This window comes from Methylorubrum sp. B1-46 (assembly GCF_021117295.1).
GTDB lineage: Bacteria > Pseudomonadota > Alphaproteobacteria > Rhizobiales > Beijerinckiaceae > Methylobacterium.
This window is the reverse complement of record NZ_CP088247.1, coordinates 3,475,182-3,587,402: the sequence shown is the minus strand read 5'-3', so window position 1 is coordinate 3,587,402 and position 112,221 is coordinate 3,475,182. Positions and strand designations below refer to the sequence as shown.

Here is a 112,221-nt window from a genome sequence, read left to right as displayed (position 1 = left end):
GAGCACCCGCGGATACTGAGCAATAAGCCGCATCATCTCGATCTCGCCGGGATCGGTGAGAACCGAGAGGTCCGCGTCCGCCAGCAGCGCCTCGCGCGAAAAGTCCTCGCCGGGCAGCGCCTCGCGGGCCTGGCGCAGCACCGAGAAGCGGCGGGCGTGGCCGTACTGCACGTAGAAGACCGGGTTGTCCTTCGATTGCTCGACGACCTTGGCGAGGTCGAAATCCAGCGTCGCGTCGTTCTTGCGGTAGAGCATCATGAAGCGGATCGCGTCGCGCCCGACCTCGTCGATGACGTCGCGCAGGGTCACGAACTCGCCGGCCCGCTTCGACATCTTCACCGGCTCGCCTGCGCGCAAAAGCCGCACGAGCTGGCACAGCTTGACGTCGAGCCGCGCTTCGCCGTCGCTGACCGCCTTCACTGCCGCCTGCATGCGCTTGACGTAGCCGCCATGGTCGGCCCCGAGCACATCGATGAGCTCGTTGGCGCCGCGCAGCCACTTGTCGCGGTGATAGGCGATGTCCGAGGCGAAGTAGGTGTAGGAGCCGTCGGACTTCAGCAGCGGCCGGTCGACATCGTCGCCGAACTGGGTCGAGCGGAACAGGGTCTGCTCCCGATCCTCCCAATCCTCGGGCAACTGCCCCTTGGGCGGCGGCAGGCGCCCCTCGTAGACGAGGCCTTTTTCGCGTAGCGCCTCGAGCAGTTCCGCGACCCGGTTGCTCCCTTGGTCGCCGTTCCCGCCCTGGAGCGTGGCTTCGGAAAAGAACACGTCGTGGCGGATGCCGATTGCCGCGAGATCCGCGCGGATCGTGTCCATCATCGCGTCGATGGCGAAGCGCCGCACCAGCAGCAGCCACTCGTGCTCGGGCCGGTCGAGCAGCGCCCGGCCGTGCGTCTGCGCCAGCTTCTCGCCCACCGGCTTCAGGTAGTCGCCGGGATAGAGGCCCTCCGGAATCGTGATCGTCTCGCCGAGCGCCTCACGGTAGCGCAGGAAGGCCGAGCGGGCGAGCACGTCGACCTGCGCACCGGCATCGTTGATGTAGTACTCGCGCGTCACCGGGCGGCCGGCGGCGGCGAGCAGGTTGGCGAGCGCGTCGCCGAACACCGCGCCGCGCCCATGGCCGACATGCATCGGCCCGGTCGGGTTGGCCGAGACGTACTCGATGTTGACCGGGCCGCCCGGCATGTGTCCGCGCCCGAAATCCTCGCCCTCGCGGAGCGCAGCCCGGATCACCTCGTGAAACACCTCCGGCGCGAGCCGCAGGTTGATGAAGCCGGGCCCCGCCACGCTCGCCTCGACGATGCGCGGATCGCTGCGCAGCGCCTCGGCCAGCGCCTCGCCGAGCGCCTTCGGGTTCTGCTTCGCCTCCTTGGCCAGCACCAGGGCGGCGTTGGTGGCGAGATCGCCGTGCGACGGGTCGCGTGGAGGCTCGACCACCACGCGCGACAGATCGAGCCCCTCGGGCAGCCCGCCGGAGCGGGTAAGCGATTCGAGCGCCTCGCGCACGCGCGTCTCGAAGAGGGCGAAGATGTTCATGGGGCTCAGGTGTTCGTCGTTTCAGCGTGCCGGCCGGCCCGCGCGTCGGGCGGCCGGCGTCGGGGCGGCATAGCAATGGCGGGCGGGAGTGTCACGGCGCCGGGGCAGTGTCGGCCGCGAGTTCCGTCAGCACCGCCCGAAGCCGCTCCGGCAGCGGCGCCGGCCGGCGGGTCTCCCGATCGACATAGACATGGACGAAATGCCCCTGCGCGGCCGCCTCCGCGTCGTCCTCGCGAAAGATCGCGATCTCGTAGCGCACGCTGGTGCGGCCGAGATGGGCCACCCGCACGCCCGCAGTGATGCGGTCGGGGAAGGCGACCGGGGCGAAGTAGCGGCAGCCGGTCTCCACAACGAGGCCGATGACCGGCGAGCGGGCGATGTCGAGGGCGCCCGCTTCGACCAGGATCCCGTTCACCGCCGTGTCGAAGAAGGCGTAGTAGACGACATTGTTGACGTGCCCGTAGACGTCGTTGTCGCCCCAGCGCGTCGTCAGCGGCACGAGGCGGGGATAGGCGGCGCGGGTCTCGCGCGGGGCTCGGGGTTCGGCGCTCAATCGGTCCTCCGCAAACGGTCGTCCGGTCCCATGCCCTCGTCCCCGCGGGGACAACGCTTCCTCTCGGTAGAATGCAGCGTTGCACGCACCGCGCGAATAGCGACGTTGTCGAGGGTGAGATCCCCTACGGAGACCACCCCATGAAGTCCTTCGCCCTCGCCGCCACGGCTCTTTCCGCCCTTGTCCTCGCTCCCGCAACGGCCGAGGCCCGCGATTTCGGCGGTCATGGCGGCTATGTCGGCGGCCGTTCCCATGCCGGCTACGGCCATCACGGCTACGGCGCACGCTTCGGTCATGCCGGCCGCGTCGGCGGCTATCGCGGCGGGTTCGCAGGAGACCGTCACGGTTTCGCGCATCGCGGCTTCGGCGATCGGGGCGGTTACGGATACCGTGGCTACGCCGCGCGCGGCGTCTATGGCCGCGGATACGGCTACGGCCGAGGTGTCGGAGTCGGCCTCGCGGGGGCCGGGATCGGTCTGGCCGGTGCCGGGCTCGGGCTGGGCCTGGGTCTCGCCGGGGGCGCGCTGACGGGCGGCTACGGTTACGGCGGCTACGCGGCGCCGGCCTACGGCTACAGCTATGGCTACGCGCCGGTCACCACCGGCTACGCCCCGCTCTACAACACCGGCTACGGCTCGAACTGCGTCTGCGACTGACGGGCATTCGATGCCGCCGACGGGGAGTCACGGCTCCGTCAGCGGCAGGCCCCGGCTCGGCGGGCTCCAGTGCAGGTTGGGCGTGACCGGAAACAGCCGGCCATGTTCGAGCACCGCGTAGGTGTCGGTCATGCCGGCGATGTAGTCGGCGATGCGCCGGGCGATGCGGGCCTCGCTCGCGCCCTTGAGCCCGTCCGACCATTCCTCGGGCATCCGCGCCGGATCGGCGAGAAAAGCCGCGAACAGGTCGCCGACGATGGTCGCGGCCTTGGCGCGCACCGCCATCACCTCGCGATGGCGGTACATCCGTGCGAACAGGAACCGCTTGATGTCGGCATCCGCCGTGGCGATGGCCGGCGAGAAGGCGATCACCGGCTCGGACGCGGCGCGGATGTCGCCGACACTGCCCGCCGCCAGCCTGGCGAGGCGCGCCTCGCTCTCGCGGATCACGTCCTCCACGAAGCGGGTGATGACGCGCCGCGCCAGCTCGTGGATCTTTCGCGACGGCTCCAGGCCGGGATGCAGGGCGTCGATCTCGTCGAGCAGCCCTTTGAGGAAGGGGACCGTGGCGAGGTCGGCGAGGTCGAACAGCCCGGCCCTCAAGCCGTCGTCGAGGTCGTGGGCATCGTAGGCGATGTCGTCGGCGAGGGCGGCGCCTTGCGCCTCCGGACCGGCGAAGCGCGACAATTCGAGATCGTTGACTGCGTTGTATTCGAGTACCGCCGCCGGGATGCCGCTCTCGGCGTAGCACGGGACCGGCGCGCCGCTGGCGTCGAGGAGCGGTCCGTTGTGCTTGACCAGGCCCTCCAGTGTCTCCCAGGTCAGGTTGAGCCCGTCGAAGCCGGCATAGCGCCGCTCCAGCCGGGTGACGATGCGCAGCGCCTGGGCGTTGTGGTCGAAGCCGCCGTAAGCGGCCATGCAGGCGTGCAGCGCGTCTTCGCCGGTATGGCCGAAGCAGGTGTGGCCGAGGTCGTGGCTGAGCGCCAGCGCCTCGGCGAGATCCTCGTCGAGGCCGAGCGCGCGGGCCAGCGCCCGGGCGATCTGGCTCACCTCCAGGCTGTGGGTGAGCCGCGTGCGGTAATGGTCGCCCTCGTGATGCACGAAGACCTGGGTCTTGTGCTTGAGCCGCCGGAAGGCGGTGGAGTGGATGATCCGGTCACGGTCGCGCTGGAAGTCGCTGCGGGTCGGCGAGAACGCCTCGGGGATCAGACGCCCGCGAGTTGCCGCCGGATCGGTGGCGTAGGGCGCCCGCCAGCGCTCGCCGTTCTGCCGCACCTGCACAGTCGATCCCCTTCCTCGCCGCGTTGCGGCCGGCCCTCGCGCCTCATATCTTGTGTGGTGCGACGCCCGCGGCAATCGCGGGCGCTCGCCCTTCATGACACCGGTTTACGAACGGGGCCGTACCACGATGGCCGACATCATCCTCACTGCCCGCGCCGCCAAGCGCATCAACGAGATCATGGGCTCCGAGCCCCCCGGCTCGTCGCTGCGCATCAGCGTCAACGGCGGCGGCTGCTCGGGCTTCTCCTACGCCTTCGACATCACCCACGCCCGCGAGGGCGACGACATCGTGATCGAGCGCGACGGCGCCACCGTGCTCGTCGATCCGGTCTCGCTCGAATATATGGGCGGCGCGACCATCGATTTCGTGAACGACCTGATCGGCCAGTCCTTCAAGATCGAGAACCCGCTGGCGACGGCGTCCTGCGGCTGCGGCACCTCCTTCGCGATCTAGCGCATCGTCCCGAACGGTGGTTGCCGGCTTTCGGCAACAGACGATGCCTTGGGACCACGATCCGAGGCGGCGCGCTCGAACAACGCGGGCGAAGCGTCCGCTGCGTGGCGCGGCCGCAATTGCCACGCCTGTGGAAAACCGGCAGGGATAAACGCCTCACGGTCCATCCCCGCTCTCCCGCCAGCCTGCGATCCGACCCAGCCATGACGTCATCGACGCGCCGTCCCGTCCTCATGCGGGCACTGCTCGCCTCGGCCTGCGCGGTGGCGCTGCTGACAGGGCCCGTGCCATCGGCACCGGCTATCGCGCAGGAAGCGGCCTCCGCAGTCCAGGATCTCGTCCTCGACAACGTGAGCCTCGCCTTCGGCGACACGCTCGTCACGGCTCCGAAGGTGACGGTGAGCGGCACGCGCCTGTCGCGTGACGATCTGCTCGCGATCCTCAAGGCCGACGCCAAGGACGGCCAAGATCCCAAGGAATCCTGGCCCGCCCGGCTCCAGCGCCTCGATGCCGGCAGCCTGACCATGCCGGAATTGCGGGTCGAGCGTCGGGACGGCGAGAAGCGGCAGGTGGTGACCTATCGCGAGGTGGCGGCGCGGACGATTCGCGCCGGGCGCATCAGCGAGTTGATCGCGGCCGGCGCGACGCTCTCCGTCGAGGGCGCGCCGCAGGCGGGCAGCGGCAGCTACGGCCGGATCCGCGCCGAGGAGGTCGATCTCACCGCGCTGGCGCGCCTCTACAGCGAGGCCGGAAATGCCGGCAGCCCGTTCCAGCGCCTCTACGCGGCGCTCTCCGTCGAGAGCATCGCCTTCATCGACGAGCGCGGCACCACGGTGTCAATCGCCCGCCTGACCGGCCGCGACCTCGCCGGACGCCAGACGCCGGCGACCTGGCGCGGAGCCGTCGAGGCTCTAGGCGACGGCGCCCTCGCCGAGGACGACCGGGCCAAGCGCGCCCGCGCCGCCGGCCTGCTCGCGGATCTCGCCGAATCGGTCTCCGTGGGCAGCCTGGAGGCGACGGACCTGACCGTGAAGGAGGTGAAGGGCGAGGATCCGCTCTCCTTCAGCGTCGGCCGCATGAGCTACGCGGGCGGTGCCGGGGCCGGGATCACGCTGGCCGAGATTGGTTTCGGCGCCAAGGAGGCGCAGGGCAAGGTCGGGCGCCTCACGCTCACCGGCTTCTCCCTGGAGCCGACCATCGCCGCCCTGCGCCGCCTCTCCCAGGTGCCGCCCGCCGCCGACAAGACCCTGCCGAAGGGGGCCGCCCCGGCACCGGACCTGCAGGAGGCGGAACTGCGCCGCCTGACGCCGGTCATCGGCACGCTGACCCTGACCGATCTCGGGCTCGATCTCGCCCAGGCCGGCACGGTGCCTGGGCCCGTTGCTTCGGGCGATCCGCTCAAGGCGCCGAAGCTGGTCCCGCTCCCGCCGCTCCGGATCGGCCTGCGCGGCGCCAGCATGAGCTTCGGGCCGCCGAAGGACGGCGTGCCGACGCAGACCCGCTTTAGTCTGACCGGCCTCACCCTGCCGGCCTCCGCCGTCGAGGGCGTGCCCGGCCTCGGCTCCCTCGGCCTCTACGGCTACCGCGACCTCGACCTCGATGCCACGGCCGACACCGCCTGGAACGAGGACAGCCGGGAATTCAGCTTCAAGGAGCTGTCGCTCTCCGGCAAGGATATGGGCCGCCTCCACCTCAACGCCACGCTCGGCGGCATCGGCCCTGAAGTGTTCGATCCGGATGCCGCGGTGTCGGGCTTCGCCATGCTCTCGGCCACTGCCAAGGCGCTCGACCTGACGCTCGAGAATGGCGGCCTGTTCGAGCGCTTCATCGACGCCCAGGCCAAGGTGCTGAGCCTCAAGCCCGACGAGCTGCGCAAGGAATACGTCACGGCGAGCGTGATCGGCGTGCCGGTGATCCTCGGCAACTCGGCCGCCGCCAAGGCGATCGGCGCGGCGATGGGCAAGTTCGTGGCCAAGCCCGGCACCCTCTCGATCAGCGCCAAGGCGAAGAACGGCGAGGGCGTCGGCATGGTCGATGTCAGCACGGCCCCGACCCCGGCGGCGGTGCTCGACAAGCTCGAAGTGAACGCCAAGGCGGAGTAGAGCAACGCTCCGCTAGAGCATCATCCCGAAAGGTGGCCGCCGGCCTTCTGAGGAAGACGACCGAGCCAAAAGCCCGGAGCATCGGGCTGAGCCACCGCCCCGTCCGGGTGACGGCTCGGTGGAGGCGGCGTCAGTTCGCCGCCGCCACCTGCGAGCGCTTCGGCTTGGCACCGGATGGGCCGGGCGCTTGAGCGGCGGCCGTCTTGGTGGCCGCCTTGGCGGCAGGGTGAGCGGCTTTGGCGCCCGGCGCCGGGGCGGCGCCGGCGAGCTTGGCGATCGCCTGCTTCGAGGGAGCGGGCATCGCCGCGAGACGCGGAGCCGGCTCGGTGGCTTTTCCGGCGGACTTGATCGCACCCTTGGGAGCGCTATTGGCGACCACCTGCTGAACCGGCGCCGCCTTCATCGCGGCCGGCTTGAGCGGCACCGCTTGCGCCGTGCGGATCGGAGCGGAGTGGCCCTTGGCGGGCGCGGCGGCCAGGCGCGTTGGCGCGGCTGGGGCCGGCATGTCCTTGGCTCGGCCGTGCATCGGTGGGGCGGAGCGGCCGGCTTCGGCCACCATGCGGCGCGGCTCGGTCGACTTGGCGGGCGTGGATGGGGCCGCGGCGACCGCCACCGGGCTTGGCGCCGGATTTGGTCGGAACGGCGCGGCGCGGGCGGCGGTCGGCTGCACGGCGGCCGGGACGGCGACGGCGGCGCTCGCCAGGACGACCGGCGCCGATCGGCTCGGGCGCGTGGCGGGGCTCGCGGTCTCCGGCGCGTCGTCGTCGCGCTCGCCCACCGGGCGGAAGGCGAGTGCGCGGGAAGCGCGTTCGAGCCGCTCGGGCGCGGCATCGGGCTCGGAGGGGCCGAGATCGGCCATCATGATCGGTGCCCGCCCGATCGCGGCGGGCCGGCCGTCCGTGCGCAGGGTCGCGAGCAGCTTGCGGTCGTCGCTGCCGGCGACCGAGGCCTTCCCGGCATACTCGACCCGTACCCGCGCCGTGCCCCGGCGGTGGAAGTCGAGGGCGCGGGCGGCCTCCTCGGACACGTCCATCAGGCGGCCGGCATGGTAGGGGCCGCGGTCGTTGACGCGCAGGATCATCGAGTTGCCGTTGTCGAGGTTGGTCACCCGGACATAGCTCGGCAGCGGCAGCGTGGGATGCGCGGCGGCGATGGAGTGGCGGTCGAAGATCTCGCCGTTGGCGGTGACGCGGCCGTGGAAGGCGCTGCCGTACCAGGAAGCGAGGCCCTCGCGCACGTAGCCGCGGGCATCCTCGCGGGGCACGTAGGTCTTGCCCGCCACCACGTAGGGCTTGCCCGAGAAGCGGCGTCCGCCGCCTTTCGGGATCACGTCGCCCTCGTTGTAGAGGCGGCGGCTTGCCTTCACGCCGTATTTCGGATCGATCTCGCTGCCCGACGAGGAGGCGGCGCCCGCGAGCTTGGCCGGATTGTTGGCGCAGTTGGCGGTCGTCAGCGCGACCGCGCAGACCGCCAGCAAGTGCAGGGCCGGCCGCAGGACCGGCCGCGCATTTCGCGCCGGATCCTCCGGGGTCTTCCCGCCCCGTGCCCAATCCCGTGGCATGACATGGGTCATGTCGCCCGCCCGCTCCCCGCCTACGCCACAGGCTCCCGCGAGACCGCGGAAAGCTGGGTCTCAGGGGATCGCGCCTCACTCCGGCCGGAAGACGTCCGGCCGTCCCCAGAGGATCGTCCAGACGCGGTAAAGGAAGGCTGAACGGCGCGCCGACCCAATGCAGAAGCGGACACGACGCGCGAGCAAAGCCTCGCAAGCGGTTCTGAAATCGGTGAAAAAGACTGCCGTATTTTCCGGTGGAGCGGCCTGCCTTACTCGGCAGAAGCGGCGCACAAGCCTCGACCCGAGAAGCGGCAATGCGGGCGGGCAACCCTCGGCGCCTCGTGTCCTATCCCCAATCGGGGCGGGCCGGCGTGGTGCGGATGTCTCCGCACCCCATTTGTTCATCGTGCCGTGAAGGCGGCGTTAAGCGTGCCTTGCACGAGGCCCGATCTGAGCGCGACTCAGCGCGGGTTCTCGCCCAGCACCTGCTCGATCGAGCGGGCGCCGCGCTGCTTGAACAGCAGATCGAGCGCTTCGAGCATCAGGGCGTGCATCTTGGTGCGCTCGGCGTAAGCCAGATCCCGCAACTGGTCGTAGACCGGCGGTTCCAGATAGACCGACATCTGCTTGGCGCGCTCCTTCAACGTCCCGGCGCGGGCCGGGGCCGGATCCGAGGGCGCGAGGTCGAGGCGGACGACCTCCGCGCCCGTCGGCGCGTTGGCCTTCGCAGCCGATCGGGCGCCGGCCTTGCGCGGCCTGCCGGCCGGGCCGGCGGCGGCGACGATCGAGGCGAGGTCGAGCTTAGGCGGCCTTGACATGCTTTCTCACGTCCTTGCCCGCGGCCTTGACCGGCCGCTGCACCGCCGCCTGCATGCGGCGCTCGATCCAGCTCCACAGCCGGCGGATCTCGCCCGCGGCCTGACCCTTCGGGTTGAACTCGGTGACGCCCTGGCCGACGCCGATGGCGTCCTGATGATCGTTGCGGGCCACGATGTTGACGTCGGGCAGGATGCCGAGCACCGCAAGCCCGTCGGCGGCATCGCGGATGCGGTAGGAGCGCGGCGGGGTCTGATTCAGGACGAAGGCGAACTTCTTCTCGAGGCGGTAGACGGCGGCGAGCGTCGGCTTGAAGGCGCGCAGATCGGCGGGGGTCGGCCGGCAGGGAATGATGCACAGATCGGCCGCACGGATGGCCGAGAGCGTGCCGTTGGAATCGACGCCGGGAGTGTCGATGAACACGTAGTCGTAGGAGGATTCGGCGAGCCGCTCCATCACGAGGTCGATCTGCGTGGCGTCGATCTGCGCCACCTCGGGGCCGTCGGCGGTGCGGTGGTCAAGCCAGTCGGTGATCGTGGCCTGCCGGTCCATTTCCAGGATGCAGACGGCGTGTCCGGCTTCCTGCGCCGCGACCGCGAGCGAGATGCACAGCGTGCTCTTGCCGCTGCCTCCCTTCTGCGTGACGAACGTGATCGCTTTCATGCCGGCCACCCCACCGTTTTCGGTTTTTTGCAGGCTGTCCGGTCCTGTGATGCCGGGATGCCCAGATCCCGGATTTCGCCGATCATGGTTAACCGGCCGTTAAAGGGTGGGCGTCCCCGACTCGCGCAGAGTTTTCACCTGAGGTTGGTTTTTTCCTTTAATGCTACCTGAGCTCTTTACGCGTCGTGGCTCTGCGGATTAACATACCTTAAGGGCAGGGCGGCGCAGGAAGTCACCTGAGGTTGCGTCGGCGATCCGGTTCTGCTGCAAGCGCCGCCCTGCTCGGGTGAAGCCGTGGCTTGCTGGCGAGCCGCCGGTTGCAGCCGTTCGTGCCCGGAGACGACGTGCCAAGTTCCGAGATGACGGCTTTCGAACCTGACCTTCCTTCCGCCTTCGCGAGTTCCGCCTGCCTGGGCGCCTGGGCCCACAATCCGGGTTCCGACCGGCTTGCCCTGTCGCCGATTCTGGCGCGGCTGCTGGCGGTTCCCGAGGACGCCGCGGCGGGAGCGCCCCTGACGCTGGCGCTGGCGACGGTGGAGGCTGAGGACGCCGTCCGCCTCGAGAGCGTCTTGCGGGCGGCGGGAGAGGATGGCCGCCCCTTCGAGGCGGAGTTCCGCACGCGCGCAGGACCCGGCGGTGCGCGCTGGCTGCGCCTGATGGGGCGATGCCGCCGTGATCCCGGCACCGGCGCGCGCACGACGCAGGGGCTCGCCTTCGATTTGACGGAGGAGCGCCGCTCCGTCGGCTCGGAAACGGACCAAGCGCAGCGGCAGGCCAATCGTCTCGCCGACCATGCGGCCGCGATGAAGGGGTTGGTTGCCGGCTTGCGCAATCCGCCGCTGGCCCGCCTCGTCGATGAGGTGGCCGTCGAGATCGGTCACGAACTCGCCCGCCGTCTTCGCGGCACCGGAGAACGGCAGATGCACTGAGGGCGCGGGCCTCAAGCGATCATTGCGGCAGGGCGGAGGCTTCCAGCGCCGGGCGAGCCCGTGTCGGCGCTGTGGGGAACAGGAGCGGGCGCAGGGCTTTGGCCGCCTCAGGCACCGGCCGGGACAGGGCCGCGGCGAAGGCTTTACGAAGGGCCGTGCAGCCGCGTCTTCGAATCGGCCCCGGCGATGCCGCCTCAGCCGCGAGGGGCCCGGCCCGATCCTCTCCGCGCACGCCTCGAGGGGCCTCCGTCTCATCAACGGCCCGCAATCCGAGGGCGCGCGCCAGGATCGTCCGGCCGGCGGCGAGCTGCGTTCGGTCGGGCCGCGGCCGGGTCAGTACGGCCCCCGCCCCCTCCCTGGCCGCCGCGCAGACGCGTGTCCTGCCCGGCTGCGAGCGATGCATCGCCTGAAACATCATCCGGCCGAGTTCGACCAGCGTTTCCGGATCGGCCTCGCCGAGGCTTCGCGCCAGGGCCTGGGCGGCCATGCGGCGGACGCCGTCCACCGCCTCCCCTTCCGGGCGTCCCCTCTGGTAGCCGTCGAGATACCACGCGGCGATCGGCGCGATCGTTCCCGGTGCGCCCGCCTCCACCGCATCGAGCAGCGGCACGTCGTGCAGCACCACGGCTCGGGCCCGCTCCGGGTCGGCGCCGTCGTCGAGACTGGAATCGGGGAAGCGATCGGCATCGACAATGCTGGTGGCGACACCGGCCTCCACCAGGGTGCCGGTATCGGGAATCATCAGATCGTCCGGGCGGACCTCGAGGGCGGCATCGACGAACTCGGCCTGAACGCCCGCGGCGAGATAGGCGGCGCGCTCGGGGGCGCTGTCGACCGCGATCTCGACACCGACCGGATCGGTTTCGTAGGGCGCGTGAAAGCCGAGCCGCGCATCCGCTCGGACGAGCCGCTGACGTCCGCGCACGAAGGCCAGGGTGCAGGCGGAGACGCAGTAATCCGGCACGTAGGTGACGAGGCCGCGTGCCGCGATCAGCGCACCGATGGCCGCGCCCTCATCGACCAAGCCGCCCTCGCTGGTGAGATGGATGCGCTCGATCCCGCGATGGATGTCGAGGAGCCGGGTGAGACGTTCGGCGGCCCCTTCGGTCAACTCGCCCGACAGGCGCACGTCGCGCCCCTCCGGCCCGAGGACGATGCGGGTCGGCCGCTCCTCCGGCGCGGGCGCCTGTGGGGCGGGTGCTGCGCCGGCCGGGTCGAGGGCCGCGCGCGGACCCGCCGACCGATCGTGAACCGGCACCAGGACTGCCGCCATCAGGGCGGCTGCCAGCCCGATCGAAGCGCAAGCCACACTGTGCACGGCCCGCCGCGAGCCAGCCGCCATATCTCGCCCCCAAAGGATGGTCCGGATTCTCGTCGACCCGCGAAGTGTCCCTCGCGGCAGCGGCGAAGCAAGGCCCCGGCCAGAACGAAAAACAAGGCCTCTGCCAGGACGAATTGGCGGCCGGAAATGCTCTTGTCGGCACGCGTGGAAACGACGGAAGAAAACCGATCCGCGCGGTGTCGGCCGTGGGAGACGCTCCCTCGCCCCGACACGATGCCGCAGTGCGAAAGCGGCCCGGTCGCGGGCTCAGGCCGCCGGTTTCAGCAGCAGATAGATGTCCATGATCCAGCCGTGACGGGCACGAGCCTCGGCGCGCACCCGGCGGATCTCCTCAGCCACGTCGCCGAGCCGGCCGGCGACGAGCAGCTCGTCCGGCGTGCCGAGATAGGCGCCCCAGTGGATCGTCAGATCCGGGTCGAGTCCCTCGAAACGCGGGTCGCCGTCGAGCATCACCACGGTGGCGCCGGGTGCGTCGCCCAAACCGTCGCGTAGCCGGCGGCCGGTGGTGATCTGCACCGGCTCGCCGATGCGGTGGAGCGGGATGCGGTGGGCGGCCGCGAGCGCCTGCACGGAGGTGATGCCGGGAATGACGTCGTGGGTGAAGCCGACACGCCCGCGGACGAGCACGCGCTCCAGGATGCGCAGGGTGCTGTCGTAGAGGGACGGGTCACCCCAGACGAGGAAGGCGCCGCGCTCGTCCTCGCGCAGATGCTCGACGATCAGCCCCTCGTAGAGGGCCGCACGGGCGGCGTGCCAATCATCCACCGCCACGCCGTAATCCGCGGGCCGGCGGTCGCGCTCGGGGTCGGACGCCTCGATGAAGCGGTAGGGCCGGCCCTCGATATAGCGGTCGCAGATCTGCCGGCGCAGGCTAAGAAGCCCGGCCTTGGCCTCCCCCTTGTCGAGGGCGAAGACGGCGTCGGTTGCCTGCAGTGCGCGGATGCCCTGAATCGTCAGGTGCTCCGGATTGCCGGTTCCGATGCCGATGACGTGGATGTGTCGCAAGGTTCACGCTTCCGGCCGGGCTGGGTCCCGGCGACATCCCGCGAGGGGGGAGAGAGGGAAGCGGCTTCTTAACGGATCCGGGCCATAAGGGGAGCGTCCGGATCGAACGAGCGTCAGCCGACCAGCGCCGTCAGGCAGGTGCCGAAAAGGGTGACGAAGGTCATCGTCGCCATGAACTTGATGTCTTCGATGCGCTGGCTCATCGCCTGAACTCCGTCGCGGCTCCTTCGTGGCCGCCTCGATCCGTTAAATAACCCCTAACCTTGTGCAGGGGGATTGCGCGGTGCGTTTCGTCACCGTTGCTCACGCAATCCCGCCGACAGGCGGGCGAAACATCCTTAACGACAACTTGGCCGTTGACTGTTGCCGACCGGATGATCTCGGACATGCTGAACGCGGAGTGACGCCCATGGTTGCAAGGACCGGCAACCCGTTCCGCACCTGAAAAGGAAAGCCCCGCCGTGGCGACCACGGCGGGGCTCATTTCTGAAGACGGTTCGCGCGGAGGGCTTACTTCGGCGCGGCGCTGGCGGCCGGAGCGGCGGGAGCCGGGGCGGCGCCGGCCGAGCCCTGCTGCTCCAGCTTCTTGCGCATCTCTTCGCTGCGCTTCTCCATCTCGGACTGGAGCTTCTTCTGCTGCTCTTCCAGCACCTTCGGGTCGATGGCCGGACCGTCGAAGGCCTTGCCGAAGCCGGCGAGCGGTACCGCGAACACCACCTCGCGCTGGGTCTGGTTCTGGACCCGGACGTTGAGGGTGGTGCCCTTCTTGAAGCCGTTGAGCAGCTCGTTCGAGACGCCGCCGGCCTCGGCGAAGCAGCCGTTCGGGAAGCAGACCGCGAACTTGCCGCCGGTCACTTCCTTGCCGTCGACATCGAAGCGCATGCCGGGCGCAAGCATCAGGCCGAGCGGCAGCAGGAAGCGGACGACCTTCACCTCCTGCTTCGTGGCGGCGTTCTTCATGTCGTAGAGCGCGACCGCGAGAACCGGCTGGCCGGAATCCGACACGAAGTCGCGGGTGGTGTAGCAGACATCGGTGCCCGAGCCCTGATCCTTGCCGCAGACCTTGGTCCAGTCGGCCTGGCTCGGTTCGGACTTCACGTTGATGAGCTGCGGGCCGGCACCCTGAGCCTGCTGCTGGGCGGGGGCCGCGGGCTGGGCCTGCGCGGGAGCCGGCGTCGGGGCGGCCGGCTTCTTCGCCTGGGCGAAGGCGGTCCCGCCCAGGCCGGCGCCCAGCCCCGCCATGGCGAGGAACGCGGCCACGCGCAGCGGGCGCGCGGAAGGCTTGGCCATGGAAGACTTGGCAAGGAACATCGGCGTTATGACCCCTTCAACGGATGGCGCGTAAATCTCTGACGCGGTGCTCATTCGGGCCGCCGCAGCCCCGCGGGATGGCAGGCCCGGCCGGTCGGTCCGAGGCGCGGCCTTCCTGGCGCGGTGCGCCGGATCACCGTGCGCTGCCTCGGGCGCAGCACGATTGCAGAACGATCCCTGCCCGAACGAGACGGCGGCCTGCTTCCCCGTGGAATGCAGCGAAAGCATGACGCCTGCGCCGTACACCCCTGCATGCGATGCCTCAAGTCGTTTGCTCAATTCGCGGAACGATGATCGCGCGACAGGCGGCGAACGCGTTCAATCCAGATCGCGCAGGTGCCGCGCCGCGACCGCCGAGGCCGCGGTGCGGTTCTCGACGCCGAGCTTGGCGTAGATCCCTTCCAGATGTTTCGTCACCGTGCGCGGGCTGAGACCCAAGATCTCGCCGATGTCGCGGCTCGACTTGCCGCGGGAGAGCCAGAGCAGCACCTCCGCCTCGCGGCCGGTGATCGGCAGGTGCGCGCGCAGGCGTTCCAGGCCGGCAGCGGTGGGATCGCCCGACAGCCGCAGCAGGATCTCGGGGCCGGTGCGGCCGATGAAGCTGAGCGCGTGGGCGCGGCCCTCCGCATCGGTGAGAGCCAGCGGCGCGGTGGTGCTGCCGGCGAGGCATTTGCGCAGCCAGTCGCGCCCGCTCGGCGGCAAGCTCAACGGTTCGGGCCCGCCGAGCGCCGCCAGCACCCGCGCGGCCTGCGGCGTGCACCACAGGACCGAACCGGCGGCGTCCACGGCGAACAGCGTGCGCCCTGCGGTGTCGAGGGCGGCCCGCGCGCTCTGGGCCGAGCGGGCGTTGGCCAGGTGCACGCGGATCCGAGCGAGGATCTCGTCGGGGGCGATCGGCTTGGTGACGTAGTCGATCCCGCCCGCTTCCAACCCCTTCACGATGTGCTCGGTCTCGGACAGGCCGGTCATGAAGATGACGGGGACATGGGCGAGCCGGCCCTTGGCCTTGAGGCGGCGGCAGGTCTCGAACCCGTCCATGCCCGGCATCACCGCATCGAGCAGGATGATGTCGGGGGTGATCTCCTCGACGAGGTCGAGGGCGAGGTCGCCGCCCACCGCCACCAGCACGGTGGCGCCCGAGCGCTCGATCGCCTCCGTGAGGAAGCTGAGGGTGTCGGGGGAATCATCGACGACGAGGACGATGTCGCGCTGCGTCTCAGGCATCGCGGGCGAGCCCCTCCAGCACGCCGACATAGCGGCGCATGTCGTAGGCCGCCACCAATCCTCGCATCCGCGCGACGAAGGCCGGCGGCACGGCGGCGTCGCTCTCCAGTTCGGTGAGCTTGGCCTCGATGCCGCGCACGTGGCCGATGCGGCCGAGGCGCAGCAAGGCGGCGATGTGCTCCGCCGGCACCGTCGCGCCGCTCGCGGCCGCTCCGTTCGGGGTGTCTCCCGCCGGGGCATCGGCCGGGCGGTCGGGCCGCACGATCGGGCGGGCTTCCAGGCCGGGCAGCGGGCGGGCGGTGCCGAGAAGCCCCGTGATCCTCTCCAAAAGATCCTGCATGTCGAACGGCTTGGCGATGATGTCGTCGTGCGGCGCGTCCGCCCCGCGAGTCGGACTGATCTCGTGGACGTTGGCCGACATTATCGCGATCCGGGCGGTGAAGCCGGTCTCACGCAACGTCCGCGCCACCTCCCAGCCGGTCATGCCCGGCATGGCGATGTCGAGCAGGATCAACACCGGCTCGCATTCCCGTGCCAGGGCGAGGCAGGCGGGGCCGTCCGGCGCCTCGGCCACCGCGAAGCCGAGGGGTTCCAGGATCTCGCGCATCAGGGCGCGGTGCGCCGGGTCGTCGTCGGCGACGAGGACCGTGCAGCCGGGCCCGGCCAAGGCGGGCCGGGCCAGTGCCGCCGGGGCCGGCATCGCCGCGGGCGCCGGGCGGTTCACCGAGGCCAGCATCAGACGCACCCGGAAGCAGGTGCCCTCCCCGACCCGGCTCTCGACGGTGATCTCGCCGCCCATCACCTGCGCCAAGAGACCCGCGATGGTGAGCCCGAGTCCGGTGCCTGGCGCCGCGCGGGCGGCGGGCATCGAGCCGCGCTCGAACGGCTCGAAGATCCGGCCGAGATCGGCCTCGGGGATGCCGAGACCGGTGTCGCGGATCGTGAAGACCGCGACCTGACCGCGATAGGTCATCTCCAGCGCGACCTCGCCCTTCGCCGTGAACTTGATGGCGTTGGAGAGGAGGTTGAGCAAAATCTGGCGCAGGCGCTTCTCGTCGGTCGCCACCACCGCCGGCAGGATCTCGGGCCGCGTGAAGCGGAAGCTCAGGCCGGCGCCCTCCGCCTGCAGGCGCACCATGTCCACGATCTGCGTCAGGAAGTCGGCGAGCCGGATCTCGTTGCGATGGGTCTGGAGCCGGCCGGCCTCCATCCGCGAGATGTCGAGCAGGCCGTCGATCAGGCCGGAGAGGTGCTGGGCGCTGCGGCGGATCACCCGGATGCCGTTGCGGCGCGGCTCGGGAATCGTTGGATCGCCCTCAAGCAACTGCGCGTAGCCGAGCACGGCGTTGAGCGGCGTGCGCAATTCGTGGCTGATGCCGACGACGTAGCGGCTCTTGGCGAGGTTGGCGGCCTCCGCGGTTTCCTTCGCCTGCTGCAGCTTGGCATCAGTGACCTTGTGGGCGGCGATCTCGGCCTCGTAGAGGGCGGTCTGGCGGGCGGTCTCCTCCTGCGCCACCCGGCGGCTCTCCTGCGCCAGCACGAACAGCCACGCCACCACGCCGAGGATGACGATCAGGATGAAGAACAGGCTGGTGAGCGCGGCCCGCAGCGTCTCCGCATGCTCCGGATGCCCGGCGGCGGCGCTGGCATGGACGATGGCCAGGATCAGCCCGATCACCGTGACGAGCGTCAGCATCAGGGCGAGGTAGCGGCCGAGCGGCGCGCCGATCCAGGCGGCGGTGCGGGCGGGCAGGACGCGGGCAAGGGTCTCGCGGGCTTGGTTCTCCAGGCGTCCGTGCGGCTTGCACAGATCGCCGCAGCGGGCGTCCAGCGAGCAGCAGAGCGAGCAGATCGGCCCGGAATAGGCCGGGCAATGGGCCATGTCCTCGGCCTCGAACGGGTGCTCGCAGACACGGCAGGTGATTTCCGGCCGGTCCCAGGCGGCCTGCGGTTCGCGGGCGAGATAGCGCTTGCCCCCGGTCGCCCAGGCGATGGCGGGCGCTGCGGCAAAGGCAGTGGCGAGCGCCAGCATCGGCGCGAAGGGCTGGAGCGCTTGCCCGCACAGGCCGGCATGGATCAGGCCGCCGGCGACGAGCGAGAGCACCATCGCCCCGGTGCCGACGGGGTTGATGGCGTAGAGATGCGCCCGCTTGAACTCGATGCCCGGCGGCGACAGCCCGAGCGGCTTGTTGACGGCCAGATCCGCGGCCAGCGCCCCGACCCAGGCCGAGACCACGCAGGCATAGAGCGGCAGGGTGCTCTCGATGGTCTTGTCGATGCCGAGTTCCATCAGCAGCAGGGCGATGGCGACGTTGAACACGAGCCAGACCACCCGCCCCGGATGGCTGTGGGTGAGGCGCGAGAAGAAGTTCGACCACGCGATCGAGCCGGCATAGGCGTTGGTCACGTTGATCTTGAGCTGTGAGATCACCACGAACAGGCCGGTCAGCGCCAGCGCGACGCCGGGCGAGCCCGAGACGTAGCCGAAGGCGACGGCGTACATCTGCGTCGGCTCGGCGGCACGCTCCGGCGAGACGCCGTGGCCGAGGGCCAGTACCGTGAGGAAGGCGCCGAGCAGGATCTTCAGCATCCCCGGCACGATCCAGCCGGCGCCGGCCGAGAGCACGCCGGTCCACCAGCGCCAGTCGCCCTTGCCGCGGGGGGGCGGCATGAAGCGCAGGAAGTCGACCTGCTCGCCGACCTGGGCCAGCAGCGCCAGCAGGATGCCGGAGGCGAGTCCGAACAGGCGCAGATCGAAGCCCGCGCTCGCGGCTTCCAGGCCGGGATAGCCGGTGAAGGCTTCGAACGGCACCGGGCCCGAGAGCCAGATGTAGACGAGCGGCAGCAGGTTGAGGCCGATCCAGAGCGGCTGCGTCCAGAGCTGGAATCGACTGATCAGACGGATGCCGTAGATCACGAGCGGGATCACCGCCCCCGCGCTGACGATATAGCCGATCCAGAGCGGCAGGCCGAAGCAGAGCTGCAGCGCCAGCGCCATGATCGCGGCTTCGATGGCGAAGAACAGGAAGGTGAAGCCTGCATAGACCAGCGAGGTGATCGTCGAGCCGAGATAGCCGAAGCCTGCCCCGCGGGTCAGGAGATCGATATCGACCCCGTAGCGCGCGGCGTAGATCGTGATCGGCGCGGCGGTGGCGAAGATGATGAGCCCGACGACGAGCACGGCGGCAAACGTGTTGGTGAAGCCGGTGGCGAGCACCAGCGTCCCGCCGATGGCCTCCAGCGCCAGGAACGACAGCGAGCCGAGCGCCGTCTGCGCGATGCGGAAGGGAGACCAGCGCCGCGCCTTCTTGGCGGTGAAGCGCAGGGCGTAGTCTTCCAGCGTCTCGTCGGCGACGAGGCGGTTGTAGTCGCGACGGATCGGGATGATGGACCGGGCGCTCAGGGGGCCGTCCTCACGATGAGCGGATCACCGGCTTGCAACGGATGTGCCGGCCCTGTCTCTCAGTGCGCGGCACAAGACATCCCTAAACGTCGATGCTCACGGAATCGAGAGCGTCACGCTACGAGCCGGGCTGCCCGGCGGACATACGCAAAACAGCGTATGGGTGCGCCGCATCATCAAGCCTAGCCTCCTCTCCTGTTCGAGCACGGCCGCCGACCGGCAGAGCCGCGCCGACACCAGATCAGGGGTTCAGGCACGATGGCGGACGATAAGGGCAAGGATCGCGAGAAGGGCCTGGAATCGGCCCTGCGGCGCAAGCTTCTCATGGGCCTGGCGGGCCTTCCCGCCCTGGCGATGATGCCGCGAGGGGCGTTCGCCGCCGCTCCGACGTCTGCCGTCAACACGACCGGGCTGGCGGTGACCGACACGGAAGTCACGGTCGGCATCCTGCACTCGGCGACCGGTACCATGGCGATCTCCGAGACCGGCTCGATCCAGGCCGAGAAGCTCGCCATCGCCCAGATCAACGAGATGGGCGGCGTGCTCGGCCGCAAGATCAAGGTGATCCAAGAGGACGGCGCCTCCGACTGGCCGACCTTTGCCGAGAAGGCCAAGAAGCTCCTCGTCAACGATCACTGCGCCGCGGTGATGGGCTGCTGGACCTCCGCCTCGCGCAAGGCGGCGCTGCCGGTCTTCGAGCAGTATAACGGCCTGCTGTACTACCCGACCTTCTACGAGGGCCTGGAGCAGTCCAAGAACGTCATCTACACCGGCCAAGAGGCGACACAGCAGATCCTCGCCTCGCTCGACTGGGTGGCCAAGGAGAAGGGCGCGAAGTCGTTCTTCATGGTCGGCTCGGATTACATCTGGCCGCGCACCTCGAACAAGATCGCCCGCAAGCACATCGAGAACGTGCTTAAGGGGACCGTCTCTGGCGAGGAATACTTCCCGCTCGGCCACACCCAGTTCAACTCGGTCATCAACAAGATCAAGCTGAAGAAGCCGGACGTGATCTTCGCCGACGTGGTCGGCGGCTCGAACGTCGCCTTCTACAAGCAGCTCAAGGCGGCCGGCATCGACCTCTCGAAGCAGACCCTGCTGACGATCTCGGTCACCGAGGACGAGATCGACGGCATCGGCGGCGACAACATCGCCGGCGCCTATTCCTGCATGAAGTACTTCCAGTCGCTGAAGAACCCGAACAACGAGAAGTTCGTCGCCGCCTTCAAGAAGATGTGGGGCGACAAGACCGTGATCGGCGACGTGACCCAGGCCGCCTATCTCGGGCCGTTCCTGTGGAAGATGGCGGTCGAGAAGGCCGGCTCCTTCGATGTCGACAAGGTCGCCGCGGCGTCCGCCGAGATCGAGTTCAAGGAGGCGCCGGAAGGCTACGTGAAGATCCACCCGAACCATCACCTCTGGTCGAAGACCCGCGTCGCCAAGGCCCTCCCGACCGGTCAGTTCGAGGTGGTCTACGAGAGCCCCGAGCTGATCGAGCCGAACCCCTTCCCGAAGGGCTACCAGTAGTCGCGGACGCTCCGGTCCCCTCCCCTCGCGGGAGGGGATGCCCGCGAAAGACGGGCGTGGCCCGACACTTGCTGCGCCCTCCCAGACAATTCCGCCGGGGACCACCACCATGTTCGGCGACTATTCGCTCGCAGACCTCAGCTCGATCTTCGTGATGCAGGGCTTTGCCGGTCTGATCCTGTTTTCCGTCTACGTCCTGATGGCGCTGGGACTGGCGATCATCTTCGGCCAGATGGGCGTCATCAACATGGCCCACGGCGAGTTCATGATCCTGGGCGCCTACGTCACCTATCTCTGCTCGAGTTTCTTCCAGACCTATCTGCCCTCGCTCTTCGGCGCCTACTTTTTCGTCGCCATGGCGTTGGCGTTCCTGGCCTCCGGGGCGATGGGGATGCTGGTGGAATGGGCGCTGATCCGCCACCTCTACAGGCGCCCGCTCGACACGCTGCTCGCTACCTGGGGCCTCTCGCTGATCCTGCAGCAGGCCTACCGCACCATCTTCGGCCCGCGCGAGGTCGGCGTCGAACTGCCCTCGTGGATGATGGGCTCGATCCCCGTCACCGACTCGATCGAGGTGCAGATCAACGGCCTGTTCGTGATCGCGGTCACCGCCGTCATCACCGTGGGCGTCGCGGTGCTGATGTACCGCTCGCGCTTCGGCGCGCAGATCCGCGCCGTGATGAGCAACCGCCCGATGGCGGGCGCGGTCGGCATCGATACCGAGAAGGTCGACCGCACCACCTTCGGCCTCGGCTGCGGCATCGCCGGCATCGCCGGCTCGGCCTTCACCATGATCGGCTCCACCGGACCGACCTCGGGCCAGCTCTACATCGTCGACACCTTCCTGATCGTGGTTTTTGGGGGCGCGGCGAGCCTGCTCGGCACCATCGCCTCGGCCTTCTCGATCTCGCAGACCCAGTCGACCCTCGAATTCTTCCTCTCCGGCTCGATGGCCAAGGTGCTCACCCTGCTCGCGGTGGTGGCGATCCTGATGCTGCGGCCGCAGGGCCTGTTCACCCTCAAGGTCCGTCGCTGAGGAGCGCGCCCCGATGACGAGCCAGAAGACAAGTCCGATGCAGTCCCTGTCGAAGGCGGTCACCGTCAACGACAACCCCTTCATGAAGCCGGTCGAGTGGGTCAGCCTCGCGCTGCTGGCCGGCGTGATCCTGATCGTCCTGCCGCTGATGCTCGACGGCTTTCGCCTCAACCTGGTCGGCAAGTATCTCACCTACGCCTTCGTCGCGCTCGGCCTCGTCATCTGCTGGGGCTATGCCGGCATCCTCTCGCTGGGCCAGGGCGTGTTCTTCGGGCTGGGCGGCTACTGCATGGCGATGTACTTGAAGCTGGAGGCGTCCAGCGTCGAGAACACGAAGATCCAGTCGACGCCGGGCATTCCCGACTTCATGGACTGGAACCAGATCACGGCACTCCCCTGGTTCTGGCACCCGTTCCAGAGCCTGCCGCTGACGCTTCTCCTCGTCGTCGCGGTGCCGGTGGCCTTCGCCTTCATCATCTCGGTGGCGATGTTCAAGCGCCGCGTCGGCGGCACCTACTTCGCCATCATCACCCAGGCGATCGCCGCCATCCTGACGATCCTGATCGTCGGCCAGCAGGGCTATACCGGCGGCATCAACGGCATCACCGACCTGCGCACCCTCCACGGCTGGGACATCCGCACCGACCACGCGAAGTTCATCCTCTACTTCGTCAACGGCGGGCTTCTCATCGGCTGCATCCTGATGGCGCAGTACGTGAAGAAGTCGAAGCTCGGGCGCATCCTGGTCGCCATGCGCGAGAAGGAGGACCGGGTCCGGTTCTCGGGCTACTCGGTGGCGGGCTTCAAGGTGTTCGCCTTCTGCCTCGCCGCGGCCTTCGCGGCGATCGGCGGGGCGATGTTCACCCTGCAGGTCGGGTTCATGTCGCCCTCCTTCGTCGGCATCGTGCCCTCGATCGAGATGGTGATCTACGCCGCCGTCGGCGGGCGCCTCTCGCTCTTCGGTGCGGTCTGGGGGACGCTGCTGGTCAACTGGGCCAAGACCTCGTTCTCCGAGTCCTTCCCCGACCTCTGGCTGTTCGGCCTCGGCGGCCTGTTCATCGCCGTGGTGCTGATCTTCCCCAACGGTCTCGCCGGCATCTGGCGCGAGCACATTGAACCCCGCCTGTTCCGCAAGGCCAAGGGGACGACCAAGGGCCTGGCCCCCGTCGCCAGCCCCGCCCTGCCCCACGGCACCCCGGCCGAGTGAGGAGACATCCATGAACGCGGCCATCCTCCCCTCATCCCTCCCGATCGGCACGCCTGCCGACGAAAAGGACTTCCTGCTGGCGGTCGAGGCGCTCACCGTCTCCTTCGACGGGTTCAAGGCGGTCAACGACGTCTCGTTCTATGTCGATCCGGACGAGATCCGGGTCATCATCGGCCCCAACGGCGCCGGCAAGACCACGGTGCTCGACCTGATCTGCGGGCGGACCAAGGCGAGCTCCGGCTCGATCAAGTACAAGGGCCAGGAACTGACCAAGCTCTCCGAGAGCGCGATCGTCCAGGCCGGCGTCGGCCGCAAGTTCCAGACGCCCTCGATCTACGACGATCTCACAGTGTTCGAGAATCTGGAGATCTCGTTCCCCCGCGGCCGCTCGGTGTTCGGGGCGCTCACCTTCAAGCGCGACGCCGAGGTGCGCGACCGCATCCATGAGATCGCCCAGACGATCTTCCTGAAGGACCAGCTCGACGAGCGGGCCGAGTTCCTGAGTCACGGCCAGAAGCAGTGGCTGGAGATCGGCATGCTGCTGATCCAGGATCCGGAACTCTTGATGCTCGACGAGCCGGTCGCCGGCATGAGCGTCGGCGAGCGCATCAAGACCGCCGAGCTCCTGAACCAGATCATCAAGGGCCGCTCGGTGCTCGTGATCGAGCACGACATGAAGTTCGTCGAGGACATCGCCCACCGCGTCACCGTGCTCCACCAGGGCAAGGTTCTCTCCGAAGGATCGATGGAGCGGGTCAAGAACGACCCGAAGGTCATCGAAGTCTATCTGGGCCACTGAAGGCGTATCGATCATGCTCCAGAAAGCCGCCTCCCCCGCTCCCATCGTGCCGCCGGTCATGACCGGCACGCAGCCGATGCTCGCGATCTCCGACCTCCACGCGGCCTACGGCCAGAGCGAGGTGCTGCACGGCATCGACCTCGACGTGGCGCCCGGCGAGATCGTCGCCGTGATGGGCCGCAACGGCATGGGCAAGTCGACGCTCATGAAGACGCTGATGGGCATCGTGCCGACGAAGTCGGGCTCGATCACCGTGGACGGCACCGACGTCACCGCCCTGAAGAGCCACACCCGCGTGGCCAAGGGGCTGGCCTACGTGCCGCAAGGCCGGATGATCTTCTCCACCATGACGGTGCAGGAGAACATCGAGACGGGCCTCACCGTCACCGGCTCGCGCAAGGTGCCGCAGGATCTCTACACGATGTTCCCGGTGCTGCTGGAGATGAAGGGCCGGCGCGGCGGCAACCTCTCCGGCGGCCAGCAGCAGCAGCTCGCCATCGCGAGGGCGCTCGCCAGCAACCCGAAGGTTCTGCTTCTCGACGAGCCGACCGAGGGCATTCAACCCTCGATTATTCGCGAAATGGGGCGTACGCTGAAGAAGATTCGCGACGAGCGCGGTCTGTCGATCGTCGTCTCGGAGCAGGTCTTAAGCTTTGCCATGGACGTGGCCGATCGGGTTCTCGTGATCGAGAACGGCTCGATCGTCCACGAGAGCTTGCGCGCCGACATCGACGAGGCGCAGGTCGCCCGGTTCCTGTCGGTCTGAGCCACGCGCTCCCCTCCACTCGGCGGGAGGAGAGCGCGCCGGGAAACGCGGAGTTCACGACACCCACGAAAGCGGCCGGACCAGCCCCGGACACGCAACGGGAACGGCTGCCCAAATTTCGAACAAGAGAGGAGCGGCGAAGGAAATGCCCGAGACCCTGATCAAGGTCGATCTCACGCAATCGGCCTACGACAACGACATGGTGCACAACCGCTGGCACCCGGACATTCCGATGGTCGCGATGGTGAAACCCGGCGACGACTTCATCGTCGAGACCTACGATTGGACCGGCGGCTTCATCAAGAACAACGATTCCGCCGACGACGTGCGCGACATCGACCTGTCGATCGTGCACTTCCTCTCCGGCCCGATCGGCGTCGAGGGCGCCGAGCCCGGCGACCTGCTCGTGGTCGATCTGCTCGATATCGGCGCCAAGCCCGAGAGCCAGTGGGGCTTCAACGGCTTCTTCTCGAAGAACAACGGCGGCGGCTTCCTCGACGAACACTTCCCCCAGGCGCAGAAGTCGATCTGGGATTTTGAGGGCATGTTCACCAAGTCGCGCCACGTGCCCGGCGTGCGCTTCCCCGGCCTGATCCATCCCGGCCTGATCGGCTGCCTGCCCGATCCGAAGATGCTGGAGACCTGGAACACCCGCGAAAAGGCACTCTACGACACCAATCCGAGCCGGGTGCCGGCGCTGGCCACCCTCCCCTTCGGGCCGACCGCGCATATGGGCCGCCTGAAGGGCGAGGCGAAGGAGGCGGCGGCGGCGACCGGGGCCCGCACGGTGCCGGGACGCGAGCACGGCGGCAATTGCGACATCAAGGATCTGTCGCGCGGCTCGAAGATCTACTTCCCCGTCTACGTGCCGGGCGCCGGTCTCTCGATGGGCGACCTGCATTTCAGCCAGGGCGACGGCGAGATCACCTTCTGCGGCGCCATCGAGATGGCGGGCTGGGTCCACCTCAAGGTCAGCCTGATCAAGGACGGCATGGCCAAGTACGGGATCAAGAACCCGATCTTCAAGCCGTCGCCGATCACCCCAAAATACGACGATCACCTGATCTTCGAGGGCGTCTCCGTCGACGAGTACGGCAAGCAGCACTACCTCGACGTGACGGTCGCCTATCGGCAGGCCTGCCTCAACGCGATCGAGTACCTGAAGAAGTTCGGTTACTCGGGCGCGCAGGCCTACTCGATCCTCGGCACCGCCCCGGTCCAGGGCCATATCTCCGGCGTCGTCGATATTCCGAACGCCTGCGCCACGCTCTGGATTCCGACCGGCATCTTCGACTTCGACATCAACCCGTCCGAAGCCGGGCCGACGAAGTTCCTGGACGGCTCGATCCAGATGCCGCTCTCGCCGGATCTGTAACTTTACTGGTTTGCCGCGCTCTCCGGGCGGCAAACCGCACACACTTTGCCTGAGAGCGCTTGAAATGCCGGTCTACGATTACGCCTGCGAGAGCTGCGGCCCCTTCACCGTTCTGCGCCCGATGGCGCAGTTCAAGGACCCGCATGACTGTCCGGATTGCGGCGGGGAATGCCAGCGCGCCTTCCTCACCGCCCCGCGGATTTCCGGCATGGATCCGGGGCTGAAGGCCGCTCACGCCACCAACGAGCGCAGCCGCCACGAGCCGCGACGCTCGCGCAGCCACGGAGCCGGCTGCGGCTGCTGCTCGCCGAAGAAGGCGGCGGCCGCACCAGCTGCGGCCAAGAGCTTCCCGAACGCGCGGCCCTGGATGATCAGCCACTGATCCGAAGACCGCCTTCGGCGGCGGACGCTCCGCGCGCCCGCCGCGTCACCCTGGGAGGAAACATCGACGGAACATCCGCTCCGTGAGGGAGCCGCCGGCTGAAGACACGACAAGCGGGACGAACCCCGTGGGGAGGCCGGCGCAGAGGACGGGTTGGGGACTGATGATGAGAAAAAGTACGAAACATGCAGATCGGGCCGGAAGGCCGGGGCGCCGCGGGGGCGCCGGAAGGGGAACGGCCGGCGCGCTGCTGGCGGCAGGGTTGGTTACGAGCCTCGCGGCGGCGCCCGCCGCCCTGGCGCAGCAGCCCTCACCGGTGGGCGAGTTCAACGATCAGACCCAGCCGCGCACCGATCCCAACATCGCCGCCAAACCCAGCGACCCCGTCCGCGTCGGGCCGCTCGCCCCCTGGGCCACCCACATGGCCGAGCGCGGGCTCACCTTCGACGTCAACGTCTACAACTTCTACCAAGCCAACCCCTCGGCCGGCCTGCGCACCGGCGAGCAGTCCAATTCCACCTACTTCGTCCTCTCCATGACCGCCGACATGCAGCGGCTGGCCGGCATCGCCGGGGGCGCCATCAAGTTCACCCAGACCTTCTTCGGCAACGTCCGCAACCTCAACATGGCCGCCGATATCGGCGACACCACGCTCGGCTACCAGCCGCCCTTCAACCCCAACTCCAACCGCCTTTCGCTGCTCACCTATCAGCAGAAGCTCCTCGACGACCGCCTCGTCGTCGAGTTCGGCCGCACCCACCCGGACCGCTACTACGGCCTGCCGCCGTGCAACTCGATCAACTCCTGCTTCCAGGACCTGTTCTACATCAACGCCGGCTTCACCTCGCCGCTCTACGCCGTCTGGGGCGCCAACGCCGCCTACCAGCTCTCACCCTCGACCTACATCCAGGCCGGCGCCTTCTCGGTGAACCCCGGCACCAACGCGCTGTCGGGCTACGACTGGGGCTACGAGCGGCTCGCGGGCGCGCTCGTGATGACCGAGATCGGCTACAAGACCGACTACACCATGACCGCCTATCCGGGCCGCGCCTCGCTCACCGGCTTCGTCAACACGGCCGACCACGACGACAACTTCAAGACGGTGCTGGGCACCTCGCGCGGGCTCAACCCCGGCACCCCGGCGCTGCAGAAGACGGGCACCTCGGGCATCGTTCTGACCGGCACGCAGACGGTCTGGCGCGCCGATGGCGGCCTGGTCGCCAACCCGCACCCGACGGCGATCTCGCTCTACACCGGCACGGGCTACGCCTTCGATCCGACGGTGCCGATCCGCTTCAACTCGTTCTTCGGCGTGCTCTTGCAGGCGCCCGACCAGAGCCGGCCGAACGACACCTATGGCCTGAAGATGAACTGGCAGCGTCTGTCTGAGAACTACACGCAGTTCCTGGCGGATGCGAACTTCATCTCGGGCGGCTCGGGCGCACCGTATTCGCGCGACAAGTTCGTGTTCGAGGCCAACGCGCATTTCGATGTCGGCGCGGGCGTGATCCTCGAGCCGGTGGTGCAGTACGTGGTCAACCCGAACACGTTCTGGAACCCCTACACGCCGCGGCGCGCCAAGGACGGCTTCTACGGCGGCTTCACCCTCGTCGTGCCGCTCGGAACCCTCTTCGGCCTCGCGCCGGGGTAGTCCGCATTCCGAGACGAAACCGGGGGCTCGCGCGGCGGGCCCCTCCCCTCGCACAAAACCGGAGGACATGCCGCCATGATGCACGGCGATATCTCATCGAGCCAGGACAGCGTCGGCGTCGCTGTCGTGAACTACAAGATGCCGCGACTGCACACCAAGGGCGAGGTCATCGAGAACGCCAAGAAGATCGGCGACATGATCCTCGGGATGAAGGCCGGCCTGCCGGGCCTCGACCTCGTGATCTTCCCCGAATACTCGACCCACGGCATCATGTACGACGCGGCCGAGATGTACGAGACCGCCTCGTCCGTCCCCGGTGCCGAGACGGAGATCTTCGCCGAGGCCTGCCGCAAGGCAGGGGTCTGGGGCGTGTTCTCGCTCACCGGCGAGCGCCATGAGGAGCATCCGCGCAAGGCCCCCTACAACACGCTCATCCTGATGAACGACCAGGGCGAGATCGTGCAGAAGTACCGCAAGATCATGCCCTGGACCCCGATCGAGGGCTGGTATCCGGGCGACCGCACCTACGTCTCGGACGGCCCGAAGGGGCTGAAGATCAGCCTCATCATCTGCGACGACGGCAACTATCCCGAGATTTGGCGCGACTGCGCCATGCGCGGCGCCGAGCTGATCATCCGCTGCCAGGGCTACATGTACCCGGCGAAAGAACAGCAGGTGCTGATCTCGAAGGCGATGGCGTTCGCCAACAACACCTATGTCGCGGTGGCCAACGCCGCCGGCTTCGACGGCGTCTACAGCTACTTCGGCCACTCGGCGATCATCGGCTTCGACGGCCGCACGCTCGGCGAGTGCGGCGAGGAGGAGATGGGCATCCAGTACGCCGCACTCTCGAAATTCCTGATCCGCGACTTCCGTGCCCATGGTCAGTCGGAGAACCACCTCTTCAAGCTTTTGCACCGCGGCTACACGGGCATGATCAACTCGAAGGAGAACCGGCACGGGATGTCGGAATGCCCCTACGACTTCTACCGCCGCTGGATCGAGGACCCCGACGGCACCCGCGATGCAGTGCGCGCCATCACCCGCTCGAGCGTCGGCACCGAGGAATGTCCGATCGAGGGCATCCCTTTCGTCGGCAAGGGCGAGGGCCCGCCCGATCCGCGGTGAGGCCGGGCAGAGACCGATACCCCGAGTGATGGAACCGAGCGCCCTCCCCCCGATCCGGGCGGAGGGCGCGTCTTCGTCAATCCTTCACGATCACCTTCGTCCCGACCCGCACCCGGTCGTAGAGATCGACCACGTCCTTGTTGGTCATGCGGATGCAGCCGGACGAGACCGCCGCGCCCATCGTCTCGGGCTCGTTGGAACCGTGGATGCGGTAGAGCGACGAGCCGAGATACATCGCCCGCGCACCCAGCGGGTTGTCCTGGCCGCCGGCCATGTAGCGCGGCAGGTCCGGGCGACGGGCGAGCATCTGCGACGGCGGGCGCCAAGCCGGCCATTCCTTCTTGCCCGTGATCGTCTTCGTGCCCGACCACGAGAAGCCGCGGCGCCCGACGCCGACGCCGTAGCGGATCGCCTCGCCGCCGCCGAGCACGTAGTAGAGCCGGCGCTGGCTCGTCGAGATCACGATCGTGCCGGGCTTCTCCTTGCCGGCATAGGCCACCGTCTCGCGGGGGATGGCCTGCGTCTTGAAGACGTTGATGAAGTCGGCGAGCGGTCCGCTGTCGAGCGGATTGGCGCGCGCCGGCACGAGCGCGGCGGTCGCGAGGGTGGCGCCGAGCACGAGCGTCGTGGCCAAGCGCGGCAGCGCGGAACGGCGCGGGAAAGATCGGGTCGTCACGACGGGAGTCCTCCACGGAAAGGCACCGCCGCGAGTGAAGTCCGGCGGGCCGGTCGATCGCTTTAGGGCGGCCGGTCACGGCAGGAGGAAGGCAAGGGTGTGTGTTCCGGGCAACGCTCATGCCAAATCCCTGGCATCCTCCGGAGCCCTGTGCCGCCCGGCACATCCGCGGACGGTCCCGCCGTGTTCGGCAGGGAGAGAAGCCAGAGAGGCTGCTCAGGAGAGCCGGCCAGAATGTCGCAGTCGATTGAATGGCAACGTTTCATCCACCACAATGAGGTCATCGTGACCCTCATGCCCCGCCCTGCCTCGCCGGGCCGTCCCGTTGCCGGCCTTCCGACCCGCATCGTCCTGTCCGCTCTGGCCGGGCTGCTGAGCCTGCTCGTCGTCATCGGACTTCCGGCCGATGGGGCGGCGCTCGGCGGCATCCCGCAGACCCGCGCCGAGGCGACGCTCGAGCAGCGGCCCGACACGGACCCGGTCGCCAGCGTGCGCACCGGACGGGTGATGCTCGAACTCGACGAGGTCGCGAGCCATGGGCGCGTGAGCGCGATCCTTCCCAGTCTGGATGGCGCAGATGCGTCGTCCCTCCCACGGCCGGCTTCCGACCGGAACCCTGCGGCCGCGGAGCCCGGCCCGTTCGAGCGTCCGCCCCGGACCTGACCGGCGGCCCGTTCCGGTCGCAAGGGCATCTCGACGAGGATGTCGAAAGGCTGGGGCGACGGCGCGATGCAAGGTGACGCCGTCGTCGGATTGCCAAACTTCGCGCCCAGGGTGCAATGCGACCGATCTCGGTCGTCCCGCACGGCCGATTCCCGATGCTTTCGGCATCCTCATACGGGCCCTTTCGATCCCTGATCGTCGTGGCGGCCCGGTGATTGCAACGGTGCGCGAGACCGATCCGGTCCGCGCCCACCCCGCGGCGCGGGGCGGCTTCCTTCTCGCGAAGTGCGCCCCCGCGTCCGGCCCATCGGCCCGGCGGCCTCGCCGACGGAAACACGCCGATGCGAACCGTAGAGCCTCGTAGGAGCACCCTCATCGTGACGCCGTCCACCCAGTCGCCCGGAAGCGGGCCCGGTCTCGTCAAGGCCGGCCGCAGCCGTTCCCGCTGGTCCCTGCCGGCCTCCCTCCTCGTCGGCGCCGTCCTCGTGGCCGTCTCGGCCTGCAACGAGCAGAAGGCCGCCGCGCCGGTGCCGCTGCCGCCGCCCGAGGTCAGCGTCGTCAGCGTGCGACCGCAGCCGATCCCCTATGTCCGCGACCTGCCGGGCCGCGTCGCGCCGATGCGCATCGCCGAGGTGCGCTCGCGGGTCTCGGGGCTGGTGGTCAAGCGCCTGTTCGAGCAGGGCAGCACCGTCAACGAAGGCGACGTCCTCTACAAGATCGACCCGGCGCCCTATCAGGTTGAGCTCGCGAGCGCCGAGGCGGCGCTGGCCAACCGGGAGGCGGCCCTGGTGCTCGCTAACCAGCAGGCCGAGCGACTGGAGACCCTGCTCGCCCGCAACACCGCGAGCCAGGCGCAGTACGACACGGCGTTTGCCGCCAAGAAGCAGGCCGAGGCCGAGGTCGCCGGCGCCAAGGCGGCCCGCGACCGGGCCAAGCTGAACCTGTCCTGGACCGACGTGCGCGCGCCGATCTCCGGCCGCATCGGACGGGCACTGCTGACCGAGGGCACGCTGATCGAGTCCGGTGCGACCGGCGTCCTCGCCACGATCCAGCAGCTCGATCCGATCTACGTCGACATCACCCAGTCGGTGGGCGAACTGAACAAGCTGCGCCGCGACATCGCCTCGGGCGAGCTCTCCAAACTCGCCGCCGACACCGCCAACGTCCATCTCATCATGGATGACGGCTCGCTCTACGGCTCGGCCGGACGCCTGCTCTTCTCCGACGTCACCGCCGATCCGAGCACCGGCCAGGTGACGCTGCGCGTGCAATTCCCCAACCCGCACAACGAGCTGTTCCCCGGCATGTATGTCCGCGCCCGGATCAAGCAGGGCATCGACGCGGACGCCATCGCCGTGCCGCAGCAGGCGATCCAGCGCACCAGCGACGGCAAGCCGGAGGTCTGGGTGGTCAAGCCGGACGGCAAGGTCATGCTCCAGCCGGTCGAGGTCGGTCCCGTGGTCGGCGGCAATTGGCTGATCCGCGAGGGGCTCGAAGGCGGCGAGAAGGTCGTCGTCGAGGGCTTCCAGAAGATCACCGCCGGCATCCAGGTGAAGACCGTCCCCTGGAAGACGGAGGTTTCCACCGACGAGGGCAAGCCGGTCGACACCGACAGCCACGACACCGACGGCACGGAGAACGGGGCCAAGGACGCGGCGGCGACGGGATCGACCGCGCAGCCCGTGGCCCAATACGCCGACTGATCGTCGAACGATCGCCCCGAGACCGTCCCGCCGGCGGATGACCTGACATTCGCCGGCTCGAACCCGACACGACGCTACGAGCCCCTTATGGCCCGCTTCTTCATCGACCGTCCGGTCTTCGCCTGGGTGGTCGCCCTGTTCATCATCCTAGGGGGCGCCCTCTCGCTCCCACTACTGCCGGTCGCGCAATATCCGGTGATCGCGCCCCCCTCGATCGCGCTGTCGACCGCCTTTCCCGGCGCCTCGGTGGAGAGCCTCTACACGGGCACGACCCGCCTGATCGAGGACGAGCTGAACGGCGCGGCCAACATCATGAGCTTCGAGTCGACCACCGATTCCTTCGGCTCGATCAACATCACGGCGACCTTCCAGCCCGGCACCGATCCGGCGCTCGCCTCGGTCGAGGTGCAGAACCGCCTCAAGCGCGTCGAGCCCCGCCTGCCCGCCGAGGTGCGCCAGAACGGCATCCTCGTCGAGGAGGCGTCGGCCGCGACCCTCAACATCATCACCCTGGTCTCGACCGACGGGAAGATGGACGAGATCGGGCTCGGCGACTTCCTGATGCGCAACGTGATCAACGAGATCCGCCGCATCCCCGGCGTGGGCCGCGCCACCCTCTACTCGACCGAGCGCTCGCTCCGCGTCTGGGTCGATCCGGACAAGCTGCGCGGCCTGTCTCTGACGCCCGGCGACGTCACCGAGGCGATCCGCAACCAGAACATCCAGATCGCCTCCGGCGCCGTCGGCGCGCAGCCGAGCCCGGTCGATCACGCGGTGTTCTCGCCGATCATCGTCAAGGGCCAGCTCAGCACCGTCGATGATTTCGGCGCGATCGTGCTGCGGGCCAATCCCGACGGCTCGAACGTGCGCCTGCGCGACGTGGCCCGGATCGAACTCGGCGGCGACGCCTACCAGTTCTCGACCCGCCTCAACGGCGGCGAGGCCGCCGGCATCTCGGTGACGCTCGCCCCCGACGGCAACGCGCTGGAAACCGCCAACGCCATCCGCGCCAAGATGGAGGAGCTGTCGCAGTTCTTCCCGCCCGGCCTGAAGTGGGATATCCCCTACGACATCACCCCCGCCGTGAAGGCCTCGATCAAGAAGGTCATGATGACCCTCGTCGAGGCGGTGGCGCTGGTCTTCGTCGTGATGTTCCTGTTCCTGCAGAACATCCGCTACACCCTGATCCCGACCATCGTCGTGCCGATCGCCCTGATGGGCACCGTGATGGTGATGCTGCTCGCCGGCTTCTCGGTGAACGTGCTGACCATGTTCGGCATGGTGCTGGCCATCGGCATCCTCGTCGACGACGCCATCGTCGTCGTCGAGAACGTCGAGCGCATCATGAACGAGGAGGGGCTGCCGCCCAAGGAGGCGACGGCCAAGGCGATGGAGCAGATCACCGGCGCCATCATCGGCATCACGCTGGTGCTGGTCGCGGTGTTCATCCCAATGGCCTTCTTCCCCGGCTCCGTCGGCATCATCTACCGCCAGTTCTCGATCGCGATGGTGACCTCCATCGCCTTCTCGGCCCTGTTGGCGCTGACCCTGACCCCGGCGCTCTGCGCCACGCTGCTGAAGCCGATCGAGAAGGGCCACGGGCACGCCAAGGGCGGCTTCTTCGGCTGGTTCAACCGGATCGTCGATCGCGAGACCGCCCGCTACGGCCGCGGCGCGGCGTGGTGCATCAAGAAGTCGGGCCGGGTGATGGTGATCTACCTGATCCTGGTGGCCGGCACCGCCTTCGCCTTTGTGCGACTGCCCGAGGGCTTCCTGCCGATCGAGGACCAGGGCTTCTTCACCGTCGATATCCAGACCCCGCCGGGCGCCTCGTTCAACCGGACGCAAGGGGCCGTGCGCAAGGTCGAGGAGTTCCTGCTGGCGCAGCCCGGCGTCGCCACGGTGACCACGCTCAACGGCTTCTCCTTCTCGGGCCAGGGGCCGAACCTGAGCCAGGCCTTCGTGACCCTGAAGCCCTGGTCCGAGCGCGACGCGGCGAACTCCGCAAGCGCCCTCGTGGCCGCCACCAACGCGGCGCTTGCCGGCTACCGCGACGCCATCGTCGATGCCCAGGAGCCGCCGCCGGTGGACAACCTCGGCAATGCGGCGGGCTTCTCGTTCCGCCTGCAGGACCGGGCGCAGAAGGGCTACTCGGCGCTGGCCGCCGCGGAGGCGCAATTGCTGGCGCTGGCCCGGCAGAGCCCGATCCTCAAGGCGGTGAAGATCGAGGGTCTTCCGCCGACGCCCCAGGCCGAGCTCATCATCGACCGTGAGAAGGCCGCCGCGCTCGGCGTGAAGTTCGAGGACATCAACGACGCGATCCAGGTCAACCTCGGCTCGGTCTACACCAACGACTTCCCGAACCTCGGCAAGATGCAGCGCGTCTACGTGCAGGCCGAGCAGTTGCAGCGCATGCAGGCGACCGACATCCTCAACTACGCGGTGAAGAACAGCCAGGGCACCATGGTGCCGATGTCCTCCTTCGCCGACCTCAAGTGGAGCATGGGGCCGAGCCAGATCGTCGGATTCAACGGCTACCAGTCGGTCCGCTTCACCGGCGAGCCGGCCGCCGGCTACACCTCGGGCGACGCCATCGCCGAGATGGAGCGGCTGATGACGCGGATGCCGAAGGGCTTCGGCTACGTCTGGACCGGCCAATCGCAGCAGGAGAAGCAGGCGGGCTCCCAGGCCTCGCTGCTGTTGGCCCTCTCGGTGCTGATCGTGTTCCTGTGTCTCGCCGCGCTCTACGAGAGCTGGGCGATCCCGCTCTCCGTGCTGCTCGTCATCCCGCTCGGTGTGATCGGCTCGGTGGCGGCGGTGTACCTGCGCGGCATGCCCAACGACGTCTACTTCAAGATCGGGCTCATCACGATCATCGGTCTCTCGGCCAAGAACGCGATCCTGATCGTGGAGTTTGCCAAGGACCTGTGGAAGCCGGGCACCAACATCGTCCAGGCGACGATCCAGGCGGCGACGCTGCGCTTCCGCCCGATCGTCATGACCTCGCTCGCCTTCATCTTCGGCGTGGTGCCGCTGGCGATCGCGACGGGGGCCGCCTCGAAGAGCCAGCAGGCCATCGGCACCGGCGTGATGGGCGGCATGATCTCGGCCACCGTGCTCGCGGTGTTCTTCGTGCCGGTCTTCTTCGTCGTGGTGATGGGCCTGTTCCGGCGCAAGGAGGTGGCCGCGGGCGAGAATGCCGAGGCCGCGCCGGAGGACGCCCAAAGGGCCGGGCACGGTCACTCGGTGCCGGCGGAGTAGCGGATGGGAGGCGCGGCGCGCGTGCTTCGAGGCACGCGTGCCGCGCGCACCTCAGCATGAGGAGCGGGGTGGATTCCATCTCCGTTGAGCCGAGGCAGCGAATCTTGGAAGGTCGGAGACCTTTCCCGTTTCGCCGAGGCTGACTTGACCGCGTTCGTCTATATGCTGCGGTGTGCTGACGGCAGCTACTACGTCGGCTCAGCCCGGGGTGAATCTCTCGACAAGCGGTTGGCCGAGCATCAGCCCGGAACCCGTATCGGCTACACCTATCACCGTCGCCCGGTGACACGGGTCTACGCAGAATGGTTCGATCGCATCACCGATGCCATCGCGGCTGAGCGCCGGATCAAAGGCTGGAGCCGTGCCAAGAAAGAAGCGTTGATCGCAGAGGATTGGGACAGGGTGCAATTCCTCGCGAAGCGCCCTTCCGCCAGGATCAGCTCATCCCACCAATCCCCCTCATCCTGAGGTGCCGCGAAGCGGCCTCGAAGGGTCCTCCAGCGATCGCGTCGAAGCCGGAAACCGCGCTGCCTCAGCGCTTCAGCACCCGCCGCGCCCCATACCCGAGCGCCGCCCATACGAACGCCGACACCGTCCGCACCGGAAAGAACGTCGGCAGGTCGGCCGCCACGGGGGCCGGCCAGGGCAGACCGATCCGCGTGACGAGCCACGCGAACAGAACCGAGATCGCCAGCGCGGCGATCGCCGCGATGAACACCTTGCCGAACTGATCCGCCTTCCAGCCGAGGAAGACCGCGACCGCGATCAGCAGCGGATCGAACCCGGCCTGGATCCAGACCGAGAAGGAATAGACCGGGACGACGGGAGCCGCGTTCACGCCCACCACGCCTTCGGCAGGCTGATCCGCCCGGCCGCGTTCTCGACAACTTGCGCGGCAGCGAACAGCGTCTCCTCGTCGAAGGGGCGACCGATGAGCTGAAGACCGAGCGGCAGCCCCTGCGCGTCGAGCCCGGCCGGCACCGAGATGCCCGGCAGCCCGGCCATGTTCACGGTCACCGTGAACACGTCGTTGAGGTACATCTCGACCGGATCGGCCGAGGCCATTTCGCCGATGCCGAAGGCCGCCGATGGGGTGGCAGGCGTCAGGATCGCGTCGATGCCGGAGGCGTAGGCCGCCTCGAAGTCGCGCTTGATCAGCGTGCGGATCTTCTGCGCCCGGACGTAGTAGGCGTCGTAATAGCCCGCCGAGAGCACATAGGTGCCGATCATGATGCGGCGCTTCACCTCGCGGCCGAAGCCGGCGGCGCGGGTGTTCTCGTACATCCCGGCGATGTCCTTGCCGGGAACGCGAAGGCCGTAGCGCACGCCGTCGTAGCGGGCGAGGTTCGAGGAGGCCTCCGCCGGGGCCACGATGTAGTAGGCCGGCAGCGCATATTGCGTGTGCGGCAGCGAAATCTCACGCACCGTCGCACCGGCTTCCCGCAGCCACTCCGCGCCCTGGTCCCAGAGCCGCTGGATCTCGGCAGGCATGCCCTCGACCCGGTACTCCCGCGGGATGCCGATGGTGAGACCCTTCACGCCGCGAGAGATTGCGGCCTCGAAATCCGGAACCGGCAGATCGACCGAGGTGGTGTCGCGCGGGTCGTGCCCGGCCATGGAGCCGAGCAGGATCGCGCAATCCTGCACCGTGCGAGCGATCGGGCCGGCCTGATCGAGGGAGGAGGCGTAGGCGATGATGCCCCAGCGCGAGCAGCGGCCGTAGGTCGGCTTGATGCCGACCGTGCCGGTGAAGGCCGCTGGCTGGCGGATCGAGCCGCCGGTGTCGGTGGCCGTGGCGCCGAGGCAGAGATGGGCGGCCACTGCCGCCGCCGAGCCGCCCGACGAGCCGCCGGGCACCAGCGGGGCGTCGGAGCCCTGTCGGCGCCAGGGCGAGACCGTCTTGCCGTAGGCGCTGGTCTCGTTCGACGAGCCCATGGCGAACTCGTCGAGGTTGAGCTTGCCCAGCATCACCGCGCCGTCGCGCCAGAGCTGGGACGAGACGTTCGACTCGTAATGCGGCTCGAACCCTTCGAGGATCTTCGAGCCCGCCGTGGTGTGGACCCCTTGCGTGGCGAACAGGTCCTTGATGCCGAGCGGCAGGCCCTCCAGCGGCCGGGCCTCGCCCTTGGCGATCTTGGCATCCGACACGTCGGCCATCTTCAGGGCGCGGTCGGGGGTTGCGACGATGTAGGCGTTGAGCGCCTGCGCCTTCTCGATCGCGTCGAGATGGGCCTGCGCGATCTCGCGGGCCGAGAAGTCTTTGGCCTTCAGCCCGTCGCGGGCCTCGGCCAGGGTGAGTTCGTTGAGTGCCGTCATGCCCGTTCCAGACCTACGCGCCCGGCCCCGCGGGCGTTGGTTCGCCTCCGCGAGGAGCCGGAGAAGCCGCTCCGACGATGCCGAGAAATCTTACTCGACGACCTTCGGTACGAGAAAATAGTTGTCCTCGGTCTCGGGAGCGTTGGCGACGATGTCGCTCGCCCGGCCGCCGTCGTTGACCACGTCCGCACGCTTCTTCATGCGCATCGGGGTGACGGAGGTCATCGGCTCGACGCCTTCGACATCGACCGCGCCGAGTTGCTCCACGAAGGCGAGGATCGCGTTGAGTTCGCCCTGCAGCGGCGCGACGTCCTCGTCGGCCACCGCGATGCGGGCCAGATGCGCGATGCGCCGTACCGTTTTCTCGTCGACCGACATGCCGCCTTGCCTGCCTCGGGCGGGAAAGCGCCCCGCTCCGGAATGCGCCGGGCTATAGCACCCGCCTTCGCGCAGGGGCAACGCCGACGGCGGTTGCGGGTCCGGCCGCTCAGACGATGACGTGGCCGTGGGTCGTCGGCATGTCCACGCTGATGCCGGGGCGGCGGTAGCGGTCGGCGTTGTAGGTGCCGACGACGAGGATCTCCAGCGCCAGCATCAGCATCAGCGCGTGCCGCCGTGAGAAGCGGCCTGATCCGGGACGGGCGGCGGACGGCATGGGATGGGACGGCTCCGGTGTGGTTAACGAAGTCTTAACACCGCTTTCCGTGTCCCGCTCCCTCCCGATGAGGGCAACCGTCCAGGTTGGTTAACGCCACGGTGGACAAGTCCGCGCGGGCGGGCGTAAGCCCCTGTGTCATCGGGAATGCGGGGAGGACCGGGCTATGTGGGACAGCGTCTTCCGGGAGCTGAAGCCGGGCCTGACGTCGAGCGAGGCGGATCTCGCTCGCGCCGAGGCGGAGCTCGGCTTTCCCCTCCCTCAGAGCTACCGAAGCTTCGCGCAGAGCTGCGGTGCCGGACGGATCGGCGGCCATCTGCGCATCTTCACCCCGGTTCCGGTGGAGGCGGCTGACCTGACCTCGCGCGCGCACCTGATCTCGCACGGCGTCGCGCTCGCCCTCGACGGTCTGCGCGACGAGGGCAGCGACGAGCCGCATCGCTTCACCATCGAGGGCGACGCCGATGCCGGTCTGATGGAGCGGGCCTGCTTCTTCGGCCAGACCGAGCGGGGCGACTTCCTGTTCTTCGAAGTGACGCCGGGATTTCCTGAATACGACATCTGGGTGCTGTGCGCCGATCTCGAGCTGGTGCATTTCGGCGGCGCCGACCTCGCTACCTTCCTGCGCGGTCTTCAGGGTCTCGAAATCCTGCACATTCTCGGCGACGGCGAAGGGCCGCTGCCCGCGACCTTCGAGGGCGACGACGCGGCGGCTCTCGAGAAGCTCGGAGCGAGCGCTTCGTGAACCGCGAGGAGATTGCGGCCTTCGCCGAGGCCTCGTCCGGCGCGCCGCGCCTGATCGGGCTCGACCTCGGCACCAAGACCATCGGGCTGGCGCTCTCCGATGTCGGCCGGCAGATCGCCTCGCCGCTGGAGACCATCCGGCGGGTGAAGTTCACGCCGGACGCGCAGCGGATCGCGGCGCTCTGCGCGACCCATGCCGTCGGCGGGCTCGTCATCGGCCTGCCCCTCAACATGGACGGTTCAGAAGGGCCCAGGGTGCAATCGAGCCGGAGCTTCGCCCGCAACCTGAAACCGCTGCTGCCGCTGCCGGTGCTGTTCTTCGACGAGCGGCTCTCCACCGCCGCCGTCACTCGCACCCTGCTCGAAGCGGACGCGTCGCGGTCTCGCCGCGGCGAGCTCGTGGACAAGCTCGCCGCCGCCTACATCCTGCAGAGCTGCCTCGACGTGATGGGCGGGCTTTTGGGTGGAGCGGAGGAGACGGACGAGGCAATCGACGGGCGCTGGCCGCAAGAACAGTTGTGATACGATTTCCGGTTGATGGCTTCGGTCATCGCAAGGCGAAGCCGTGGCGATCCAGGGCACGCGCCTACCGGAGATGTCGCGCCCTGGATCAATCCGGCTTCGCCTTGCGATGACGGAGGAGATGAGGTCGGCCCGAACGGATCGGCCGGCGGCCGTATGAGGGGAGCCCCTTGCGCGGCCTGATCCAATCCGCTCCCTTATCCTGAGGTGCCGGAGCGAAGTGGAGGCCTCAGGGTGAGGCGGGCGGTGGGATCACCGCCTTTCGGCAGCCGTCACCCGCGCCACGATCGCCTCCCGCTCGCGGCGCGTCGTCGACAAGCGCTCGCGGGTGGTGGCGAGGATGTCGGGCCCGGCGCTCTCGGGTCGGCCGGCGTCGAAGGGCGGGGCCGGGGCGTATTCCAAGTGAAGCTGGATCGCCTGCGCCGTCGCCGCGTCCGTCAGTTCGGCGGCGAGCGTCAGGCCGAAATCGATGCCCGCGGTCACGCCGCCGCCGGTGATCAGGTTGCCGTCGCGCACCACGCGCGCTTGCGTCGGGATCGCCCCGAAGTGGCTGAGCAGATCATGCGCCGCCCAATGCGTCGTGGCGCGCTTGCCCCGCAAGAGCCCGGCCGCGCCGAGCACCAGGGCGCCGGTGCAGACGGAGGTGAGGTAGCGCGCACCCGCCGCCTGCCGGCACAGGAAATCGAGGGTATCGCCATCCTCCATCAGCGGGTTCACCCCGCCGCCGCCGGGCACGCAGATCACGTCGAGGGCCGGGCAATCGGCGAAGGTGACGGTCGGCGTCAGCACGAGGCCGGTGGCGCTCGCGAGCGGTTCGAGTGTTGTCGCGACGAGATGGACGCGGGCGCCGGGCACCATGGCCAGCACCTCGTAGGGCCCCGTGAGGTCGAGTTGCTGCACCCGCGGGAAGACGAGGAAGCCGATCTCGATCGTCATGTCCGGTATCCTGCGCTCGAAACTACCGCAGATAGATCACGCTGTAGAGCGAGGCGCGCAACTCGTCCTCGTCGAGCCAGACCCGGCCGAGGTCGCAGCGCTCGGCAATGCCGGGCCGCATCCGGGCGCAGTACTCGCCGGTATTGTCCTGCAGATGATACTGGCAGCGGCCCCCCACTTTGCGCCGGGCGATGATCGGGCTCGAATGGTCGGCAGCGATGTCCGGGTCCTTCGGCAGGCGCTCCTCCAGCACGTACCAGGAATAGCCGATCACCGGCAGGCGGTCGCGGTCGAGGGCGTAGTCGATCATCGCCATCAGCCGGTCGGTGCCAGCCTGGAGGCCGGGCTCTCGGCGCGCCGCCTTGTCCATGAAGTCGAGCTGGTTGTCGGCGATCGAATCCGAGACAGGGATCAGCGGTACCGGCAGCGGCTTTCGCCGGCAGCGCCGCTCGACATGGGCGATCCAGCCCGCGTTGAAGGCATCCGTCGCCGGGTCGCGCAGGCGCGGCACCGTTCCGCCGAGGCTGCGCCACGAGATCTTCGGGGCGGCGACGCGGCTGCGCCAGCGCAGGGCACCGAAGGTGCGAACGTGCTGGCCGTAGCCGTCGAAGGAGGGCAGGTCCCGATCCGGGCACAGGCCGCCGAGATTGTAGAGGAGCGTGGCCGCCTCCTCCTGCCCGTCCTCCAGCTTGTCGAAATAGGGCTTTCGGCCCGGATTACGCTCGCGGCTCGCCTCGGTATCGTTGCGGCTCTCGGCGATCTCCTCCGCGAGGTCGGGATGCCGGCCCAGGTAGCGCCGCAAGGCGCGGTCGCGGCTGTGCAGCAGGCCCGCCGGGTCGGCGAAATAGTAGCGGGTGGCCACATCGAGCGCCGAGACGGTGACGCCGACGCGCTGCGAGATCATGTCGGCGGTGGCGTAGGCGAAGCAGATCGCGCTGTCGCCCTGGCTCATCGGCGACAGGGCCGGGTTGGGGCTGATCCGGTCGTCGAGCGGATGGGTGCCGGGGCGGCGGCCGGGCGCCAACACGGTCACGTCCGCGCACGACTTGTTGCGGGCGTAGCGCGGGTTCTCGGGCAGCAGGCGCGTGTCGACCGCTGCGGCCGGTGTGGCCGCGAGCAGAAGTCCGGCTGCGAGAGAATGGACGAGGCGGGCCGCCCCGAGGGTGCGCTTCAATCCGCCCCCGCCGCGGCCACGGCGACCGGCGCTGCCTCGGCGCCGTCGAGCACCGTATCCTGCGCCGCCTCGGCGAGCAGAGCGTAGCCGCCATCCGCCATGTGCAGGCCGTCGCTCGCGAACAATTCGGTGCGGGTCAACCGGCCCTGGCCGATCCAGTCGCGCATCAGGTCCGAGCGGCGGATCACCGGGATGTCGAGGTCGTGGCCCAGCGCGCGCACTGCGTCGCGGAACCGGTCGGCGCCGGGCGTGGCGTCCAGCGCCGGGCACCATTGCGGCTCCATCAGCACCACGTCGATGCCTGCCGCGCGGATGCGCTCCAGGGCCGTCTCGGTCGCCTCGCGGAAATGGTCGAGCGAGACGCCGCGCAGGGGATCGTTGCTGCCGGTCTGCCAGATCACGAGATCGGGCCGGGGGGCGATGACGTCCCGGTCGAGCCGGGCCAGCATCTCGTCCACCGCCTCGCCGCCGATGCCCCGGTTGGTGACGGTGACCCGGCCACCGAGATGCGGCAGGGCACGGCGCAGCCCGGCTTCGAGACGGGCGGGATAGGCGGCGGCGGGATGGCTGGCGCCGATACCCTCGGTCGAGGAGGAGCCGAAGGCGATGATGGTCAGCGGCCCACCCAGAGCGATCTTCTGGGCGACGTGCGGAAGGCCGGCCGGGGTGGCGTCCTCGAACAGGCCGAGATCGATGTCGAGGTTTGCCGGCAGCAGATCGGCGTAGGCGAGAACCGCAGTCGAGGAGAGGGTGAGGGCCAGCATCAGCGCCGTCGTGCCGATGAGCTGCCGCGGATGTCTCAAGGAGACTGTCCGCATCCGAGCAAGACGAAGAAACCGCGCCACCGCTTTCGAGCCCCCGCCCGCATGCCGCCTCGTCCCGGGGGCTTTGCAGGATTATCGATCTCGACTCTTGTAGCCGAACCGAAATTGGATTGCGGCCCAATAATCGTGATTCGCCACAACCGCAATGCGGAGTGTTTGATGGAGTCTTAAGTCCAAGCGCCGGATGAAATGATTTTTGTTCATCGGAGTGCCTCGCCCGGTGCCTCCGCCGTCATCGCGAAGCAGTCAACCGGAAACGGTTTGAGCGGCGATCAAGAGCGGAAGCGGGGCCGAGGCGTCCGTCCTCACGAGCCGGATCGTCCGACCCATGCCGGCAAAGCCAGGGATACCGTCCCGCTTCCGTGCCGCTCGATCCGGCCATCGAGTTCGAGTTCGAGCAGCGTCGTCTGCACGACCCGGACCGGTAGGCCGGATGAGCGGGCGAGTTCGTCGGTGCCGACCGGGGTGGGGCTGAGGCAGGCGATCAGCCGGGCGCGATCGTCGTGCGGTTCGGATTGGGGCTCCGCGAGAGAACCGGCCGTGTCCGCCGCGTCGGCAAACAGCGGCAGGGCGGTCGCCGAGCCGCCGTCGAAATCGATCTCGTCCCAGTAATCGGGTGTGCCCGACCTCTCGGGGCGGTCGTTCAGGCCTTCCGCGGGCGATGCGTGCCCGTCCATCAGCGGAGCGAGAACGGACAGGACGTGCTCGACCTCGCCGACCAATGTCGCGCCCTCTCGGATCAGGTCGTTGGTGCCTTCCGCCCGCGGATCGAGCGGGGAGCCGGGAACCGCGAACACCTCACGGCCCTGCTCCAGCGCGAAGCGGGCGGTGATGAGCGAGCCGGAGCGGCGCGCGGCCTCGACGACGACCGTGCCGAGGCTGAGCCCCGAGATGATGCGGTTGCGCCGGGGGAAGTCGCGCCCGCGCGGTACCCACCCCATCGGCATCTCGGCAACCACCGCCCCGCCCGCATCGACGATCTCCTCGACGAGGCCGGCATGGTTCTCCGGATAGATCCGGTCCTGCCCGCCAGCGAGGACCGCGACGGTGCCGGTCGACAGCGTGGCCCTGTGGGCGCGGGCATCGATGCCGCGGGCGAGCCCCGAGACGACGACGAGGCCGGCCTCACCGAACCCGCGGGCGAGCCGTTCGGTGAAGGCGAGGCCCGCCGTCGAGGCGTTGCGCGAGCCGACGATCGCCACGGACGCCCTCAGCAGGGCGGCCGGATCGCCGCGCACCGCGATCAGCGGCGGGGCGGTGTCGGTGGCGTGGAGCGCCTTCGGGTAGGCTGTCTCCCCCATGGCGATGAAGCGGATGCCGAGGCGGGTGGCGGCGGTCATCTCGCGCTCGGCCTCCGCCTTCGAGGGCGGCACGGCGCGCTTGGCGGTGCGCTTCGTCAGGTCCGGAAGGGCGTCGAGGGCGGCGGACGCGCTTCCGAAGCGGTTGATCAGGCCGCGGAACGTGCGCGGGCCGATGCCGTCGGTGCGGATCAGCCGCAGCCAGTCGAGGCGCTGTCCATCGGTGAGTTGCATGCGGTCCCCCTCCTGACGGGAGGGGGCCGTCCTCAGCCCTTCTGCCCGATCCGGCCCTCGGTGCCGGCGGCGAGTCGGCGAATGTTGGGCGCGTGCTTCCACCATAGCAGCGCCGCGAGCACGAGGAAGAGCGCTGCAACCGCTCCGTGTCCGAGGGCCCACAGAACGAGGGGCGTGGCGGCCGAAGCCGCGAGCGCGGCCAGCGAGGAGTATTTCAGGGCGAAGGCCAGCCCGAGCCAGATCGCGGCGAAGGCGAGCAAGGTCAGCGGGCTCAGCGCCAGCAGCACGCCGATGAAGGTCGCCACCCCCTTGCCGCCCTTGAAGCCGAGCCAGACCGGAAAGAGATGGCCGAGGAAGGCGCCGAGCCCGGCGGCCAGTGCCGGTCCCTCCCCCCAATGGCCGGCGGCGAGCACCGGCAGCGTGCCCTTCAGCGCGTCGCAGAGAAGGGTCGCGGCCGCCAACCCCTTGCGGCCGGTGCGCAGCACATTGGTCGCGCCGATATTGCCCGAACCGATCGCGCGAACGTCGCCGAGGCCGGCGAACTTCGTCAGGATCAGGCCGAAGGGGATCGCGCCGCAGGCGTAGCCGAAGACGAGGGCGGCGATCAGGGCCGGCCAGCCGGCCGCAAGCAGCGTGGTCATGCGGCGATGGCCGAAAGGTCGGAGCGGTGGACGATCCGGCCGCCGACCAGCGTCAGCACCGCCGCGCCCTGGAGCCGCGCCTCGTCGAAGGGCGAATTCTTCGAGCGGGACTTCAGGTGCCGCTTGTCCAGCACGTAAGGAAGGTCGGGGTCGATCAGCACGAGATCGGCGGGGGCGCCTTTCTCCAGGCGCCCGGCCTCGCGACCGAGCAGCCTCGCCGGGTTGGCCGAGAGCGCGCCGAGCAGCGTCTTCAGGCTCACGTCGCCGGTATGGAGCAGGCGAAGGCTCGCGCCGAGCAGCGTCTCGATGCCGAGCGCGCCGTCGGCGGCCTCGGCGAAGGGCAGACGCTTGGTCTCGACGTCCTGCGGGTTGTGATCGGAGACGATGACGTCGATCACGCCCTCGTTGAGCGCGGCGATCACCGCCGCCCGGTCGTCCTCGCGGCGCAACGGCGGCGAGAGCTTGCAGAAGGTGCGGTAGTGGCCGATGTCGCCCTCGTTGAGCACGAGGTTGTTGACCGAGACGCCGCAGGTCACGGGCAGGCCCGCCGCCTTGGCGCGCCTCACGATCTCGACCGAGTCGGCGCAGGAGATCATCGCCGCGTGGTAGCGCCCTCCGGTGAGGCGCACGAGGCGGATGTCGCGCTCCAGCATCACCGTCTCGGCCTCGCGGGGAATGCCGAGCAGGCCCAGCCGCGAGGCCATCTCGCCTTCGTTCATCACGCCGTCGCCGACGAGGTCCGGCTCCTCGACGTGCTGCATCAGCAGCGCGCCGAAATCCCGTGCGTAGGTCAGCGCGCGGCGCATCACCTGGGCGTTGGTGACGGCCTTGAGCCCGTCGGTGAAGGCGACGGCCCCGGCTTCCGCGAGCAGGCCGAACTCGGTCATCTCGCGGCCGGCCAAGCCCTTGGTGATGGCAGCCGCCGGCAGCACATTGACGCTCGCCGTGTCGCGGGCGCGGCGCAGCACGAAATCGACGATGGCCGGCCCGTCGATGACGGGGTTGGTGTCGGGCATGCAGACGAGCGTCGTCACGCCGCCGGCCGCCGCGGCCGCGCTCGCCGAGGCCAGGGTCTCGCGATGCTCGGCGCCGGGCTCGCCGACGAAGGCGCGCAGATCGATCAGGCCGGGGGCGAGGGTGAGCCCACCGCAGTCGATGTTTTGGGCATCCTCCGGTGCGCCGGGCGCGCCATCCCAGGCGACATCGGCGATGCGGCCGTCGCGCACGAGCACGGCGCCGGGACCCTCGCGGCCGGTGGCGGGGTCGAGGAGCTGGGCGTTGGAGAAGACGAGCGCGCTCATTTGGGTCACCCGTTCGGCAAGTGGGTCGCCAGCGCTTCCAGCACGGCCATGCGCACGGCGACGCCCATCTCGACCTGCTCGCGGATCAGCGATTGCGCCCCATCGGCGATTTCGGAAGAAATCTCGACGCCGCGGTTCATGGGACCCGGATGCATCACCAGCGCGTCGGGCTTGGCCAGCGCCAGCTTGTCGCCGTCGAGACCGTAATAGCGGAAATATTCCTTCACGCTCGGCACGAAGGAGCCGTTCATGCGCTCGCGCTGCAGGCGCAGCATCATCACGATGTCGCTGCCCTTCAGCCCCGCGCGCATATCGGTGAAAACTTCGACGCCGAAGCGCTCGATGCCGGTCGGCAGCAGCGTCGAGGGGCCGATCACCCGCACACGGGCGCCGAGCGCCTGGAGCAGGATGATGTTGGAGCGCGCCACACGCGAGTGCAGGACATCGCCGCAGATCGCGACCTGAAGCCCCTCGATGCCGCCCTTGTTGCGGCGGATGGTCAGCGCGTCCAGCAGCGCCTGGGTCGGGTGCTCGTGGGCGCCATCGCCGGCGTTGACCACCGCGCAATCGACCTTGCGGGCCAGAAGATGCACGGCGCCCGCCGCGTGGTGGCGCACCACGATGATGTCGGGCCGCATGGCGTTGAGCGTCGCCGCGGTGTCGATCAGCGTCTCGCCCTTCTTCACCGAGGACGAGGCCACCGACATGTTCATCACGTCGGCGCCGAGCCGCTTGCCCGCGAGTTCGAACGAGGATTGCGTGCGGGTCGAGGGCTCGAAGAACAGGTTGATCTGCGTGCGGCCGCGCAGGACGTTGCGCTTCTTCTCGACCTGCCGCGACAGGGCGACGGCGGCGTCGGCCCGCTCCAGGAGCGATTCGATATCCGGACGGCTCAGGCCTTCGATGCCGAGCAGGTGCCGGTGCGGGAAGGCGGGTGCGGTCTGAGCGGTCATGCGGCGGTTCTGTCGTCGGACCTGCGCTATAGGTGTCTCGAAGGGACGCGGCAAGGCGCGGGAGCGTCCGGTGGCCGGTGCGATCGACGCTGCGAGGAAAACGATCCAGTCCGGTCGCGGCTGAGAGATTTTCTTCGTCATCGCGAGCCCGTGATCGAGAAGAATTTGAACGATCCGGTCGCGCTTCCGTTTTTCAAACATCTGTTTGGGCCTGAGCCTGCCGAATGCCTGTCCCGGCATTCGCCCGCGGGCCCGGAAGCGAAAGGTAGCCGATGAATACGCGACTTCTTCTGACCGCTGGCGCGCTCTCGCTCGGTCTCGCCCTCTCGTCGGGCGCCTACGCTCAGGGCATGCAGCGAGGCGGCATGGAGCCCGGCATGGGTGGGCAAATGGGCGGCCAAATGCAGCAGGGCGCCATGGGCGACGACATGGCCCAGGAGCAGCGCCCGATGAAGCGCAGCTCCAAGAAGATGAAAAAGCCGATGAAGAGCAAGAAGATGATGCGCTCGAAGCGCATGAATTCCGGCTCCGGCATGGAGTCCGGTGCGGGCGGGATGTGAGCCACTCGTCACCCGACTGTGACCAACGCGCCATCTAGGCGATCCTCGGCCCGCCCGGTTAGACCGGGCGGGCCTTTTCGTGTCGAATGAAGCCTTCCAAGTCCTCCCGTGCCGAGCGGTCCCTCCCCCCGGCGCGGGGTGCTGCAACAGGGAACAGCCGCGCCGTGGCCGCAGGATCGACGCTCTCGGGGCCGGACATCGTGGAGACGGTGCGGCGGCGCTGGATGTTTCGCCACCCGCTGGTGATCCGGCTGACGCATTGGATCAACGTGGTCTGCCTCGCCATCCTGCTGATGAGCGGCTTGCAGATCTTCAACGCCCATCCGGCGCTGTACTGGGGCGCGGCCTCGACCTTCGACATGCCGTTCGTCGCCATCACCGACGACCAGCGGGATGACGGCACGCCGCGCGGCATCGTCTATGTCGCGGGCCACACCTTCGACACCACCGGCGTGCTCGGCCTGTCGAACCTCAACGGTCGGCCCGCGGGCCGCGCCTTCCCGTCATGGTCGACCTTGCCGGCGCATCAGGATCTCGCCACCGGGCGGCGCTGGCACTTCCTGTTCGCCTGGGCCTTCGTCATCAACGGCTTGATCTATCTCCTCTACGGCATCGGAACCGGGCAGTTGCGCCGCCGCCTCATCCCCGACGGCGACCAGATGCGCGGATTCGGCTCCTCGATCCGCGAGCACCTGACTCTGCACTTCCCCGAAGGCGAGGAAGCCAAGCGCTACAACGTGCTGCAGAAGCTCTCCTATCTGATCGTCGTCGCGGTGCTGCTGCCCCTGATGCTGCTCACCGGGCTGGCGATGTCGCCGGGCGTCAACGCCGTGGTGCCGCTGCCCGACCTGTTCGGCGGTCGGCAATCGGCCCGCACGGTCCACTTCATCGTCACGAACCTGCTGGTGCTGTTCGTGATCGTCCACGTCCTGCTCGTCCTGCTCTCGGGCGTGGCCAACAACATGCGCAGCATGATCACCGGCTGGTTCGTGATCGAGCGCCGAAAGCTTCCCGCCGATTCGGGAGAGGCCCGATGAAACGCCGCGTCGCGAGACCCCGCCTGCACATCCCTCGCCCCCACCGCCGCGGCTTCCTCACGGCGGCGGTCGGCCTCCTCGGCGCCGCGGCGCTCGGCGGCTGCGACCGCTTCGCCGCGAGCCCCACGGGCCAGAGCACGCTCAAGCTCGGGGAGGATGCCAACCTGTTCGTGCAGCGCCTGCTGCTGACGCCGGCCTCGCTCGCCAAGGAGTTTCCGGATTCGGAGATTTCGCCCTGGTTCAAGCCGAACGGCACGATCGATCCGCCGGACCGCGCCTACAAGGCGCTCGCCGCCAAAAGCTTCGAGGCGTTCCGCCTCCGCATCGACGGCCTCGTCGAGCGACCGCAGGATTTGAGCCTCTCCGACCTACGGGCGCTGCCCGCCCGCACCCAGACGACCCGGCACGATTGCGTCGAGGGCTGGAGCGCCATCGGCAAGTGGACCGGCGTGCCCCTCTCCGAGGTGCTGCAGCGCGCCGGTCTGAAGCCGAACGCCCGCTACGTCGTGTTCCACTGCGCCGACACGATGGAGTACGCCGCGCGCGAGGAGCCGGAGGAGGCCGAGGAGCCCGCGGAGAAGTCCGCCAATCCCGGGATGGAGCAGCGGCCCGAGGGCGCGGAAAATCAGGCGAGCGATTCGCAGGCCGCAGGGTTGGAAGCGCCGGCTGACGAGGGCGACGAGGCCCAGGGCATCCCGGTCCGCTACTATGAAAGCATCGATCTCACCGACGCCTACCACCCGCAGACGATCCTCGCCTACGATCTCAACGGCCAGGCCCTGCCGGTCTCGAACGGGGCCCCGTTACGCCTTCGGGTTGAGCGGCAACTCGGCTACAAGCAGGCGAAATACATCATGCGGATCGAGGTGACCGAGAGCCTGAAAGGCATCGGCGACGGTGGGGGCGGCTACTGGGAAGACCGCGGCTACGAGTGGTACGCGGGGATTTGAGAGAAGGTCTCACCCGTTCTCCCGATTTGACAACGCCGCGCCGCTCACCCACTTCTGCGCGGCGCGAGAGCCGGCCTCCGACCGGTACGCTATCCGCGCCATCCCCAAAACCGTACCCGCGGTGAGGCTCTGGCGAGAGGCAGAGGTTCATGAAAGTCGTCGTCGTCGAGTCGCCGGCCAAGGCCAAGACGATCAACAAATACCTGGGGCGCGATTACGAGGTTCTGGCCTCCTTCGGCCATATCCGCGATCTGCCGGCCAAGGACGGCTCGGTCGATCCGGAGGCCGATTTCGCCATGATCTGGGAGCTGGAGGATCGCGGCTCGAAGCGCGTCTCCGAGATCGCGCGCGCCGTGAAGGGCGCTGAGAAGCTCATCCTCGCCACCGATCCGGATCGCGAGGGCGAGGCGATCTCCTGGCACGTCATCGAGGCGCTCACGGCCCGCAAGGCACTCAAGGGCATCCCGGTCGAGCGGGTGACCTTCAACGCCATCACCAAGGCCTCGGTCGACGCGGCGATGCGCAAGCCCCGCGAGATTGATCAGGCGCTGGTCGATGCCTATCTGGCGCGGCGCGCGCTCGATTACCTCGTCGGTTTCAAACTGTCGCCGGTGCTGTGGCGCAAGCTGCCCGGCGCCAAGTCCGCCGGCCGGGTGCAGTCGGTCGCGCTGCGTCTCGTGGTCGAGCGCGAGATGGAGATCGAGCGCTTCAAACCGCGCGAGTACTGGTCGATCGTCGCCACGCTCGCGACCGAGAACGGCGGCGTGTTCGAGGCCCGCCTCGTCGGCGCCGACGGGAAGCGCATCCAGCGCCTCGATGTCGGAAATGCCGAGGAGGCGGCGGCCTTCAAGCGCGACCTCGAACTCGCGACCTTCCAGGTGGCGAGCGTCGAGGCCAAGCCCGCCAAGCGCCATCCGCAGCCGCCCTTCACCACCTCGACGCTCCAGCAGGAAGCCTCACGCAAGCTCGGGATGGCCCCGGCCCAGACCATGCGCGTGGCACAGCGGCTCTACGAGGGCGTCGATGTCGGCGGCGAGACCGTCGGCATCATCACCTACATGCGAACCGACGGCGTCGACATGGCGCCGGAGGCGATTGCTGATGCCCGCCGGGTGATCGGCCGCGAATTCGGCGACGACTACGTCCCCGGCGCCCCGCGCAAATACTCGGTCAAGGCCAAGAACGCGCAGGAGGCCCACGAAGCCGTGCGCCCGACCGATATGGGCCGTCTGCCCAAGCAGATCGCCCGCTATCTCGAGCCGGAGCAGGCCAAGCTCTACGAACTGATCTGGACGCGCACCATCGCCAGCCAGATGGAATCGGCCGAGCTGGAGCGCACCACCGTCGAGGTGACCGCGAGCGTCGGCCCGCGGCGGATCGACCTGCGCGCCACGGGTCAGGTCGTGAAGTTCGACGGCTTCCTCGCCCTCTACCAGGAGGGCAAGGACGACGAGGAGGACGAGGAGGGCAAGCGCCTGCCGGCGATGAAGGCAGGCGACCCGTTGAAGCGCGAGCGCATCGCCTCAACCCAGCATTTCACTGAGCCGCCGCCGCGCTATTCCGAGGCTAGCCTCGTCAAGCGGATGGAGGAGCTCGGCATCGGCCGGCCCTCGACCTACGCCGCGGTGTTGCAGACCCTGCGCGATCGCGAATACGTCCGGATCGAGAAGAAGCGCCTCCAGCCCGAAGACAAGGGGCGGCTCGTCACCGGCTTCCTTGAGAGCTTCTTCAAGCGCTACGTCGAGTACGATTTCACGGCGAGCCTGGAGGAACAGCTCGACCGGGTCTCGAATGCCGAGATCGACTGGCGCACCGTGCTGCGTGACTTCTGGCGCGATTTTTCCGCCGCCATCGGCGGCACTAAGGAACTGCGCGTTGCGGAGGTGCTGGAGGCGCTCAACGGCCTGCTCGGGCCGCACATCTTCCCCGAGAAGGCGGATGGCGGCGATCCGCGCGCCTGCCCGACCTGCGGTTCGGGCCAGCTCTCGCTCAAGCTCGGCAAGTTCGGCGCCTTCATCGGCTGCTCGAACTACCCCGAGTGCAAGTACACCCGCCAGCTCTCGGCCTCCGGCGTCGAGGGCGAGGGTGACGGTTCCTCGACCGAGGGCGGCCAGCCGGGCGTGCGGGTGCTCGGCGACGATCCCGCCACCGGCCTGCCCGTGACCCTGCGCGACGGGCGTTTCGGGCCGTTCGTGCAGCTCGGCGAGGCGTCCGCCGAGAAGGGGGCCGAGAAGCCCAAACGCTCCTCGTTGCCCAAGGGCACCACGCCGGGCAGCGTGACCCTGGAGATCGCGCTACGCCTGCTGTCGCTGCCGCGCGAAGTGGCCAAGCATCCCGAGACCGGCGAGCCGATCCTGGCCAATCTCGGCCGCTTCGGCCCCTACGTGCAGCACGGGAAGACCTACGCCAATCTCGGGCGTGACGACGACGTGTTGGAAATCGGCGCCAACCGCGCCATCGACCTCATCGTCGCCAAGGAGCAGGGCGGCGGGCGCGGGCGCCCCTCCTCCGATCCCGGCCGCACTCTCGGCGCACACCCGGACGGGGCCGCCCTCGTGGTCAAGGCCGGCAAGTACGGTCCCTATGTCAGCGACGGCTCGGTCAATGCGACCCTGCCGAAGACGATGAGCGCCGAGAGCCTGACGCTCGAACAGGCGATCGACCTCGTCAACGCCAAGCGCGCCGCGGGCGGCGGCAAGAAGCCGGTCCGCAAGACGGCGGCCCGCTCTCGCGCACCCGCGAAGAAGGCGGAGGCCGGCGAGGCGAAGAAGCCGGCCGTGCGCAAGACGGCCGCCAAGACGGTAACGAAGGCCGCGGCCAAGCCGGCGGCTGCAAAGAAGGCTCCGGCGAAGACGAAGGCGAGCTGAGGCGCTTGCTCATGACCCTCCCCCCTCTGCGGGGGAGGGTGTCCGAGGAGCCGACGGGAGAGGGCCGCTCGGCGGGCTTCCGTTTCGGAATCAGGCCGGTTCGACGCGCTCGAACGTCAGGTAGCTCGGCGACCGGCCGACCGCGAGGGCCTTGGCCTCGTAGCGGGTGCCCGGCCAACCGGGAAAGGGCTGGCGCCAATCGTCGGCGGTCTCGGCCGTCCAGCGCAAATGCGGGCATCGGGCCGCGCGGACCAGGGTCCAGCCGGCGTAATCGTCGATGTCGCTGGCAAAGCGGAAATGGCCACCGGGGCGCAGGACGCGCGCGATCTCGGCGAGCGAGGCGTCCGAGACGAAGCGACGCTTGCGCTGGCGGCGCTTGGGCCAGGGATCGGGATAGAGCAGGTAGACGCGGGCAAGGCTCGCATCCGGTAGGGCGGCGAGCAGAGCGGTGGCGTCCTCGTCCCAGACGCGGACGTTGCGCAAGGAGCGCTCGTCCACCGCGCGCAGCAGCTTGACCACGCCGTTGACGAAGGGCTCGCAGCCGATGATGCCGGTCCGCGGATGGGCCTCGGCCTGGGCGGCGAGGTGCTCGCCGCCGCCGAAGCCGATCTCCAGCCAGACCTCGTCGACCGGCACCGGGAACAGGCTCGGCGGATCGAGGAACTCGCCGCGCTCGGGCAGAGCGACGCGTAAGTGGGGAAGCGCCCCTTCAAGGCGCTGCTCCTGGCCCGGCCGCAGCCGCTTGCCCTTGCGGCGCCCGTAGAAGGCCCGCTCGGTCTCGGCCGTCCCGCCCGTTACGGGAGGGACGCTGTCATCCCTCCCCATCATGGTTCGGGCTCAGAAGGCCGATTTCAGCTTGGCCGCCAGATCGGTCTTCTCCCAGGAGAAGCCGCCATCGGCATCGGGCTCGCGGCCGAAATGGCCGTAGGCCGCGGTGCGGGCGTAGATCGGCTTGTTGAGCTGAAGCGCCGTGCGGATGCCGCGGGGCGAGAGGTCGAGGGCGTCCATCAGGACGGTCTCGAGCTTCGCCTCGTCCACGGTGCCGGTGCCGTGCAGGTCGACGTAGATCGACAGGGGCTTGGCCACGCCGATGGCGTAGGAGAGCTGGATCGTGGCGCGGCGGGCAAGCCCGGCGGCGACGACGTTCTTGGCGAGATAGCGGGCCGCGTAGGCCGCCGAGCGATCGACTTTGGTCGGGTCCTTGCCCGAGAAGGCGCCGCCGCCGTGGGGTGCCGCACCGCCGTAGGTGTCGACGATGATCTTGCGGCCGGTGAGGCCGGCATCGCCGTCCGGGCCGCCGATCACGAACTTGCCGGTCGGGTTGACGTGCCAGACGGTGCCCTCGTTGACCCAGCCCTCCGGCAGAGCCTTGAGGATGTAGGGCTCGACGATCGCGCGCACGTCGGCCGAGTCGAGCGACTCGTCGAGATGCTGCGTCGAGAGCACGATCTGCGTCACCTCGACCGGGCGGCCGTCGGCGTAGCGCACGGTGACCTGGCTCTTGGCATCGGGGCCGAGCTTGGCCGCGTCACCCTGCCGAGCCTTGCGGGCGTCAGCGAGGTCCTTGAGGATCTTGTGGGCGTAGAAGATCGGGGCCGGCATCAGGGCCGGGGTCTCGTCGGCGGCGTAGCCGAACATGATGCCCTGGTCGCCCGCGCCCTCGTCCTTGTTGCCAGCGGCGTCCACGCCCTGGGCGATGTCGGCCGACTGGGCGTGCAGGTGGATGGCGACGTCGTTGTTCTTCCAGTGGAAGCCCGACTGCTCGTAGCCGATGTCGCGCACGGCCTCGCGGGTCAGTTCCTCAAGATCCTTGAAGGTCACGGAATCGGGGCCGCGCACTTCGCCCGCGATCACGACCCGGTTCGTCGTCGTCAGCGTCTCGACGCCGAGGCGGGCCTCCGGCATCGCGGAGATGTAGGCATCCACCACGGTGTCCGAGATCCGGTCGCTCACCTTGTCCGGGTGGCCTTCGGAGACGGATTCGCTGGTGAAGAGATAGTCGGAACGAGGCATGCTGCACCCCCGATTGTCGGGCGCGCCCCGTCTTGTCACGGCGCTTGACCCGGTCTCCAGAGGCGCGGCTTGTCGCATCGGCGTTACGGACGGTCAAGCCGGAATGGCGAAATCGTCCGTTTTAACGAACGGTGCCGGGCGGGGAACGACGGCGGTCATCCATGCGCGGCGCCCGACTTCGAACTTGGATGAATGGCCTCGAGGCTATGAGCGTCAGCTCTTGAGTTCGCGGCTCAGGGTCTCGACCGCGGCGGAGAGTTCGCGGCGCTGGTCCTCGCTGAACGTTTCGACGAACTGGCGCGCGAAAGCGCGGGCAAGATCAGACCATGGATCGGCCGCGTAAGGCTGCTGTCCATTATCCGAAAAACCGCGTTCCGTTTCTGGATCAGGATGGGGAATGCCGTCGAGGAACTCGGAGACCGGAGTATTGGTGAGACGGCTCAGGATTGCGAGATGGATGGCGCTGATCCGGTTGACCCCCTTTTCGTACTTTTGGAGTTGAGCAGCCGACATCCCGAAGCTGTCGGCGACGGCGCGTTGCGTCAGCTTCGAGCGTTTGCGCTGCTCCGCAATACGTCGTCCGAGAAGGACGTCGCGCTCATCGGTCTTCTGGCCTGCCATCTTCTCTCTGCCCACCCTTTATTGGGCGATGCTTCGAACGAAAACTTTCCTGTTGCAAGGCCGCCCGAAGCGGCAACAGCGACGCAAAACGGAATATGTCATTTGTTAATGGTGCGACGTGGCGTCGCAGGGCGATCCAGGCGTGAATGGGTCGACGGACTGCAATCGCAAGATCGAAGAAGAGAGTGGCGTCCCCGGCAGGGCTCGAACCTGCGACCCCAGGTTTCATACCACTTCGGCTTTCGCCGCCGCGCTGTGCGCGCGTTCGTGGCCTGGACTATCCCTTCACCCTGGGCCCCGTGCGAAGCCTTTAGGTGCCGCCCGTCTAGTCTCTACACCTTCCCGCAACCCGTAACGGGTCTCGGGCTTGGCTCGGGATCGGCAGAGCGCCGCGGCGCTGGAAGCTTTCCCCGAATTTGAGCGGATCCGCCGCGCGGTTTCCCATCGCGGCGCCCAATTGTGGAGTTTAGGAAACCTGTGCTCTGTCCAGCTGAGCTACGGAGACGTCGGCAAAGGCTTAGCATCATCGCACGGGACCGCCAACCGCTCCGATCCCAACCGGAGCCGGGCGCCAGAGTTGCCGGATCGGGCGTTTGCTGCCGGGAAACGGTCGTCGGCATGCCGGGGCGTTGAGCGGCAAACCCGGAAAGATGGCCGTTGCAGCTCGGAGGAGGCACGACCCTGTCGGCTCGCGTCATTGGCCCACGCCTGGAGCCATTCGGCCTGTGACCCCCGGGACTCACAGGGCGACAATCCGCGATTGTGAGAGCCTGAAGCGCTCACGTGCCGCGATCCGGGCGCTTTTCGCGCGGCATCCTTCCCGTCACGAGAGGCCGAGTGCGAGCGGTGGTGATGGGGCGCAGCGAGGGGCGCGGCATTGTACCGAACGGGCGTCGGGTCGGACGCCGCAGCGGTCCGGGCCTGGCTTGGCTCCTCGCGACCGCCTGCGGCGGGAGCGTCGCTTCTCACGGCGTATCGGCTGCCCCGCGCGCCGAGGACACCTGTCGGCCGTTGGCCGCGCGCGAGGATCGTCTCGCCGATGTCGGGCCTCGGGGCGAGCTGATCCTCGCCTCGGGCCGCCGGGCGGTGCTCTCCGGCCTGCGCTGGCCCGACGAGCCCGCGCTCGATGCCGGGGCGCGGGCTTGGCTCATGACCTTCCGGGGCGCGCCTTTGACGCTGACCGAGCGCGGCGCCGAGGATCGCTGGGGCCGCCGGCGCGCCGACGGCATCGCCGGCGAAGCCGAGCCGGTCGATCTCGCCGGGGGTCTGGTCGCCGCCGGGCTCGCCTATGCCGATCCCGGCGAGGCCGACGCGCTCTGCCGTCCGGCGCTCCGCACCCTCGAAGCGGCGCCGCGCGCGGCCGGCCTCGGCCTATGGGCGGGCGGGCCGCTCGCCGCGACCGATGCCGCGGCCCTGAGCGCGCGGGCCGGGCGCTTCGCGGTGGTCGAGGGGCGCATCCTGCATGTCGGCGAGCGGTCGGCGCGGACCTATCTCGACTTCACCCGCCGGGGGGAGCAGGGCTTGACCGTAACGGTGCAGAAACGCACTTGGCGGAATCTGAGCGAACATGGTTTGTCGGCGGCCGCGCTGAAGGGCCGCCTCGTGAGAATCCGCGGCGTGGTCGAGATCGGGCGGGGACCGCTCATCGATCTTGCCGGCGTCGAGAGCATCGAGGTCGTCGAGGGGGAGCGGGCGCTGCGGCGCTAGAACGTCATGACGGGGGATCGGCAGCACGAATCGAGGCGGCGGAGCGGGGGCGCGCGCCGTGGGAGGCGACCGGGCCGGGCCGGCGTGCAGGCCGGCACGCTGCTCGTGCTCGCGGGCCTTCTCGCCGCCTGCGCCGCTGACCAGACCGGCACCGTGCTCACGCCCGCGGTCATTAAGGTGCCGGAGCAAGCGCCGAAGACGACGGGGCGCACCCGCTCGGACGAGGCGGACCACGCCAAGCTCGTGGCCTCCTTCGGCGGCGAGTACCGCGCGCCGGCCGCCCACCGGATGGTTGCCGAGATCACCGACCGCCTCGTGCGCGTCAGCGATCGGCCGGAGGAGAGCTACGCGGTCACACTGCTCGACTCGCCTGTCGTCAACGCCTTCGCCCTGCCGAGCGGCCGGCTCTACGTCACCCGCGGGCTGCTTGCGCTCGCGAGCGACAGCTCGGAGGTTGCGGCCGTGCTCGCCCACGAGATCGCCCACGTGACGCTGCGCCATGCCACTGCCCGCAGCGAGATGGCGCTTCGCTCGCAGCTCGTGAGCCGCGTGGTCGCCGACGTGCTGAACGATCCGGTCACGGGCGCGCAGCTCGAGAGCCAGTCCAAGTTCACCCTTGCCCGCTTCTCCCGCGAGCAGGAGCTGGAGGCCGACACCAACGGCGTGCGCGTGCTGGCTCAGGCCGGCTACGATCCCTTCGGCGCCGGCCGCTTCCTCGACGCACTCCAGCGCACGATGGCGCTCAAATCCGGAAACGGCAGCGCGGCCGAGCCCGACATGCTGGCGACCCATCCGGCCACCGCCGAGCGGATCGCGCTCGTCACCCGCGCCGCCCGGCGCATCGGCGCCCCCGGCCTCGGTGCCGACGACCGCTCGCGTTATCTCGCGGCGATCGACGGGCTCGCCTACGGCGACAATCCCGGCGAGGGCCTCGTGCGCGGGCGCCGCTTCCTGCATCCGGGCCTCAGCATCGCGTTCGAGGTGCCGGACGCCTTCGCGATTGAGAACACCCGCAACGCCGTGCTCGGCACCACGCCGGAGGGCAGCCGCCGCCTGCTGTTCGATCAGGTCGAGGCGAGCGGCGACCGCAGCCTGGAGGATGTGCTGCGCGCGACCTGGAACGACGCCATCGAGGCGAGTTCGATCGAGAACCGCATCATCGGCGGGCGCTCCGCCGTCACCGCTCTGTCGCGCGGCAAGGACTGGACCTTCCGGCTTGCGGCGATCCGCATGGGCGAGACCACCTACCGCATGATCATGGCGGCCAGGGGCGCGACCGATCCCGAGCCGGCCTTCCGGCGCTGGCTGGAAAGCCTGCGGCCGATCGAGCCGGAGGAGGCTGCCGCCCTCAAGCCGGCGCATCTGCGCATCGTCACCGCCGCGCCGGGCGACACCGTCGAAGGCCTGGCCCGCCGCATGAGCGTGCCCGACCGCGCCGTCGATCGCTTCCTCGTGCTCAACGGGTTGCAGCGGGGTGCTGCGGTGAAGCCCGGACAGGGCTACAAGCTCGTGCTCGAGTGAGCCCTGAGCCTTCCGCTGAGGGTCCCCGCTTCTCCTCCGTCATGGCGAGGCGAAGCCGAAGCCATCCAGGGCCGTGTCTTACCCGGAAACGGCGCGCCGCTGGATCGCTTCACTGACGCTCGCGATGGCGGCGTATGGTAGAGCCCGACACGATTTTCCCGGAAGCCGGCGGCCACCTTTCGGGATTTTGAGCATCATCCCGAAAGGTGGCCGTCGGCGTTCGGAAAAAGGTGATGCAAAAACAGAGACCTAGAGGATCGTCCCGGATCCGATATCCAGGACGATCCTCTAGAGGCCGATGCCCCACCGCAGCGGGTCCGATGTGACGCCCACCGACCTTCCAGCCGACACCGCCGTCGCGGTCGTGTTCTTCCGCCCCTCCCCCGAGCAGGTCGGGCGCGTCGTCGAGCGCTTCGCCGGGCGCATGCCTGTGCTCGTCTACGACAACGGCGGCATCCCGCCCGAGGCGATGGCGCAATTGCGCGTGGCGGAGGGAGTCACCCGGCTCGGCGAGGGGCGCAATCACGGCATCGCGGCCGCCCTCAACGCGCTGGCCGAGGCGGCGATCGCAGCGGGCTTTGCCCGCCTCTTCCTGCTCGACCAGGATGCCGACACGAATGTCGAGACGGCGCGGGCGCTGGGGCATGCCCTCGACCGGCTTGCGGATGCGGACCCGCCCCCGGCGCTCGTCGGGCCGGCACCCGCGCCGAAGCCCGGCCATAAGGCGCCGGTCTACCCGCCGCGCCCCGGCGTGCCGCCCCGCGAAACTCTCCGGCCGGTGGAATTCCTGGCGACCTCCGGCTCGCTCGTGGATCTGTCTGCCTACGCGTGGGTCGGCTCGTTCCGCGAGGACTTCTTCATCGACGCCGTCGATCTCGAATGGTGCTTTCGCGCCTGGGCAAGGGGCCGGAGCTGCTGGATGGATTCCGGCACCGCGATCCCGCACAGCGTCGGCCGCGGCACCATCCGCGCGCGGTTCCTGCCCGTGGCGATGCCCGACCAGCCGCTGTTCCGCATGGCGGTCTACGTGCGCAACACCGCCTACGGTTGGCGCCTGCCGCACGTTCCGGTCCGGTGGAAGCTGAAACAGGCGGCCTACTTGCCGCTTCAGATCGGGCTCTATTGGAGCCGGCACCGGTTCTCGCCCCGCGTGCTCGCACGCCTTCTCGCGGCGCTGGCGCAGGGGCTGGCCGGGCGCCTCGGCCGGCCGGCGGATGCGCCGCCGTGACCGCCGCCCTCACGGCGGCCCTCGACGTCGTCATCGTCAACTGGAATGCCGGGGAGCAGCTCCGGGCCTGCCTCGCGAGCCTTGCCGCGAGCGAGGGGGCGGAGCATCTGCGCGTCGTCGTGGTCGACAACGCCTCCGGCGACGGCTCGGCGGACGGTCTCGACCTGCCGGGCCTCGCGCTCACGCTGCTGCGAAACCGCGACAATCTCGGCTTCGCCCGCGCCTGCAACCAGGGCGCGGTCCTGGGATCGGCCGACACGATCCTGTTCCTCAACCCCGATACGGAGGTCAGTCGCGACGGCATCGCCATCGCCCGCGCGCGGCTCGATGCGGCCCCCGGCACCGGCATCGTCGGCGCCCGGCTGGTGGACGAGGCGGGGCGAACGCACCGCACCTGCGCCCGCCATCCGACGGGCCTGAGCCTGATCGCCCACACCCTGTTCCTCGACCGTCTGCTGCCCGGTCGCGTCCGCCCGCACTTCCTGCTCGACTGGGACCACGCCGAGACCCGCGCCGTCGATGCGGTGATGGGTGCCTTCCTGATGATCCGGCGCCCGCTCTTCGCCCGTCTCGGCGGGTTCGACGAGCGCTTCTTCGTCTACTGGGAGGATGCCGACCTCTGCGCCCGTGCGTCCGCGGCGGGCTTCGCCGTGTGCCACGTCGCAGAGGCCGAGATCCGCCATCGCGGCCAGGGCACCACCGAGGCGGTGAAGGATCGCCGTCTGTTCTACTTCCTGCGGGCGCAGGCGCTCTACGCGCACAAGCATCACGGCTGGGCAGCCGCTCTGGCCGTGCTGACCGCCGCGCTCGCCGTGAACCTGCCGGTGCGGCTCGGCCGGGCGCTGGTGCGGGGCGCACGGGGCGATGCGGGTGCGGTGATCCGCGCAGGGCGAATGCTCGTGACGGCCCTTCCGGGCCTGTTGACCCGCGGCGGCCGATGAGGCTTGCCTGAAGCGGGGGCATCTTGTCGTCCGCGGCGGCCTCCGTCATGGTGCCGCACTCCGGACGGTCCCGCTTGCACCCGCGGCGGGCGGCTGAACGGGAAGCGGCGTGTACGACAGTGCGGACAAGGGCTTTCGACCGGCGGACCTGTCGCCCGCCCTCTACCGTGCCGCCTTCGACGGCGCGCCGGTGGGCCTCGCCGTCTTCACGCCCGACGGTCGCACGATCCGCACCGCCAACCCGTGCCTGTGCCGCTGGCTCGGCTACGCGCCGGGCACCCTTGACGGTTGCCCGATCGATCGGGTGATCGGCCGCGAGGCCTTCGGCGAGGGAGGCCCCGAGGTGAAGGCCGGCATCCGCCGCTGGCTGCGGGCGGATGGCAGCAGCCTCGACCTGCGTCTCAGCCTCTCTGGCGAGGACGCGGCGGAACCGGTGGCCGTGGTGACCGTCGTTGATGCCGACGACTTGGTCCGGGCCGAGCAGAACCGCGACGCCCTGACGGCGGCGGGCCTCGGCGAGTGGCGCTGGGACCTCGTGACCGGGCAGATGGTGTTCTCGCGCCGCGCCGCGCAGATCCTCGGCTACGCGCCGGGCCGCTCCGTCACCTGGGCGGGCATGCGGGGGCAGGTCGATCCGGAGGATGCCGAGCGGATCCAAGCCGCGGTCGCCGACGCCATCGCCGAGCGACGCCCCTACGCCTTCCAGACCCGCTTCCGCCGCGCCACCGACGGCGCCGAGATCTGGATCGGCGCCCGCGGCGAGGCGCTGCTCGCCGCCGACGGCACGCCGGTCGGCATCGTCGGCGTGGTGCAGGACGTGACCACGCGGGTCGAGGCCCGCGAGGCCCTGGCCGAGCGCGAGGAGCGCCTGCGGGTCGCCACCACGGTGGCCAATCTCGGCATCTTCGAGTGGCACGTCCTCGACGACCGGGCGACCTGGGAGAACGAGCGGATGTTCGCGATCTTCGGCCGGCGGCCGGAAGAGGGCAGCATCGGCAAGGCGACCTTCCTGAAAGAGATCCTGCATCCCGAGGACCGGCCCGTCTTCCGGCAGGCGATCCTGCGGGCTTTGCGCGAGGACGTGATCCTGCACGCGACGGGGCGCATCCGCCGCCACGACGACGGCCAGTGGCGTACCATCGACATGGCGGGGCGCTTCGAGCGGACCCGGCCGGGCGGCCTGCCGCGGCGCCTGATCGGCGTCGTCGCCGACGTGACCGACCGCCATCTCTCCGAGGAGCGCCGCAGCCTGCTGATCCGCGAGTTGCACCACCGGGTGAAGAACACGCTCGCCACGGTCCAGGCCATCGTCGGCTCGACGGCGCGCACGGCCACCAGCATCGACAGCTTCCACGAGGCCTTCGTCGGCCGCATCAAGTCGCTCGCCCACACCCACAGCGTGCTCACCGAGGCGACGTGGCAGACGGCGAGCCTGCGCGACCTGCTCGCCTCCGAGCTGATGCCCTATGCCGAGAGCGAGACTGAAACCTCGCCGGACCTGCGCATCGTCCTCGACGGCCCGGAGGTCGACCTGCCCTCTGAGGTCGCGGTGCCGATCGGCATGGCGATCCACGAGCTGACCACCAACGCCGCCAAGTACGGCGCCCTCTCGACCGGCCGCGGCCGGATCACCATCACCTGGAGCGTCGAGGCCGGCGTGCTGCACCTCGACTGGCGCGAGAGCGGCGGTCCCACCGTTGCCCCGCCGACTCGCCAGGGCTTCGGCTCACGCCTGTTGCAGCGGGTGCTGACGACCCAGGTCCAAGCGCAGATCACCACGGATTACGCGCCGGAAGGGTTCCACCTGACGCTGGCTGCGCCGCTGCCGACGCGCAACCCGGCGCTCAACCCACTCGCCTGAGGCGGGGGCCGCAAGCCGCCCTCAGGCGGCGCCGCGTGCTTCCTCGCCGCCGGCATTCACGAAGCTCTTCAGCTCGTCGAGCGAGCCGAAGGTGAAGCGGCCGCGCGGCGTATCCGCCTCGATCGAGCCGTCGGAGAACATGACGTAGGTGTTGGCGCCCGACGCGTAGGAGCCGACCGCGTGCCGCTCCTCGGCGATGGCCTCTTTTGGCTCAGGCTCCTGAGACGCCGGCTCCTGCACCACCGGCGCGGCGGCCCCCGGCTCTTGCGACGGCTCGGGCGAAGGCTCGACTTGTGCGGCCGGCGCCGGAGCGGGCACCGGTTCATCGAGGAAGGAGCGCAGGCCCATCGATTCGGCGGCAGGGGGCTGAGACTCGACATGCGGCTCGACGACCGGGTCGGCGACCTTCACCGGTTCGGGTTCGAACGCGACGGGGGCCGGTGCGGGGGCGGCGTCCTGCACGGGTTCGGGGATGGTGAACAGCGCATCGTCGCTCGCACGCGCCGGTTCGGCCTCCGGCAACAGGTCGGGCAGCAGCGGCTCGGCCGCGCTCGGCTGCGGCGCGGCGGAGGGAGCCGGATCCTCGAAGACCGGCTCCGAACCCCGACTGCCCGGCCGCAGCGCGCCGATCGACAGCCCGGCCAGACCGGCCGCGCCCGCACCGGCCGCAGCGAGGCCGCCGAAGGAGGGGCGCTCCTGCGGCGTGATCTCGGGCGCCGCGAAGGCCGGCGCCTCCGGCGTCGAAGCCTCCCAGGGCGCCGCCCCGAGGGGAAGCGCGGCCGGAACGCTCGGCTGGGGCGAGGCGGCGCGCAGCGCGGACATGGCGTCCTGCAGCTTGAGCAGGCGGTGGACGATCACGGTCAGCCCGAGCAGGACCACGCCTGCCGAGGCTGCGGTCGAGCCGCCGATCACCATCGCGAGTCCGCTTTCCAAACGGACATAGGGAAAGCCTTGGACCACGGCGGCGATGCCACCGAGGATCATGACGGAACTGAGCGCGAGCAGCGCGACGACCATGGTACTCTCGACTGACTGTCGCGGGCGGCGTGGAGGAAACAGGATAACCCCCGGCCCGCGCATTGCAAAATCGCCCGGCCTCCCTGTCCCTGGAAACCGGCCTTTCTGTCTCTCCTTGCACAGCCGGGCGCCTGCGCAAAACGGTGGATGCCGCGCTTTCACCGGTGACAGGCGCGCGGATACGGCCGTGGTGGCGTTGCCGAGCCCGATCCACCGACTTACCTACCCGCCCGTCACCTCGCCGGCCGCGCACGGAAAACGGACCGCGCGCCCTGCCATCGCTCCCCGCGAGATCCGGACAACCCAGGAGACACGCATGACGTTCACCCTGCCCGAGCTGCCCTACGCCTACGACGCGCTGGGCCCCTACATGTCGAAGGAAACCCTCGAGTTCCACCACGACAAGCACCACAAGGCCTATGTCGACACCGGCAACAAGCTGCTGGAGGGCACCGACCTCGCGGGCAAGAGCGTCGAGGAGATCGTCAAGGCGAGCTACAACACCAACCAGGCGCTCTTCAACAACGCCGGCCAGCACTACAACCACCTCCACTTCTGGAACTGGATGAAGCCCAACGGCGGCGGCCAGCCCCCGGCCGAGCTGGCCAAGAAGATCGACGAGGATCTCGGCGGCTACGAGAAGTTCAAGGCCGACTTCATCCAGGCCGGTGTCGGCCAGTTCGGCTCGGGCTGGGCCTGGCTCGCGGTCAAGGACGGCAAGCTCGCGATCCTGAAGACCCCGAACGGCGAGAACCCGCTCGTCCACGGCGCCACCCCGATCCTCGGCGTCGACGTGTGGGAGCACTCCTACTACATCGACTACCGCAACCGCCGCCCCGACTACCTCAAGGCGTTCGTCGAGAACCTCGTGAACTGGGAATACGTCGAGAAGCTGTACGGGGAAGCCAAGGCCTGATCCGGCCCTCCCCGCTCACGTGATGCGGCCGCCCCGTTTGCCGACGGGGCGGCTTTTTCGTGCGGGGCGTGACCTCACCGTCATTGTCGCGCCGTCAACAGCCGGCCTACTGCACGGCGAAGTTTTCGACGGGGCGATCCCACCCACGTCCAATCCTGAGGTGCCGGCGCGCAGCGTCGGCTTTGACGGATCTTCCAGCGCGCTCGCGATCCCTGGAGGCTCCTTCGAGGCCGCTTCGCGGCACCTCGGGATGAGGGCTTGAGCGGGATCGACTGTTCGCACGGGATCGTCTGCCAAGAACATGATCCGCTCGATCCTCTCCGTCGGCGGCTGGACGCTGGTCTCGCGGATCACCGGCTTTGCCCGCGACGTCGTCACCGCCGCCGTGATGGGCGCGGGGCCGATGGCAGATGCCTTCGTCGTCGCCTTCCGCCTGCCGAACCATTTTCGCGCGATCTTCGGCGAGGGGGCGTTCAACACCGCCTTCGTGCCGGCCTACACCCATCTGGAGCAGGCGGGCGAAGCCGGGGCGGCCGCGCGGTTTGCCGACCGCGTCTTCACCCTGATGCTGATCGTGCAGGTGGCGCTGCTCGCGCTCGCACTCCCGGCGATGCCCTGGATCGTGCGCGCGCTGGCGCCGGGCTTCTCCGAGGACGGGGAGCGGTTCGCGCTGGCCGTGAGCCTGACGCGGATCACCTTCCCCTACCTGCTGTTCATGACGCTGGTGACGCTGTTCTCCGGCATCCTCAACGCGCATCGCCGCTTCGCCGCCGCGGCCGGCGCACCGGTTCTGCTCAACCTCGCCATGCTGGCGGCGCTGGCGCTCGCCTTCCTGTTCCCGAACGCGGCCTATGCCGCCGCCTGGGGCGTCTCGGTTTCCGGCGTGCTGCAATTCGCGCTGGTCTGGTGGGATGCGCGGGCCCGTGCCTACGCCCCGCGGCTGACGAAGCCCACGTTGCGCGATCCGGACATGATCCGGTTCTTCAAGATCTTAGGCCCCGCCGTGATCGGTTCGGCCGGCTTCCAGATCGCGACCTTCGCCGACACCATCATCGCGAGCTTCCTGCCGACCGGCGCGGTCTCGGCGCTCTACTACGCCGACCGGATCTACCAGCTGCCCTTCGGCGTCATCGCCATCGCCGCCGGCACCGTGCTCCTGCCCGAGATGAGCCGGCGCATCGCTGCGGGCGACGTCGCCGGGGCGCATGCGGCGCAGAACCGGGCCGCCGGCTTCTCGCTCGCGCTCTCGGCCCCGTTCACCATCGCGTTCCTGACCCTGCCGGGTCTGATCATGGTGGCGCTGTTCCAGCGCGGCGCCTTCACCGCCGAGGACGCCGCCCGCGCGGCCTCCGTGCTCGCGGCCTATGGGCTGGCCCTGCCGGCCGTGGTGCTGGTGCGCTCGGCGGTGGCGAGCTTCAACGCGCGGCAGGACACCACGACGCCGCTCTACGCCTCGCTGACGGCACTCGCCGTCAATATCGGGCTGAAGCTCGTGCTTACCGGCCCCTACGGCGTCGCCGGCCTCGCGCTCGCCACCGCCATCGGCCAGTGGATCAACCTCGCCCTGCTCTATGGGCTGGCTTTGCGCCGCGGCTGGACCGCGCCGGGGCGAGTGCTCGGCGTCACCGTCGCCGCGGTGGTCGTGGCGAGCGCCGTGCTGGCGGCGCTCGCCGTCTACGGCCTACCCTTCGCCGAGCGGATCGTGCCCCCCCTGCCCCATTTGCGCGAGATCGCCGTGCTCGGACTCCTCGGCCTTGCCGGGGCGCTCGCTTACGCCGGCACCCTGCTCGCGGTGATGGGCGCCTTCGGCGTGCGATTGCGCCGCAGGTAGTCTTTCCGGATCGGGTGGGTGCGTCATCTCTCCCCTATGACCCCTTCCGATCTTCTCGCCGGCAAGACCCACGCCGTCTTCGACGCCTACGGCACCGTGTTCGACGTGCATGCGGCGGTGGCGCGCCATGCCGGCGAACTCGGGCCTCGGGCACAGGCCTTGTCCGAAGTCTGGCGCGCAAAGCAGCTCGAATATTCCTGGGTCCACGGCCTGATGGGCCGCTATGTCGGCTTCTGGGATCTGACCGAGCGCGCCCTCGACTTCGCCCTGGCCCGCCACCCCGAGATCGACCCGGCTTGCCGCGAGAAACTCCTCGACGCCTATCGCGATCTCGACGCCTACGACGAGGTGCCCGGCCTGCTGGAGCGCCTGCGCGGGCGGGGCGTGAGGACGGTTCTGTTCTCCAACGGCAATGCGGCGATGCTGGAGCGGGCGGTAGCCTCGGCCGGTCTGGATGCGCGGCTCGACGCGGTGCTCTCGGTCGATGCCGTCAAAACCTTCAAGACGGCGCCCGAAGCCTACCGATTGGTCCTCGATCGGCTCGGCACCGCGCGGGAGAGCGTGCTGTTCTTCTCCTCGAACCGCTGGGACATCGCCGGGGCCACCGCCTTCGGCTTCGACGCGGTGTGGGTGAACCGGAGAGAGCAGCCCGACGAGTACCCGGACCAGCCGCCGCGCGCGGTCGTGAACAGCCTCGACGACGGGATCTGATCGCGTTCCTGATCGATGGCTTCGATCTCTTCTCGCGTCGTTGCGAGGCGAAGCTGGGAAACGAAGCGATTGGCCGGAAGCCCTCTGAACCGTCGGCAACGGCGCGTTCGCCAATCCTTAAGCTTGACCGGATTACCTCGGGCGCAAGGGCTGTCGTCTTCTTGCCTCTCGTTTCCCTGCCTGCTCAGTCCGGTTGTCCAGAGGATCGGTTCTCGTGCCCGCTCTGTCCCTCTCCGTCCTCGCCCGCAAGGGCGTCTGCACGGCGCTTCTCGGCGCCGCCCTCCTCTCCGCCGCGCCGGCTCAAGCCCGCGACGGCCGCAACGGCGCCCTGATCGGTGGTGCCGCCGCCGGCGTCATCGGCGGGCTGGCCGTCGGTGCGCTCCTCAACGGTGCTGCGCCGCCGCCCCCGCCTCCCGCGCGCCGGGTCTATGTCGAGGAAGAGCCGGTCTACGTCGCGCCGCCGCGCCGCGGCCCGATCTGCCACTACGAGCGCCGGAAGGTGTGGCTCGACGAGGTCGAGTTCACCTACCGCCGGGTCGAGGTCTGCGAATAGCTTTTCGCGGATTCTCCGCGCGTGACGAAGAGCGGCGTCCGCCTCAGGCGGGCGCCTTTTTCGTCAGGATCCAGTCCTCGACCACGATGGCGTCGAGGCCGGTGGTGTAAAACATCAGGATCGCGTCCTCCGCCGTGTGGAGGATCGGCTTGCCCATCACGTTGAAGCTGGTGTTGAGCAGGATCGGCACGCCGGTCAGTTCGGCGAAGGCTTCGATCAGCGCTGCGTAGGCCTGGTTGCGCTCCCGCGTTACGCTTTGGAGCCTCCCCGTGCCGTCGGCATGGACCACGGCCGGCACGCGGTCCCGCATCGCCGCGCGCCAGACCAGTGTCCGCTCCATGTAGGGGCTATCCGAATAGTCCTCGAACCAGTCCGGCCCGGCCTCGGCCAGGATCGACGGGGCAAAGGGGCGGAACGCCTCGCGGTACTTCACCTTGGCGTTGAGCGATTCCTTGGCCTGGACCGGCCGCGGGTCGGCGAGGATCGAGCGGTTGCCGAGTGCCCGCGGGCCGAATTCCGCCCGGCCCTGCACCCAGCCGACGAGCCCGCCCTCGGCCAGGATCTGGGCGGCTTCCCGCGTCACGCCCTCGTGGCCGAGGCGGCGGGCGCGGGGCTCCCACTCGGCCATCCGTTCCAGCGGCTCGGTCGAGACAAGCGAGCCGAGATAGGGCGTGAGCGGACGTGCCGCGCGTGGCGGTCGGCGCCAATCCGGATCGTCCTCGGCCAGCGCCAGCCACGCGGCACCGATGGCGTTGCCGTCGTCGGCGGGCGCCGAGGGCACGTGCAGGCGCTCGAACCCTGAGCGCCCGAGGACGCGGCCATTGTAGGAGGAGTTGAGCCCGCAGCCCCCGGCGATGACGAGGTTTTCGCTCGGAGCCAGCCGCCACGCCTCAGCGACGAGAACGTCCATCAGCTCCGAAAAAATGTCCTGGCCGCAGCGGGCGAGATCGGCCCAGCCCTGCTCGCCGACATCCTTCGGGCGCCGGGCCAGGATCTCGGCGGCGACGGCCTGCACGGTGGCCTCGTCGGAAAACTTCAGGCGTCCGTCCTCGACCGTGTAGAGGCGGCGCAGGATCGCCATCAGCTCGGGGTCGGTCCGGCCATAGGGTGCGAGCCCCATGATCTTCCATTCCTCGCCCTTGATCTGGTCGAAGCCAGCGAGGTCCGTCACCAGACCGTAGAGAAAGCCGACCGAGCCGCGACCGCGCTGGCGCCGCACTTCCTCGATCCGGCCGTCCTTCAGGCGGTAGATCGCCGCCGCGCCGGTCTCGCCCATGCCGTCGACGATGAGCGCGGTCGCCTCCTCGAACGGGCTGCCCCAGAGTGCGTAGGCGGCGTGCGCGAGGTGGTGCGCGTAGCGGCGGCGCCCGGCGATGGTGGCGCGCGGCTTGCCGCCGAAGCCCCGCGTTTCGTTGTCGAGGGCGAGCACTGTGCCGTTGCCGGCGCGCGCCTGCATGGCGTGAAGGTCGGCGATGAAGACCCGCTCCGCCCGCTCGGGCACGAAGGAGCGGTTGAGGGTGGAGGGGTGCGCGGCCAAAGCCGGCAGGTCGAAGGCGCCGGAGGCGGCCTGCCCCTTCAGGAAGTCGGAAAACTGCTCGCCCCAGGAGGTGGCGATGACGAGGTCCGTGCCCTCGGGGACGTGGCGCTTCAGCAGGCCCGCCATGCGGGTGCCGGGATCGGGCTCGCAGTTCGGGGCGCGCTTGTACTGCAGGTACCGCTCGGCGGCCTCGGCGAACAGCACGGTCCCGTCCGGTCCGACGAGGGCGAGCGCCGGATCGTGGAAGGTCGTGGCGAGGCCGAGATAGGTGCGCATGCTGCCGGGCTACACGCCGGCAGGCGGGGCGACAACCGCGTTGCGCCGGGCAATCGCTCGACGGCCATGGCCCTCTTGTTTCATCGGGCCGCAGGCCCCGGCAGCCGCGGCTCCGGCCTCGGCTCCCGCTTCGCTCCATGTTCGAGCGACCGTTCCGGTCCTCGAAATCGCTTCGCGGGGCGCTCTTCGCGCTCTGCCGCGTTGCGGTGCCCCGATGGCCGTGCGAGACGGGCCGCCGATGACGGACGCCTTCCCCGCCTCGCCTCCCCTCGCCCTCGTGATCTTCGACTGCGACGGCGTGCTGATCGACAGCGAACCGATCAGCCTCGCGACCCTGACCCGCGGCCTCAACGGGATCGGGCTCGCGATCAGCCTCGACAGCGTGCGCGAGCGCTTCGCCGGCACGTCCATGACCTCGATCATGGAGCGCGTCGCCCGCGAGGACGGGGTCATCGCTCCGGACGGCTTCGTCGAGCGGGTGAAGGCGGAGACGCTCGAAGCCTTCGAGGTGGAACTGACCGCCATGGCCGGCATCGCCGAGGCCCTGGAGCTGCTGCCCCTACCCTTCTGCGTCGCCTCCAGCAGCGATCCGGTGCGGCTGCGCCGCTCGCTCGGACTCACCGGCCTGCTGCCGCTGTTCGGCGACCATGTCTTCTCATCGGCACAAGTGGAGCGCGGAAAGCCCTTTCCCGACCTGTTCCTGTTCGCCGCCGAACGGATGGGTGTGGCGCCGGAGACCTGCCTCGTGATCGAGGACAGTGTGCCGGGGGTGCAGGCGGCCCGCGCCGCGGGCATGCGAGTCGTTGGCTTCACCGGCGGCGGCCATTGGGGCCACGACCGGGACGGGCGCGATCTCCTGGCGGCCGGGGCCTCAACGGTCTTCGCCGCCCATGCGGAGCTCGGCCGCATCATCGCCGCGGGCTGAAGCGGCTTCCCCGGTCTCGGGGGGCGTCGGGCTGGCATAGCCCTCCAAGCGCTGAATCGCGTCCCCGATCAGGCCGGCCTCGGCGTGCGCCGCAGCCCCCGGCGACCGCGCGCCGCATGACGGCCACGCGCGGTCCGGCTCGCGCGCGCCTAAGCGCTTCTCGGGACAGCGAAGACGCGCCAACCAAGACGCGAATTACGGCGCGATCTTTCTCTGTCAAGCTGAACTTCGAAAGAACATTCCGTTGACGGTTCGGCTTGGACCGCTCATCTTAAGGACGTGCGAACGACTTCGCACCGCGGTGATTTGTAGTGGCACGCTTGCGCCGCGTTATCAAACGCTAATGCATCACGGCGCACTTGCGTCGTGGTCCTCGCGAGAGAGGAGGACTTGCCTTGATCGGTCTCTTTATTTGGAAGACTTCGAAACAGCCCGACGCCCGGAAGGGCCGGTCGGAGGGATGTTGTCGGCGGACAGTCACATCCGTGGGCTAGAGCGTCGCGGCGAACGATGACCCGGCTTCCGGGATCCGATGATGCCGCGATCCAGCGCCCACGACCGCCCTGCCGACAACCGGCCGACAATGGCCGCAGGAGTTCATCCCGTCATGACCCGTGTGCAGACCACTTACCTCGACGACGACGCGCTCGACCTTTCCGGCGCCGACGCCGCTCCCGCCCGCGTGATCGAGATCGGCGAGATCACCGCTGGCATCGCCGTGCCCGAGCGCGGCGGCGTCCGTTTCTTCTCGTCCGAGCGCCGCTTCGACGGCCTCGACGGCACTCTGTTCCGCACCGTGGAGCAGGCCGCCCGCGCCGCGCGGGAGAGGGACCGCCAGCCGCGCTTGCGCGCGGTGTGAGGCGTCTCGCCACAGATCGGCTTCTCGAACAGGCCGGCGGCTCCCCCCGAGCCGCCGGCTTTCTTTTAGGCAAGTCGGCCAAGCACGTCGGCGGCGCGGCTCGGGCTGCATCGCTTCGCATGCGCCTGCGATGACGGAGGTGCCGCAAGCCTCAGATCATCGGCTGGAAGCCGCCTCACGCGACTTTTGCGTCCGCTTCGCCTTCGACCGGAGCGGCTTGGCTTTTTGGGTCGTCCCGAACGCCGCTGAGCCCGGCGTCGGACGATGCTCTATTTGCACTCCTCGCGGGCACGCTTGAGCGCTTCCGAAAAACCGCCCAGCGCATAGTCGTCCTGGGTCGGCTTGCCGCGTTGGGAGATGGTGCGAACCGTCGCGGTCTGGGTCCGGCCCATCTCGGTGACGATGCGCGGCTCGTCCGCCTGGTTCTGGATCCAGGCGTTCTCGTCCTTCACCACGAGGCCGTAGCGGGTGTTGCCCACCGTCAGATAGGGGTCGCTCGGTGCGGCGGCCGCGCCGGGCTTTGCTTGCGCCGCCGCCGGCTTCGGCTTGAAGCCGAGCATCACGGCGATCTCGCCCTGAGCGCCTCCCTTCGGGAAGGTCACGAACAGGTAGGCGGTGTCGCGCGCCAGCGTCTTGGGGCTGCGCGTCGTCGGCTGGGCGATGACGTAGCACAGCTTGTCGCGGCCCTGCGCGCCGTTCGTAAAGACGTTCCAGTCTCCGAACACCGCCAGCGGCACCGCCTGTTGCATGCCGGGCGGCAGTGCCGAACTTTTCGGCTGGCGGCGGCTCGAGCGAGCGGGGATGATCTCCGCGCCCTGCACCCCCTGCTGCGCGAAAGCCCGCTCGGACGGGACGGACAGAGCCGTGGCGGCGAAAACGAAGGCCGTGACGGAGCGGCCGGCGCGGGATGTTGGGCGAAGGAACGGGAGGCGGGGCCGCAGCATCTCAACTCGTATGTACGGACGGCGGGGACGATCCGGCCGTCTTCGTGCGCGTCAGGATGCCGAGCCTCAGCGGAACAAGAAAGCCCCGCCCGGCCCGATCAACCGAAAACGGCAACAGGCCGCACCCCGCGCGGCCGCCTTGCCCACGACGTGGATGTCAGGCCGCCCGCATCTCGGCTGCGAGCGAAGCGGAGGCGAGGGCCGCCGCCGGCAGGTCGATCGAGGGATCGATCGCGGGAAGCCGAATTTCGACGGCCGCCGGCGCGGAGACCGGATCGGCCGGCTTCGGCTGAGCGGGTTTGGCCGGATCGTTGTAGGGCGTGTTGTAGGCCTTGCGGATCGAGGCCCAGAACGCGTCGCGCTCGCCCTCGGTGAGCCGGGCGAGGCGCGTGTCGATCACCGCCATGGCCTGCGCGGCCAGGGCCGGCGTTTCCTCGACGGTGATCCAACTCTCAACGTTCATCGACGGCACTCCGCGGGTTCGGACAGTCGGATAGCCAAGCTCGGTTAGCTGAAACCTGAACGCCGCATTTTCCGTGCCCGTTCCCGCAGGGCTGCTTTTACTTCTCCACAGGGCCGAGCTTTTCCAGCCAAGCTGCCGCCTGCCGGCGCACGTTGTCCGGCGCGGTGCCGCCGTGGCTGGTGCGGCTCGCCACCGAGTTCTCGACGCCGAGCACGGCGAAGACGGCCTCCGTGATCCCCGGCTCGATCGCCTGCATCTCGGCGAGGGAGAGCTCCTCCAGGCCGATGCCGCGCGCGGAGGCCGCGGCGACGACGCGGCCGGTGACGTGGTGGGCCTGCCGGAACGGCATGTTCAGCTCGCGTACCAGCCAGTCGGCGAGATCGGTGGCGGTGGCGTAGCCGGAGCCCGCCGCGCGCTTGAGCGTCTCGGCCACGGGTTCGAGGTCGTGCACCATGCCGGCCATGGCGGCCAGGCACAGGGAGAGCGACTGCAGGGCATCGAACGTGCCCTCCTTGTCCTCCTGCATGTCCTTTGAGTAGGCGAGCGGCAGGCCCTTCATCACGATGAGCAGGCCCGTGAGCGCGCCGATGATGCGGCCGGCCTTGGCCCGCACCAGTTCAGCGGCGTCGGGGTTGCGCTTCTGCGGCATGATCGACGAGCCGGTGGTGAAGCCGTCCGACAACTTGACGAAGCCGAATTGCGCCGAGGTCCACACCACCAGCTCCTCGGCGAAGCGCGAGAGGTGGACCGCGCAGATCGAGGCGGCGGAGAGCGATTCCAGCGCGAAGTCGCGGTCGGCCACGGAGTCGAGCGAGTTCGCCGTCGGCCGGTCGAAGCCCAAAGCCGCCGCCGTGGCGTGCCGGTCGATCGGGAAGGAGGTGCCAGCGAGCGCTGCGGAGCCCAGCGGGCACTCGTTGAGCCGCGCCCGCGCATCGCGGAAGCGACCGCGGTCGCGCGCCAGCATCTCGACATAGGCGAGGCAGTGGTGGCCGAAGGTGACGGGCTGGGCCGATTGCAGGTGGGTGAAGCCCGGCATCACCGTCCCGGCATGCTTCAGCGCGGTCTCGGCCAGCGCCCGCTGCAGGTCCGCGACTTGCGCGTCGAGCGCATCGAGGGTGTCGCGCACCCACAGCCGCATGTCGGTGGCGACCTGATCGTTGCGCGAGCGGGCCGTGTGGAGCCGCCCGGCGGCAGGGCCGACGATCTCGGTCAGGCGGCTCTCCACCGCCATGTGGATGTCTTCGAGTTCGCGCCGGAAGACGAATTCGCCGCGCTCGATCTCCGCCTCGACGGACTTGAGCCCGGCTTCGATGGCTGCCACATCCTCAGCGGGCAGGATGCCTTGGCGCCCCAGCATCGCGACATGGGCCAGCGAGCCGCGAATGTCCTGGGGTGCGAGCCGCTTGTCGAACCCGATGGAGGCGTTGATCTCCTCCATGATCTCGGCCGGGCCGCTGGCGAAGCGGCCGCCCCACATCCGGTTGCTCATGGCTGATCCCACCTTCCGCACGCGAAACGAGGCTCGGCCGTGACGGCGACCCCGAAAATCCTAGCCGCCGGCGGCACGCTCGCCGCCGTCCTCATCGGCGGCCTCGCCCTATACGGGACGGGCTCGAACCTCGGCAACCTCGTGGCCACGGGTCCCTGCGCCGAGGCGGCGCCTGTGGCGGCGCGGCTGGCGCCGCTCGCCCGCGGCGATGTCGCGGCCTTCGACGCCTCCGCCGCCCCGAAGCCGGCGCCGGCCATCGCCTTCAAGGGGCCGGACGGGGCGCCGACCGATCTCGCTTCCTTGCGCGGAAAACTGCTGCTGGTGAACCTGTGGGCGACGTGGTGCGCCCCCTGCAAGGCCGAGATGCCGGCCCTCGACCGTCTCCAGGCGGAACTCGGCGGCGACGCCTTCCAAGTCGTGGCGATCAATGTCGAGACGCGCAACCTCGACAAGCCGCCGGCCTGGTTCAAGGCTAACGGCATCACCCACCTGACCTATTACGGCGATCCCGAGGGCAAGGTGCTGCCGGCGATTCAGTCCGCGGTCGGCTCCACGGGGCTGCCGACGACGATGCTGATCGATGCCAAGGGCTGCACGCTCGGCGTGATGAAGGGGCCGGCGGATTGGTCGAGCGAGGGCGGCCAGCGGCTGATCCAGGCGGCGCTGGCGCCCGCCGCGTGATCATTTTCGCGTCCGCTGGGTTGCGGCTCCGGTCCGTGGCGGGCATCCCGACAGCATGAAGTCGCCGCCCCGCTCCGTCCGCGCCCTGCCGCACCCCCTGCGTCGCCCGCTCTCGGCGACGCGCCGCTTCCTCACCAACGAGGCGGCCGGCGGCATCGTTCTCATGGCCGCTGCGGGCGCTGCGCTCGTGGTCGCCAATTCGCCCCTGGCGCAGACCTACCACGACGTTCTTCACATCTATCTCGGCCCGTTGAGCCTGATGCACTGGATCAACGACGGCCTAATGGTCGTGTTCTTCCTGCTCGTCGGTCTCGAGATCAAGCGCGAGGGGTTGGACGGGCGCCTGCGCACCTGGCCCGACCGGGTGCTGCCGGGCCTCGCCGCCGCCGCGGGCATGGCCGTGCCGGCGTTCGTCTACCTCGCCTTCAACGCCGGCCAGCCCAGCGCCCGGGGCTGGGCGATCCCCGCGGCCACCGACATCGCCTTCGCGCTCGGCGTCCTGGCGCTGCTGGGCTCGCGCGTGCCGATCTCGCTCAAGATCTTCCTGTCGGCGGTGGCCATCGTCGACGATCTCGGCGCCGTGGTCATCATCGCACTGTTCTATACCGGGCAGCTCGACGCGACGATGCTGGCGGCCTCAGCCGGGATGCTAGCGGTGCTGTTCGCGCTCAACCGCCTCGGCGTGCGCGCGCTCCTGCCGTATCTGCTCGCGGGCCTCGTGCTCTGGGTCTTCGTGCTGCGCTCCGGCGTCCACGCCACGGTGGCCGGGGTGCTGCTCGCCCTGTTCGTGCCGATCCGTCCGAGCCCGGGCCGGCCGGAGGACACGACCTCGCCCCTGCACCGGCTGGAGCACGCCCTCGCGCCCTGGGTCGCTTTCCTGATCGTGCCGATCTTCGGCTTCGCCAATGCCGGGGTGACGCTGCTGGGCCTGCCGGCACGGGCCTTGATCGAGCCCGTCACCCTCGGCGTCGCGCTTGGCCTGTTCCTCGGCAAGCAGATCGGCATCTTCGCGAGTGTGCGGCTTGCCGCCGCGCTGGGCCTCGTCACGCGCCCGGCGGGGGCGACCTGGGTCCAGGTCTACGGGGTCGCGCTCCTGTGCGGCATCGGCTTCACCATGAGCCTGTTCATCGGCGCGCTCGCCTTCACCGACGGGCTGCACGAGACCGAGACCAAGCTCGGCGTGCTCGGTGGCTCGCTGCTCTCGGCACTGTTCGGGGCCATGCTGCTCGCCCGCGCGGCGCCCCGAGAGGCGCTGCCGCGCCAGGAGGCCGGAGCCAGTCCGGCCGGCTTGCCTTGAGCGGCGGCCTCAGCCTACTCAGGCCGTAAGCGTCGCGGTGGCGGGCCAGCCGCCTCCGCGCGAGGGCGAACATGCTGCGAACCGTTTCCCGTTTCCTCGGACTGCCGTTCTTCAGCCGGGCGCTCGGGCTCGTGGTGATGGCGGCCGGCTTCGTGCAGCTCTGCTACGACGGCGCCCGCTCCATCGCCAATAACGGCCTCAGGGTGACGAGCCTCGCCGAACTGATCCAGTCCCTGCCGCAGGAGCGGATCAGCGCTCTCGGCGCCTCGATCCGGCAGGCGGCGCCCTGGGCGGACACGATGCTGCTGATGCCGCTCGGCCTCGTGCCCGCGGCCCTGTTCGGGCTCGGTCTCGGGGCGGTGCTGGTCTGGCTCGGCCAGCCGCCGCGGGAGCCGATCGGATTTTTGACGCGGCCTTGACCGCGCTTCGGCGCTGGTGTCCTCAGATCCCCCAATACGGCGCCGCGTTGTAGTAGCGGTGGACGTGCTCCTCCCAGGCGCGCTCGTCCTCCGGGTCGCCGCCCTCGGGCGAGCGGGCGGGCGCGTCGCGCAACTGCTCTTCGGTGATGTCGACGACGTAGGCGTCGAGCCCGGTATCGTAGCGCAGGACCGCCCAGGGCAGCGTGTAGTATTCCTCGCCCATGCCCAGAAAGCCGCCGAAGCTCATCACCGCGTAGGCGACGCGGCCCGAGCGCTTGTCGAGCATCAGCCGCTCGATGCGGCCGACCTTACTCCCGTCCACCCGGCGCACCTCGGTGCCGATGACGCGGTCGCTGGCGATCAGAGTGTGAGTCAGCGCAGGAGGGGCCGCATCGGCCGCTCGATCGGAAAGAACCGGATCCATGGCGATCACCCTGCAACGTTGTTACAGCTTGCCTTAAAAAACGCCCATGCGGCCGGGCACGTTCCGGTCGCTCCCGTCCCTGCCCCATCATTCCAGACGAGCCGACGCGCATGCCGCTGACCCGCCTGACACTCCCCGCCCTCGCGCTCGCCCTGCCGGCCCTGATGGGGCCGGCCACGGCGCAGGACCGCGGCAGCGTCAATCCTAAGCCGCTGCCGCCGCTGGCCAATCCCAACGATCCCTCGACGCCGGCCAAGGCCCTGTTCGGCCGCGTCACCGGTCCGGCCGGCGGCCCGGCTCGCTCCTTCGGCTCCTACGCCAAGGGCTGCTTCTCCGGCGGCGAGGCGCTGGCCATGGACGGCGCGACCTGGCAGGTGATGCGGCCCTCACGCAACCGGATGTGGGGCACGCCGCATCTCGTGGACTTCATCGAGCGGCTGGCCGCCCGCGCGCCGCAGGCCGGTTGGCCGGGGCTCCTCGTCGGCGACATGTCGCAACCCCGCGGCGGGCCGATGCTCACCGGCCACGCCTCGCACCAGCTCGGCCTCGACGTCGACGTCTGGCTGACCCCGATGCCGGATCATCGCATGAGCCGGGCCGAGCGCGAGGAGACCTCGGCCACCAACGTCGTGCGCTCCGATCGGCTGGACATCGACCCGGACGTCTGGACGCGCCAGCACACGGCGCTGATCCGCATGACGGCCAAGCAGCCGGAGGTGGCGCGGATCTTCGTCAACGCGGCGATCAAGAAGGCCTTGTGCCGCGAGGCGGGCGGGGATCGCGGCTGGCTCACCAAGGTGCGCCCGATGTACGGGCACAACTACCACTACCATATCCGCCTCGCCTGCCCCGGCGGCGAAGCTTCGTGCGACGACCAGGCGCCCCCACCCCCCGGCGACGGCTGCGGCGCGGAACTCGATTACTGGTTCAGCCCGGCCGTGCTGAATCCGCCCAAGCCGAAGACACCGCCGAAGCCCCGTCCGCCGATGACGCTCGCCGGCCTGCCGGATGCCTGCCGCGCGGTGCTGCACGCGCGGTAGGCCGCCCTTCGCCCGCGGAGGATCGACCATGACGGGGCGCGTGCATGATGGCGTTCTTGTTCCCAAATTTGGAACGTGCTAGAGCATCGTCCCGAAGGGTGGCTACCGGTTTTCGGAAAAAGACGATGCTTTAGCCGTCGCCATGCAGATCGTTGCCAGACGAACGCTCCGCATCTTCTGGGAGGCTCACCCGCGATCACGTAGTGGCTTGTCCGACTGGTACACGAAGGTCAACGCGGCGGACTGGTCTGGTCCGGAGGATATCAAAGCCGCGTTCGGTAAGGGAGTGGATTTCGTCGGCGACAATCGCGTCATCTTCGATATTCGTCGCAATGAATTCCGCCTAATCGTGCATGTATCCTATCGATATCGGCGCGTGCTCATCAAATTCGTCGGTACCCATGCCGAGTACGATCGGATCAATCCGGAGACGGTAGGATGATGGATGTCAGAGCCATCCGGAACGACGACGATCTGACCTGGGCCCTCAGAGAGATCGAGCCGTATTTCGACCGCGAGCCCGAGATCGGAACGCCTGAGGCGGAGCGCTTCGACGTTCTGACAGCGCTGATCGAAGCCTACGAGAGCAGGCATCACCCGATCCCGGAGAGCGATCCGATCGAGCTTCTGCACTACGCGATCGAGCATCTGGGGCGCAGCCAAGCGGAACTAGCCGAACTGCTGGGCTCGCGTTCGCGGGCATCGGAAATCCTCGGCCGGAAGCGTGGGATGACCTTGGAACAGATCCGGGCCATCAGCGAGGCCTGGAAGATCCCGATCGCTGCCCTGGCTCAGCCCTATCCGGTCGGTTCGCAAGGGATGCTGCGTCGCAAGCGCGCCACGGTGAAGACGTCAGCCGCCGCTTGAGCAGGCTCCGCTCGGCACGCGACGAGCCGAGCCTGCGACCGAGGCCGAACAGGCCGATGGCGTTCACTTCTCGTGGTGTCCGGCCGAGAGCCGGTCGGTCAGTGCCATCAGCAGGCCGGACACCACGAAGACCATGTGGATGCCGACCAGCCAGGCGAGGTCGCGGTCGCTGTAGTTCTTCACGTCGAGGAACGACTTCAGGAGCTGGATCGCCGAGATCGCGACGATGGAGGAGATCAGCTTCAGCTTGAGCCCGCTGAAGTCGATCGTGCCCATCCAAGTGGGCCAGTCCTTGTGGTCGGTGTGATCGAACTTCGAGACGAAATTCTCGTAGCCCGAGAAGATCACGATGATCAGCAGCGACGCGGTGAAGGTCAGGTCGACAAGCGCCAGCACGCCGAGGATGGTCTGCGATTCGGTCGATTCGAGGGTGTGCGAGACGACGTGGCCGAGCTCCATCAGCACCCGGACCAGCAGGACGAGGAGGGTGACCGTCAGCGCCGCGTAGAACGGGGCCAGCAGCCACCGGCAGGCGAAAAGGAAGCGTTCGAAGCCACGTTCCAGCATGTCTCTCAACCCCGGCCATCTGCCCGGCCATCCAAAGCGGCCGGGATTTGGCATGGGCATTCCGGCCCCGCAAGACGGTCAAGCTTGGGGCCGCCTTGCAGGATCCGGGTGGGGTATTATTCCGCCGCCACGCCGACGCCCACGGGGCAGGACACGCCGGTGCCGCCGAGCCCGCAATAGCCGCCGGGATTCTTGGCGAGGTATTGCTGGTGGTACTCTTCCGCGAAGTAGAAGGTCTCGAGCGGCACGATCTCCGTCGTGATCGGTCCGTAGCCGCGCGCGTCGAGCGCCCGCGCATAGGCGTCGCGGACCGTGCGGGCCGTCGCGGCCTGGGCCTCGTCAACCGTGTAGATGCCCGAGCGATACTGGGTGCCGACATCGTTGCCCTGGCGGTAGCCCTGGGTCGGGTCGTGGCTCTCGAAGAAGGTCTTGAGCACCGCCTCCAGCGGCAGCACGGCCGGATCGAAGGCTACGAGCACGACCTCGTTGTGTCCGGTGAGGCCGGTGCAGACCTCCTCGTAGGTCGGGTTCGGCGTGGTGCCGCCGGCATAGCCTACCGCGGTGACGTGAACGCCTCGCGGCAATTGCCAGAACTTGCGCTCGGCCCCCCAGAAGCAGCCGAGCCCGATGACGATCGTCTCGATGCCCTCGGGATAGGGCCCCTTCAGCGGGTTGCCGTTGACGAAGTGGCGCTCGGCGGTGGGCAGGGGATGCGGCCGGCCGGGGAGCGCTTCGGACGGCGCCGGCATCTCGGGGCGCTTGCGGAACAGGAGCATCGCTATTGTCCTTCGATGATCGCCAAGCCCGGTGAGCGGCCAAGAAAACAGCGAAGGCCGAGCTCGGTTTCGCTTGATATGGTCATCGCCGTCTGATTTGGCGAACACGGCAGACACGGCCTTCGGCAATGCGCCGCGATCGGATGGGGGCATCGTGAGCGGATGGAGCCTGGCGACGATTGGCGGTTGACCGAGCGGATCCGGGCCAGCGCCCGCTCCGGCAAGGGCGATCCGTTCGCAGCGGCCGTGCGGGCCACGCGGATGGCGATGATCATCACCGACCCGCGCCAGATCGACAATCCGATCATCTACGCCAACGACGCGTTCCTGCGGTTGACCGGCTACACCCGGCTCGAAGTGATGGGGCGCAATTGCCGCTTTCTGCAGGGGCCGGGCACCGATCTCGATACGGTGGCGCGGCTGCGCGCGGCGATCCGGTCCGAGCGGGATGTGAGTGCCGAGGTGCTGAACTACCGCAAGGACGGCTCGACCTTCCACAACGCGCTGTTTATCAGCGCCGTCCATGACGAGGACGGCACGCTGCTGTTCTTCTTCGCTTCGCAGCTCGACGTAAGCGAGCGCCATGCGCTCGCCGAAGAGCGCGACCGGACGCGGGCCGCCCTCGACGCCAACGCCCTGCTGCTGCGCGAGATCGGCCACCGCGCCCGCAACGATCTCCAGATGATCGCGGCGATGCTGTCGCTCCAGAGCCGGAACAGTACCGATCCGGCGGTTCGTGCGGCGCTCGACGAGGCGATCGGGCGCGTCGATGCCCTCGGCGCACTCTACCGCCAGCCCGTCCCGGAGGATGAGCGCGTGGGCCACGATCTCGGCGACCTCGTCCGCGAGATCGCTCAGACGCTGGTGGAAGCGTCGGGCCGGAACGACATCGCCGTCACGTACGATCTTGCCCCGTTCCGCATCCGGCCCAAGGCGGCGGGGTCGCTCGCGCTGATCGTCAACGAGGTCGTCTCCAGCGCTATCCGACACGCCTTCCCATCACGGGCCGGGCGGCTCATCCTGCGCCTTGCCCGCGACGGCGAGGCGCTGATCGTTACCGTGGAGGATGACGGCATTGGCGCGACCGCGGCCGGCGGGGGCTTCGAGGCGACCCTCATCGATGCCCTCATCCGACAGATCGGTGGTACGAACCGCATCCAGCCCCGGAATCCGCTGGGCAAGGTCGTCGAGCTCCGCTTCCCGGCCGGGCACATCGAGGTCTGAACCCCCATCCCGTCAGCCGAACCTCAGTGTCGGTCGTCGGGCGCCGGCGGCAGGGGCATCACGTCGATGCCCTCGTCGAGGAGCGCCCGCGCCTCCTTCGGGCTCGCCTCGCCGTAGATGGGGCGCCCCTCCGCGTCGCCGTAATGAATGGCTCGTGCCTCGTCGGCGAAGCGGTCGCCGACATGCTCCGCGCTCGCGACGACCTGCTCGCGCACGGCCCGCAGCAGGGCGCGCAACTGCCGCTCCGGCTCGGTCGCAAGGATCGGCATCGGCGCCTCGGCCGGCGCCGGGGGCACGCCGGAACCTGACGGGACGGGAAGATGCGGCGCGGGCGTCTCGGGCCGGCCGCGATCCGTCCGCGCCACCGCCGGAGCCATCGGCGCCTTGGCGACCTTGGGGGAGTCGCAGAACGGACAGGTGACGAGGCCGCGGGCCGATTGCTCGTCGTAGGCCGCGTTAGACGGAAACCAGCTCTCGAACGCGTGGCCCGAGTCGCAGGCGAGGGTGAAGCGGATCATGACGGAGAGATGGGGACGGTTCAGGCGCGGCGCACGTGAAAGCTGCGCGCGTGGGACAGGGTGGGAATGCGGGCGCGCGCATCCGCCACCCGCGCGAGGTCGATCTCGGCCAGGATGAGGCCCGGCGCGTCGCCCTCGGCCTCGGCGAGGATGCGCCCCCAGGGATCGACGATGAGCGAGTGGCCGAAGGTCTCGCGCCCATCCTCGTGCCGGCCGCCTTGCGCGGCGGAGATCATGAAGGAGCCGGTCTCGATGGCGCGGGCCCGCTGCAGGATGTGCCAGTGCGCCTCGCCGGTCTGGCGGGTGAAGCAGGCCGGCGCCGTCATCACCGTGGCGCCGGCCTCGGCCAGTGCGCGGTAGAGAGCGGGGAAGCGGATGTCGTAGCAGATCGTCAGTCCGAGGCTGGCGAGCGGCGTCTCGGCCACCACGGCGCAATCGCCGCCCGAATAGGTTGCCGATTCGCGCCAGCTCTCGCCGTTGGGCAGATCGACGTCGTAGAGATGGAGCTTGTCGTAAGAGACCTGGATCTCGCCCGCCGCGTCGATCAGGAAGGCCCGGTTGGCGATCTTCTCGCCCTCGCGGATCGCCAGCGAACCGATCTGCAGCACGACCTTTTCCGCCCGCGCGACCTCGCGCAGGGCGGCGAGCGTCGCGTCCCGCTCCTGCGGACCGACCTTCTCAAACAGCGCCGTGCGGTCGCGCTCGATCAGAGAGGTCGTTTCCGGCGTCTGGACATAGGCCGCGCCCCGGCGGGCCGCCTCGCGCACCGCCGCCACGGCGGCCTCGCGGTTGGCGGCCGGATCGCGCCCGCCGCGCATCTGCACGCAGGCGGCGACGAACGGCTTGTGTTCGGAACGATCCGTCATGCCGCGAGCAGCGGATCGAGATCGCCGGCCCGCTCCAGGGCGTAGAGGTCGTCGCAGCCGCCAACATGCCGCTCGCCGACGAAGATCTGCGGCACCGAGGTGCGCCCGCCGGCCCGCTGGACCATGGTGGCGCGGGCCCCCGACGTCCGCTCGACGTCGATCTCGTTGAAGGACACGCCCTTCTCGCGCAGCAGGCTCTTGGCCGCCGAGCAATAGGGGCACCAGGCCGTGGTGTAGATCGTGACCGGCTGCATGGGTCCGTCGCGCCCGAGGGGGAAAGCGACGGATATAGGCGAGGCGCGCGGATCTTCCTACTGCGGCCGGGACACAGCGGCGGGCGATCGCCGCGCGAGCGTCCGCTTAGGCGGCGAGAAGCTTCTCGACCTCGTTGACGAGGTCACGCAGGTGGAAGGGCTTGGAGAGCACCTTCGCATCCTTCGGCGCCTTCGAATCCGGGTTCAGCGCCACCGCGGCAAAGCCCGTGATGAACATCACCTTGATGTCTGGATCGAGTTCGGTGGCGCGGCGTGCCAGTTCGATGCCGTCCATCTCCGGCATGACGATATCGGTCAGGAGAAGCTCGAACGGCTCCTCGCGCAGGCGGTTATAGGCGGACAGGCCATTGTCGAAGGACAGCACGTCGTAGCCGGCGTTCTGGAGCGCCTTGGCCAGAAACCGGCGCATGTCGTTGTCGTCTTCCGCGAGCAGGATCTTCATCGAACGGCGTCCCGGTGCCCATGCGCCTTGGAGTGTCTCAGGATAACGCTCGGTCGCTACCATGCCGATCGAGGGCACGACAGCGCGGCCGGCGCTTTGCGAGACATGCTCGGTGGGTGTTCATTTCATAAAGCTGCGGCTTGGTAAACAGAGCGTTAAACGGGGCCGGTGTCGCGCCGCATCCGACAATCTCCGCGCCCTGTCGTGCCCCGCTCGCAGCTCTGTGCGCCGCATGGTGGACAGGGCGAACGCGGCGCCGCAAACTGGCGCGATGTCCCTTCCGTGCCACGCGCAGGCCTCCGCCTCTCGATGAGCCCTTCACAGCCCGACGGACCCGAGGCGTTCGATCCACCCTTCGTCGTGGACGAGCCGGCGCAGCACGCGATTCCCTTCGTGTTCAACGCGCCCCATTCCGGTGCGCATTATCCCTCCTCCTTCCTCGCCGCCTCACGGCTCGACGCGCTGTCGCTACGCCGCTCGGAGGACGCTCATGTCGATCGACTGTTCGCCTCGGTCGTCGGCCTCGGTGCGCCCTTGATGCGGGCGAACTTCCCCCGCGCCTATCTCGACGTGAACCGCGAACCCTACGAACTCGACCCGCGCATGTTCGCCGGCCGCCTGCCCTCCTTCGCCAACACCCGCTCCATGCGGGTGGCGGGAGGCCTGGGCACGGTGCCGCGCATCGTCGCCGACGGGCAGGAGATCTATCGGGAGCGCCTTCCGGTGGAGGAGGCGGTGCAGCGCATCGAGACGCTCTACAAACCCTATCACCGGACCCTGCGCGGCCTGATCCACCGCACGGCGCGGAGCTTCGGCCGGGCCTTCCTGATCGATTGCCACTCGATGCCCTCGTCGAGCCTCGGGCGCGACGAGAGCGCCCAGGCCGACTTCGTGCTCGGCGACCGCTTCGGCACAGCCTGCCTGCCGTCCCTAGTGGAGGGCGTCGAGAGCCGCCTGAGGGCCCTGGGCTACCGGGTGGTGCGCAACAAGCCCTATGCCGGCGGCTTCATCACCGAGCATTACGGCGAGCCGGGCCTCGGGCGGCACGCGCTGCAGATCGAGATCAACCGCGCGCTCTACATGAACGAGCAATCGCTGGCGCTGACGGCCGGCTTCGCGGCGCTGGCGGACAACCTGGCCAGGGTCTTCGCCGGGGTCGCGGCCGAGACGGTGGAGGCGTCGTCCCTCCGCATGGCAGCCGAGTAGGAGTCGGTCGGCCGATTCCGTGGCGTTGCTGCGGCTGCGCTTCGGGCAAGAAAAAAGGCCGCCCCGAAGGACGGCCCGAAGTCTAGGGAGGAAACGCCCAAGAAGGGCTACGGGACCGCGACGCCATCGCGATCTCGCAACGCACAAATCGCATCGCGCTGCACAAATCGCAAGGGTGCTGATAACGTTTCCACATGCGGCCGGCGCATGGACGGGTCTCGCTCGCGCATGGAACCCTTATTCAGCGCCGAGAAGGACCCGAATTTCTGCCTTCAGAGCGTCGGCGAGTTCCGGACGCTCCAGGCCGTAGGCGAGGTTGGCGGTGAGGAAGCCGATCTTGGAGCCGGTATCGTAGGTGCGCCCGTCGAAGCGCATGCCGTAGAACTTCTGCTGCTCGGCCAGCCGGATCATCGCGTCGGTGAGCTGGATCTCGCCGCCAGCGCCGGTCTCGCCCCGCTCCAGGATCGAGAAAATCTCGGGTTGGAGGATGTAGCGGCCGGAGATGATGAAATTCGAGGGCGCGGTGCCCTGCTTCGGCTTCTCGACCATGCCGGTGATCTCGAAGGTCTGGCCGAAGGTCTCGCCGACCGCGACGATGCCGTACTGGTGCGTCTCCTCGGGCTTGACCTCCTCGACGGCGATGACGTTGCCGCCGTGCTGCTCGTAGGCCTTGAGCATCTGGCTCATGCAGCCGCGGCTGAGCATGTCGGGCAGCAGCACCGCGAAGGGCTCGTCGCCGACGATCTCGCGGGCGCACCAGACCGCGTGACCGAGGCCGAGCGGCGCCTGCTGGCGGGTGAAGCTGGTCTGTCCCGCCTTGGGCAGGTCCTTCTTCAGTTCCTCGTAGGCGGCCGTCTTGCCGCGCGCCTGCAGGGTGTGGTCGAGTTCGAACGCGATGTCGAAGTGATCCTCGATCACCGCCTTGCCGCGGCCGGTGACGAAGATGAAATGTTCGATGCCGGCTTCGCGCGCCTCGTCGACGACGTGCTGGACGACCGGGCGATCGACGACGGTGAGCATCTCCTTCGGCACGGCCTTGGTGGCCGGCAGGAAGCGCGTGCCGAGGCCCGCGACGGGAAGAACGGCCTTGCGGATTGGTTTCATGTGGCGGGACCCGTTTTTGGCGTTGGTCGGGGCAAGCCCTGATCGACGGAGATCAAATAGGACGCGGGCGGCCGCTAACAGCCCCGCTTGGGTGTGATTGGCAGGATTTCGTCATTAAACAGGGCTTGAAGCTTCCGCCGACGGATGGCGGAAGACGGATCGGGGGACACGATGGCGGTTCTGGTCACGGGCGGTGCGGGCTATATCGGCAGCCATATGGTGCTCGCGCTGGTCGATGCCGGCCACGAGGAGGTCGTGGTCCTCGACGATCTCTCGACGGGCTACGATTGGGCCCTGCCCTCGGAAGTTCGGCTCGTCGTCGGCGACGTGGCCGACCAAGGCCTCGTCACCGAGACGATCCTGCGCCACCGGATCGATGCGGTCGCGCATTTCGCGGCCAAGATCGTGGTGCCGGAATCGGTCGCCGATCCGCTCGGCTACTACCTCGCCAACACCGTGAAGACGCGGGCGCTGATCGAGACCGCGGCGCGCACGAACGTCAAACACTTCATCTTCTCCTCCACGGCCGCGGTCTATGGCGAGCCGGAGATCGTGCCGGTGCCCGAGACGCTGGCGACGAACCCGATCAACCCCTACGGCCGCTCGAAGCTGATGAGCGAGTGGATGCTCGCCGACGCTGCCGCCGCGCACGGCTTCACCTACGGCATCCTGCGCTACTTCAATGTGGCCGGGGCCGATCCGCGCGGGCGCTCCGGGCAGTCGATGCCGGCCGCCACCCACCTCATCAAGGTGGCGACCCAGGCCGCGCTCGGCCAGCGCACGCATCTGGAGGTGTTCGGCACCGACTATCCGACGCGCGACGGCTCCTGCCTGCGCGACTACATCCAGGTCTCGGATCTGGCGGACGCGCACATGGTCGTGCTCGACCACCTGCGCGGCGGCGGAGAGAGCCTGACGCTCAATTGCGGCTACGGCCGAGGCTACTCGGTCTTGGAGGTGGTGGAGGTGGTCAAGCGCATCTCCGGCCGCGACTTCGAGGTGCGCCTGTCGCCCCGCCGCCCTGGTGATCCGGCCCAGATCATCGCCGGCGCCGATCGCATCCGCAATGAACTCGGCTGGACCTCGAAGCACGACGACCTCGATGCCATCGTCGCCCAGGCATTGGCCTGGGAGGACGCCCTGGTGAAGCGGAACCGCCGGTGAGCACACTCCGCGCTGCCCTCCTCGTGCTCGCGCTGCTGGCGGGGCCGGCGCGGGCGCAAGACGGCGATTTCTCGGGCTTCGTCGCGTCCCTGCGCTCGGACGCTACGGCCCGCGGCATCTCACAAAAAACCTTCGACGCAGCCTTCGCCGGCTTGAACGGACCGGACCCCGACGTCGTCGCCCGCACCCGCCGCCAGGGCGAGTTCAGCCGGCCGGTCTGGGATTACCTCGTTGGCGCGGTGTCAGGGGCCCGCATCGCCAGGGGACAGGCGCAGGGCAAGCGGCTCGCGGCGACGCTTGCGGCGATCGAGGCGAAGACCGGCGTGCCACGCTCGGTCGTGCTGGCCTTCTGGGGTGTCGAGTCGGATTTCGGCGCCAGCGCCGGCTCCCTGCCGACGGTCCGGGCGCTGGCGAGCCTGGCTTTCGCCCGATATCGCGGCAGCCTGTTTCGCGACGAATTACTGGCCGCCCTCCAGATCCTCGAGAACGGCGACATCGAGCCGGCGCGGATGGTCGGCTCCTGGGCCGGCGCCATGGGGCAGGTGCAGTTCCTGCCCTCGGTCTACCTGCGGGAGGCGGTCGATTTCGACGGCGACGGCCGGCGCGACATCTGGCGCTCGGAGGCCGATTCGCTGGCGTCCATCGCCCATTACCTGCGATCGCTCGGCTGGAAGCCCGGCCTGTCCTGGGGCTACGAAGTCAGCCTGCCGAAGGATTTCGACCTGACCCGCTATCGCGGGCCCCTCGCCGACTTCACCGCTCGCGGCGTGCGCCGCACCGACGGCAAGCCCCTGCCCGCGAACGGCGAGGCGAGCCTGTTCCTGCCCGGAGGGCTTGGGAGCCCGGTCTTTCTCATCACCGACAATTTCGAGGTGATCCGCGGCTACAATACCAGCGATTCCTACGCGCTCGCGGTCGGCCACCTCGCCGACCGGCTGGCCGGCGGTCCGGCGCTCGCGGCCGCTTGGCCAAGCGGCGCCGCCCGCCTCGACGGGCCGGGTCTCAAGCGCCTTCAGGCCGGACTCGCGGCCCAAGAGCTCTATGCCGGCGAACAGGACGGGCGGGCCGGCCCGAAGCTGCGTGAGGCGGTGCGGCAGTACCAGATCCGCGAAGGTCTGCCCGCGGACGGCTACGCCCGGCCGGCCCTGCTGGAGCGCCTGGAGAGACGGCCTTAGTGTCTCTCACAAAACGCCCGCTGCGCTGTCGTCTCCAGAGCGAGAACGGCCGGTGATCGGGCGTTTTATGAGGTGCACTTAGACGCGCCGGCTTCCACGCGTTATCCTGTCGAACTTCGGGCCCGGCCTCCGGCCCCTCCCCTTCGATCGAGGCTTCGCGCATGCCACGCCGCCCGACCGATCGCACCGCGTTTCCGCGTTGGCCTGCGATCCTCGGCCTTCTCGCCCTCGCCGTTCTCTCGCTCGCCGCCGCGTGGTCCGTGCTGCCGCAGCCGGCCGCGGCACAATGGGGCGATAGCTACGACGCGCCGGCCGCCGATCCCTACACCGCCCCGCCCCCGCGCCGCCGGGCGCGGGGCGCCTATGCCGACGATTACGGCCGGGCCCCCGTCCGCCGGGCGCCGCCGCCGCAGGAAGCGCCGCGCCAATTCTACTGGCCGTGGGAGGACCAGCCGCGCGCTCAGCCGACCCCGCCGCCGCAGCCCACGCCCGGCTATGCCCGGCCGCAGCGCCCCCGCGCGCCCGCGCCCGCACCCACGGCGACCGGCCGCTCGGACGAGGAGCGCGCCGCGCGCCGCCGCCGGCCGAGCCCCGCCCCTACGGTGGCGCAGCCCAAGGCCAAGGTCCCGAAGACGACGCCGACGACTCAGATCGCCGTCTTCGGCGACTCGCTCGCAAGCTACCTCGCCAAGGGGGTCGACGAGGCGTTCTCCGACAATGCCGAGATCGCCGTGCTCGACCGCTCGAAGGCCGATAGCGGCCTCGTCCGCAAGGATCTGGTCGATTGGGCCAAGACCGCCGAGGAGGCCCTCAAGGCCACGCCCAACCTCTCCTACGCGCTGATGATGGTCGGCGTGAACGACCGGCAGGCGATCCGCGAGGGCGACCAGAGCTACGAGGCGCTCTCCGACAAGTGGCGCGAGCTCTACGGCGCACGGGTCGATGCGGTGGCGAAGGTGTTCGCCGAGCACAAGGTGCCGTTGGTCTGGGTCGGCCTGCCGCCGGTCCGCAGCGAGAGCCTGAGCCGCGACTTCGCGGCGATCAACGACCTCGTGCGCGAGCGCGTGCAGCGGGCCGGCCAATCCTATGCCGAGATCTGGCAGGGCTTCGTCGACGACCGCAACCGCTTCACGGCTTCGGGGCCGGACGTGGACGGCCAGGAGGCGCGGCTGCGCACCTCCGACGGCATCCACTTCACCGCCGCCGGCTCGCGCAAGGTCGCCCACTTCGCCGACGTGGAGCTGAAGCGCCTGATGGGGGCGAAGGGTGGCCTTCCCTCCGAGCAACCCGCCGCCGCGGTCGCAGCTACGCCCGGTGAGGGCGGGGCCGGGCTCGGCAGCGAGGACACCGCCGCGATCGACCGCAAGATCACCGCGATGCTGCCGAGCCTGCCCGAGCCGCCCGGCATCCCGAGCCTGCCGGTCAAGCCCGCCGCAGGACCGGTGGTGCCGCTCGGCCGCACCGAGACCTCGCCGGGCGGGACCCTGCTCACCGGCCGCCCGCAGGAGGGCGACGCCACCGGCACCCGCGAGCGCAGCCTACAGCGTGGCGCCGCGCCCCTGCCGCAGCCGGGCCGGGCGGACGATTTCCGCTGGCCGCCTGGATAGGTTCTCATCGAAGGGTGAGGAGGGCCCACCTCGTCCGGTCGCACCGGCGCGGGCGGCCTGGAGCGGGATCGGGAGCGATTCCCTGAGGATGGCGGGACGCCGCCCCTGGCCTTGGCGACGAGGTCGGTCAGGATCAGGGGCTCCGCTCAACGGATTCGGACCCGCCGTCGATGCCCTTCCTCCCGACCCGACGATCCGTCCTCGCCGCGGGCGTCGGCCTGCCGCTCCTGCGGATTGCCGAGGTTCGGGCGGCCCCCGGCTCCGCCTCGCGCGTCGGGGCCTACACCGTCACGCCGCTGCGCGACGGTCTGTTTCCGCTCCAGCCGAGCATGATCCCAGACGCCGACAGCGAGGCCGGGCGCGCCCTGCTCGCGCAGGCCGGTCTCCCGCCGGGCGGTCCCTCGCCGGAGCCGGTCAACGCATTCCTGATCCGGCGCGGTGGCCGCAACTGGCTGCTCGATGCCGGCTGCGGAACCGTGTTCGGGCCGGATTTTGGCCAGGTCACGGCGGCGCTCGCGGCGGAAGGCGTGGCGCCCGATCAGATCGACACGGTCTGGCTGACCCATCTCCATGCGGACCATGTCGGCGGCCTCCTCACGGGGGAGGGCCGCGCCCGCTTCACCGGGGCGGAGCTGGTCGTGCAGGAGCGGGAGGCGGCCTTCTGGTCGGATGAAGGCGCGCGCGCCCGGGCGCCCGCCGCGATGGCCGTCTTCTTCGCCACCGCGCAGGCCGTGCTGGCGGCCTATGCCGGAAGGGTGCGCCGCGTCTCCGGCGGGGCGGAGCTCGCCCCCGGCGTCTCGTTCCTGCCGCTGCCAGGGCACACGCCGGGCCATGCCGGCGTGCTGATCGAGGACGGATCGGAGCGGCTGCTGATCTGGGGCGACATCCTGCACTCGCGCGTGCTGCAGATGCCGCATCCGGACTGGACCGTGATCTGGGACGCCGACCCGGCGGAGGCGATCGCTACACGCCGCCGTATCCTGGACCAAGCTGCCACCGAGGGACTGGATGTCGCCGGGATGCATCTCGCGACCCGCGGCCGGATCACCCGCGACGGATCGGGTTACCTGTGGGAAGTCCGCGACCAAACCGGTTCCGGCGGCGCGTCTCCCTGACCTGCCGTAGGACCCAACGAAAAGGGCCACCGCCTTCAGGCGATGGCCCCATCTCGTCTGGATGGAAGCGGCTCAGCGCGGCAGCACGGTCGCGCCCATCAGCGTCTCGTCGATCGAGCGGGCGGCCTGACGGCCCTCGCGGATCGCCCAGACCACCAAGGACTGGCCGCGGCGCATGTCGCCGGCGACGTAGATCTTCGGGTTCGAGGTCAGGTAGTCCTCGTCGTTGGCGATGACGTTGTCGCGCTTGTCCATCGCCACACCCGACTCTTCGAGCAGGCCCTTGCGCACCGAGCCGGCGAAGCCGATCGCCATGAAGACGAGGTCGGCCGGCAGCACGAACTCGCTGCCCTCGATCGGCTGGCGCCGCTCGTCCACGCGGGCGCAGACCACGCCGGTGAGCTGTCCCTTGCGGTTGCCCTCCAACCGCAGGGTCGCGGCCTGGAACTCGCGCTCGGCGCCTTCCGCCTGGCTCGACGAGGTACGCATCTTGGTCGGCCAATAGGGCCATACCGTCAGTTTGTCCTCGCGCTCGGGCGGACGCGGCCGGATGTCAAGCTGCGTCACCGAGAGCGCGCCCTGGCGGAAGGCGGTGCCGACGCAGTCGGAGGCCGTGTCGCCGCCGCCGATGACGACGACGTTTTTGCCGGCGGCCAGGATCGGCAGCTCACCGTTGCCGGGCATCGGCTCGGCGCCGACCCGGCGGTTCGACTGCACGAGGTAGGGCATGGCGTAGTGCACGCCGTCGAGCTCCTGGCCCGGAAGCTGCGGGTTGCGCGGCTCTTCGGCGCCGCCGCAGAACAGCACGGCGTCGAACTGGCTCGTCAGGTCCTCCAGCGGCACGTTCACGCCGATATTGGCCTTGTAGTGGAAGACGACGCCCTCGGCCTCCATCTGCTTCACACGCCGGTCGATATGGCGCTTCTCCATCTTGAAGTCGGGGATGCCGTAACGCAGCAGGCCGCCGGCCTTGGGCTCGCGCTCGTAGACGTGGACATCATGGCCGACGCGGGCGAGCTGCTGCGCCGCCGCCATGCCGGCCGGGCCGGAACCGATCACCGCCACGCGCTTGCCGGTGCGGGTCGCCGACGGCTCGGGCTTCACCCACCCATTGTTCCAGGCGCGGTCCGCGATCGCCTGCTCGATCGTCTTGATCGCGACCGGCTGGTTCTCGAGGTTGAGTGTGCAGGCCTCCTCGCAGGGCGCCGGGCAGATGCGGCCGGTGAATTCCGGGAAGTTGTTGGTAGAGTGGAGGTTGCGCGCAGCCTCCTCCCAGTCCGACTGGTAGACGAGGTCGTTCCAGTCCGGGATCTGGTTGTGGACCGGGCAGCCGGTCGGGCCGTGGCAGAACGGGATGCCGCAATCCATGCAGCGCGCGGCCTGTTTCGACAGGTCGTGCTCATCGAGCGGCAGCGTGAATTCGCGGAAGTGCCGAATGCGGTCGGCGGCGAGCTGATACTTCTGCTCCTGCCGGTCGTATTCGAGGAACCCTGTGACCTTGCCCATCGATCAACCCTTTGCAGGCGCGGATCCCTCGACCACGCGGCCTTGCCGTCTGTCCGTATCGCTGTGAGGCGGTCGGCGGCCAGTGCCGCCGACCGTATGGCGCGAAAGAACGCAGCCGTGTGACGTCTGGCTACTCCGCCGCCACCGGCATGCGCGCCATTTCCATCTCGCGCAGGGCCCGGCGGTACTCGACCGGCATCACCTTGACGAACTTGGTGCGGTAGCCCGCCCAGTCGTCGAGGATCTGCTTGGCTTTGGGCGAACCCGTGTACTTCAGGTGGTTCGTCAGAAGCTGCGACAACCGCTCCTCGTCGTGGCCCGACATGTCGGCGAGGATGTCGACCCGGCCTTTGGTCTCCAGGTCGCCGTCCTGGTGGAAGCGGCGCATGATGTCGTCCTCTTCCTCCACCGGCTCCAGATCGACCATCGACAGGTTGCAGCGGTCGCGGAACGAGCCGTCCTCGTCGAGCACGTAGGCGATGCCGCCGGACATGCCCGCCGCGAAGTTACGGCCCGTCACGCCGATCGAGACCACGACGCCGCCGGTCATGTACTCGCAGCCATGGTCGCCCATGCCCTCGACCACCGTGATGGCGCCCGAGTTGCGCACGGCGAAGCGTTCGCCCGCCGCACCCCGGATGTAGCACTCGCCCGCGATCGCCCCGTAGAGCACGGTGTTGCCGGCCATGATCGTGCGCGCGGGCGGCGCCTTCAGCGCGTCGCTCGGACGGATGATCAGCTTGCCGCCCGACAGGCCCTTGCCGACATAGTCGTTGCCGTGGCCGGTCAGATCGAGGGTGACGCCGGCGGCGAGCCACGCGCCGAAGCTCTGGCCGGCGGTGCCGCTCAGCTTCACCACGATGGTGTCGTCGGGCAGGCCGTCATGGCCGTACTTCTTGGCGACCGCGCCAGAGAGCATGGCGCCCGCAGCGCGATCCGAGTTGCGGATCACGTCGGTGAGCACGACCGGCTCCCCGGTCTCGATCGCCCGCTCGGCCCCCGCGATCAGGCGGCGGTCGAGCACCGTGTCGATCGGGTGGTGCTGCGTCTCGACATGCCGGATCGCCACCTCCGGACCCACGTCGGGCCGGTGGAACAGCTTCGAGAAGTCGAGGCCACGCGCCTTCCAGTGCTCGATCGCCTCGCGCTTGTCGAGGAGATCGGAGCGGCCGATCAGGTCCTCCAGCCGGGTGAAGCCCATCGCCGCCATCAGCTCCCGCAGCTCTTCGGCCACGAAGAAGAAGTAGTTGATGACGTGCTCAGGCGTGCCCTTGAAGCGCTTGCGCAGCACCGGATCCTGGGTGGCGACGCCCACCGGGCAGGTGTTGAGGTGGCACTTGCGCATCATGATGCAGCCGGCTGCGATCAGCGGCGCAGTCGAGAAGCCGATCTGGTCGGCGCCGAGCAGCACCGCGATCATCACGTCCTTGCCGGTGCGGATGCCGCCGTCGGCCTGAAGCGCGACGCGGCCGCGCAGGCCGTTCATCACGAGGGTCTGCTGCGTCTCGGCCAGACCCGTCTCCCAGGGACCGCCCGCGTGCTTGATCGAGGTGAGCGGGGCCGCGCCCGTCCCGCCGTCGAAGCCGGAGATCGTGATGTGGTCGGCGCGCGCCTTGGCCACGCCCGCCGCGACCGTGCCGACGCCGACCTCGGAGACGAGCTTGACCGAGATGTCGGCCGCCGGGTTCACGTTCTTCAGGTCGAAGATGAGCTGAGCCAGATCCTCGATCGAGTAGATGTCGTGGTGCGGCGGCGGCGAGATCAGGCCGACGCCCGGCGTCGCGTAGCGGACCTTGGCGATCTTGGCGTCGACCTTGTGGCCGGGCAGCTGGCCGCCCTCGCCGGGCTTGGCGCCCTGCGCGACCTTGATCTGCACCATGTCGCCGTTGACGAGGTACTCGGTCGTGACGCCGAAGCGGCCCGAGGCGACCTGCTTGATGGCGGAGCGGCGCGAGCGACCGTCCGGCCCGGTGACGAACCGGCGCGGCTCTTCGCCGCCCTCACCCGAATTCGAGCGACCGCCGAACGAGTTCATCGCGATGGCGAGCGTCTCGTGCGCCTCCTTCGAGATCGACCCGTAGGACATGGCGCCCGTGGCGAAGCGCTTGACGATCTCGGCGGCCGGCTCGACCGCCGCGATGTCGACCGGCTCACGCCCGAGATCGGCGGCGGTCTTGATCCGGAACAGGCCGCGCAGGGTCTTGAGGTGGTTCTCCTGCTCGTTCACCAGCCGGGCGTATTCGCGGTAGCGCTCGGCCGCGCCGAGGCGCACCGCGTGCTGCAGCGTGGCCACCGTGTCGGGCGTCCAGGTGTGGGTCTCGCCGCGGAGCCGATAGGCGTACTCGCCGCCGACATCGAGCGCGTTGCGGTAGATCGGGGCATCGCCGAAGGCGTCCTGATGGCGAAGCGCCGTCTCCTGGGCGACCTCGGCCATGCCGATACCCTCGACGGTCGTCGCCGTGCCGAAGAAGTCCTTCGCCACGAAGTCCGAGTTCAGGCCGATCGCGTCGAAGATCTGCGCGCCGCAATAGGACTGGTAGGTCGAGATGCCCATCTTGGACATGACCTTGAGCAGACCCTTATCGATCGACTTGATGTAGCGGTAGATGATCTCGTCGTTGGTGAGATCCGGCGGGAACTCGTCCTTCATCGCGATCAGCGTCTCGAAGGCGAGGTACGGGTTCACGGCTTCCGCGCCGTAGCCGGCCAGGCACGCGAAGTGATGCACCTCGCGCGGCTCGCCCGACTCGACCACGAGGCCGACCGAGGTACGAAGCCCCTTGCGGATCAGGTAGTTGTGGACGGCCGCGGTCGCCAGCAGCGCCGGGATCGGGATGCGGTCCGGCCCGACCATCCGGTCGGACAGGATGATGATGTTGTAGCCGCCGCGCACCGCGACCTCGGCCCGGTCGCACAGGCGGTCGAGCGCGCCCTCCATCGCCGCCGCACCGGACTCGGCCGCGTAGGTGATGTCGAGCGTCCGGGTGTCGAAACGGTCCTCGAAATGCGAGATCGAGCGGATCTTCTCGAGGTCGCCGTTGGTCAGGATCGGCTGGCGCACCTCGAGCCGCTTGCGGCGCGAGGCACCCTCCATGTCGAGCAGGTTCGGGCGCGGGCCGATGAACGAGACGAGGCTCATCACGGCCTCCTCGCGGATCGGATCGATCGGCGGGTTGGTGACCTGCGCGAAGTTCTGCTTGAAGTAGGTGTAGAGCAGCTTGGGCTTGTCGGAGAGCGCCGAGAGCGGCGTGTCCGAGCCCATCGAGCCGACCGCCTCCTGGCCGGTCACGGCCATCGGGGCCATGAGCAGCTTGAGGTCTTCCTGGGTGTAGCCGAAGGCCTGCTGGCGATCGAGCAGCGACACGTCCGTGCGCGAGGCGCGCGGGCTGATCGGGTGCAGCTCCTCCAGCACGATCTGGGTGTTCTTCACCCACTCGGCATAGGGGTGCGCCGAGGCGAGTTCGCCCTTGATCTCCTCGTCGGAGACGATGCGGCCCTTCTCGAGATCGATCAGCAGCATCCGGCCCGGCTGCAGGCGCCAGGACTGGACGATCTTCTCGTCCGGGATCGGCAGCACGCCCATCTCGGAGGCGAGCACGACGAGGCCGTCATCGGTGACGATGTAGCGGGCGGGGCGCAGACCGTTGCGGTCGAGCGTGGCGCCGATCTGGCGGCCGTCGGTGAAGGCGACCGCGGCGGGGCCGTCCCACGGCTCCATCAGCGCGGCGTGGTACTCGTAGAAGGCGCGCCGCTCCTCGCCCATCAGCGGGTTGCCGGCCCAGGCCTCGGGGATGAGCATCATCATCGCGTGGGCGAGCGAGTAGCCGCCCTGCACGAGGAATTCGAGCGCGTTGTCGAAGCAGGCGGTGTCGGACTGGCCCTCGTAGGAGATCGGCCAGAGCTTCGAGATGTCGTTGCCGAACAGCTCCGAATCGACACTGGCCTGGCGCGCGGCCATCCAGTTCACGTTGCCGCGCAGCGTGTTGATCTCGCCGTTATGCGCGACCATCCGGTAGGGGTGCGACAGGCGCCAGGTCGGGAAGGTGTTCGTCGCGAAGCGCTGATGGACGAGCGCCAGCGCCGAGACGAAGCGGGTGTCCTTCAGGTCGAGATAGTAGTGGCCGAGCTGGTGCACGAGCACCATGCCCTTGTAGACGATCGTCCGGCTCGACACCGACACGGGGTAGAAGGTCTTCGCCCGCACGTCGTCGAGGCCGTAGACCTGGTTCGAGATCACCTTGCGGGCGATGAAGACACGCCGCTCGAAGGCATCCTGATCGGTGATGCTCGCGGGGCAGCCGATGAAGACCTGACGGTGATGCGGCTCGGTCTCCTTCACGGCCTTGCCGAGGTCTGTCGAGTCGACGGGCACGTCGCGCCAGCCGAGCAGCGGCAGGCCCTCGTCGCCGAGCGTCTTCTCGACGATCGCCTCGATGGCGGCGCGGGCCTCCGCTTCCTTCGGCATGAAGAATTGGCCGATGGCGTACTGGCCGGCCGGCGGCAGCTCGAAGCCGAGGCGCGAGCACTCCTCCGAGAAGAAGCCGTGCGGGATCTGGGTGAGGATGCCGCAGCCGTCGCCCATGGTCGGGTCGGCACCGACCGCGCCGCGGTGGTCGATGTTCTCCAGGATCTTGAGACCCTGCTGGACGATGGTGTGGCTGCGCCGGTCGTGCATGTCCGCGACGAAGCCGACGCCGCAGGCATCGCGCTCGTGGGCCGGATCGTAGGCGCCCTGCGCCCGCGGCAGCGCCGGATCGCGCAGGATCAGCGGCGTGGCGCCGGCCCGCGACGGGGCGGCCTTCTCGCCGATCACGGCCGGCACCGACAGTTCAGACGGGATTTCACGCATCGTCCGCAGATCTCCGACCCTGCCCGCACGCGAGCATGTTTCATGCCCGAACACCATCGGTGATCGGGCCGGCGCCATCATTTTCAAGTCGGGTCTGGTGGGGTTCTTCCTGCCGGAACCGCCCGCCAACCCGCGGGCTGAAACCCCGGCCTGTTCAGCCGGCGTTCGCCCGGATCGCATTGGCGATCGCCGGTTTATCAGCTCGTTCGGACGTCACGTCGATCACGTGATGAATCCCCAAAGCTCGCCCAACGGCCAAGCACGACGAAAGGTAAGCGCGACAAATGGGACAGTCTTGCTGTCCTATAGCGGGACGTTGCCAGATTTCATTCATTCCAGCAAGGGGCCGCTGGCCGCCACCGCCAGCCTTTTGAACATGCCTTGGCTTCGTGCCGCGCAGCCGAGGATCGTCGCGGGGTTCGCCGGCGCGACGTGCCTGGCCGCACGGCAGCGCCCCTATGGCCCTGGCAGGTTCCGTGCCGGTCCGCAATGTCGCCCCATTCAATCGTTTAGAAAACCTTGCCGGCACGGAGGGAATGCGGGGATCGCGTCTGCCGTGACGCCGGGGGACCCGCGGTCAACAGCGGGCTCCCGGGACCTTCCTTCTCAGTCCAGCTTGGTTCGAGAGGTCCTATGGCTTCGAGCCGTCATGTCTTCGGCCGTCTTGCGCTCGGTCGCCGCGAGGGAGTGGCGCTGCGTCGCGGCCTCGGCTTCGGTCTGACTGCCCTGTTCCTGACAGGGGCAGGACTGCAGGCTGCCGCCGCCCAGGGTTTCTACCGCGAGGTCTACGGTCCGCCGCGCGCCGTCTATGTCGAGGAGGACGGCCTGCTGCCGCCGCGCGAGGTCGTCGACGACCTGCGCGACCGCGGCTTCACCGAGATCGCCCGCCCCCGTTACGATGGGCGCCACTACCGCGTCGAGGCGACGAGCCCCCGCGGCCAGCGTCTGCGTCTCGTAGTCGATGCCCGCGAGGGCGGCGTGATCGGGCGCGAGCCGCTCGGCGGCGTCTACTATCCCTCCGAGCGCGTCCGGCCGGCGGCGCCCGGCTACGGCTGGACCGAAGACGACCTGCGCGCCCGCCGTCCGATCCGCGAGGCGGAGCGCATCGTGCCGCCCGCCGACATCCCCTCGGTGCCCGGCCTGCGCAATGCGCCCTTGGGAGCCGAGCGGGGCGCGCCGCGCGAGGCCCGCATCGAACGCGTGCCGCCGCCGGGACGGCAGGAGGCCAATCCCCTCGGCGTCAATCCGGACGCGGTCGGCCGCTCCGAGACGCTGCGGCGCGCGGCTGCCCGACCCGCTCCGGCGCCCAAGCTCCCGTCCCAGGCGCGAATCGCCCCGACCGCTCCGGAGCCCTCCCTCGGTTCCGGTCCCGCCGGTTCCTCCGGGATGACGCCCGCGGCCCGATCAGAACCAGCGAAGCCGAATACGAAGGAGGCCAAGGCGGTCGAGCCGAAGACGAATGCGGCGCCGCCGGAACCGGCCAAGGAATCCGTCAAGCCCGAGCCTGCCAAGGATGCGGCCGGTGACGCCGCGAAGGAGCCCACCAAGACCGCCGACAAGACCGCTGGCTCGAAGCCTGCGCCGGCCGCGGGCAAGGGCTGGCAGGATCCGCCGGCCGACGGGCCGCGCAAGAACGTCCGGGTGATCGGCGGGGCGACGGTCGTTCCCGGCGGCACCGGTGAGGCCGGCGCCGCCGACTGAGGCGGTCTCGGCTGGGGGACGGCTCAGCCGTCCTCCCCGGCCAGCAGGAGCCGCTCGCGCCCCGAGAACACGGTGAGCGTGTCGGACCGGGCGATGGCGCAGAGCGTCATGTCGTGGCAGCGCGCCCGCTCGATGGCGAGTGAGGTTGGAGCGGAGATCGCCACCAGAACCGAAGCGCCGAGGGTTGCGGCCTTCTCCGCCATCTCGAACGAGCAGCGGCTGGTGATGACGAGGAAGCCCTCGTCCGGCCGCACGCCCTCGCGCAGCAGCGCTCCGATGCACTTATCCAGAGCATTGTGGCGGCCGACGTCCTCGCGCACCGCCACCAGCGTTCCATCGAGCCCCGCCCACCCGGCGGCATGGACCGCGCGGGTCTCCCGGTTGAGGGTCTGGCGGTCGAAGAGCGCCGTCAGCGCCGTCTGGATCGCCGCCAAAGTCACCTGCGGACCTTTATGCGAGCCTTGGCCGGACCGCGTCTTGGCGGTCGGCAGAGCGGCGAGGTCCTCGATGCCGCAGACGCCACAGCCGGTGCGGCCGCTGATCGCGCGCTTGCGGGCGAGGTGCTCGCGCAGCCGCCCCGGCGCGAGATCGACGAGGAGCCGCAGGCCGCCCTCGCCGAGCTCGACCGTGACGCCACGGATCTCGTCGGGGGATTCGATCACGCCCTCGGTCAGGCTGAAGCCGTAGGCGAAGTCTTCCAGATCGGCCGGCGTCAGCATCATCACCGCGTAGGGCACGGTGCCGTAGATGACGTTGACGGGCATCTCGACGGCGAGCGCACGGGCGTCGGGCCGGGCCTCGGGCGCATCGTAGGCGACGACAAGAGTTCCGACCCTGATCGACGTCGCGGGTCCATCCCCGCGAAAGTCGTCTTCCGGTTTCCGGCTGAAATCCCGCATCCGTATCCCCAGAGGCAGCCAAATTGCTCGTGACGCAAGCCTGATCCCGCGTCCAAGCGACGCTTGGCGGTGCTGTTGCGGTTGCGGTTTTACGATCAGTATGGTTCTACGTCGCAACCGCCCATCCGGCAGCGACACGGTCCCGCCGGAACCGGCAAGGCCCGCGACAAGGTCGGGCAGTCCTCGGATTTGCGACGCTGGTCGGCAAATTCAAGGGCAAACAAACCATAGGCATCAGGGGAGCCAAGCGGGGATATGCGGACGACGCAGGCGCAATATCGGTCATCGTGGGGGCTCGCCGCATTCGGCGCTCTCCTCGGTTCGTCCTCCTCCGCTCTCGCGGCCGGCATCGGCCAGCCCGAGCCGTGGCAGATGAGCCGTCAGGTCCCGGTCACGGCCGAGGCCGTCGACCTCCTCAACTTCGAGCACGGGCTGCACTGGCTCGCCTTCATCATCTCGGTCTTCGTTCTCGGCCTCATTCTCTACTGCATCTTCAAGTTCAGCGAGAAGGCGAACCCCACGCCGTCGCGCACCACGCACAACACGATGATCGAGGTGGCCTGGACCATCATCCCGGTCCTGATCCTCGTGGCGGTGGCGATCCCCTCGTTCCGCACCCTGCGCACGCAGCTCTCGGACCCGAAGGCCGACGTCGTCGTGAAGGTGGTCGGCCACGCGTGGTACTGGTCCTACGTCTACCCGGCCGAGGGCGACAAGGGCGGCTTCACCTTCGACGCCAACGTCGACGAGGAGCAGCAGCCGAAGCTTCTCGCCACCGACAATGACATGGTCGTTCCGGTCGGCAAGATCGTGAAGGTGCAGGTCACCTCCGAGGACGTGATCCACTCCTGGGCGATCCCCTCCTTCGGCGGCAAGATCGACGCGATCCCCGGCCGCCTGAACCAGTGGTGGTTCAAGGCCGATCGTGAGGGTACCTATTACGGCCAGTGCTCCGAGCTTTGCGGTGCCCGCCACGCCTACATGCCGATCACCGTTCGCGTGGTCAGCGAGCAGGCCTATGCCGAGTGGCTGACCGAGGCGAAGACCAAGTACGCCGCCATCGACAACGGCGCCCGCCTCGCGGACGCCCGCTGACACTTCATCGGGCCGGGGCGCCCCTGTCCCGGCCGATCCTTCATTCGCCAGAGGCGACAGACATCTGATTAAGGCAAGGATCGATGGCCACCGCCACAGCACATGCCGGGCATGACGCCCACCACGACCACAAGCCCTCCTTCTTCGCCCGCTGGTTCCTCTCGACGAACCACAAGGACATCGGCACGCTCTACCTGATCTTCGCCTTCATGGCGGGCATCATCGGCGCGTTCCTGTCCTTCGGCATCCGTATGGAAATGGAAGAGCCGGGGCTCCAGTACTTCTCCAACCCGGCGACCTACAACGTGTTCGTCACCGGCCACGGCCTCATCATGGTGTTCTTCATGGTGATGCCCGCCCTCATCGGCGGCTTCGGCAACTGGTTCGTCCCGCTGATGATCGGCGCACCGGACATGGCCTTCCCGCGGATGAACAACATCTCGTTCTGGCTGACGGTGTCGGGCTTTGCCTGCCTCCTCTGCTCGCTCTTCGTGGAAGGCTCGCCGGGATCGTCCGGTGCCGGCACCGGCTGGACCGTCTACCCGCCGCTTTCCTCCTCGGCCGGCCATCCGGGCGCGGCGGTCGATTTCGCCATCTTCTCGCTCCACCTCGCCGGTGCGGGCTCGATCCTCGGCGCGATCAACTTCATCACCACCATCCTCAACATGCGCGCCCCCGGCATGACGCTGCACAAGATGCCGCTGTTCGCCTGGGCCGAGCTCGTCACCGCCTTCCTGCTGCTCCTGTCGCTCCCGGTCCTCGCCGGCGCGATCACGATGCTGCTCACCGATCGTAACTTCGGCACCACCTTCTTCGATCCGGCCGGCGGCGGCGATCCGGTGCTCTACCAGCACCTGTTCTGGTTCTTCGGTCACCCGGAAGTGTACGTGATGATCCTGCCGGCCTTCGGCATCGTCTCGCACATCATCGCCACCTTCTCGAAGAAGCCCGTCTTCGGCTACCTCGCCATGGCCTACGCCATGGTCGCCATCGGCGTCGTCGGCTTCGTCGTGTGGGCCCACCACATGTACACCGTCGGCCTGTCGCTCCAGACGCAGTCCTACTTCGTCTTCGCGACCATGGTGATCGCGGTGCCGACCGGCGTGAAGATCTTCTCCTGGATCGCGACGATGTGGGGCGGTTCGATCCGCTTCACCGCGGCGATGCACTGGGCGGTGGGCTTCATCTTCCTGTTCACGGTCGGCGGCGTCACCGGCGTCGTGCTCGCGAACTCCTCGGTCGATAAGTACCTGCACGACACCTACTACGTGGTGGCGCACTTCCACTACGTGCTCTCGCTCGGCGCCGTGTTCATCATCTTCGCCGGTGTCTACTACTGGTTCCCGAAGATGACCGGTCACATCATTCCGGAATGGGCGGGCAAGCTGCACTTCTGGCTGGCCTTCATCGGCGCGAACGTCCTGTTCTTCCCGATGCACTTCCTGGGTCTCGCCGGCATGCCGCGTCGCTACGCCGACTACCCGGAAGCCTTCGCCGGCTGGCACAAGGTCGCGACGCTCGGCGGTCACGTCTTCGCCCTCAGCATGGTCGTGTTCGTGATCGGCATCGTGCTGGCCTTCCGCTCCAAGGCCCGCGCCGCGGACAATCCGTGGGGCGAGGGTGCCACCACCCTGGAATGGACCCTGTCCTCACCGCCGCCCTTCCACCAGTTCGAGACGCTCCCCAAGATCGTCGACGAGCCGGCCCACTAAGGCGGTCGAGACAACAAGGATCGCGAGGACCGCCTGAGGCGGTCCTCGCTCTTTCCCGGTGGCCTCACCGCTTGGGTGAGGCCTCCCGCAAAGGGCGGCGCCGAGAACGGCGCGATCCGAGACCAACAGAACAAGCGTCAGATCACGGTTTCCATGACGAGCCTGTCGAACAGCCTGAGCGCCGACGCCGGCCGCGTGTCGCTCACCTCCGCCGCGGGCGGCGAAGTCTCCGACTTTTTCGCCCTGCTGAAGCCGCGGGTGATGGTGCTCGTCATCTTCACCGCGCTCGTCGGCATGGTGGTGTCGGATGCCACCGTGAACCCGGTCATCGCCGCGATCTCGCTCTTGATGATCGCCGTCGGGGCCGGCGCGTCCGGCTGCCTCAATATGTGGTGGGACGCCGACATCGACGCGCTGATGACCCGCACCGCCAAGCGGCCGATCCCGGACGGGCGCATCCGTCCCGATGAGGCGCTGACCTTCGGGGTCGTGCTCTCGGTCGGCTCGGTGCTGATCCTCGGCCTGGCCTCGAACTGGCTCGCCGCGGGGCTTCTCGCCTTCACCATCGTCTTCTACGCCGTGATCTACTCGATGTGGCTGAAGCGGGCGACCGCGCAGAACATCGTCATCGGCGGTGCTGCCGGCGCCCTCCCCCCGGTGGTGGGTCAGGCGGCCGTGACCGGCCATGTCGGCATCGAGTCGCTGGTGCTGTTCGCGATCATCTTCATCTGGACGCCGCCGCATTTCTGGGCGCTGGCGCTGGTCAAGAGCGGCGAATATGCCCGCGCCGGCATCCCGATGATGCCGAACGTCGCCGGCCCCGATTCCACCCGTCGCCAGATCGTCTGGTACTCCCTGCTGCTCGCCCCGCTCGCCCTCGTGCCGGTCTGGCTCGGCTTCGGCGGCTGGCTCTACGCCGTCGTCGGCGTGCTCGGCGGCCTCGGCATGCTGGCGGGCGCGGTGCAGGTCTACCGGCTGCGCGAGGGTGAGGCCGAGCGCAAGGCGGCGATGGGCCTGTTCGCCTTCTCGATCCTCTACCTGTTCCTGCTCTTCTCGGCGCTGCTCGCCGAGCAGGGGCTCGGACTGTTCCGTGCGGTCGTGGCGTGAGGCCTGAGATGTCCGATCTGCCGGAAGGCGTGCGTCCGCTGACGCCGGAAGAGGCCAAGACCCGCCGTAAGCGCTCGATCGCCATCGCCCTGACGCTGGGCGCCCTGGTGCTGATCTTCTTCGTGCTGACGATCGCGAAGCTCGGGCCGCAGGTTCTGCAGCGGCCGCTCTGAGGGCGTAAACCGATGACGGATGTGAGTGAGAGGCAAAGCCAAGCGGCGCGCGGCGCCCGCTGGACGGTGCTGGCCTGCGCCGGCGTCGTGCTCGGCATGGGCGGCCTCGCGGCCGTCTCGGCGCCGCTCTACTCCATGTTCTGCAAGGCGACCGGCTACGGCGGTACTCCGCTCGTCGGCGCAGCCCCTTCTGCCCCGACGGGTGAGGCCCTGGCGCCGATCTCGGTCCGCTTCGACACCAACGTCGCCAAAACCCTGTCTTGGCGCTTCCAGCCGGAGCAGTCGCGGGTCGAGGCGGTGCCCGGCCAGACGGCGACCGTGTTCTTCAAGGTGACGAATACCGGCCCCGCGCCCACGGCCGGCATCGCCGTGTTCAACGTGCAGCCGGATCTGATGGGCAGCTACTTCGTCAAGGTGCAGTGCTTCTGCTTCGACGAGCACACGCTGCAGCCGGGCGAGACGGCGGAATTCCCGCTGGTGTTCTACGTCGATCCGGCCCTGCGCAAGGATCCGGACATCGGCATCCTCTCGGAGATGACGCTGTCCTACACCTACTACCCCTCGAAGAACGGCGCGCCGGTGGCGGAAGCGGCCAAGCCCGCACCCACGCGCAATTTTTGAGGGATCGCGGGGCCCTAAGCGTGACAATGGCTCGGGCGCCGCGATAGAGGGGTTTCAACCGAGGTCCGGTCCCGCCGGACCTCCAAGGCAACAGAGCCCGGCCGTCAGGCGGTGACGGGCAAGGGCTTAGGGAGAACCATCGCGATGGCCGGGGCGCACGCCAAGAACCACGATTACCACATCATCAATCCGAGCCCGTGGCCGCTGCTGGGCGCGTTCTCCGGATTCCTGATGGCTTTCGGCGCCGTCTTCTGGATGAAGGGTCTCTCCGCCGGCGGCCTCGCCATCGGTCCCTACGTGTTCGGCGCCGGCACGCTCGGCGTGCTATACACCATGCTGTCGTGGTGGCGCGACGTCACGCACGAGGCCAATTCCGGCGACCATACCCGCGTCGTCCAGCTCCATCACCGCTACGGCATGATCATGTTCATCGCCTCCGAGGTGATGTTCTTCGTGGCGTGGTTCTGGGCCTATTTCGAGGCCGCGCTCTACACGGCCGACCCGATTCAGCCCCAGCGCGTCGAGTTCACCGGCGGCATGTGGCCGCCCAAGGGCATCGAGGCGTTCGATCCCTGGCACTTGCCGCTCCTCAACACGCTGATCCTGCTCACCTCGGGCACCACGATCACCTGGGCCCACCACGCCCTGCTGCACGGCGACCGCAAGGGCCTGAAGTACGGCCTGTGGCTCACCATCATCCTCGGTGTGCTGTTCACCGCCTGTCAGGCCTACGAGTACGCCCACGCCCATTTCGGCTTCTCGGGCTCGATCTACTCGGCGACCTTCTTCATGGCGACGGGCTTCCACGGCGCCCACGTCATCATCGGCACGATCTTCCTCGCCGTCTGCCTGCTGCGCACCTACCAGGGTGACTTCACTCCCAAGCAGCATCTCGGCTTCGAATTCGCTGCCTGGTACTGGCACTTCGTCGATGTGGTGTGGCTGTTCCTGTTCGCATCCATCTATGTGTGGGGCGCCGGCAGCGCCGCTCACTGAGCCGGACTCCATCGGTCGCCCTGCACGGGCGGCAACCCGGAAGGGCGGCGCGAGCCGCCCTTTTTCGCGTGCGGTTGGCCGCCTGGTGCCTCATACCCGCGCGCAGCGAGGAGCATGTCGTGAACCGAGCCGCCACCAGCCCGCCCCCCTCCCCGATCGTCACCGGTCTGCGCGGGCGCTGCCCGGCCTGCGGCGAGGGGCACTTGTTCCGCGGCTTCCTCGCCTTCAACCCGGCCTGCGAAGCCTGCGGCCAGGATTTCTCCGCCTTCGACTCGGCGGACGGACCAGCCTTCTTCGTGATGTCGATCACCGGCTTCGTCGTCGCCGGCGCCGCGTTGTGGATGGAGTTCGCCTACGAGCCACCGGTCTGGCTCCACGCGCTCGTCGCCGGCAGCTTCGCCATCGGCCTGAGTCTGGCCCTGGTGCGCCCGCTCAAGGGTGTGCTTGCCGCGGTGCAGTTCGCCAACAAGGCCGAGCAGGGGCGCTTCCGCTAGTGGCCGAGTTCTCCGCGAACGAGCGCAGCGCCCGCCTGCGCAGCCTGTGGGCGCCGGGCCTCGCGGCTCTGATCTGCCTCGCGATCCTGCTCGGCCTCGGTGTCTGGCAACTGGCGCGGAAGGCCGAGAAGGAGGCGCTGATCGCTCGCATCATCGAGCGCTCGCACGCCGAGCCGCCGGCCGCTCCGCCCCCCTTCGACGCCTGGGACGCGCGGGCCGAGGAGTTCAGCCGCGTGCGGGCGCGGGGCACGTTCCTCCATGACAAGGAGACCCTGGTGCACGGGCTGGCGCCGGGCGAGCCCGGCCGGGCGCTCCAGGGCTTTTACGTGCTCACTCCGCTCAGGCGCGACGACGGCACGACGATCCTGGTCAACCGCGGCTTCATCCCGACCGAGCTGAAGCGTCCCGAGGACCGCGCCGCCGGTCAGGTGACGGGCGAGGCGACGGTGACCGGCATGCTGCGGGCGAGCGAGGCTCGCGGGCTATTCGTCCCGGAATCCGATCCGAAGCGCGACGCGTGGTTCACCCGCGACATCTCCGGCATCGCGGCGGCGCGCGGGCTGACCAACGTCGCCCCCTACCTGATCGAGGCGGACGCGACGCCGAACCCCGGAGGCTGGCCCCGCGGCGGCCAGCTTCGGGTCGATCTGCCCAACAACCACTTGCAATACGCCTTCACGTGGTTCGGCATCGCCGCCTGCCTGATCGGCGTCTTCTCCGTGTTCGCGTGGCGGCGGTGGCACGATCCGGCGGAGCCGAAAGCCGGCTGACGGCGTTGGCCCGCGTGGTGCCGGAATCTCGGCATCACGCGCGGGAACGAAGAACCTCCCGCGGCGAGATTCCTGCGGAGTGCCGTTCAATGCGCACCGTTGCCGGCCTGCTCTTCCTGCTTCTGACGGGCGCCGTGGCCCAGGCCGACGACGCGGCTCACGACACCGCCCGCAAGGCCGCCCGCGCCACCATCGAGCGGCAGATCGACGCCTTCCGCCGCAATGATGCGGCTGGCGCCTATGCCGAGGCCGCGCCGCAGATCCGCAACCTGTTTCCCTCGGCCGAGACCTTCATTGCCATGGTGGCGAAGGGCTACGCTCCGGTCCTGCGCCCGCGCAGCTACCGCTTCGAGACGGCGCAGGAGACGGCCGACGACGAGATCGCGCAAGGGGTGAGTCTTCAGGACGAGACCGGCCTCGACTGGGTCGCGCTCTACACGCTCCAGCGCCAGGCCGATGGCCAGTGGCGCATCACCGGGTGCCAGTTAAAGAAGGCGCCGGGCGAGCGGGTTTGACCGCACGGCGCGAAAAATGCCTCAGGCTCCGCTTCGACATGGCCGAATCGATCGTGTAGAGGGGGCGCCTTCCCGGAGGCATCCTTGCTGCACGTCTCGACCCGCGGCGCCGCCGCGCCCTTGAGCTTTTCCGATGCGCTGCTCGCCGGCCTCGCCCGCGACGGTGGCCTCTACGTGCCCGAGAGCTGGCCGCAGCTCAGCCGTGACACGATCGCGGGCTTTGCCGGGATGCGCTACGCCGAGGTCGCCAAGCGCGTGCTGCGCCCGCTCATCGACGGCGAGATCCCGGACGCCGAACTCGATGCGATGATCGAGGCGGCCTACGCCACCTTCCGCCATCCGGCGATCTGCCCGCTGACGCAGATCGACGACAACCTGTTCCTGATGGAGCTGTTTCACGGGCCGACGCTCGCGTTCAAGGACGTGGCGATGCAGCTCCTCGGGCGGCTGATGGACTACGTGCTGCGCCAGAAGGGCACGCGCGCCACCATCGTCGGCGCCACCTCGGGCGATACCGGCAGCGCGGCCGTCGAGGCGTTCAAGGGGCTCGATCAGGTCGACGTGTTCATCTTGTTTCCGCACGGGCGCGTGTCGGAGGTACAGCGGCGGCAGATGACGACGGTCAATGCGCCCAACGTCCACGCACTGGCGATCGACGGCAATTTCGACGATTGCCAGAACATCGTGAAGGCGATGTTCCAGCACGGCGATTTCGCCGACCGGGTGAAGCTCTCCGGCGTCAACTCGATCAACTGGGCCCGCGTGGCAGCGCAGACCGTCTACTACTTCACCAGCGCCGTGGCGCTCGGCGCTCCGCATCGCAAGGTCTCGTTCGCGGTGCCGACCGGCAATTTCGGCGACATCCTCGCCGGCTGGGTCGCCAAGCGGATGGGCTTGGCCGTCGAGCGGCTGATGATCGGCACCAACGCCAACGATATCCTGGCGCGCACCCTGGAGCATGGCGCCTACGAGCCTCGCGGGGTGCAGCCCACCACCTCGCCGTCGATGGACATCCAGATCTCGTCGAATTTCGAGCGGTTGCTGTTCGAGGCGCTCGACCGCGACGCCTCGGCGCTCGGGCGCCTGATGGCGGGCCTCAAGCAGTCCGGCGGCTTCACGCTCAGCCCCGAGGTGCTGGCGAGCGTGCGCGAGGAATTCGACGCGGCGGCCGTGCGCGAGCCGGACGTGGTGGACGAGATCGCCGGAACCTACCGCAAGACCGGTATGGTGCTCGATCCCCACAGCGCCATCGGCGTGCGCGCCGGCCGCAAGCTGCTCGAGACGGATCCGGCGACGCCGGTGGTGGCGCTCGCCACCGCCCATCCGGCGAAGTTCCCGGACGCCGTCTCGCAGGCAACCGGTGGCGGGCGCCCGGTGCTGCCGCCGCACCTCGCCGACCTGATGACCCGCCCGGAAACGGTCGCGAATCTCGCCAATGATCAGGCCGCGATCGAGCGCTACATCACGGAGCATGCCCGCATCAGCCGCGGCGCCTGAGGTGACATGAACCAGCACTTCTCGACCTTCGGCGCCTCGCCGGGCCTCACCGTCAGCCGCCTCGACAACGGCCTGACGGTCGCCACCGAGACCATCCCCGGCGTAGCCACCGCGACGCTCGGCGTCTGGGTCGGGGCAGGCTCGCGGCACGAGCGGGCGGATGAGCACGGGCTCAGCCACCTGATCGAGCACATGGCCTTCAAGGGCACGGCGACCCGCTCGGCGAGGCAGATCGCCGAGGACATCGAGAATGTCGGCGGCGAGATCAACGCCGCCACCAGCACCGAGAGCACGAGCTACACCGCGCGCGTGCTCGGCGAGGATGCGGGCGTCGCCCTCGACGTGCTCGGCGACATCCTGACCCGCTCGGTTTTTGAGGCCGGCGAACTCGCCCGCGAGAAGGGCGTGATCCTCCAGGAATATGCGGCGGTCGAGGACACGCCCGACGACGTGGTCTACGACGCCTTCATCGAGACGGCCTTCCCCGACCAGCCGATCGGCCGGCCGATCCTCGGCCGGCCCGAGACGATTCAGAGCTTCGACCGCGCGGCGATCGAGGCCTACATCGCCCGCGAATACGTGCCCGATCGCATGGTGCTCGCCGCGGCCGGCGCAGTGGAGCACGCGGCCATTGTCGAGGCGGCGCAGCGCCATTTCGGGCATCTGGAGCCGGTCGCGGCGCCACCCGTCCTGGCGGGGGTCTATGGCGGCGGCGAGCGGCGGATGCAGAAGCGGCTCGAACAGGCCAACCTCGTGCTCGGCCTGCCCGGCCTCTCCTTCCGCGACGACGGCTACTACGCGCTGCACCTGTTCTCCCAGGCGCTCGGCGGCGGGCTGACCTCGCGGCTCTGGCACGAGGTGCGCGAAACCCGCGGCCTCGCCTACGACATTCAGGCCTTCCACTGGCCCTTCACCGATTGCGGGCTGTTCGGCATCGGCGCCGGCACCTCGGGCGCGGATCTCGCCGAACTCGTCGACGTTACCATCGCCACCACCCGCGAGGCGGCGGAGCGGCTCGATACGACGGAGCTCGCCCGTGCCAAGGCGCAGCTCAAGCTCTCCCTGCTCTCCGCCCTGGAGACGCCGGGCGGGCGCATCGAGCGCAACGCCCGCCAGCTTCTCGCCTGGGGCCGGGTGATCCCGCCGCAGGAGCTGATCGCCAAGATCGATGCGGTCGAGGTCGATCACGTGCGCGCGGCCGGCCGCAGCCTCCTGCAGGGCGCGCCCACGCTCGCGGCGATCGGCCCGATCAAGGGATTGCCGCCGCTCGCCCGCGTCACGGCAGCCCTTCAGGCGGCCTGACGGCGCTCTAACTCTGGGCGTGAGGCCGGCCCTTCCGGTGGGCCGGCCACGCGATCAACGACAAAAAGCCCGCCATGAATCCCGTCGCCGTCGCGACCATGCTCGGCATCGCCCTCGGCTTCTTCGGTCTGCTCGCCTACGCGTTGACCATGGGCGAGGCGTGGCTGCTCGCCCTCCTCGCCATCGTCGCCATCGGGGTGTTCGTGCGCTGGGGGGAGTGAGGGTCTACTTCCCCTCCTCCAGCGCCGGCCCTCGCGTCGCGTCGGTCCCCTGCCCCGTTCCGGCGAGCGGGCCGACCGTGACCGGCTGGCCGGTGCGGGCGGCGGCGTAGATCGCTTCCATCAGGATCATGTCCTGCAGACCCTCCTCGCCGGGCGTGCGCGGGCGACGATCCGTCAGGATGCACTCGGCCATGTGGTCGAGTTCGAGCGCGAACTGGTTCTTGTGCGTCAGCACCGGCTCGTCGCGCTGCACATGACTGCCCTCGCGGTGGGCGACCGTGAGACGCTGGCCGCGATAGGCGAAGGCGTTGTGCAGGTCGAGCGAGCCGCTGGTGGTATGGACCCGTAATTCGCGGCTCTCGTGCACGCCGTAGCTGGTGCCGCATTGCGCGATCACGCCGGAGGGGAAGCGCATCGTGAAGGCGACGCTCTCCTCCACCTCCTTAAAGCGCGGATCGTTCTCGGGCGTGACGATCTGCGCCTGGATCGAGACCGGCTCCTCCCCGAGAAGCGCCCGCACGCCGTTGAGGCAGTAGAGGCCGATATCGGGCAGCGCGCCGCCCCCCGCCAGCGCCTTGCGCAGGCGCCACTGCTCGGGCAGCCCCGTGGTCTGGCCGTTGAAGGCCTCGATCATCTTCACCCGCCCGAACTCGCCGGAGCGGGCGAGCCGCACCACCTCGCGGTTGAACGGCTCGTACTGGCAGCGATAGGCGATCATCAGCTTGACGCCGGCTTTGGCGCAGGCCTCGACCATCTCCTGCGCCTCGGCCGAGCTGTTCGCCATCGGCTTCTCGCACAGCACATGCTTGCCCGCGCCCGCGGCGGCCAGGACGTTGTCCCGGTGCAGGCCGTTCGGGGTGACGATGTAGACCGCCTTGACCGCCGGGTTGGCCTTCAGCCGGTCCCACTGGTCGTAGCTGTAGACCGCGTCGGCCGGGATGCCGTACTGCGCCGCCGTCAGCTTCGCCTTGTCGGCCGAGCCGGACATCAGGGCCACGACCCGCGCCTTCTTGGCCTCGCCAAAGGCCGGCAGGATTTCCTCGAGGCTCAGCCGCCCGAGCCCGACGATGGCGAAGCCGACCCGTTCGGAGGGCGGCATCGGCGCAGGCGGTGGTGGGGGTGGGGCGTCGCCGTCATCGCGCCAGTTCGGAAAGACGATCCGCCCGTCCTGGACCGCGCCGGTATCGGCGGGCACCGAAGGCGCCGGCGGCCCGGAGGCGGCCCGCGCATTCCCGCCGAGGCCCAGTGCCGCGCCGGTCAGGCCGGCGCCCCCCGCGAGGAGGAGGCGCCGGGATAGTCGGAGATCGTCACTCATGAAGGGCGTCCGGCCTCTCTGAAACACGAGGCCGGAACGCGTCAGCCCGTCGAGGTGGTTCCCTTGATCTGACCGGGGCCGGTCGACGCGGGGGTGGGGTCGGGGTCCTCCACCTCGCCCCGGCGCTGGAGCTGAAGCGCGACGAACCAGCACAGGGCGGCCCAGGCGGCGCCCACGCACCAGCCGGCCAGCACGTCGCTCGGCCAGTGCACGCCGAGATAGACCCGGCTCACGCCGACCAGGACCGTCATGGCGATGCCGAGCGCCAGCAGCAGGGCCTTGACGCTGCGCCGGCGCTCGACGCGGGCGAGCAGCGTCGCGAGCGTCAGGTAGGCGATGGCCGACATCATCGCGTGGCCGGAGGGGAAGCTCGCCGTGAACACCTCCATGCCGTGCGGCACGAGGTCGGGCCGCGGGCGGTGATAGAAGAGCTTGAGCACGGTCGAGACCGCCTCGCCGCCGCCGACCGCGGCGAGCACGAACACCGCGACCCGCTGCCGTCCTGCCAGGGCGAGATAGATCACCGCGGCCGCCGTGAGGAACACGATGGTGACGACGCTGCCCCAGCCGGTGATGTCGCGCATCGCCTCCTCCAGCCAAGCCGGCCCGAGCGGGTCGGAGATGTCGGCGGGGTTGCGCAGTCCCAGCAGGATCTTGCGGTCGAGGGCGGCGGTCGAGCCTTCGCCGACCTCGCGGGCCAGCGCGAAGAAGCCGTAGCCGAGGGTGCTGACGAGAAGCAGCGAGACCAGCGGCCCGACCTCGTTGAGGTGCAGCCGAAGCCATACGGCGGACGAGCCGCGCCACAAGGCGCCGCCGCCGCTGCGCGCGAAACCAGGCAGTCTCATGCCGCATCCCCGAATGCGATGGTCGCGACCCGCTCCCACGGGCCGCCGAGGTAACGCCATAGCAGCACGCCCGGTGCGTGGAAGTGCGACGGCGCGAAATCCTGGGCGAGCGCGGCGTGCAGCGCGCGGGCTGTCTCGGGCGCCACCTTGTTCTGCACCGTGACGTGCGGACGCCAGCCCTGCCGGTCCTGCGCCGTGAGGTGCTCGCGGAACGCCGCCGCGACCCGCCCGCGGAAAGCCGACAGAGCCTCCGATTCCAGCACGTAGGCGACGCCGCGCCCGGTGAAGCGGACGCCCGTCACCGCCACCTCCGGCGCATTCTGCGTGCGGGCGAGCGCGGCGACCGTCTCCGTCACGCCCGCCTCGTCCTCCCCCGGAAGGTGGTGGAACAGCGTGGCGTGGGCGGG

Annotated in this window: 104 protein-coding genes (2 of these 104 running past the window's edge); 59 read left to right on the top strand and 45 right to left on the bottom strand. The window is 69.2% G+C overall.

Features of this window, described 5'->3' with window-relative positions:
• On the bottom strand, nucleotides 1–1,536 hold the 5' portion of the coding sequence (gene argS, locus LPC10_RS16645) for an arginine--tRNA ligase (protein ID WP_231343566.1). The gene continues 234 nt to the left of window position 1, outside the view; only the first 1,536 of its 1,770 coding nucleotides appear in the window; its start codon is at nucleotides 1,534–1,536; its stop codon lies beyond the left edge, outside the window.
• Between the two features lie 91 nt (nucleotides 1,537–1,627).
• Nucleotides 1,628–2,089: a thioesterase family protein gene (locus LPC10_RS16640; RefSeq protein WP_231343565.1), complete on the bottom strand. Its 462-nt coding sequence runs from the start codon at nucleotides 2,087–2,089 to the stop codon at nucleotides 1,628–1,630.
• Nucleotides 2,090–2,229: 140 nt separating this feature from the next.
• Here LPC10_RS16640 and LPC10_RS16635 point away from each other — a divergent pair, with 140 nt between their 5' ends.
• Nucleotides 2,230–2,745 carry a hypothetical protein gene (locus LPC10_RS16635; RefSeq protein ID WP_231343564.1) on the top strand — a complete coding sequence of 172 codons (516 nt, stop codon included), beginning with the start codon at nucleotides 2,230–2,232 and terminating at the stop codon, nucleotides 2,743–2,745.
• Nucleotides 2,746–2,772: 27 nt separating this feature from the next.
• Here LPC10_RS16635 and LPC10_RS16630 read toward each other — a convergent pair whose 3' ends face one another.
• Complete coding sequence (locus LPC10_RS16630) at nucleotides 2,773–4,026, bottom strand: deoxyguanosinetriphosphate triphosphohydrolase (RefSeq protein ID WP_231343563.1); 1,254 nt, start codon at nucleotides 4,024–4,026, stop codon at nucleotides 2,773–2,775.
• A 127-nt stretch (nucleotides 4,027–4,153) separates the two neighbouring features.
• Here LPC10_RS16630 and LPC10_RS16625 point away from each other — a divergent pair, with 127 nt between their 5' ends.
• Both LPC10_RS16625 and LPC10_RS16620 read left to right on the top strand, forming a co-directional pair.
• Complete coding sequence (locus LPC10_RS16625) at nucleotides 4,154–4,480, top strand: iron-sulfur cluster assembly accessory protein (RefSeq protein WP_166060063.1); 327 nt, start codon at nucleotides 4,154–4,156, stop codon at nucleotides 4,478–4,480.
• A gap of 203 nt (nucleotides 4,481–4,683) precedes the next feature.
• Entirely contained in the window at nucleotides 4,684–6,582 is a 1,899-nt protein-coding gene (locus LPC10_RS16620; RefSeq protein ID WP_231343562.1) for a hypothetical protein, read from the top strand.
• A gap of 130 nt (nucleotides 6,583–6,712) precedes the next feature.
• Here the strand turns inward: LPC10_RS16620 and LPC10_RS16615 are convergent, their stop codons facing one another.
• From LPC10_RS16615 to LPC10_RS16605, 3 genes are all read right to left on the bottom strand, one after another.
• Nucleotides 6,713–8,155 (bottom strand): septal ring lytic transglycosylase RlpA family protein, encoded by a 1,443-nt coding sequence (locus tag LPC10_RS16615; protein WP_231343561.1) that lies wholly within the window; start codon nucleotides 8,153–8,155, stop codon nucleotides 6,713–6,715.
• Between the two features lie 443 nt (nucleotides 8,156–8,598).
• Nucleotides 8,599–8,955: a ribbon-helix-helix domain-containing protein gene (locus tag LPC10_RS16610; protein WP_231343560.1), complete on the bottom strand. Its 357-nt coding sequence runs from the start codon at nucleotides 8,953–8,955 to the stop codon at nucleotides 8,599–8,601.
• Nucleotides 8,939–9,616 (bottom strand): ParA family protein, encoded by a 678-nt coding sequence (locus LPC10_RS16605; protein ID WP_231343559.1) that lies wholly within the window; start codon nucleotides 9,614–9,616, stop codon nucleotides 8,939–8,941. The genes LPC10_RS16610 and LPC10_RS16605 overlap by 17 nt, the downstream gene beginning before the upstream one ends.
• 359 nt (nucleotides 9,617–9,975) lie before the next feature.
• On the opposite strand from LPC10_RS16605, the gene LPC10_RS16600 reads away from it, so the two are divergent.
• Nucleotides 9,976–10,545: a hypothetical protein gene (locus tag LPC10_RS16600; protein WP_231343558.1), complete on the top strand. Its 570-nt coding sequence runs from the start codon at nucleotides 9,976–9,978 to the stop codon at nucleotides 10,543–10,545.
• 19 nt (nucleotides 10,546–10,564) lie between these two features.
• Here the strand turns inward: LPC10_RS16600 and LPC10_RS25595 are convergent, their stop codons facing one another.
• The 5 genes from LPC10_RS25595 to LPC10_RS16575 all read right to left on the bottom strand — a co-directional run bounded on the left by LPC10_RS25595 (nucleotide 10,565) and on the right by LPC10_RS16575 (nucleotide 18,644).
• Nucleotides 10,565–11,887, bottom strand: a complete 1,323-nt coding sequence (locus LPC10_RS25595; RefSeq protein WP_370644501.1) for a hypothetical protein — start codon at nucleotides 11,885–11,887, stop codon at nucleotides 10,565–10,567.
• A 246-nt stretch (nucleotides 11,888–12,133) separates the two neighbouring features.
• Nucleotides 12,134–12,892 carry a precorrin-6A synthase (deacetylating) gene (gene cobF / locus LPC10_RS16590; protein ID WP_231343557.1) on the bottom strand — a complete coding sequence of 253 codons (759 nt, stop codon included), beginning with the start codon at nucleotides 12,890–12,892 and terminating at the stop codon, nucleotides 12,134–12,136.
• Between the two features lie 510 nt (nucleotides 12,893–13,402).
• Entirely contained in the window at nucleotides 13,403–14,203 is an 801-nt protein-coding gene (locus LPC10_RS16585; RefSeq protein ID WP_231343556.1) for an invasion associated locus B family protein, read from the bottom strand.
• A 318-nt stretch (nucleotides 14,204–14,521) separates the two neighbouring features.
• Nucleotides 14,522–15,427, bottom strand: coding sequence for a response regulator transcription factor (locus tag LPC10_RS16580; RefSeq protein WP_231343555.1), 906 nt, complete (start codon nucleotides 15,425–15,427; stop codon nucleotides 14,522–14,524).
• Nucleotides 15,420–18,644 carry an ATP-binding protein gene (locus tag LPC10_RS16575; protein ID WP_231343554.1) on the bottom strand — a complete coding sequence of 1,075 codons (3,225 nt, stop codon included), beginning with the start codon at nucleotides 18,642–18,644 and terminating at the stop codon, nucleotides 15,420–15,422. The genes LPC10_RS16580 and LPC10_RS16575 overlap by 8 nt, the downstream gene beginning before the upstream one ends.
• 444 nt (nucleotides 18,645–19,088) lie before the next feature.
• Here LPC10_RS16575 and urtA point away from each other — a divergent pair, with 444 nt between their 5' ends.
• The 9 genes from urtA (at nucleotide 19,089) to LPC10_RS16530 (ending at nucleotide 28,701) form a co-directional block, all read left to right on the top strand.
• Nucleotides 19,089–20,357 (top strand): urea ABC transporter substrate-binding protein, encoded by a 1,269-nt coding sequence (gene urtA, locus LPC10_RS16570; protein ID WP_231343553.1) that lies wholly within the window; start codon nucleotides 19,089–19,091, stop codon nucleotides 20,355–20,357.
• Between the two features lie 109 nt (nucleotides 20,358–20,466).
• Nucleotides 20,467–21,393, top strand: a complete 927-nt coding sequence (urtB, locus tag LPC10_RS16565; protein ID WP_231343552.1) for an urea ABC transporter permease subunit UrtB — start codon at nucleotides 20,467–20,469, stop codon at nucleotides 21,391–21,393.
• 13 nt (nucleotides 21,394–21,406) lie between these two features.
• Entirely contained in the window at nucleotides 21,407–22,600 is a 1,194-nt protein-coding gene (gene urtC / locus LPC10_RS16560; protein ID WP_231343551.1) for an urea ABC transporter permease subunit UrtC, read from the top strand.
• 10 nt (nucleotides 22,601–22,610) lie between these two features.
• A complete protein-coding gene (urtD, locus tag LPC10_RS16555; protein ID WP_133091035.1) occupies nucleotides 22,611–23,399 on the top strand; it encodes an urea ABC transporter ATP-binding protein UrtD in 789 nt (262 codons plus the stop codon).
• Nucleotides 23,400–23,475: 76 nt separating this feature from the next.
• The gene (gene urtE / locus LPC10_RS16550; RefSeq protein WP_231347077.1) at nucleotides 23,476–24,165 is read left to right on the top strand and encodes an urea ABC transporter ATP-binding subunit UrtE; all 690 of its coding nucleotides are present in this window, start codon (nucleotides 23,476–23,478) and stop codon (nucleotides 24,163–24,165) included.
• 145 nt (nucleotides 24,166–24,310) lie between these two features.
• On the top strand, nucleotides 24,311–25,540 hold the full coding sequence (fmdA, locus tag LPC10_RS16545) for a formamidase (protein WP_231343550.1): 1,230 nt from the start codon (nucleotides 24,311–24,313) through the stop codon (nucleotides 25,538–25,540).
• A gap of 64 nt (nucleotides 25,541–25,604) precedes the next feature.
• The gene (locus LPC10_RS16540; RefSeq protein WP_231343549.1) at nucleotides 25,605–25,922 is read left to right on the top strand and encodes a zinc ribbon domain-containing protein; all 318 of its coding nucleotides are present in this window, start codon (nucleotides 25,605–25,607) and stop codon (nucleotides 25,920–25,922) included.
• Nucleotides 25,923–26,088: 166 nt separating this feature from the next.
• Nucleotides 26,089–27,573: a carbohydrate porin gene (locus tag LPC10_RS16535; RefSeq protein ID WP_231347076.1), complete on the top strand. Its 1,485-nt coding sequence runs from the start codon at nucleotides 26,089–26,091 to the stop codon at nucleotides 27,571–27,573.
• A 75-nt stretch (nucleotides 27,574–27,648) separates the two neighbouring features.
• Nucleotides 27,649–28,701: an aliphatic amidase gene (locus tag LPC10_RS16530; protein ID WP_231343548.1), complete on the top strand. Its 1,053-nt coding sequence runs from the start codon at nucleotides 27,649–27,651 to the stop codon at nucleotides 28,699–28,701.
• Between the two features lie 76 nt (nucleotides 28,702–28,777).
• On the opposite strand, the gene LPC10_RS16525 is transcribed toward LPC10_RS16530, so the two are convergent.
• The gene (locus tag LPC10_RS16525; protein WP_231343547.1) at nucleotides 28,778–29,377 is read right to left on the bottom strand and encodes a L,D-transpeptidase; all 600 of its coding nucleotides are present in this window, start codon (nucleotides 29,375–29,377) and stop codon (nucleotides 28,778–28,780) included.
• A gap of 294 nt (nucleotides 29,378–29,671) precedes the next feature.
• Between LPC10_RS16525 and LPC10_RS16520 the strand changes: the two genes are divergently transcribed.
• The 4 genes from LPC10_RS16520 (at nucleotide 29,672) to LPC10_RS16505 (ending at nucleotide 35,472) form a co-directional block, all read left to right on the top strand.
• A complete protein-coding gene (locus tag LPC10_RS16520) occupies nucleotides 29,672–30,040 on the top strand; it encodes a hypothetical protein (protein ID WP_231347075.1) in 369 nt (122 codons plus the stop codon).
• A 377-nt stretch (nucleotides 30,041–30,417) separates the two neighbouring features.
• Nucleotides 30,418–31,743, top strand: coding sequence for an efflux RND transporter periplasmic adaptor subunit (locus LPC10_RS16515; protein ID WP_231343546.1), 1,326 nt, complete (start codon nucleotides 30,418–30,420; stop codon nucleotides 31,741–31,743).
• Between the two features lie 87 nt (nucleotides 31,744–31,830).
• The gene (locus LPC10_RS16510; RefSeq protein WP_231343545.1) at nucleotides 31,831–35,004 is read left to right on the top strand and encodes a multidrug efflux RND transporter permease subunit; all 3,174 of its coding nucleotides are present in this window, start codon (nucleotides 31,831–31,833) and stop codon (nucleotides 35,002–35,004) included.
• A gap of 144 nt (nucleotides 35,005–35,148) precedes the next feature.
• Nucleotides 35,149–35,472, top strand: a complete 324-nt coding sequence (locus LPC10_RS16505) for a GIY-YIG nuclease family protein (protein ID WP_231343544.1) — start codon at nucleotides 35,149–35,151, stop codon at nucleotides 35,470–35,472.
• Nucleotides 35,473–35,536: 64 nt separating this feature from the next.
• On the opposite strand, the gene LPC10_RS16500 is transcribed toward LPC10_RS16505, so the two are convergent.
• The 4 genes from LPC10_RS16500 to LPC10_RS16485 form a co-directional block, all read right to left on the bottom strand.
• The gene (locus LPC10_RS16500) at nucleotides 35,537–35,842 is read right to left on the bottom strand and encodes a hypothetical protein (RefSeq protein WP_231343543.1); all 306 of its coding nucleotides are present in this window, start codon (nucleotides 35,840–35,842) and stop codon (nucleotides 35,537–35,539) included.
• Complete coding sequence (gene gatA / locus LPC10_RS16495) at nucleotides 35,839–37,320, bottom strand: Asp-tRNA(Asn)/Glu-tRNA(Gln) amidotransferase subunit GatA (protein WP_231343542.1); 1,482 nt, start codon at nucleotides 37,318–37,320, stop codon at nucleotides 35,839–35,841. The genes LPC10_RS16500 and gatA overlap by 4 nt, the downstream gene beginning before the upstream one ends.
• 90 nt (nucleotides 37,321–37,410) lie before the next feature.
• Nucleotides 37,411–37,698, bottom strand: a complete 288-nt coding sequence (gatC, locus tag LPC10_RS16490) for an Asp-tRNA(Asn)/Glu-tRNA(Gln) amidotransferase subunit GatC (RefSeq protein ID WP_231343541.1) — start codon at nucleotides 37,696–37,698, stop codon at nucleotides 37,411–37,413.
• A 109-nt stretch (nucleotides 37,699–37,807) separates the two neighbouring features.
• Entirely contained in the window at nucleotides 37,808–37,975 is a 168-nt protein-coding gene (locus LPC10_RS16485; protein WP_231343540.1) for a hypothetical protein, read from the bottom strand.
• A gap of 166 nt (nucleotides 37,976–38,141) precedes the next feature.
• Here LPC10_RS16485 and LPC10_RS16480 point away from each other — a divergent pair, with 166 nt between their 5' ends.
• Nucleotides 38,142–38,720, top strand: a complete 579-nt coding sequence (locus LPC10_RS16480; protein ID WP_231343539.1) for an SMI1/KNR4 family protein — start codon at nucleotides 38,142–38,144, stop codon at nucleotides 38,718–38,720.
• On the top strand, nucleotides 38,717–39,241 hold the full coding sequence (ruvX, locus tag LPC10_RS16475) for a Holliday junction resolvase RuvX (protein ID WP_231343538.1): 525 nt from the start codon (nucleotides 38,717–38,719) through the stop codon (nucleotides 39,239–39,241). Before LPC10_RS16480 ends, ruvX begins: the two co-directional genes overlap by 4 nt.
• Before the next feature lie 252 nt (nucleotides 39,242–39,493).
• Here the strand turns inward: ruvX and LPC10_RS16470 are convergent, their stop codons facing one another.
• The 7 genes from LPC10_RS16470 to LPC10_RS16440 all read right to left on the bottom strand — a co-directional run bounded on the left by LPC10_RS16470 (nucleotide 39,494) and on the right by LPC10_RS16440 (nucleotide 46,602).
• Nucleotides 39,494–40,177, bottom strand: a complete 684-nt coding sequence (locus LPC10_RS16470; RefSeq protein ID WP_231343537.1) for a DJ-1/PfpI family protein — start codon at nucleotides 40,175–40,177, stop codon at nucleotides 39,494–39,496.
• A 22-nt stretch (nucleotides 40,178–40,199) separates the two neighbouring features.
• Entirely contained in the window at nucleotides 40,200–41,351 is a 1,152-nt protein-coding gene (locus tag LPC10_RS16465; protein ID WP_231343536.1) for a hypothetical protein, read from the bottom strand.
• Nucleotides 41,348–42,169 carry a GDSL-type esterase/lipase family protein gene (locus tag LPC10_RS16460; RefSeq protein WP_231343535.1) on the bottom strand — a complete coding sequence of 274 codons (822 nt, stop codon included), beginning with the start codon at nucleotides 42,167–42,169 and terminating at the stop codon, nucleotides 41,348–41,350. The genes LPC10_RS16465 and LPC10_RS16460 overlap by 4 nt, the downstream gene beginning before the upstream one ends.
• Before the next feature lie 311 nt (nucleotides 42,170–42,480).
• On the bottom strand, nucleotides 42,481–43,707 hold the full coding sequence (dprA, locus tag LPC10_RS16455) for a DNA-processing protein DprA (protein ID WP_231343534.1): 1,227 nt from the start codon (nucleotides 43,705–43,707) through the stop codon (nucleotides 42,481–42,483).
• 32 nt (nucleotides 43,708–43,739) lie between these two features.
• A complete protein-coding gene (gene plsY / locus LPC10_RS16450; protein ID WP_231343533.1) occupies nucleotides 43,740–44,348 on the bottom strand; it encodes a glycerol-3-phosphate 1-O-acyltransferase PlsY in 609 nt (202 codons plus the stop codon).
• A complete protein-coding gene (locus LPC10_RS16445; RefSeq protein WP_231343532.1) occupies nucleotides 44,345–45,649 on the bottom strand; it encodes a dihydroorotase in 1,305 nt (434 codons plus the stop codon). The genes plsY and LPC10_RS16445 overlap by 4 nt, the downstream gene beginning before the upstream one ends.
• 5 nt (nucleotides 45,650–45,654) lie before the next feature.
• Nucleotides 45,655–46,602 carry an aspartate carbamoyltransferase catalytic subunit gene (locus LPC10_RS16440; RefSeq protein ID WP_231347074.1) on the bottom strand — a complete coding sequence of 316 codons (948 nt, stop codon included), beginning with the start codon at nucleotides 46,600–46,602 and terminating at the stop codon, nucleotides 45,655–45,657.
• Nucleotides 46,603–46,874: 272 nt separating this feature from the next.
• On the opposite strand from LPC10_RS16440, the gene LPC10_RS16435 reads away from it, so the two are divergent.
• From LPC10_RS16435 to topA, 4 genes are all read left to right on the top strand, one after another.
• Entirely contained in the window at nucleotides 46,875–47,162 is a 288-nt protein-coding gene (locus tag LPC10_RS16435; RefSeq protein ID WP_231343531.1) for a hypothetical protein, read from the top strand.
• Between the two features lie 164 nt (nucleotides 47,163–47,326).
• On the top strand, nucleotides 47,327–48,199 hold the full coding sequence (locus LPC10_RS16430) for a cytochrome b/b6 domain-containing protein (protein ID WP_231343530.1): 873 nt from the start codon (nucleotides 47,327–47,329) through the stop codon (nucleotides 48,197–48,199).
• Complete coding sequence (locus LPC10_RS16425; protein WP_231343529.1) at nucleotides 48,196–49,149, top strand: molybdopterin-dependent oxidoreductase; 954 nt, start codon at nucleotides 48,196–48,198, stop codon at nucleotides 49,147–49,149. Before LPC10_RS16430 ends, LPC10_RS16425 begins: the two co-directional genes overlap by 4 nt.
• Before the next feature lie 149 nt (nucleotides 49,150–49,298).
• Nucleotides 49,299–52,016: a type I DNA topoisomerase gene (gene topA, locus LPC10_RS16420; protein ID WP_231343528.1), complete on the top strand. Its 2,718-nt coding sequence runs from the start codon at nucleotides 49,299–49,301 to the stop codon at nucleotides 52,014–52,016.
• A gap of 90 nt (nucleotides 52,017–52,106) precedes the next feature.
• On the opposite strand, the gene trmB is transcribed toward topA, so the two are convergent.
• The 3 genes from trmB to LPC10_RS16405 form a co-directional block, all read right to left on the bottom strand.
• Complete coding sequence (gene trmB, locus LPC10_RS16415; RefSeq protein ID WP_231343527.1) at nucleotides 52,107–52,844, bottom strand: tRNA (guanosine(46)-N7)-methyltransferase TrmB; 738 nt, start codon at nucleotides 52,842–52,844, stop codon at nucleotides 52,107–52,109.
• A 9-nt stretch (nucleotides 52,845–52,853) separates the two neighbouring features.
• Nucleotides 52,854–54,029, bottom strand: coding sequence for a methionine adenosyltransferase (metK, locus tag LPC10_RS16410; protein ID WP_231343526.1), 1,176 nt, complete (start codon nucleotides 54,027–54,029; stop codon nucleotides 52,854–52,856).
• A 213-nt stretch (nucleotides 54,030–54,242) separates the two neighbouring features.
• A complete protein-coding gene (locus LPC10_RS16405; protein ID WP_231343525.1) occupies nucleotides 54,243–54,650 on the bottom strand; it encodes a helix-turn-helix domain-containing protein in 408 nt (135 codons plus the stop codon).
• A gap of 852 nt (nucleotides 54,651–55,502) precedes the next feature.
• Here LPC10_RS16405 and LPC10_RS16400 point away from each other — a divergent pair.
• The 5 genes from LPC10_RS16400 to LPC10_RS16380 all read left to right on the top strand — a co-directional run bounded on the left by LPC10_RS16400 (nucleotide 55,503) and on the right by LPC10_RS16380 (nucleotide 61,908).
• Nucleotides 55,503–56,357: a DNA-binding protein gene (locus LPC10_RS16400; RefSeq protein WP_370644500.1), complete on the top strand. Its 855-nt coding sequence runs from the start codon at nucleotides 55,503–55,505 to the stop codon at nucleotides 56,355–56,357.
• Nucleotides 56,358–56,363: 6 nt separating this feature from the next.
• The gene (locus tag LPC10_RS16395) at nucleotides 56,364–57,878 is read left to right on the top strand and encodes a M48 family metalloprotease (protein ID WP_231343523.1); all 1,515 of its coding nucleotides are present in this window, start codon (nucleotides 56,364–56,366) and stop codon (nucleotides 57,876–57,878) included.
• Nucleotides 57,879–58,200: 322 nt separating this feature from the next.
• Nucleotides 58,201–59,106 carry a rhamnosyltransferase gene (locus LPC10_RS16390; protein WP_231347073.1) on the top strand — a complete coding sequence of 302 codons (906 nt, stop codon included), beginning with the start codon at nucleotides 58,201–58,203 and terminating at the stop codon, nucleotides 59,104–59,106.
• Nucleotides 59,103–60,047 (top strand): glycosyltransferase family 2 protein, encoded by a 945-nt coding sequence (locus LPC10_RS16385; protein WP_231343522.1) that lies wholly within the window; start codon nucleotides 59,103–59,105, stop codon nucleotides 60,045–60,047. The genes LPC10_RS16390 and LPC10_RS16385 overlap by 4 nt, the downstream gene beginning before the upstream one ends.
• A 109-nt stretch (nucleotides 60,048–60,156) precedes the next feature.
• Nucleotides 60,157–61,908 carry an HWE histidine kinase domain-containing protein gene (locus tag LPC10_RS16380; RefSeq protein WP_231343521.1) on the top strand — a complete coding sequence of 584 codons (1,752 nt, stop codon included), beginning with the start codon at nucleotides 60,157–60,159 and terminating at the stop codon, nucleotides 61,906–61,908.
• A gap of 21 nt (nucleotides 61,909–61,929) precedes the next feature.
• Here the strand turns inward: LPC10_RS16380 and LPC10_RS16375 are convergent, their stop codons facing one another.
• Nucleotides 61,930–62,925 (bottom strand): hypothetical protein, encoded by a 996-nt coding sequence (locus LPC10_RS16375; protein WP_231343520.1) that lies wholly within the window; start codon nucleotides 62,923–62,925, stop codon nucleotides 61,930–61,932.
• Nucleotides 62,926–63,241: 316 nt separating this feature from the next.
• Here LPC10_RS16375 and LPC10_RS16370 point away from each other — a divergent pair, with 316 nt between their 5' ends.
• From LPC10_RS16370 to LPC10_RS16355, 4 genes are all read left to right on the top strand, one after another.
• Nucleotides 63,242–63,841, top strand: coding sequence for a superoxide dismutase (locus LPC10_RS16370; RefSeq protein WP_231343519.1), 600 nt, complete (start codon nucleotides 63,242–63,244; stop codon nucleotides 63,839–63,841).
• 301 nt (nucleotides 63,842–64,142) lie between these two features.
• A complete protein-coding gene (gene murJ / locus LPC10_RS16365; protein WP_231343518.1) occupies nucleotides 64,143–65,672 on the top strand; it encodes a murein biosynthesis integral membrane protein MurJ in 1,530 nt (509 codons plus the stop codon).
• A gap of 36 nt (nucleotides 65,673–65,708) precedes the next feature.
• Complete coding sequence (locus tag LPC10_RS16360) at nucleotides 65,709–66,383, top strand: haloacid dehalogenase type II (RefSeq protein ID WP_231343517.1); 675 nt, start codon at nucleotides 65,709–65,711, stop codon at nucleotides 66,381–66,383.
• A 214-nt stretch (nucleotides 66,384–66,597) separates the two neighbouring features.
• Nucleotides 66,598–66,936 carry a hypothetical protein gene (locus tag LPC10_RS16355; RefSeq protein ID WP_166060002.1) on the top strand — a complete coding sequence of 113 codons (339 nt, stop codon included), beginning with the start codon at nucleotides 66,598–66,600 and terminating at the stop codon, nucleotides 66,934–66,936.
• A 43-nt stretch (nucleotides 66,937–66,979) separates the two neighbouring features.
• Here LPC10_RS16355 and LPC10_RS16350 read toward each other — a convergent pair whose 3' ends face one another.
• Nucleotides 66,980–68,749 carry a carbamoyltransferase C-terminal domain-containing protein gene (locus tag LPC10_RS16350; RefSeq protein WP_231343516.1) on the bottom strand — a complete coding sequence of 590 codons (1,770 nt, stop codon included), beginning with the start codon at nucleotides 68,747–68,749 and terminating at the stop codon, nucleotides 66,980–66,982.
• Between the two features lie 238 nt (nucleotides 68,750–68,987).
• Here LPC10_RS16350 and LPC10_RS16345 point away from each other — a divergent pair, with 238 nt between their 5' ends.
• The gene (locus tag LPC10_RS16345; RefSeq protein ID WP_231343515.1) at nucleotides 68,988–69,674 is read left to right on the top strand and encodes an HAD family phosphatase; all 687 of its coding nucleotides are present in this window, start codon (nucleotides 68,988–68,990) and stop codon (nucleotides 69,672–69,674) included.
• 607 nt (nucleotides 69,675–70,281) lie between these two features.
• Nucleotides 70,282–70,533 carry a hypothetical protein gene (locus LPC10_RS16340; protein WP_231343514.1) on the top strand — a complete coding sequence of 84 codons (252 nt, stop codon included), beginning with the start codon at nucleotides 70,282–70,284 and terminating at the stop codon, nucleotides 70,531–70,533.
• A 269-nt stretch (nucleotides 70,534–70,802) separates the two neighbouring features.
• On the opposite strand, the gene LPC10_RS16335 is transcribed toward LPC10_RS16340, so the two are convergent.
• The 3 genes from LPC10_RS16335 to argH form a co-directional block, all read right to left on the bottom strand.
• Nucleotides 70,803–71,477, bottom strand: coding sequence for an invasion associated locus b family protein (locus LPC10_RS16335; protein ID WP_231343513.1), 675 nt, complete (start codon nucleotides 71,475–71,477; stop codon nucleotides 70,803–70,805).
• A gap of 157 nt (nucleotides 71,478–71,634) precedes the next feature.
• A complete protein-coding gene (locus LPC10_RS16330) occupies nucleotides 71,635–71,940 on the bottom strand; it encodes a hypothetical protein (RefSeq protein ID WP_231343512.1) in 306 nt (101 codons plus the stop codon).
• Between the two features lie 97 nt (nucleotides 71,941–72,037).
• The gene (gene argH / locus LPC10_RS16325) at nucleotides 72,038–73,429 is read right to left on the bottom strand and encodes an argininosuccinate lyase (RefSeq protein WP_231343511.1); all 1,392 of its coding nucleotides are present in this window, start codon (nucleotides 73,427–73,429) and stop codon (nucleotides 72,038–72,040) included.
• A gap of 39 nt (nucleotides 73,430–73,468) precedes the next feature.
• Between argH and LPC10_RS16320 the strand changes: the two genes are divergently transcribed.
• From LPC10_RS16320 to LPC10_RS16310, 3 genes are all read left to right on the top strand, one after another.
• A complete protein-coding gene (locus LPC10_RS16320; protein WP_231343503.1) occupies nucleotides 73,469–74,110 on the top strand; it encodes a TlpA disulfide reductase family protein in 642 nt (213 codons plus the stop codon).
• A gap of 55 nt (nucleotides 74,111–74,165) precedes the next feature.
• Nucleotides 74,166–75,407 carry a Na+/H+ antiporter NhaA gene (gene nhaA / locus LPC10_RS16315; RefSeq protein ID WP_231343501.1) on the top strand — a complete coding sequence of 414 codons (1,242 nt, stop codon included), beginning with the start codon at nucleotides 74,166–74,168 and terminating at the stop codon, nucleotides 75,405–75,407.
• A gap of 71 nt (nucleotides 75,408–75,478) precedes the next feature.
• Nucleotides 75,479–75,826: a PetM family of cytochrome b6f complex subunit 7 gene (locus tag LPC10_RS16310; protein ID WP_231343499.1), complete on the top strand. Its 348-nt coding sequence runs from the start codon at nucleotides 75,479–75,481 to the stop codon at nucleotides 75,824–75,826.
• A gap of 22 nt (nucleotides 75,827–75,848) precedes the next feature.
• Here LPC10_RS16310 and LPC10_RS16305 read toward each other — a convergent pair whose 3' ends face one another.
• Complete coding sequence (locus LPC10_RS16305) at nucleotides 75,849–76,250, bottom strand: PRC-barrel domain-containing protein (protein WP_231343497.1); 402 nt, start codon at nucleotides 76,248–76,250, stop codon at nucleotides 75,849–75,851.
• Nucleotides 76,251–76,360: 110 nt separating this feature from the next.
• Here LPC10_RS16305 and mepA point away from each other — a divergent pair, with 110 nt between their 5' ends.
• The 3 genes from mepA (at nucleotide 76,361) to LPC10_RS16290 (ending at nucleotide 78,157) form a co-directional block, all read left to right on the top strand.
• Nucleotides 76,361–77,290 (top strand): penicillin-insensitive murein endopeptidase, encoded by a 930-nt coding sequence (gene mepA, locus LPC10_RS16300; protein WP_231343496.1) that lies wholly within the window; start codon nucleotides 76,361–76,363, stop codon nucleotides 77,288–77,290.
• Nucleotides 77,291–77,432: 142 nt separating this feature from the next.
• Nucleotides 77,433–77,732 (top strand): type II toxin-antitoxin system HigB family toxin, encoded by a 300-nt coding sequence (locus tag LPC10_RS16295; RefSeq protein ID WP_231343495.1) that lies wholly within the window; start codon nucleotides 77,433–77,435, stop codon nucleotides 77,730–77,732.
• Nucleotides 77,729–78,157, top strand: coding sequence for a type II toxin-antitoxin system HigA family antitoxin (locus LPC10_RS16290; RefSeq protein WP_231343475.1), 429 nt, complete (start codon nucleotides 77,729–77,731; stop codon nucleotides 78,155–78,157). The genes LPC10_RS16295 and LPC10_RS16290 overlap by 4 nt, the downstream gene beginning before the upstream one ends.
• 63 nt (nucleotides 78,158–78,220) lie before the next feature.
• Here LPC10_RS16290 and LPC10_RS16285 read toward each other — a convergent pair whose 3' ends face one another.
• Nucleotides 78,221–78,724 (bottom strand): TIGR00645 family protein, encoded by a 504-nt coding sequence (locus LPC10_RS16285; protein WP_108941109.1) that lies wholly within the window; start codon nucleotides 78,722–78,724, stop codon nucleotides 78,221–78,223.
• A 116-nt stretch (nucleotides 78,725–78,840) separates the two neighbouring features.
• A complete protein-coding gene (gene msrA / locus LPC10_RS16280) occupies nucleotides 78,841–79,500 on the bottom strand; it encodes a peptide-methionine (S)-S-oxide reductase MsrA (protein ID WP_231343474.1) in 660 nt (219 codons plus the stop codon).
• Between the two features lie 186 nt (nucleotides 79,501–79,686).
• On the opposite strand from msrA, the gene LPC10_RS16275 reads away from it, so the two are divergent.
• Nucleotides 79,687–80,724, top strand: a complete 1,038-nt coding sequence (locus tag LPC10_RS16275) for a PAS domain-containing protein (RefSeq protein WP_231343472.1) — start codon at nucleotides 79,687–79,689, stop codon at nucleotides 80,722–80,724.
• Between the two features lie 23 nt (nucleotides 80,725–80,747).
• On the opposite strand, the gene LPC10_RS16270 is transcribed toward LPC10_RS16275, so the two are convergent.
• The 4 genes from LPC10_RS16270 to cpdR form a co-directional block, all read right to left on the bottom strand.
• A complete protein-coding gene (locus LPC10_RS16270) occupies nucleotides 80,748–81,242 on the bottom strand; it encodes a DUF1178 family protein (RefSeq protein WP_231343470.1) in 495 nt (164 codons plus the stop codon).
• Between the two features lie 20 nt (nucleotides 81,243–81,262).
• On the bottom strand, nucleotides 81,263–82,108 hold the full coding sequence (locus tag LPC10_RS16265; RefSeq protein ID WP_231343462.1) for a carbon-nitrogen hydrolase family protein: 846 nt from the start codon (nucleotides 82,106–82,108) through the stop codon (nucleotides 81,263–81,265).
• Nucleotides 82,105–82,362: a glutaredoxin 3 gene (gene grxC / locus LPC10_RS16260; protein ID WP_231343460.1), complete on the bottom strand. Its 258-nt coding sequence runs from the start codon at nucleotides 82,360–82,362 to the stop codon at nucleotides 82,105–82,107. The genes LPC10_RS16265 and grxC overlap by 4 nt, the downstream gene beginning before the upstream one ends.
• A 106-nt stretch (nucleotides 82,363–82,468) precedes the next feature.
• Complete coding sequence (gene cpdR, locus LPC10_RS16255; RefSeq protein WP_003603128.1) at nucleotides 82,469–82,825, bottom strand: cell cycle two-component system response regulator CpdR; 357 nt, start codon at nucleotides 82,823–82,825, stop codon at nucleotides 82,469–82,471.
• Between the two features lie 309 nt (nucleotides 82,826–83,134).
• On the opposite strand from cpdR, the gene LPC10_RS16250 reads away from it, so the two are divergent.
• Complete coding sequence (locus LPC10_RS16250) at nucleotides 83,135–84,031, top strand: N-formylglutamate amidohydrolase (RefSeq protein WP_231343435.1); 897 nt, start codon at nucleotides 83,135–83,137, stop codon at nucleotides 84,029–84,031.
• 237 nt (nucleotides 84,032–84,268) lie between these two features.
• Here the strand turns inward: LPC10_RS16250 and galU are convergent, their stop codons facing one another.
• Nucleotides 84,269–85,135, bottom strand: coding sequence for a UTP--glucose-1-phosphate uridylyltransferase GalU (galU, locus tag LPC10_RS16245; protein WP_231343427.1), 867 nt, complete (start codon nucleotides 85,133–85,135; stop codon nucleotides 84,269–84,271).
• Between the two features lie 171 nt (nucleotides 85,136–85,306).
• Here galU and galE point away from each other — a divergent pair, with 171 nt between their 5' ends.
• The 4 genes from galE (at nucleotide 85,307) to LPC10_RS16225 (ending at nucleotide 90,196) form a co-directional block, all read left to right on the top strand.
• On the top strand, nucleotides 85,307–86,299 hold the full coding sequence (galE, locus tag LPC10_RS16240) for a UDP-glucose 4-epimerase GalE (RefSeq protein WP_231343420.1): 993 nt from the start codon (nucleotides 85,307–85,309) through the stop codon (nucleotides 86,297–86,299).
• A complete protein-coding gene (locus LPC10_RS16235; protein ID WP_231343418.1) occupies nucleotides 86,296–87,474 on the top strand; it encodes a lytic murein transglycosylase in 1,179 nt (392 codons plus the stop codon). Before galE ends, LPC10_RS16235 begins: the two co-directional genes overlap by 4 nt.
• A 161-nt stretch (nucleotides 87,475–87,635) precedes the next feature.
• Entirely contained in the window at nucleotides 87,636–89,081 is a 1,446-nt protein-coding gene (locus LPC10_RS16230; protein WP_231343417.1) for an SGNH family hydrolase, read from the top strand.
• Between the two features lie 170 nt (nucleotides 89,082–89,251).
• Nucleotides 89,252–90,196 (top strand): MBL fold metallo-hydrolase, encoded by a 945-nt coding sequence (locus LPC10_RS16225; RefSeq protein WP_231343415.1) that lies wholly within the window; start codon nucleotides 89,252–89,254, stop codon nucleotides 90,194–90,196.
• Between the two features lie 72 nt (nucleotides 90,197–90,268).
• Here the strand turns inward: LPC10_RS16225 and LPC10_RS16220 are convergent, their stop codons facing one another.
• Both LPC10_RS16220 and gltB read right to left on the bottom strand, forming a co-directional pair.
• On the bottom strand, nucleotides 90,269–91,702 hold the full coding sequence (locus LPC10_RS16220) for a glutamate synthase subunit beta (RefSeq protein ID WP_231343413.1): 1,434 nt from the start codon (nucleotides 91,700–91,702) through the stop codon (nucleotides 90,269–90,271).
• A gap of 130 nt (nucleotides 91,703–91,832) precedes the next feature.
• Nucleotides 91,833–96,551, bottom strand: a complete 4,719-nt coding sequence (gene gltB, locus LPC10_RS16215) for a glutamate synthase large subunit (protein WP_231343411.1) — start codon at nucleotides 96,549–96,551, stop codon at nucleotides 91,833–91,835.
• Nucleotides 96,552–97,184: 633 nt separating this feature from the next.
• Between gltB and LPC10_RS16210 the strand changes: the two genes are divergently transcribed.
• Nucleotides 97,185–98,252 (top strand): hypothetical protein, encoded by a 1,068-nt coding sequence (locus tag LPC10_RS16210; protein WP_231343409.1) that lies wholly within the window; start codon nucleotides 97,185–97,187, stop codon nucleotides 98,250–98,252.
• 23 nt (nucleotides 98,253–98,275) lie between these two features.
• Here LPC10_RS16210 and fdhD read toward each other — a convergent pair whose 3' ends face one another.
• Nucleotides 98,276–99,151, bottom strand: coding sequence for a formate dehydrogenase accessory sulfurtransferase FdhD (fdhD, locus tag LPC10_RS16205; RefSeq protein ID WP_231343407.1), 876 nt, complete (start codon nucleotides 99,149–99,151; stop codon nucleotides 98,276–98,278).
• A 255-nt stretch (nucleotides 99,152–99,406) separates the two neighbouring features.
• Between fdhD and coxB the strand changes: the two genes are divergently transcribed.
• From coxB to LPC10_RS16145, 12 genes are all read left to right on the top strand, one after another.
• Entirely contained in the window at nucleotides 99,407–100,246 is an 840-nt protein-coding gene (coxB, locus tag LPC10_RS16200; protein ID WP_231343389.1) for a cytochrome c oxidase subunit II, read from the top strand.
• 83 nt (nucleotides 100,247–100,329) lie between these two features.
• Nucleotides 100,330–101,958: a cytochrome c oxidase subunit I gene (gene ctaD, locus LPC10_RS16195; protein WP_231343374.1), complete on the top strand. Its 1,629-nt coding sequence runs from the start codon at nucleotides 100,330–100,332 to the stop codon at nucleotides 101,956–101,958.
• A 153-nt stretch (nucleotides 101,959–102,111) separates the two neighbouring features.
• Entirely contained in the window at nucleotides 102,112–103,065 is a 954-nt protein-coding gene (locus LPC10_RS16190) for a heme o synthase (RefSeq protein ID WP_231343372.1), read from the top strand.
• Between the two features lie 8 nt (nucleotides 103,066–103,073).
• Nucleotides 103,074–103,238: a hypothetical protein gene (locus tag LPC10_RS16185; protein WP_162940560.1), complete on the top strand. Its 165-nt coding sequence runs from the start codon at nucleotides 103,074–103,076 to the stop codon at nucleotides 103,236–103,238.
• A gap of 12 nt (nucleotides 103,239–103,250) precedes the next feature.
• Nucleotides 103,251–103,859: a cytochrome c oxidase assembly protein gene (locus LPC10_RS16180; protein ID WP_231343364.1), complete on the top strand. Its 609-nt coding sequence runs from the start codon at nucleotides 103,251–103,253 to the stop codon at nucleotides 103,857–103,859.
• A gap of 144 nt (nucleotides 103,860–104,003) precedes the next feature.
• The gene (locus tag LPC10_RS16175) at nucleotides 104,004–104,855 is read left to right on the top strand and encodes a cytochrome c oxidase subunit 3 (RefSeq protein ID WP_231343362.1); all 852 of its coding nucleotides are present in this window, start codon (nucleotides 104,004–104,006) and stop codon (nucleotides 104,853–104,855) included.
• 119 nt (nucleotides 104,856–104,974) lie between these two features.
• The gene (locus LPC10_RS16170) at nucleotides 104,975–105,349 is read left to right on the top strand and encodes a DUF983 domain-containing protein (protein ID WP_231343354.1); all 375 of its coding nucleotides are present in this window, start codon (nucleotides 104,975–104,977) and stop codon (nucleotides 105,347–105,349) included.
• Complete coding sequence (locus LPC10_RS16165; protein ID WP_231343351.1) at nucleotides 105,349–106,119, top strand: SURF1 family protein; 771 nt, start codon at nucleotides 105,349–105,351, stop codon at nucleotides 106,117–106,119. Before LPC10_RS16170 ends, LPC10_RS16165 begins: the two co-directional genes overlap by 1 nt.
• Before the next feature lie 89 nt (nucleotides 106,120–106,208).
• Nucleotides 106,209–106,634 carry a DUF4864 domain-containing protein gene (locus tag LPC10_RS16160; protein ID WP_231343343.1) on the top strand — a complete coding sequence of 142 codons (426 nt, stop codon included), beginning with the start codon at nucleotides 106,209–106,211 and terminating at the stop codon, nucleotides 106,632–106,634.
• Between the two features lie 84 nt (nucleotides 106,635–106,718).
• On the top strand, nucleotides 106,719–108,131 hold the full coding sequence (gene thrC / locus LPC10_RS16155) for a threonine synthase (RefSeq protein ID WP_231343341.1): 1,413 nt from the start codon (nucleotides 106,719–106,721) through the stop codon (nucleotides 108,129–108,131).
• A gap of 6 nt (nucleotides 108,132–108,137) precedes the next feature.
• The gene (locus tag LPC10_RS16150; protein WP_231343339.1) at nucleotides 108,138–109,433 is read left to right on the top strand and encodes a pitrilysin family protein; all 1,296 of its coding nucleotides are present in this window, start codon (nucleotides 108,138–108,140) and stop codon (nucleotides 109,431–109,433) included.
• Between the two features lie 74 nt (nucleotides 109,434–109,507).
• Nucleotides 109,508–109,654, top strand: coding sequence for a hypothetical protein (locus tag LPC10_RS16145; protein ID WP_231343337.1), 147 nt, complete (start codon nucleotides 109,508–109,510; stop codon nucleotides 109,652–109,654).
• Nucleotides 109,655–109,658: 4 nt separating this feature from the next.
• Here LPC10_RS16145 and LPC10_RS16140 read toward each other — a convergent pair whose 3' ends face one another.
• The 3 genes in view from LPC10_RS16140 to LPC10_RS16130 are tightly spaced (at most 41 nt apart) and all read right to left on the bottom strand, a layout consistent with a single transcriptional unit that may run on beyond the window.
• Nucleotides 109,659–110,969, bottom strand: a complete 1,311-nt coding sequence (locus LPC10_RS16140; protein ID WP_231343335.1) for a Gfo/Idh/MocA family protein — start codon at nucleotides 110,967–110,969, stop codon at nucleotides 109,659–109,661.
• A gap of 41 nt (nucleotides 110,970–111,010) precedes the next feature.
• Complete coding sequence (locus tag LPC10_RS16135; protein WP_231343334.1) at nucleotides 111,011–111,814, bottom strand: phosphatase PAP2 family protein; 804 nt, start codon at nucleotides 111,812–111,814, stop codon at nucleotides 111,011–111,013.
• A protein-coding gene (locus LPC10_RS16130; protein ID WP_231347072.1) for a 2'-5' RNA ligase family protein crosses the window boundary here: on the bottom strand, nucleotides 111,811–112,221 show its 3' portion. 72 nt of this gene lie beyond the right edge of the window; only the last 411 of its 483 coding nucleotides appear in the window; the start codon falls outside the window, past its right edge — the gene reads right to left on this strand; the stop codon is at nucleotides 111,811–111,813. Before LPC10_RS16130 ends, LPC10_RS16135 begins: the two co-directional genes overlap by 4 nt.

Bases quoted from the DNA above. Each gene is read 5' to 3' on its own strand.
- galU (WP_231343427.1), bottom strand. From the start codon at position 85,135: ATGAAACCAATCCGCAAGGCCGTTCTTCCCGTCGCGGGCCTCGGCACG.
- fdhD (WP_231343407.1), bottom strand. From the start codon at position 99,151: ATGCGGGATTTCAGCCGGAAACCGGAAGACGACTTTCGCGGGGATGGA.
- LPC10_RS16395 (WP_231343523.1), top strand. From the start codon at position 56,364: ATGACGGGGGATCGGCAGCACGAATCGAGGCGGCGGAGCGGGGGCGCG.
- topA (WP_231343528.1), top strand. From the start codon at position 49,299: ATGAAAGTCGTCGTCGTCGAGTCGCCGGCCAAGGCCAAGACGATCAAC.
- urtE (WP_231347077.1), top strand. From the start codon at position 23,476: ATGCTCGCGATCTCCGACCTCCACGCGGCCTACGGCCAGAGCGAGGTG.
- urtD (WP_133091035.1), top strand. From the start codon at position 22,611: ATGAACGCGGCCATCCTCCCCTCATCCCTCCCGATCGGCACGCCTGCC.
- LPC10_RS16460 (WP_231343535.1), bottom strand. From the start codon at position 42,169: ATGCGGACAGTCTCCTTGAGACATCCGCGGCAGCTCATCGGCACGACG.
- LPC10_RS16220 (WP_231343413.1), bottom strand. From the start codon at position 91,702: ATGGGCAAGGTCACAGGGTTCCTCGAATACGACCGGCAGGAGCAGAAG.
- LPC10_RS16345 (WP_231343515.1), top strand. From the start codon at position 68,988: ATGACGGACGCCTTCCCCGCCTCGCCTCCCCTCGCCCTCGTGATCTTC.
- LPC10_RS16210 (WP_231343409.1), top strand. From the start codon at position 97,185: ATGGCTTCGAGCCGTCATGTCTTCGGCCGTCTTGCGCTCGGTCGCCGC.
- LPC10_RS16265 (WP_231343462.1), bottom strand. From the start codon at position 82,108: ATGACGGATCGTTCCGAACACAAGCCGTTCGTCGCCGCCTGCGTGCAG.
- mepA (WP_231343496.1), top strand. From the start codon at position 76,361: ATGCCGCTGACCCGCCTGACACTCCCCGCCCTCGCGCTCGCCCTGCCG.
- LPC10_RS16285 (WP_108941109.1), bottom strand. From the start codon at position 78,724: ATGCTGGAACGTGGCTTCGAACGCTTCCTTTTCGCCTGCCGGTGGCTG.
- fmdA (WP_231343550.1), top strand. From the start codon at position 24,311: ATGCCCGAGACCCTGATCAAGGTCGATCTCACGCAATCGGCCTACGAC.
- LPC10_RS16330 (WP_231343512.1), bottom strand. From the start codon at position 71,940: ATGAACGTTGAGAGTTGGATCACCGTCGAGGAAACGCCGGCCCTGGCC.
- LPC10_RS16310 (WP_231343499.1), top strand. From the start codon at position 75,479: ATGCTGCGAACCGTTTCCCGTTTCCTCGGACTGCCGTTCTTCAGCCGG.
- LPC10_RS16400 (WP_370644500.1), top strand. From the start codon at position 55,503: ATGGGGCGCAGCGAGGGGCGCGGCATTGTACCGAACGGGCGTCGGGTC.
- LPC10_RS16350 (WP_231343516.1), bottom strand. From the start codon at position 68,749: ATGCGCACCTATCTCGGCCTCGCCACGACCTTCCACGATCCGGCGCTC.
- plsY (WP_231343533.1), bottom strand. From the start codon at position 44,348: ATGACCACGCTGCTTGCGGCCGGCTGGCCGGCCCTGATCGCCGCCCTC.
- LPC10_RS16425 (WP_231343529.1), top strand. From the start codon at position 48,196: ATGAAACGCCGCGTCGCGAGACCCCGCCTGCACATCCCTCGCCCCCAC.
- LPC10_RS16180 (WP_231343364.1), top strand. From the start codon at position 103,251: ATGACGGATGTGAGTGAGAGGCAAAGCCAAGCGGCGCGCGGCGCCCGC.
- LPC10_RS16480 (WP_231343539.1), top strand. From the start codon at position 38,142: ATGTGGGACAGCGTCTTCCGGGAGCTGAAGCCGGGCCTGACGTCGAGC.
- LPC10_RS16405 (WP_231343525.1), bottom strand. From the start codon at position 54,650: ATGGCAGGCCAGAAGACCGATGAGCGCGACGTCCTTCTCGGACGACGT.
- gatC (WP_231343541.1), bottom strand. From the start codon at position 37,698: ATGTCGGTCGACGAGAAAACGGTACGGCGCATCGCGCATCTGGCCCGC.
- LPC10_RS16145 (WP_231343337.1), top strand. From the start codon at position 109,508: ATGAATCCCGTCGCCGTCGCGACCATGCTCGGCATCGCCCTCGGCTTC.
- grxC (WP_231343460.1), bottom strand. From the start codon at position 82,362: ATGCAGCCGGTCACGATCTACACCACGGCCTGGTGCCCCTATTGCTCG.
- LPC10_RS16635 (WP_231343564.1), top strand. From the start codon at position 2,230: ATGAAGTCCTTCGCCCTCGCCGCCACGGCTCTTTCCGCCCTTGTCCTC.
- LPC10_RS16610 (WP_231343560.1), bottom strand. From the start codon at position 8,955: ATGTCAAGGCCGCCTAAGCTCGACCTCGCCTCGATCGTCGCCGCCGCC.
- LPC10_RS16335 (WP_231343513.1), bottom strand. From the start codon at position 71,477: ATGCTGCGGCCCCGCCTCCCGTTCCTTCGCCCAACATCCCGCGCCGGC.
- murJ (WP_231343518.1), top strand. From the start codon at position 64,143: ATGATCCGCTCGATCCTCTCCGTCGGCGGCTGGACGCTGGTCTCGCGG.
- LPC10_RS16185 (WP_162940560.1), top strand. From the start codon at position 103,074: ATGTCCGATCTGCCGGAAGGCGTGCGTCCGCTGACGCCGGAAGAGGCC.
- gatA (WP_231343542.1), bottom strand. From the start codon at position 37,320: ATGACGGCACTCAACGAACTCACCCTGGCCGAGGCCCGCGACGGGCTG.
- LPC10_RS16270 (WP_231343470.1), bottom strand. From the start codon at position 81,242: ATGATCCGCTTCACCCTCGCCTGCGACTCGGGCCACGCGTTCGAGAGC.
- LPC10_RS16580 (WP_231343555.1), bottom strand. From the start codon at position 15,427: ATGCCTGAGACGCAGCGCGACATCGTCCTCGTCGTCGATGATTCCCCC.
- LPC10_RS16620 (WP_231343562.1), top strand. From the start codon at position 4,684: ATGACGTCATCGACGCGCCGTCCCGTCCTCATGCGGGCACTGCTCGCC.
- LPC10_RS16435 (WP_231343531.1), top strand. From the start codon at position 46,875: ATGAATACGCGACTTCTTCTGACCGCTGGCGCGCTCTCGCTCGGTCTC.
- gltB (WP_231343411.1), bottom strand. From the start codon at position 96,551: ATGCGTGAAATCCCGTCTGAACTGTCGGTGCCGGCCGTGATCGGCGAG.
- LPC10_RS16370 (WP_231343519.1), top strand. From the start codon at position 63,242: ATGACGTTCACCCTGCCCGAGCTGCCCTACGCCTACGACGCGCTGGGC.
- nhaA (WP_231343501.1), top strand. From the start codon at position 74,166: ATGAAGTCGCCGCCCCGCTCCGTCCGCGCCCTGCCGCACCCCCTGCGT.
- LPC10_RS16625 (WP_166060063.1), top strand. From the start codon at position 4,154: ATGGCCGACATCATCCTCACTGCCCGCGCCGCCAAGCGCATCAACGAG.
- LPC10_RS16615 (WP_231343561.1), bottom strand. From the start codon at position 8,155: ATGACCCATGTCATGCCACGGGATTGGGCACGGGGCGGGAAGACCCCG.
- trmB (WP_231343527.1), bottom strand. From the start codon at position 52,844: ATGATGGGGAGGGATGACAGCGTCCCTCCCGTAACGGGCGGGACGGCC.
- LPC10_RS16375 (WP_231343520.1), bottom strand. From the start codon at position 62,925: ATGGTCGTCGCGCTGCTCGCGCTCAGTTCCGTCATGATCCTCGGTGGC.
- LPC10_RS16250 (WP_231343435.1), top strand. From the start codon at position 83,135: ATGAGCCCTTCACAGCCCGACGGACCCGAGGCGTTCGATCCACCCTTC.
- LPC10_RS16520 (WP_231347075.1), top strand. From the start codon at position 29,672: ATGCCCCGCCCTGCCTCGCCGGGCCGTCCCGTTGCCGGCCTTCCGACC.
- LPC10_RS16440 (WP_231347074.1), bottom strand. From the start codon at position 46,602: ATGACCGCTCAGACCGCACCCGCCTTCCCGCACCGGCACCTGCTCGGC.
- LPC10_RS16605 (WP_231343559.1), bottom strand. From the start codon at position 9,616: ATGAAAGCGATCACGTTCGTCACGCAGAAGGGAGGCAGCGGCAAGAGC.
- LPC10_RS16535 (WP_231347076.1), top strand. From the start codon at position 26,089: ATGAGAAAAAGTACGAAACATGCAGATCGGGCCGGAAGGCCGGGGCGC.
- LPC10_RS16600 (WP_231343558.1), top strand. From the start codon at position 9,976: ATGACGGCTTTCGAACCTGACCTTCCTTCCGCCTTCGCGAGTTCCGCC.
- LPC10_RS16160 (WP_231343343.1), top strand. From the start codon at position 106,209: ATGCGCACCGTTGCCGGCCTGCTCTTCCTGCTTCTGACGGGCGCCGTG.
- LPC10_RS25595 (WP_370644501.1), bottom strand. From the start codon at position 11,887: ATGGCGGCTGGCTCGCGGCGGGCCGTGCACAGTGTGGCTTGCGCTTCG.
- LPC10_RS16540 (WP_231343549.1), top strand. From the start codon at position 25,605: ATGCCGGTCTACGATTACGCCTGCGAGAGCTGCGGCCCCTTCACCGTT.
- metK (WP_231343526.1), bottom strand. From the start codon at position 54,029: ATGCCTCGTTCCGACTATCTCTTCACCAGCGAATCCGTCTCCGAAGGC.
- ctaD (WP_231343374.1), top strand. From the start codon at position 100,330: ATGGCCACCGCCACAGCACATGCCGGGCATGACGCCCACCACGACCAC.
- LPC10_RS16585 (WP_231343556.1), bottom strand. From the start codon at position 14,203: ATGTTCCTTGCCAAGTCTTCCATGGCCAAGCCTTCCGCGCGCCCGCTG.
- LPC10_RS16290 (WP_231343475.1), top strand. From the start codon at position 77,729: ATGATGGATGTCAGAGCCATCCGGAACGACGACGATCTGACCTGGGCC.
- msrA (WP_231343474.1), bottom strand. From the start codon at position 79,500: ATGCTCCTGTTCCGCAAGCGCCCCGAGATGCCGGCGCCGTCCGAAGCG.
- urtA (WP_231343553.1), top strand. From the start codon at position 19,089: ATGGCGGACGATAAGGGCAAGGATCGCGAGAAGGGCCTGGAATCGGCC.
- galE (WP_231343420.1), top strand. From the start codon at position 85,307: ATGGCGGTTCTGGTCACGGGCGGTGCGGGCTATATCGGCAGCCATATG.
- LPC10_RS16445 (WP_231343532.1), bottom strand. From the start codon at position 45,649: ATGAGCGCGCTCGTCTTCTCCAACGCCCAGCTCCTCGACCCCGCCACC.
- LPC10_RS16230 (WP_231343417.1), top strand. From the start codon at position 87,636: ATGCCACGCCGCCCGACCGATCGCACCGCGTTTCCGCGTTGGCCTGCG.
- LPC10_RS16190 (WP_231343372.1), top strand. From the start codon at position 102,112: ATGACGAGCCTGTCGAACAGCCTGAGCGCCGACGCCGGCCGCGTGTCG.
- LPC10_RS16225 (WP_231343415.1), top strand. From the start codon at position 89,252: ATGCCCTTCCTCCCGACCCGACGATCCGTCCTCGCCGCGGGCGTCGGC.
- LPC10_RS16485 (WP_231343540.1), bottom strand. From the start codon at position 37,975: ATGCCGTCCGCCGCCCGTCCCGGATCAGGCCGCTTCTCACGGCGGCAC.
- LPC10_RS16340 (WP_231343514.1), top strand. From the start codon at position 70,282: ATGACCCGTGTGCAGACCACTTACCTCGACGACGACGCGCTCGACCTT.
- dprA (WP_231343534.1), bottom strand. From the start codon at position 43,707: ATGCAACTCACCGATGGACAGCGCCTCGACTGGCTGCGGCTGATCCGC.
- urtC (WP_231343551.1), top strand. From the start codon at position 21,407: ATGACGAGCCAGAAGACAAGTCCGATGCAGTCCCTGTCGAAGGCGGTC.
- LPC10_RS16175 (WP_231343362.1), top strand. From the start codon at position 104,004: ATGGCCGGGGCGCACGCCAAGAACCACGATTACCACATCATCAATCCG.
- argH (WP_231343511.1), bottom strand. From the start codon at position 73,429: ATGAGCAACCGGATGTGGGGCGGCCGCTTCGCCAGCGGCCCGGCCGAG.
- LPC10_RS16510 (WP_231343545.1), top strand. From the start codon at position 31,831: ATGGCCCGCTTCTTCATCGACCGTCCGGTCTTCGCCTGGGTGGTCGCC.
- LPC10_RS16360 (WP_231343517.1), top strand. From the start codon at position 65,709: ATGACCCCTTCCGATCTTCTCGCCGGCAAGACCCACGCCGTCTTCGAC.
- cpdR (WP_003603128.1), bottom strand. From the start codon at position 82,825: ATGAAGATCCTGCTCGCGGAAGACGACAACGACATGCGCCGGTTTCTG.
- LPC10_RS16295 (WP_231343495.1), top strand. From the start codon at position 77,433: ATGCAGATCGTTGCCAGACGAACGCTCCGCATCTTCTGGGAGGCTCAC.
- LPC10_RS16140 (WP_231343335.1), bottom strand. From the start codon at position 110,969: ATGAGTGACGATCTCCGACTATCCCGGCGCCTCCTCCTCGCGGGGGGC.
- LPC10_RS16305 (WP_231343497.1), bottom strand. From the start codon at position 76,250: ATGGATCCGGTTCTTTCCGATCGAGCGGCCGATGCGGCCCCTCCTGCG.
- LPC10_RS16530 (WP_231343548.1), top strand. From the start codon at position 27,649: ATGATGCACGGCGATATCTCATCGAGCCAGGACAGCGTCGGCGTCGCT.
- coxB (WP_231343389.1), top strand. From the start codon at position 99,407: ATGCGGACGACGCAGGCGCAATATCGGTCATCGTGGGGGCTCGCCGCA.
- urtB (WP_231343552.1), top strand. From the start codon at position 20,467: ATGTTCGGCGACTATTCGCTCGCAGACCTCAGCTCGATCTTCGTGATG.
- LPC10_RS16150 (WP_231343339.1), top strand. From the start codon at position 108,138: ATGAACCAGCACTTCTCGACCTTCGGCGCCTCGCCGGGCCTCACCGTC.
- LPC10_RS16470 (WP_231343537.1), bottom strand. From the start codon at position 40,177: ATGACGATCGAGATCGGCTTCCTCGTCTTCCCGCGGGTGCAGCAACTC.
- LPC10_RS16135 (WP_231343334.1), bottom strand. From the start codon at position 111,814: ATGAGACTGCCTGGTTTCGCGCGCAGCGGCGGCGGCGCCTTGTGGCGC.